Genomic DNA, 115,343 nt, shown 5'->3' on the forward strand with positions numbered 1-115,343 from the left:
GTCCGCGATCAGGGAACTGGACGGGGTGACCGACGCCGCCGTCACCGTGGCGGACAGCGGCGACCACCTCGTCGCCCACGTCGTGGGCCGGGTCCCCGGCGGCCCCGCCGCCCTCGCCGGCCTGCTGTCCGCCAGACTGCCCGCGCACATGGTGCCCGGCCGGGTCCTCACGGCCGACGCCCTGCCGCTGACGGTCAACGGCAAACTGGACCGCGCGGCCCTGACCGAGCGGGCCGCCCGGCAGCAGGACCTCCCGGCGGCCCCCGCCGGGCCCGCGCTCACCGCACTGGTCACCGTCTTCACCGACGCCCTGCCCGGCACCGCCGTCGACGCCGACAGCGACTTCTTCCGGGCCGGGGGCGACAGCATCCTCGCCATCACCGTCGTCAACCGGGCCAGGGCGCTCGGCCACGCGATCACACCCCGGGACGTTTTCCTGCTCAGGACCCCGCGCGCGCTCGCCGAGCACCTGTCGGCGACCACCCCGCCGCCGCCGCCCACGGCCACGCCCCCCGAGGCCGACGGCCCGCTCCCCCCGACGCCGGTCATCCTGCGCCAACGCGAACTCGGCGGATCCCTCGCCCGGTTCGCGCAGGCAAGGACCCTCGCCGTCCCCGAGGGCGCCGGTTTCGCCGACGCCGAGCGCGCCGCGAACGCCGTGGTGGCCGCGCACCCGGTCCTGCGGCTGCGGCTGCGCGTCGAGCACGGGGTGTGGGAGCTGAGCACCGGACCCGCCCGCGAGGTGGACCTCGTACGGGCGGAGACGGCCGATCCGACGGCCGCGGCGAACGAGGCCGCCGGGCGGCTCGATCCCGCCGCCGGGGAAGTCATCGCCTTCACCTGGCTGGAGCAGACCCGGACCCTGGTGGTCACCGCGCACCACCTCGCCGTCGACGCCGTGTCCTGGCTGGTCCTCCTCGACGACCTGACCGCCGCCCTGCGCGGCACCCCGCCGGCGCCGCCGACCACCTCCTACGCCGAGTACGCGCGGGCGCTGGCGTACGGGTCCGGCCCCGGCGCCGGTGACCTCGCGCACTGGATCCACACCCTCCAGGCGCCCCCGCTGCTGCCCGGACCGGAGCAGGGCCGGCTGCGCGGGGTGACGGCCGTGCTCCCGCCCGCCGCGAGCGACCTCCTGACGCGCACCGCCCCGGCCGCGATCGGCACCGGCCTCACCGAGCTGCTGTGCGGCGCGCTGCGCACCGCGCTGACCCGGGTCCAGGCCGCGCCCGCCGACCTCGCGGTCGACCTGGAGCGGCACGGCCGGGACCCGGTGCTGCCCCACCACGACTACACCCGCACCGTCGGCTGGTTCACGTCCATCGCCCCCGTACGGCTCACCGCCCATACCGACCCCGTCGCCGCGGCCCGGGAGGCCGCCGAACGCCGGCCCGACGCGGCGGCGCACCTCGCCTACGGACGGCTGCGCCACCTCGACCCGCAGACCGCCCCGCTGCTGGCCGCCACCGGGACCCCGCAGGTCCTCCTCAACTACCTCGGCCGCGGCGGCGAGTCGCAGGTGCCGCGCATCACCGGGGGCGGGGAGGGCAGCCCGTACGCCGTGGAGGTCAACGCCTGGACCGACGCGGCCACCGGCGCCCTGCACGCGGAGTTCACCCTCGCCGAGGACGTCCCCGACGAGATCACCGGGCACTGGCTGGACGCCCTGGAGCTCCTCGCGGACACCGCCGGCGCCGCCGGCGTGGAGGGGCGCACGGCGCCCGTCACCCCGCTCCAGCGCGGCCTGTACTTCCAGGCCCAGCTCGGCGGCCCGGCCGGACACTACGTCGCCCAGAGCTGGTTCACCTTCGACCGCCGCCTCGACACCGGCGCCCTGGCCGCCGCCATGGCCTGGGTGATCGCACGCCACCCGGCCGTCGGCGCCGGATTCACCACCGACGGCGAAGGCAACCCGGTCCAGGTCCTCGCGGCGGGCCGGCGCGCCCCCGTCCGCACGCTCGCCCTCACGACGGACGCGGAGGTCGAGGACCTGCTCGCCCGCGACCGCGACACCGGCTTCGACCCGGACGAGCCGCCGCTGCTCCGGCTGACCGTGGTGCGACGGCCCGGCGGGCGCGACGGCCTGCTGCTGAGCTACCACCTGCTGCTCTGGGACGGCTGGTCCCGCGAGACCGTGCTGCGCGACCTGTTCGACGCCTACGAGGCCGCCCTCGCGGGGACCCTCACGGCCCCCGCCCCCGCCGCACCGGGCTTCGAGGAGTACGCCCGGGCGCTCGCCGCCAGGGACCCCGCGGCGGCGGAGCGCTTCTGGGCGGAGCACCTGGCCGGCCTCCCCGGTCCGACCCTGCTCGCCGGAGCGGCACCGGCCCTCGCGGACGGCCTGCCCCGCACCCTCGTCGACACGCTCTCCGCCGAGCGCTCGCAGCGGCTGCGGGACGCCGCCCGGGCGCACGGAGTCACCCTGAACACGGTGCTGACCGGCGCGTTCGGCCTGCTGCTCGGCGCGCGCACCGGCCGCGCCGACGCCGTGTTCGGCGTGACCGTCTCCGGCCGCGAGGGCGAGGGCCTGTCCGGCATCGTCGGCGTACTCCTCAACACCGTGCCCGTCTGGACGCGGCCCCGGCCGGGCGCGACGGTGCGGGAGTACCTGACGGACGTACAGGCGGCGCGGGTCGCGGCGATGGAGCACGAGCACCTGGGGCTCGGCGAGATCCAGCGGGCCGGCGGCCACGACACCCTCTTCGACAACCTGTTCGTGCTCCAGAACTTCCTGGACATGGACGCCTTCGCCGCGATGAACACCCGGCACGGCATCACCGCGGTGCGCGCCGACGACTCCACCCACTACCCGTTCACCTGGGTCGTCACCCCGGGCGAGCGGCTCACCGTCAAACTGGAGTACCGCGACCACGACACGCCCGGCGCGCGCCGCCTCCTCGACGACTACCTGCGCGTCCTCGACGGCCTGGCCGGCGCGGGCGGACCCGTCGGTGCGCTGCCGGGCCTCGGCCCCGAGCCCGTGGCCGGCGTACGCACGGACATCGGCACGGACACCGTCGTCGACCGGTTCGACCGCGCGGCGGACCGCCACCCGGAGCGGGTCGCGCTCGTCGCCCACGGCCGGGGCATGACCTTCGGCCGGCTCCGCGACCGCAGCCGCGAGGTCGCCGGAGTGCTCGCCCGGCGCGGCATCGGCCCCGAGAAGACCGTGGGCCTCGCCGTTCCGCGCTCCCTCGACTCGATCGTGGCGCTGTTCGCCGTCCTGCGCACCGGGGCCGCGTACGTACCGCTGGAGCTGGACCACCCCGACGAGCGGATCGCCGCCATCCTCGCGGACGCCCGCCCCGACGCGATCCTCACCGTCAGCGCGGTCACCCCCCGGCTGACCGGCGAACTGATCGAGCTGGACCGGCCGCTCCCGGAGGCCGAGCCGCTCGTGACGTTCACGCCCGGGGACCCGTACCGGCTGCGGCACCCCGCGTACACGATCTACACCTCCGGATCCACCGGCCGGCCCAAGGGCGTGGTCACCGAGTACGCCGGGCTCACCAACATGCTGGTCAACCACCAGCGCCGGATCTTCGAGCCCGTGCTCGCCGAACACGGACACCGCACCTTCCGCATCGCCCACACCGTGTCCTTCGCCTTCGACATGTCGTGGGAGGAGCTCCTGTGGCTCGCCGACGGCCACGAAGTGCACGTCTGCGACGAGGAACTGCGCCGCGACGCCCCCCGGCTGACCGGGTACTGCCTCGAACACGGCATCGACGTCGTCAACGTCACCCCGACCTACGCCCAGCAGCTGGTGGCCGAAGGCCTCCTCGACGACCCGGAGCGCCGCCCCGCGCTGGTGCTGCTGGGCGGCGAGGCCGTCACCCCGGCCCTGTGGCAGCGGCTCGCCGACACCGGCGGGACCGCCGGCTACAACCTGTACGGGCCCACCGAGTACACCATCAACACCCTCGGCGTCGGCACCTTCGAATGCCAGGACCCGGTGGTGGGCGTCGCCATCGACAACACCGACGTGTACGTGCTCGACCCCTGGCTGCGGCCGTTGCCGGACGGAGTGCCCGGCGAGCTGTACGTGTCGGGCATCGGCATCGCCCGCGGCTACCTCGGGCAGCCCGGCCAGACCGCGCACCGTTTCGTGGCCTGCCCGTTCGGCGCGCCCGGCGAACGGATGTACCGGACCGGCGACCTGGTGCTGCGGCGGCCCGACGGGAACCTCGCCTACCTGGGCCGCACCGACCAGCAGGTCAAGATCCGGGGCCACCGGGTCGAACCCGGCGAGGCCGAGGCCGCGTTCGCCGCGCACCCGGCGGTCCGGTTCGCGGCCGCCGTCGCCCAGCCCGATCCGCAGGCCGGCGGATCCCACCGGCTGGCCGCGTACCTCGTCCTGGAGGACGGCGCCGAACTGGCGGCGGTCGCCGCCGAGGTGTGCGCCGCGCTGCCGGACTTCCTGCGCCCGACCCACTACGCGCGGGTCGGGGCCATACCGCTGACCGTCAACGGGAAGGCCGACACCAAGGCGCTCCCGGAGGCCAGGCCGCTCGGCGCCCTCACCACGGCGGGGGAGCGCGGCCCGCGTCCCGGGACCGAGACCGTGGTCCGCGCGTACTTCGCGGAGGCACTGGACCTGGACGACGAAGAGGTGAGCGCGGTGGGCGACTTCGTGTCCCTCGGAGGGCACTCCATGCTGGCGGTGCGGCTGATCGGGCTGCTCCGCCGCGAGTACGGTCCCGTCATCACCGTCCGAGACCTGTTCACGCTGCGCACCCCGGAAGCGATTGCCCGACACCTCGATGAACACTCCTGACACGCGGGAGCCGCGCACGGGCTCCGACATCCTGCGCACCGCGCTGCGCCGCAACCTCGGCGCGATGGCCCGGGGCACCGTCCTCATGGGCCTGTACCAGGCGGGCGAGACCGCGTTCCCCATCGCGCTCGGCCTGATCGTCGAGCTCGCGCTGCGGGAGCGGAGTCCGGGCGCGCTGGTCCTGTCGGTCGCCGCACTGGCCGTGATCATCACGACCGTGTCGCTGTCGTGGCGGTTCGGCATGCGCGTCCTGCAGAAGGCCAACACCACCGAGGCCCACCGCTGGCGGGTCCGCGTCGCGGACTGCGGACTCCAGCCGGTGGCCAGGGACACCGGCCTGAAGTCCGGCGAGGTGCTGACCCTGGCCACCGAGGACGCCGACCAGACCGCCGACATCATCGAGGTGGTGCCCCTGCTGATCAGCTCGCTCGTCGCGGTCCTGGTCGCGGCCGTCGCACTGGGCCTGGCCGACCTCCGGCTCGGCCTGCTGGTGATCGCGGGTACCGTGGCGATCCTGTCGGTCCTCAGCGTGCTGTCCCGGCGGATCGGCGCCGGCACCCGCGAACAGCAGGCCCGGGTGGCGCGGGCCGGAGCCAAGGTCGCCGACCTGATCACCGGCCTGCGCCCGCTGCACGGCTTCGGCGGCAACCACGCGGCGTTCCGCTCCTACCGGAAGGTCAGCACCGAGGCGAGGCGGCAGGCGGTCACCGTCGCCCGGGTCAACGGCGCGTACGCGGGCACCGCGCTGGCCCTCAACGCGGCCCTCGCCGCCGCCGTGACCCTGACCGCCGGCGGGCTGGCCTTCGAGGGCACGATCACCATCGGCGAGCTCGTCATGGCCGTGGGCCTGGCGCAGTTCATCATGGAACCGCTCAAGCTGTTCTCGGACATGCCGAAGTACGTGATGACGGCGCGCGCCTCCGCCGACCGCATGGCCCTGCTGCTGGCGGCGCCCCCGGTGGCCGTCCCGGGGGCGGGCCGCCCGGCCCCCGGCGCGGACCTGGAGGTCGACGGCGTCCGCCACGGCTCCCTGCGCGGGCTGCGGTTCCGGGTGCCGGCGGGCGAGTTCGTGGCGATCGCCGCCTACCAGCCGCGCGCCGCGGCCGAGCTCGCCTCGGTGCTGGCCCTGCGGGTGCCGCCGGGCGCGTACGGGGGAGCGGTACGGCTCGGCGGACAGGACGTCGCGGGCCTGTCGGTGGCCGCGGTCCGGGAACAGCTGCTGGTGAACCCGTACGACGGGGAGATCTTCGCGGGCACCCTCCGTACGAACATCGACCCCTCGGGCACCAGCGCGAAGGTCCCCGAGGCCGTCGGGGCGTCGATGCTGGCCGATGTCGTCGCCCTGCACCGCGAAGGCCTCGACCACCCCGTCCGCGACCGCGGCGCGAACCTCTCGGGCGGGCAGCGCCAGCGCCTGTCCCTGGCCCGGGCGCTCGCCGCCGACAGCGAGATCCTGGTCCTGCACGACCCGACGACGGCCGTCGACGCGGTCACCGAACAGCTCATCGCACGGGGCGTCGCGGAGCTGCGCCGGGGCCGCACCACGGTCGTGATCACCAGCAGCCCGCCGCTCCTGGACGCCGCCGACCGGGTCCTCGTCCTGGACGGCGGCGTCATCACCGCCGAGGACACCCACCGCAACCTGCTGGCCGGCGACGCCGGCTACTGCCGGGCCGTGGCCCGTTGACCCCGCCTCCCGGGATCAGCCGAGCGCCCAGGCGACGTCCCGCAGCAGGGCGTGGCGCCACCCCGCCCGGTCGTGCGCCGACGCCGAGCGCGAGACGCGTACGGCCGCACCGGCCCGCTCGGCCAGGGTCTCGGTCAGCGCGCAGTGGGGCAGCATCCGCGTCTCGTGCTCCCCGACGTCGAAGGCGACCCGCAGCCCGGACAGGTCGGGGCGCCCGCGCAGGCGCGCGGCGACGGCACCGCCGACCGGTCCGCCCAGCGGGTCCGCCGAGCCCGGCGCGCCGGGCGCCCACCAGAAGGACCCCGACTGGCAGGCCACGCGGGACACCAGCTCCGGGAACTCCAGCGCCGCGTACACCGCGCTGAGCCCGCCGAGGCTCTGCCCCGCGACCACCAGCCGGTCCGGGTCCGCGGGCACGCCGGATTCCGCCACCAGCGGCAGCAGTTCGTCCCGGACCGCCTCCCACAGCCGCCGTTCGCACGTGAACTCGGCCTCCCGGTCCCCGGCCGGCAGGAAGACGAGGGTGACGGGGGGCACCGCGCCGGCGGCCACGGCCGAGTCGAAGGCGGCCATCGCCGGGTGCAGGTACAGCCAGTCGTCCCCGTCGAGCAGCAGCACCACCGGTCCGCCCCCGCCCACCGGGTGCAGGCGTACGGTGCGCCGCCCGCCGATCCCCCCGCCCGCCCAGCGGATCCTGGCGCGGGGCAGGGGCAGCACGGCGTCCGGGCCGAGGTCGGGCCAGTACGGCTGGGCGGGGGCGTCCGGGGTAGCGGCGACGGACCGGTCGCCGCCCGCGCCGGCCGGGTTGAAGGGGTCGGCGTACGCGGCGCCGCCCGCGCGGAACCAGTAGGTCACGCGCAGCCGTTCGGGCATCCGCACCTCGGCGTACCAGCAGTCCGTGCCGGCCCACCGGCGCAGCGGCACCGGGTCCGACCAGCTCTCGAAGACCACGTCCGCCGGGGAGCCGCGCCACAGGAACAGGGTCGTCCAGCCCCCGCCGTCGCCTGCCGGCACCGACGCGGGCGGGCCCGCCGTGCCCACGGCGGACCAGAACTCCTCGCCGCCGGGACCGCCGGGAAGTCCGTACGCGGCGAAGCCGCTCCGGGCGCCCTCCGAGGGGCCGTTCACCGCATCCGTGGGGCGCATCGAGGTCTCCTTGTGAGCGGCAAGGGGAACGTCTAAGCTCATCGCAATCAGGTGAGCCTAACCTAATCAGAGCGTTCCGGGGAGGCACCGACCGTGAGCACCAATCCGTTCGACGACGCCGAAGGCCGCTTCCTCGTCCTGGTGAACGACGAGGGCCAGCACTCGCTCTGGCCCTCCTTCGCCGCGGTGCCCGGCGGCTGGACGACCGTCTTCGGCGAGGACACCCGGGACGCGTGCCTGGCCTTCGTCGACACCCACTGGACCGACCTGCGCCCCCGCTCCCTCGCCGAGTCCATGGACGCCTGACCCGCGTCGAGGTGGCCGCCGCGTACGCGGACGGCCGCGCGGCGGGCGGGCCGCTCTCACCGGGCCGCGGCAGGCGGGTGTGCGTACCGCCCGCCGGGGCGGGTAGGCGCCCGGCAGGAGCCGCTTCCAGCAGCGGGAGGACCCATGACGACCCGAAGCGTCCACGAGGTGATGACCTCGAACCCGGTGACCGTTGAGAAGCTGACCTCGCTGGCGGAAGCCGCACGGGTGATGCGGGACGCCGGCATCGGCGACGTCCTCGTCGTCGACGGGGGCCGCCTCCACGGCATCGTGACCGACCGGGACCTCGTCATCCGCGGCATGGCCGAGAACCGGGACCCGGCCGAGACGACCGTGCACGCCGTCTGCACCACCGAGCCGCTCACCGTCCGGCCCGGCGACGACGTCCACCAGGCCGTCGCCCTCATGCGCCGCAACGCGCTGCGCAGGCTGCCCGTGCTGACCGAGGACGGGGAGCTGGTGGGCGTCGTCACCCTGGGTGACCTCGCGGTCGAGAGCGATCCCGGTTCCGCCCTCGCGGCCATCGCGGCCGCCGAACCCGGCAGCTGAGGCCCGCCACATCCGGCGCGGGAGCGAGGGAGGCGGCGCCGTGAACGCGTCCATCCCCCTGATCTCCGAACCGGACGGCCGGGTGCTGATCCCCGCCGACGAGGTCACCGGGCTGCTGCGGCACCTCGCGGGGGAGTGGCTGTACGCCGTCTACCAGGGCGAGGCAGAGCTCGATCCGAAGACCACCCTCGGCCTGGCCGGCGTACTGATGGCCTTCGCGGACCAGATCGACGTGGAATGCATCGCCTACCTGCCGGGCCCGGAAGAGGACCCCGGCCGGTGATCGTGTGCCGAACCCGGTGAACCCCTCCCGTGTTACTTCCCGGTAGGCAATGATGGCGGGCGACCACTCACACGGCGGGGGCTGATCAGCGGTGACCACTTTCGACGACCGGACCAGGGTGCACGCGTTCCGGGACGACGCCTTGGGCGAGCACGACGCCGTCGGCCTCGCCGCGGCGATCCGCAGCGGCGAGGTCTCAGCCGCCGAGGCCGCCCGGGATGCCCGGGAGCGGGTCCGGGCGGTCGAGGACCGGCTCAACGCGGTCCAGGCGTACGCGGACACCCCCGCTCCCACGGGCGCGGCGGCCGGCGCCTTCGCGGGCGTGCCCACCTTCGTCAAGGACAACACCGACTACCAGGGGCTGCCCACCGGCCACGGCAGCACCGCCTTCCGGCCCGGGCCCGCGCGGCGGCACGCCCCCTTCGCCCGGCAGCTGCTGAGCAGCGGCGTCACGGTGCTGGGCAAGACCCGGCTGCCCGAGTTCGGGTTCAGCCCGAGCACCGAGTACGAGGACGCCGAACCCGTCCGCAACCCGTGGCACACGGGCCACTCCGCCGGCGGCTCCTCCGGCGGCGCGGCGGCCCTCGTCGCCGCCGGAGCGGTACCCCTCGCACATGCCAACGACGGCGGCGGCTCGATCCGGATCCCCGCCGCCTGCTGCGGACTCGTCGGCCTCAAGCCCACCCGCGGCCGGGTCGTGCCGAACGACCAGAGCCGCCGGCTCCCGCTCGACCTCGTCTGCGACGGCGTCGTGAGCCGCTCCGTCCGCGATGCCGCCGCCTTCCTCGCCGCCGCCGAGACGTACTGGCGCAACCCCGCGCTGCCGCCCGTGGGCCTGGCCGAAGGCCCCTCCGGGCAGCGGCTGCGGATCGGCTTCCTGGCGGACTCCCCGAACGGCGTCCGGTCCGACGACGCCACCCGGGAGGCCGTCGACCGGACGGCTGCCCTGCTCCAGGGGCTCGGGCACACGGTGGAGCCGGTGGAGATGGCCATCGACCCCGCCTTCACCGACGACTTCCTCACCTACTGGGGAATGCTGTCCTTCCTCATCGGCGTCACGGGCCGCACCCTCGGCCAGGACTTCGACCGGAACCGCATGGACGCCCTCAGCCGGGGGCTGCGCGAGACGTACCTGGAGAACTGGCGGCGCACCCCCGGCGTGCTGCGCAGGCTGAAGCGCACCAGGGAGGCGTACGCCGCCGCCTTCCGCGGGCTCGACCTCGTCCTCACCCCCGTGCTCGCCCACACCACCCCGCGGATCGGCCACCTCAGCCCGGCCGTCCCCTACCCCGCGCTGATCGAGCGGATCCTCGCGTACGTGGCCTTCACACCGGTCGACAACGTCGTCGGCACCCCCTCGATCTCGCTCCCCGCGCCGAGCACCACGCCGGACGGACTGCCGGTCGGCGTCATGTTCTCCGCCCGCCCCGGCGGCGAACGCAAACTGCTGGAGATCGCCTTCCAGCTGGAGGCCGAGCAGCCGTTCCGGCGCATCCAGGACCGGTGACACGACGCCGATGTGCAGGGCCCCCGACCGGGCGGTAGCGTCGATCACGTGCGTTCCGTCCACCGCCGGGCCTCGTCCGGCGGGCCGCTCGGGGATGTCGGCCGAGGAGCGGGATCCGGTATGTCGAAGCACACCCTCCACGCTGCCGCCGCCGCGGCCGCCCTCGCCTGCCTGTCGGCCTTCGGTCCGGCGCAGGGCACCGCCGCCGCGGCACCGGAGCGGCCCGCCGGTACCGGCCCGGCGGTACCGTCCGCACGGTTCGTGCCCGGCCCCTGCCCCAGGACGCCCGAGCCGATCGAGGCGCTCGGCACGGCACGGTGCGGCTACCTGGAAGTCCCCGAGAACCGGGCCCGCCCCGGCGGCCGGACCATCAGGCTCGCCGTGGCGGTCATCAAGCCCGCCTCGGCCGAGCCCGCCCCGGACCCGGTGGTGTTCATGGCGGGCGGCCCCGGCGCCGACACCTTCGACGACATCCCCTTCCTGATCGACTCCGGTCTGAACAAGGACCGCGAACTGATCGTCATGGCCCAGCGCGGCAATCTCCACGACCAGCCGGACCTGGCCTGCCCGGAGGTAGACCGGTCCAGCGCGAAGGCCGTCGCCTTCGGCTGGGACGCGCCGGAGGCCAAGCAGCTCGTGCTGAAGGCGTTCAAGGAGTGCCGGGACCGCCTGACGGCCGGCGGGACCGACCTGAGCGCCTACAACAGCACCGAGAACGCCGCCGACTTCGCCGACCTGCGCACGGCCCTCGGCATCGCGCAGTGGAACGTCTACGGGTACTCGTACGGCAGCAACCTCGGCCTCACCTACCTGCGCCTGCACCCCGAGGGGATCCGCGCGGTGGCGATCGACTCGCTCAGCCCCCCGCAGGTCACGATCCTGCCGTGGGGCTGGAGCAGCGCCCGGGAAGGCCTCGACGCCGTCTTCGACGCCTGCGCGGCCCAGCCCGCCTGCAAGAGCCGCTACCCCGACCTCCACAAGACCCTGGACGAACAGGTCGCCAAGCTGGAGGCGAACCCCCTGACGCTGAACGCCCGCCCGCCGGGCGGCGGGAACCCGGTGAAGGTCGTTCTCGACGGAGGCACCCTGCTGAACATGATGGTCGGCTTCAACGTCAAGCCCGCCGACGTCCCGGCGGCACTGGACGAGCTCGCCCGGGGCAACCCGGAGCGCTTCGCCCAGGGCCGCGCGAAGGACTCCGTCGCGGCCGTCGGACTGACCGCGCACGGCCTGGCCCAGTCCGTGGCGTGCGCCGAATGGGTCCCGGGCACCTCGGAGCCCGACGTGCTCGCCGCCGGGCGCGAGGCCTTCCCCGGCTGGCCGGAAACAGTCCTGGCACAGACACCGCAACTGCCCTTCGAGTACGACGTGTGCAAGGTCTGGAACGTCGCCGACAACGCGGCCCGGCACCGGGTGGCCACCGTCAGCGCGGTACCGGCGCTCGTCATCTCCGGAACGTTCGACGTGAAGACAGGGGCGAGCTACGCGAAGGACGCCTCCCGCACCCTGTCCCGCTCCACCTCCGTGCTGATCCCCGGGATCGGCCACTGGGTGGTCCCGCAGTCGAAGTGCGCGCAGCAGGTGCTGGCCTCGTTCCTCGCGCATCCGACCGCCCCCGACACCGGCTGCGTGGCCGGCCTCACGCCGGCACCGTTCACGATCACCCCGAAGTGACCGGGAGGACAGATGGCTTCCCACTCCGCGCCCTGCCGCCGCACCGCACGCCGGATCCGCGCCACCGCGGCCGGCGCCGCGACCGGGCTGCTCATCACCGGCCTGCTGGGCGCACCCGCCCAGGCCCGGGACGACACCGGAGGGCCGATCGGAACGGCCGCCGGGAAGGCCGGCGACGCGACCTACGAACCGGGCCCCTGTCCGAAGACGCCGCAGCCCGTCGCCGAGCTCGAAGGAGCCCGCTGCGGCACCCTGACCGTGCCCGAGAACCGCACCAAGCCCGGCAGCCGCACCATCGAGCTCGGCGTCGCGATCCTGCCGGCGAAGGCGGCCCAGCCCAAGCCCGACCCGATCGTCTGGCTCGCCGGCGGACCCGGGGACGACGCGGTCGGAGAGGCGAAGATGGCGGCCGACGGCGGCCTCAACCGCGACCGCGACGTGATCCTCATGTCCCAGCGGGGCACCTACTCGGCCGACCCGGCGCTCACCTGCCCCAACATCGACGAGTTCAACGCAAAGGTGATCGGCCTCGTCTCCGGCGCGCCGTCCACGGAGACCGCGCACGTCCAGGCCACGAAGGCCTGCCGCGAACGGCTGGCCGCCCTCGGCGCCGACCTCAGCGCGTACAACGACATCGAGAGCGCCGCCGACCTCGCGGACCTGCGCACCGCGCTGGGCCTCAAGGAGTGGAACGTCTTCGGCATCTCCTACGGAACCCATCTGGCGCTCGTCTACATGCGCCTGCACCCGGAGGGCATCCGGGCGGTCGGCCTCGACGGCATCCTGCCGCCCTCCAAGGGCGGCTCGGCCGCGGCCTGGAGCAGCGCCCGGCAGGGCTTCGACGGCCTGTTCAAGGCCTGCGCGGAACAGCCCGCCTGCAACAGCCGGTACCCGAACCTGTCGGCGACCTTCGAACGCCTCGTCCGTGAACTCGAAGCCAAGCCGGTCACCACCACCGTCACGGTCCCCGGCCAGGCGAAGCCGGTGAAGGTCGTACTGGACGGCGGGGCCCTCGTGACCTGGCTGACCAGCGCGACCCACGGGGCCGCCGGGGTGCCCCGTTCCCTCGACGAACTGGCCCACGGCAAGCCGCAGCGGATCGCGCAGCAGTGGGCGGGCTGGAGGCTCGCCCCCCAGGCCATCGGGAGCACGTCCCACGGTCTCGTCTACGGCGTCTTCTGCAGCGAGTGGACCCCCTACGAGACCCAGCAGCAGGCGCTCGAGGGAGGCCAGGCCGCCTACCCGTCGTTCCCCCGGTCGGTACAGGAACAGGGCCCGCAGCTCGCCTCACTGCGGCCCGACTGCGACGTCTGGAAGGTCCCCCCGGCGCCGGGCTCGATCCGTGACACCACGAACAGCGACGTCCCCACCCTCGCCCTCTCCGGCGGCTTCGACGCCCAGACCGGCGCGGACAACGGTCCCTACGTGGCCCGGACCCTGAGCAAGGCCCACGTCCTCACCATCCCCTACGAGCCCCACGTGGTGTTCGCGACGTCGAAGTGCGCGCAGGAGATCACCGTCTCCTTCTTCGACGACCCGGCGGCGCCCAGGACCGGATGCCTGGACGGACTGGAGCCCCCCGAGTTCGAGACGGGCCCCTGACCGGCGTTCAGAGGGTCGGGTGCCATTCGGACAGCACGATGGTGGCGTCGTCGGACAGCCGCTGGTCCTGGTGGGTGAGGAGGTCCAGGACCAGGCGGCGCAGGGCCTCCGGGGCGGTGGCGCCCGAGGCCATGGAGCGGATGACGGTGTCGGCCAGCCGCTCCTCGCCGAACAGTTCGCCCGAGCCGGACCGTGCCTCGATGACACCGTCGCTGTAGCACAGGACCCGGTCGCCGGGCTGGAGGCGCACCCGGTCCTGCCGTGGGGCCTGGCCGTGGAAGCCCAGGCCCCACGGCAGTTGGGCCGGACGCTCCAGGAACTCGGGCAGGACGTGGCCGCCCCGGATCAGCAGGGGCGGCGGGTGGCCGCAGTTGACCCAGGTGAACTCCCCGTGCTCGGTGTCGAGGTTGGCGAGGATTCCCGTCATCAGCCGGTCCGGGATCCACCGTTGCAGGGTGCGTTCGATGGTGACGGCGATGTCGGGCAGCGTGCCGCCGGACCGGCGGGTCGACCGGCACGCGGCCAGGCCGGCCGCACTGGCGCCCCCGGAGGCGAGGTCGTGCCCCATGGCGTCCAGCAGGGTGACGTGCAGCAGGCCGTCGCTGAAGTTGTGGTCGAAGGCGTCACCGCCGATGTCGTACGCCGGCTCCAGCACGGCGGTCGAGGTCGCCTGACTGATCCCGATCGTGCGCGGCGGGAGGAAGCCCCACACCAGCTCGGCCTGCAGGGTCATGGGGCGGCTGCGGCTCCTGACGACCAGGAGGTCGTTGTGGGTGGACTTGGAGACGACGATCAGCGTCGCCAGCCCCGCCAGGGCCCGGCAGACCTCCAGCACCGGCTCGTCCAGGACCGGCCCGGTGGCCTTCATGACGCCGATGCGCTCCACGCCGTCGATCATCGGCACCCAGGCGGTGGTGCCGTCACGCGACAGCTGGGTGTGCTGGCTGCGGTAGGCCAGCCCGGCGAGGGAGCCGTCGACGTCGAGCCCCTCCGCCCGCCGGTCCGCCTCGGTCGCCTCCTCCGCGTCCGGCCGGGGGGAGGCGAGCTGGGGCAGGGCCAGCAGGCGGACCTGCCGCAGGTCGGCCAGGTACAGACGGGTGCCGGCCAGGCCCAGCCGTCGGGCGGCCCGGTCGATCAGCGCCGGTATCTGGCGTGCCGACGCGTCGTGCGAGCGCTCCAGCACCCAGCCGAGGACGGGTCCCGCCCGGTCTTCGTGCCGCTGCGTCTCCATGGAGCCGCGTCTACCCGCGGGGCCGGAGTCCAGTCGCGCCCTTCACCCCGTCGTGCCGGGCCGAGCCCCCGCGCCGGGCACCCCGGGCAGGCCGGCCGGAACCCTCCGGAGTGACGTGGGGCCCGGTCGGGGCAGACAAAATGGTTTGAGCACCGGCGGCGGTACCGACAACATCGGGTGACACCGATGAGTTCTTCCCGGCGCCGAGGTCTGCCAGTGTGTCCGGCCACGCGCGCAGGAAGCTCACCCGACGGAAGGCATCATGCCCGTACCCCCCGCATCTCCCGCAACGCCCGCCCACCCGCCCGCCCGCGTCACCGCCGTGCTGCGGGTCCTCGTGCTGTCCACGTTCGTCGTGTTCCTCAACGAGACGATCATGGTCAACGCGATCCCGAGGCTCATGCGTGAGTTCGAGGTCACCGCCGCGGCCGCCGGGTGGCTGTCCACGGCCTTCATGCTCACCATGGCCGTCGTCATCCCCGTGACGGGCTGGTTCCTCCAGCGCGTGACGACCCGGACCGCCTTCGGCCTGGCCATGGTGCTGTTCCTCGTCGGCACGGCCCTGGCCGCGGCCGCGCCCGCCTTCCCCGTACTGCTGGCCGCCCGCGTCATCCAGGCCAGCGGCACCGCCGTCATGATGCCGCTGCTCATGACGACGCTGATGACCCTCGTGCCCCCGCAGGACCGCGGCCGCGTCATGGGCAACATCACCCTCGTCATCTCCGTCGCACCCGCCCTCGGCCCCGCGGTCTCCGGCGTGCTGCTCCAGCTGGGGAGCTGGCGCCTGCTGTTCCTGGCCGTGCTGCCCATCGCGGGGGCCATGGCCCTCTTCGGCCGGCGCACCCTGGTCAACGTCGGCGAGCCGCAGGCCGGCCCGATCGACTGGCTGTCCGTCCCGCTGGCGGCGGCCGGCTTCGGCGCCCTGGTCTACGGCCTGAGCGAGCTCGGTGCCGGGGACGCGTCCCGGGCCCCCGTCCCCCCGGCGGCCACGACCGTGGTGGGCGCCGTACTGGTGGCCCTGTTCGCCTGGCGGCAGCTGGCGCTGCAGCGCTCGTCCACACCGCTGCTCGACCTGCGCACCCTGACCTTCCGCCACTTCTCCGTGGCACTCGCCCTGATGTGCCTGTCCTTCATGGGCCTCATGGGCGCCTTCATCCTCCTGCCGATCTACCTCCAGGAGGTGTGCGGCCTGACCTCGCTGCAGACCGGACTGCTCCTCATCCCCGGCGGTCTGACCATGGGCCTGCTCGGACCGCAGGTCGGCAAGCTCTACGACCGGCTCGGCGCACCGCGCCTGGTCGTACCCGGAGCCGTGCTCACGGCGCTCTGCCTCGCGCTGTTCGCCCTCACGGGCGAAGGGACCTCGCCGTGGCTGGTGCTCGCCCTGCACGTGGCCCTGAGCGCCGGCATGGCGCTCGTCTTCACCCCCGTCTTCACCTCGGGCCTGTCCGTGCTGCCGCCGCACCTCTACCCCCACGGCTCCGCCATCCTGGGCTCGCTCCAGCAGGTCGCGGCCGCCGCCGGAACCGCCCTGGTCATCAGCGTCATGACGGGACGCGCCGCCTCGGAGGCGGCCGACGGCGCCGACGCCACCGGCGCCCTGGCCGCGGGTGTCCGGTGGGGCTTCGGCATCGGTGCCGTACTCGGCGGACTGACCGTGCTGGTCGCGCTCCTGGTCCGCACCCCTCCCGTACCGGAGCCGCCCGCCGGTCCGCAGGCCCAGGACGGAAGCGGCACCACGACGGACAAGACCGCCGAGAAGCCCGCCTGACGCACGCCCCGAGGGGGTGTCCGCGCAACTCCGCGGACACCCCCTCGCCGTCGGCTCACGGGGCGGCCGCCACGGCGTCGGGTTCCGGCCGGGCGACGGGGGCGAGGGCGAAGGCCCGGGAGACCTTGACGAGCCACCGCACATCGGCGGCGAAGTCCAGGTCGTCCGGGCTCACCACCGGCACGGCCACGGCCACGTCCTCCCGGCCCTGCCCGCCGTCCCGGCCCGTCCGCGCCGCGAGGGAGGCGGCGATCCGCGCCGCCTCCCACCGCGCCCGCTCCTCCTCGCTCCCGTCGGGGCCCGGGGCGGGCCCCAGCCCCGGGGGGACCTGTCCGCCCAGGGCCAGACAGCCGTCCCGGATCTCGATCACCCGCCGGTGCAGGCGGAAGCGCAGGTCCCAGAGGGCGAACAGGTCGCTGCGGGGAGCGGGCTGAAGGGACGTCTCGGGGTGGGCCCGGTGGAGGGCGTACCAGAGCGGGCGCAGCCGGCGGTAGCGCCGGTAGTCGGCCCACCAGGCCCGTACCGCCTCCGCCCGGGGACCCCACAGCGGTGCCGTCCATCCGATGGTGTTCAGGGTCAGTCCCACCGTCAGACACGTCCGGATGACGCCCGCCCGGGCGGCCGGGTCCCACCCGTACCGTACGAGGAAGACGTCCGCGAACCGCCCCAGGGAGTAGACGAGGTCGAGGCACGCGCCGGCCGCCGCGGTCCGCAGTCCGCGCCGGAGCCAGACGTCCTCGGTCAGCCGGGCGTAGAACCGGCAGGCCCTGGCCACCACGGCCTTGCCGAGGGTGAAGGCCGTGAGGTAGACGACCTGGTAGGCGACGAAGTACGGCTGCTCCCGCGGGTGCGCGAACGTGTTCCGGGGGTGGCCGTGCAGCAGGGCGAGCTCGAAGAGGACGGCCATGGCGACCGGCACGCAGCCCAGCAGGGCGAGCCGTCGGCGCGCGCGGGCGCGGGCCTCCTCCCTGGGGTGCAGCCAGTGGATGAGCAGCACCTGCTGGCAGGCGATCGCCGCGATGATCCACATCTGGACGGACACGTTGTACCAGGTGACCGTGCCGAAGAGCTTTCCGGTCAGCCGGCTGGGCGTGGACATGGCCAGGTACATGCCCTGGCAGCCGAAGGACGCGCACAGGGCGACCAGCGCCGGTTCCCGTCCGCGGCGCAGGACCGGCGCCAGGGTGCGGGCGAACGCGAACCAGCAGATCAGCGCGCCCAGCGGATAGCGGAGACTGTTCATGCCCGGCCCCGGCGGCGCCAGTCGAGGGAGCCCTGGATCCGGCCGAGCACCCCGTCCGCCTCGGTGGCGGCCGTGCCGGGCCGGGAGCGCAGGCCCTCGCCGAGGAGGAACGCCATCACCTCGGCCTCCCGCTCCTGGCCGTCGGAGTAGGTGTCGCGGCACAGCAGGTCCTGCACGAGCGAGGGGTCGAGGTCCGGGAAGAGCGTGGCGACGGCGGCCGAGCCTGCGGTGTCGCTGCGGTGGCCGCACACCATGTGCCCGAGCTCGTGGGCGACGATGTGCTCCTGGTGGTGCCGGCTGGTGTGCTGCTCGTAGACCACGTAGTCGGCGTCCGGGAAGGCCAGCCACAGCCCGCACGGGCCGGACGCGCCCAGGGGCATGGGCAGCAGATGGATGGGCCGGCCCCGGGAAGCGCCGAGGTGGTCGCACAGGGTCATGAGGTCGTAGGACCCGGGCAGCCCGAAGGAGGCCAGCCGCCGCCGGCTCTCCCTGCGCAGTGCCCGCAGGCCGCCGCGGCGCCGGAACCGCTGGGGGAATCGCATGGGCGGTCTACTCCCCGGCATCCGCCGGGCCGCCGGTGCCCGTGCCCTCCGGGTCGTCGGCCGTCCCGCCGGACCGGCCCGACTGCCCGCGCGAGGAGGCCGCCGCGTGGAGCAGGCTGACCTCGCGGATGATGCGTGCCAGGTGCTTGCGGCCGGAGTCGTCCATGCTCATGGCCCGCAGCGCGATGTCACGGACCTCGGCGTTGCCCATGGCCGAGGCGAGGGCGAGCTGCGCGTCGACCCGCTCGGCTGCGTCGTCGTCGAAGAAGTACGCGGCGGGCACGCGGAAGAACGCGGCCAGCGCCTCCAGGTGCCGCTTGGTGGGGTTGTCGCGCTGTCCGGTGCGCAGCTGCCAGACGTACGTCTTGGAGAACGTGCCTCCGCTCAGCTCGCTGCACCCACGGGCGACCTCGTCGTACGTGTACTCCCGGCCGTCGGTGCGGATGGTCCTGAAGAGTTTGTCGACCTTGTCTGCCAAGGGGGGCATCTGGAGTCCTTCTCGTTCGCCAGCATGAACCGGCAGGGTGGCGGCAGCCAATCCTAGTTGACAGCGTTCAGGGTCGCACCTACGGTCGGGGCGTTAGCTGAGATGAACACGCGGCTGTACGCCGACAGCCGACGACAGTCGGCCGTTCGGTACGGGGCCCGGCCGGGGGAGGTGCGCGGGGAGACGTCCAGCCGACCGCGGCCGCCGCGCCGCCCTGCCGTTCCGTGGAAGACCGACCCGGGAGCACACCCGTGCCCATAGCCGTCATCGCCCTGTCCCTCAGCGGCTTCGCCATCGGCGTCGCCGAGTTCGTCATCGCGGGGATCCTCCCCGACATCGGAGCCGACCTCTCCGTCTCCGTCCCCACCGCGGGACTCCTGGTGTCCGGGTACGCGCTCGGCGTCGTCGTCGGCGCCCCCGGCCTCACCGTGCTGTGCGCCCGCACCGAACGCAGGAGCCTGCTGATCCGGCTCATGCTGCTCTTCCTCGCCGGGACCGTCCTCTCCGCCCTCGCCCCCGGCTACGGGCTGCTCATGACCGGCCGGGTGCTGTCGGCCCTCGCCCACGGCGCGTTCTTCGGTGTCGCGATGGTCGTCGCCGCCGACCTCGTCCCCGCGGACCGCAAGGGCCGCGCGGTCTCGATGGTCGCCGCGGGCCTCACCCTCTCCACGATCCTCGGCGTCCCCGCGGGCACCTTCATCGGCCAGCACCTCGGCTGGCGCTGGGCGTTCTGGATGGTCGCGCTCTTCGCCGCCCTCGGCCTGGCGGGCACCGCCGCGCTCGTGCCCCGGACCCCGGCGCCCGGAGGCACCGGGCTGCGCTCCGAACTGGCGGTGCTGCGCCGCCCGCAGGTCCTGCTGGTCCTGCTCACCACCGTGCTCGGCTTCGGCGGCGTCATGACCTCGTACACCTACATCGCCGAAACGGTCACCCGGGTCACCGGCTTCACGGACGACGCCGTCACCCTGATCATGGTGCTCTTCGGCGTCGGCATGTTCGCCGGCAACCTGGCGGGCGGCCGGATCGCGGACCGCGCCCCCAGGAGCGCCATGTGCGGTGCGCTGGCCCTGCTGACCCTCGTGCTCGGCGCGTTCACCTTCACGGTGCACGACAAGGCCGCCACCTGCGTGACCGTCTTCCTCTTCGGCGCGGCCACCTTCGCCACCATCGCCCCGCTCCAGACGCGGATCATGGCCAAGGCCGACGGCGCCCCCACACTCGCCTCGGCGTCGAACATCGCCGCCTTCAACCTCGCCAACGCCGCCGGCCCCCTGCTCGGCGGCAGGATCATCGACGCCGGGCTCGGCTACCCCGCCCTCAACTGGGCCGGGGCCCTCGTCACCCTCGCCGGGCTCCTCCTCGCCGGGCTCGGCGTGGCAGCCGAGCGCCGGGAACGCGCCGCCACCCCGGCCTCACACCGCCCGGCGGCAGCGCCGCTGCCCTCCCGGCGCACCTGACCCGGGACGGCCCCGCCGCGTCAGGTGCGTTCGAAGCCGTGGGAGCGCCCGATGACGGTGAAGCCGCGTCGTCCGTACCAGTGGCGTGGCCAGTCGTCGGCGTCGGCGATCAGGAAACGCGTGCCGCAGCCGGCGTCCGCCGCCCGGCGCAGCGCGGCGGCCAGGACCGCGTCGCCGTGACCGCGGCGCCGGTGCTCCTCGGCGGTCATCAGGGCCTCGATCTGGGCGATCCCGAGGCCGGGTTCGAGGTAGAGGTCCGTCCAGGCGGCCACGTCGCCGTTCCGCGCCCGCGCGCCGAGCAGGCGTACCTGCTCGGCGCCCCGGCGGCGCGTCTCGTGCCGGTCGACCAGCATCCGGATCACCTCCTCGCCGGCCTGGGGCATCGCGATCCGCCAACCGGCCGCCAGCGGTTCCCGGATCGCCTCCAGGCCCACCTCGTCGACCGCGCCCCCGCCCCCGGCCGGGGGGCCGGGGACGGGGGCGGTGTGCAGCATCACCAGATAGGTGGAATGCCGGTAGCCGGCCCGCAGCAGGGGCTCGGCGCACGCCCGGCCGAAGCCGTCGTCCAGGACGGACACGATGCGGAACGGCCGCCCGCCCATCGCCTCGTCCACCAGGCCCGGCAGGGCCGCCGGATCCGCACCGGCCCGTTCGACCACGACCTGGTTGTGCGACCAGGATTCCGCGAACCGGTCGTCGAACACCGCGAATCCGCCCGGCAGTTCCACGGTCCGCTCGGCCTGCCGCCGTGCGAACCCCGACAGGAACGCGTTGACCCGCCGAAGCTCGTCACCCCGCACGGGGCGGCTCCTGGCCGGCGCTGCCGGATGCCGACGAGGGCAGGTACCGCGGTGCGCGCCGGGCGTCCAGCCGCTGCTCCACCGCCGCGCCCAGCGACAGCAGTCCGGCGTCCTGCCGGTCTCCGGCCATCAGGAGCAGGCCGACCGGCAGCTCGCCGACGAACCCGGCGGGTACGGACAGCGAGGGGTAGCCGGCGACGGCCGCCGGGGTGGAGGACGGGATCACGTCGTTGTCGCCCCGCGCGCAGTCGGTCGTCCAGGCGGGCGGGTTCGCCGGGGAGGCGATGGCGTCCAGGGCGTGGGCGGCCATGGTCTCGTCGATGGACCGCCGGGACAGGTCCTTCAGCTCCGCGCGCACGGCCCGGTAGCGCGGGTCCGCGGTCGACGGCGCGGCCAGGGCCTGTTCGAACAGTTCCTGGCCGGCGAAGCAGGTCCGTTCGGCCGGGTGCGCGCGGTTGAACGCGATCAGCCCGGCGAGATCGCGCGGCCCGTTACGGGAGGCGAGGTACGCGTCGATGTCCCGGTGGAACTCGCTCAGCAGGGCGGGGAACTCCAGTTCGGCGAGCCGGTCCTGGTGCGGCGGGGTCACTTCGACGACCTGCGCGCCGGCGGCACGCAGCCGCTCCGCGGTCCGGGTCATCAAGGCGTCCACGTCGGCGCCGAGCGAGGGGAGCCGCCACAGGCCGATCCGCTTGCCGCGCAGACCGCCGGTGCGCGTGTCCGCCTCCGTGAGGCCGAAGGCGCCGTCGGCGCCCGCCGCGTCGTGGCCGCTGAGCACCGAGAAGGCGATCGCCGTGTCGACGACGCTGCGTGCCATGGGGCCGGCCGTGTCCTGCTCGGCGGAGATGGGCACGATGCCGGACTGGCTGACCAGCCCGAGGCTGGGCTTGTGGCCGACGACCCCGTTCATCCCGGCCGGGCAGACGATGGAACCGTCCGTCTCGGTGCCGATCGCCACCTGCGCCAGCGACGCGGCGATCGCGGCGGCCGAGCCGGCGGAGGATCCGCACGGGTTGCGGTCCAGGACGTACGGGTTGTGCGTCTGCCCGCCCACCGCCGACCAGCCCGATGTGGGCCTGGCCGCGCGGAAGTTGGCCCACTCGGACATGTTGGCCTTGCCGAGGACCACCGCGCCCGCCGCCCGCAGCCGCGCGACCAGCTCCGCGTCCGTGGCCGGCGGACTTCCGGCCAGCGCCAGCGAACCGGCCGTGGTCGGCATGTCGCGCGTGTTCACGTTGTCCTTCAGCAGGACGGGGATGCCGTCGAGCGGTCCGCGCACCTTTCCGAGGCGGTGCCGGACATCACTGGCGGCCGCCTCCCCCAGGGCCCCCGGGCTGGTGCGCAGCACCGAGTTGATCTTCGGATCGACGGCCCTGATCCGCCGCAGGTACGCGAGGGTCAGCTCCGACGAGGTCAGTGACCCGCGCTTCATGCGCGTCTGCAGCTCGGGGATCGTCACCGAGTCCAGGTCCGTTCCGCGCAGGAGCACCGACTCCGCACGGGAGGAGGAACCGCCGGCACCGGATTCGGCGGCCACCGCACGCTGTCCCGTGCCGCCCGCGGCCAGAAGGGGCGCCACGGCCAGGGCAGCGGTCAGTGCCGCGACACTTCTCGTCTTCATGGGGGACAGCCCACTGCAGAAGGCACGCCGGGCACAAGGGACTTCTGCGCCTCTTCACGCCGCCGGGTACTCCTCATCCCCCTGCGCGGTGACCTCGGCGGGGACGGCCGCGTTGGACCGCCCATGAAGAAGATCCTCCTCGCCCTCGGAGCGGTTCTCGCCACCGCCGTCCCGGCCCTCGCCGCCCCGGCCACCGCCCTCCCGACTCCGGTCGCCGACGCCCACGTCCGGCTCACCGTCACCCGTGCCGCGGGCGGCCCCGGGAGCAACGGCTCCGTCTGGCTCGACTGCCCCGCCCGGCAGGCTCCGCACCACCCGAACCGCGCATCGGCCTGCGCCGACCTGGCCGCCGCGGACGGCGACCTCGACCGCCTGCCGGGGCAGGAAACGGCCCTCTGCTCGAACGACTCCTCGTGGGTCACCGTGACCGCGGACGGCACCTACGGGGGACGGGAGGTCCACTGGCGGCACGTGTACGAGAACGACTGCCTGCTGACCCTCGCGACCGGCAAGGTCTTCGACTTCTGATCCGCGGCTCCGGCGGACGCACCGGGCCGGGACCGGTGGCAGGGCCACCGGTCCCGGCCCTCCGGGGGTGCCGGCCCGTCACATCGGCTCGGGGAAGATGTCGCTGATGCTCCACGCGACGCTGAAGCAGGGCGGGAAGGACTGGGTCTCCGGCTCGGTGTCCAGGGACTGCAGCGCGAGGATCTGGGCCATGATGCCCTCTCTTTCTTCTCGGGGTCGTACCGTTCGGTACCGCGTACCCGGGCGCGGAGCTGCTCGCCGCCGCGCCCGGGAGTTCAGGGGGGATCGCCCGCCCGGTGCCGTCAGACGGCCGTCAGGAGCGGGCCGTCCAGCAGGCGGCGCAGGGCCAGGAGGACACCGGCGCCGCCACTGGACAGGTCGGAGGTGAAGCGCTGTGAACCCGCTCCGAGGAAGCGGACACCGCGCCGGTACGGGACGGCGTACTTCAGCAGGCCGGTCGCGGCGCGCACGGCGTCCCCGCGGGCGGCGTCCGTGCCGGTGAGCTCGGCGTGCCCGGTCAGGAACCAGGCCAGTCCGGCCAGCCCCCGGTACAGGCCCGCCTCCTTCGTGGCGCAGGAGACCCGGACGCCGGCGACCAGCCTCGGCAGCGCCGCGGCGCAGCGCTCGTCCGGCGCGGTGGCCACGTAGCGGGTGAGCACCGCCGCGACCCCGGCCGCGCCCGTGGCCAGGTACGGCATGGCACGGGTGAGCCGCGCGTCGTCGGAGACGGACAGGGTGCCGTCGCCCGGCGCGAAGGTCCGGTCGAGCTCCTGGTGGAGCAGCAGGCGGCCCGCCTCCAGGCAGCGGGCCTCGCCGGTCTCGCGGGCCAGGCGGTGGAGGAAGAGGGCGAGCCCCGAGCGGCCGTGCAGCAGACCGCGGGCGTCGTGCTCGCCGAGGACGGCCGGCAGGTCGGGGGTGCGCAGCAGGGCCTCCCCCGCCGCGGCGGCCCGCTCCAGGTGGCCGCTCTCCCCGGTCAGCCGGTACAGGGCGAGCCAGCCCAGGCCGACCCCGGCCCGCCCGCCGGCCAGGGTGCCGCAGGAGGCCGTGAGCGGGTGGCGGTCGGCGTCCCGGAGCAGGCCGACGGCCTCGTCCAGCCGGCCGAGGCCGGCCAGCACCCGGGCGACGCCGGCCGAGCCGACGAGCAGCCCGGGCGGCAGCTCTCCGCGCAGCGCCAGCGCGTCGCGGCGCAGGCGCTCGCCGATCTCCTCGGGCACCGCGACCCCGGCGCGCAGCAGGGCGTGCACCACCCCGGCCGTGCCGTAGGCCAGGCACACGTTGTTGGTCCGGAACGCCTCGGGCGAGGGCGGGAAGGCCCAGTCCGGCCGGTCGGCGTCAGCCGTCTCCAGCAGCCCCGCGGCCACCTCCCCGGCCAGCCGGGCGAGGCAGCCGCGCGGATCGGCGTCCAGCTCGGCGGGGGAGGGCGGCCGGCCGCCACCGTCCTCCTCGCGTGCCCGGTCCTCCGCCGGGTGGAAGGCGGTCGCCCGCCGCCACAGGTCCTGCGGCGGAGCCGCGTCCGCCAGGTCGCGGCGCAGCAGGGCGAGGTTGGCGGGCGCGTGTCCGGCGGTCTCGTTGAACGGCGCGAGGCAGGCGAGCGCGACCGCCGACATGCCGTACCGGTCCCGCAGCAGCGGATCGGTGGCGCCCCGGAGCAGCGCGGGCGGCGGCGTGAACCCCGGGGTGCCCATCGCGGAGGGTGGCGCGGACAGCGCCGAGGCCGCCTCGAAGTCCACCAGCCGGACCCCGCCCGACGGGGTGACCAGGACGTTGCCCAGGCTGAGGTCACCGAACCGGTAGCCGGCCGCGTGCAGCCGCTCCAGCGCGTCGTCCAGCGCGGCCAGCAGGCGCCGGCACTCCTCGTAGTACGCGGCGACGGACCCGGCCGTGCGGTCGGCACGGGCCAGCGGGGAGGAGCGGCTCAGCCAGCCCACCAGCGGCTGCCCCGCCACGTACTCGGTGACGAGGAAGTCGTGCTCCCACTCCGTGAAGTGGTCCAGCGGCTCCGGCCCCACCCCGGGGGCCGCCGCGTGCAGCTCGCGCAGCACGCGGTACTCGTGCCGCAGCCGCTGCTGCGCGTCGGTCCCGTCGAACACCAGGCCGTTGTGGGCGCGGGCCTCCTTGACGAAGACGGTGCGGCCGGTCCGCCGGTCCCGGGCCTCGTAGGCGCCGCCGGCGTTGCTCAGGCGCACCGCGCGGGTCACCTCGTAGTCGCGGATCAGGATCGGGCCCGCGTGCGGCTCCTCCTCCTGCTCGGCGAAGGGGTCCGTGATCCCCGCGGGCAGGTGGAAGGCGGGCAGCCGCAGGTCCGCGACCTCGCGGCCGGAACCGTCGCGGACCAGCCCCTCCCGGGTGCCGTCGGCCCGCAGCCGGCTGCGGCCCCCGAAGGAGCCGTAGCGGTAGTGCACCGTCCGCGAGTCGCGGTAGCGCCGGTCGGTGAGGACGTACGGCCCCTCCTCCCCGTCGAGCGCGTCGCGCAGGCGTTCCAGGAGCCGGCGGGCGGTCGCCGTGTCCGGCGGGTAGACGGCGCAGAACTTGCCCGACTGGGCCCGCCCGGCGTGCTTGTGATGGAGGAACAGGAAGAAGAGCCGGGCGCTGAGGTGCTTGAACGGCACGCCTTCGGAGAAGCAGATCCCGGCGACCGTGTCGAGCACGTGCTGCGCCCGGTCCAGCCGCGCCGACACGTGGATCTTCCAGCCCTGCCCGGCGAGCCCGGTCCGCGGACCGCCCCAGACCGTCCAGATGCCCTGGGCGGCGCCGCGCCGGCCCGGCGGCACCTCGCCGGGGGCGAAGCGCGGGCCGGGGTCGGCCACGCGGGTCAGCGGCAGGTAGTACTCCCGGTCCGCGAGCGCTTCGGCGAAGCCTTCGAGCACGGGATCTCCTCGCGGGGTGGTGAAGGGCGGCCACAACGGTCGTGGCAGACGCTAGGACCGGCAGGTATGGAAACGGTTCGGCGGCGCCATGCGACCGGTATCGGGCGGGATCGCCCCTCGGGACGTCACGGGTGCTCGCGACTCGCTCGCGGCCCGCTCGGGGCCGGGTCGAGGCAGGGTCGCGTCGGGGTGGAAAACATGGGGGACTCTTCCCCATGTGGCGGGGGTACCGCCCGTACCAGGATCGGGCGTGGCGCGGAGCGGTGCGGTGGGGCGGGGCCGAGGAGGGACGATGGTGGCTGGGCAGGGACGGGCCGGGGACTCACTGTCGGCGGTCGAGCGGTGGTGGGAGGCCGGGCTCGTCGGCGGTGGCGGCGGTGAAGGGCGGCCGGACTGGGCCGCGTTCGCCGAAGAGGTGTCGGCCGCCGCACCCGAGGAGGCCGTGGCGCCCGAGGGGGACCATCCGGGGCTGAGCGGCTTCGAGTGGGTGCTGAGGCCGTTCACCGTCCGCGCGGGGGACCGGCTGGAGCGCGGCGTGTCGGGGCGGGCGCGCGGGCTCGTGGACATGACCGCCGTACGGGACGACCTGGAGAGGCACCTCGGCGGCAGGCTGGCCCGGGCCGCGGCGCGGACGCTGGTGCTGGAGCTGTACGAGGCGCGGAGCGCCGGGCGGCTCGACGGGGACGACACGCGGGCCCGGTTCCGGGACTTCCTGGGGCGTACCGCGTCCCGGCGCGGTCTGGCGGCCCTGCTGGCCGGCCGGCCGGTGCTGGCGCGGATCCTGGGGCGGGCGGCGCTCGACGCGGCGGACGCCGTCGCGGAGGCGCTGGAGCGGCTGGCGGACGACCACGACGTGCTGACCGCCGGTCTGCTGGAGGATTCCGGCGGGGATCCGGGGCTGCTCGTCGGCGTCGAACCGGGCGCCGGCGACGGGCACCGGGGCGGGCGGAGCGTGATGCTGCTGCGCTTCGCCGACGGCACCCGGCTGGTGTACAAGCCGCGGCCGCTCTCCGTGCACCGCCACTTCAACGACCTCGTCGCCTGGTTCAACGGGCTGCCCGGCTCCGTGGACCTCCGTACGCTGCGGCTGCTGGACCGGGGCGACTACGGATGGGTGGAGTTCGTCGCCGCGCGGCCCTGCGCCTCCGGGGCGGAGGTCGAGGCGTTCTACCGGCGCCAGGGCGCGCTGCTGGCGGTGCTGCACCTGATCGACGGGACCGACCTGCACCACGAGAACCTGATCGCCGCCGGCGCCCACCCGGTGCTGGTCGACGTGGAGACCTTGTTCCACCCGCCGTTGGCGGGCACCGCCACGGAGGACCCCGCCGCCCGTGCGCTCCACGACTCGGTGTACCGGGTCGGGCTGCTGCCCCAGCTGCTGGTGGGCGACCACAGCGCCCTGGACGTGTCCGCGGTCGGCGGCGGCCGCGAAGCGGTGTCGCCCGTCGTCCGGGCGGACTGGGCCGACACCGGCACCGACCGGATGCGCCTGGTGCGCCGCGCCGGCCGGTTCGGCGAGTCCGCCAACCGGCCGCGCCTCGCGGACGGCGGACCCGTCGAGCCGGCGGCCCACGTCGAGGCGCTCTGCGCCGGATTCCGCGCCGGGTACTCGGCGGTCGCCGCGGCCAGGGAGGAACTGCTGCACGGGACGGACCTGTTGAAGGCGTTCGCCGAGGACGAGGTGCGGGTGCTGGTACGTCCCACCTGGGTGTACAGCACGATGCTCGACGAGTCGACGCACCCCGGTCTGCTGAAGGACGCGGGCGAGCGGCAGCGGGTCCTGGAGACCCTGCGGACCGACGCGCTCGGGGCGGTCCTCGCGTCCGACCTGGTGGACGAGGAGATCGCGCAGCTCTGGGCGGGAGACGTACCGCTGTTCACCGCCCGTCCGGGCCGGGACCGCCTGTGGGGTACGCCGGAACGGCCGCTGGGCGGCCGCGCGGAGCTGTCCGGGACCGCCCGGGTCGCCGCGCGGCTCGCCGCCCTGGACACGGTCGACCGCCAGGACCAGGAGTGGATCGTGCGGGCCTCGATGGCGACGGCCTCCCGCGCGCCCGCGCACCGGCCCGTCGAGGACCGGCGCACCCGTACGGCGGAGCGCGCCCCCGAGCCGGAGCGGCTGCTGTCGGCGGCCCGGTCCGTCGGGGACCGGCTGGTCTCCCTCGCGTACCGCGAAGGACCGCGCAGCAACTGGATCGGCCTGGAGCTCCTGGACGACCGCTACTGGCGGATCGGCCCGATGCCGGCCGACCTGGCCGGCGGGTACACCGGCCCGGCCCTGTTCCTGGCCCAGTTGGCGGCACTCACCGGGGCCGGTCACTACGCGGAGGCGGCCCGCACGGCCCTGGCGCCGGTGCCCGGGCTGCTCGGCGCGCTGCGCGCCCGGCCGGCGGACCTCGGCGCGGTGGGCTCGGGGGCCTTCTCCGGCCTCGGCGGCATCGCGTACGCGCTCGCCGAGACGGCACGGCTGCTGGACGATCCGGAGGTCGGCTCATGGGCGTCCGCCGCGCTGCGGCTGGCGGGCGCGGCGGCCCGGTCCGAGGGGGAGCACGGGGTGGGCGCGGGCGTCGCGGGCGGGCTCGTCGCACTGCTGGCCGCGCACGGGGCCGGGGCCGGTGCCGGGGAGGCGGGGCAGGAGACCTGGCGGGACGCGCGGGCCTGCGCGGAACGGCTGGCCGCGGTGGACCCCACGGCCGGCGGGCGGGGCTTCACGACGGGGGCCGCCGGGCTCGGCTGGGCCCTGCTGCGGTTCGCCGGGGCCGAGGCCGACGCCGACGCCGAAGGCGGTCAGCGGTACCGGCTCGCGGGCCTGTCCGCGCTGCGGGCGGCCGTGGCCGGGGAACCGGACGCAGGCCCGGGTCCGGGGGGCCACGAGGCCCGGGACCCGGGCTGGTGCCGGGGGCGCGCCGGCATCGCGCTCGCGGTGCTGGACGCGCCGGGCGCCCTGGACGACCCGGACCTCGCGGCCTGGGCCCGCAGGACCGTCGAAGGGCTGGGCCGGGACGGTCCGGCCGCCGACGACAGCCTCTGCCACGGCGAGGCCGGACTCTGCGAACTCCTGGGCCACGGCGCGGTCCCGGAGGTGCGCCCGCACTGGATCCGCCGGGCGGGAGCACTCCTCGCCTCCGCCGAGGAGACGGGTGCCCGCAGCGGCGCCCCGGACGGGGTCGCGCATCCCGGCCTGCTGACCGGGCTGGCGGGGATCGGGCACGGACTCCTCCGGGCGGGGTTCCCGGAACGAGTGCCCTCCCTGCTCCTCCTGCACACGTCCGGCCCGGCCTGACCCCCGCCGGGCACCCCGACCGCACGACCGCACGACCGGACCCACCGCACCCCCGCACGGCTCGGCACGACCACCACTCCCGCGGACCCGAAGGACGGACGATGACCATGCAGATCAACGACTCGGTGAGGTACGTCGACAGCAGCGCCGGCGCGGAGGCCGCCGCCCAGGACCACCCGGTCGGCGAGGTCGTGTTCGGGACGGGCGGCATGCTGGGGCTGCGCAGCCGGCTGCTCCGGTCGGCGGACTCCGACGCCGCCGCCTTCTCGGTGGACGTGCCCTGGACCACCGGCTCCCTCACGCTGTTCTGAGCGGAGGACGGGCACGCCGCCCCGGCGGCGTGCCCGGGACGATGCCGTGACGGACCGGGCGGAGGCCGGGGGGTTCCCCGGCCCTTTGCCGTGCCCGAACAAGGTCAAGTAGCCTGCGCCCATGCGAGCGACGTCGTCGGTCATCGTGGGGCGGGACGCCGAGATCCGGGTGCTGGACGAGGCCCTGGAGAGCGTCGGGAGGGGTGCCGGACGGGCGGTGTTCCTCCTGGGCGAGGCGGGGATCGGCAAGTCGCGGCTGGCCGGCGAGTCAGCCCTGCGCGCGTACGACCGGGACATGCCGGTGCTGCGCGGCCGTGCCACCTCCACCGGGCTCGTCGTGCCCTTCCGGCCGCTGGTCGAGGCGCTGTCCTCGCGGTTCCGGGCGGCGGGCGCCCCGGACGACCCGGAACTCCAGCCCTACCGGCCCGCGTTGGCCGGCCTGGTACCCGAGTGGCGGGCCGGCACGGTGGCGCCCGGATACGCGATCTCGCTGGTCGAACTGGCCGAGGCGCTGCTCAGACTGCTGGCGGTGCTCGGCCGGGAGCGGGGCTGCGTGATCCTGCTGGAGGACCTGCACGACGCCGACACCGAGACGATCGCGGTCGTCGAGTACGTCGTCGACAACGTGGCGGAGCTGCCGGTGCTCCTGGTCGGCACGCTCCGGCCCGACCCCGGCCCGGCGCTGGACCTCGCGCTCGCCGCCGAGCTGCGCAACACCGTGTCGCTGCGGGAGCTGGGGCCGCTGGACGGGGCCGCCGTGCGCGACATGGCGGCCGCGTGTCTGGACGTCGCACCGGCCGAGGTGCCCCCGGCCGCGCACCGGCACCTCGCGCAGTGGGCCGGCGGGAACCCGTACCTGGTGGAGGTGCTGCTGGCCGACCTGCTGGACACGGGACGGCTGAGCCGGGCCGACGGCGGGTGGCGGTTCGCGGAGCACGGCGGGGCGACGGTACCGGCGGGCGCGGTCCGCAGCTGGGCGCGCCGGCTGGACCGGCTCGACGAACCGGTGCGCGAACTGCTCCTCGTCGCGGCGACGCTCGGCGGCCGGTTCTCCGTCGGGGCCCTCAGGGCGGTGACCGGACTCGACGACCGGGCCCTGTTCGCCCACCTCCGGTCCGCCTCCGAGGTGGGGATCATCGCCCCGGACGGGGCCGCCCACGACCACTACGCCTTCCGGCACGCCCTGACGGCGGACGCCCTCAGGGCCTCGCTGCCGCCCGCCGAGCAGGCCGCGCTGGCCCGCCGGGCGGCCTCGGCCATCGAGGAATCCGCCGGTGAACTCGCAGGTGACCAGCGCCAGCTGGTGGCCGCCCTACGGTTGGCGGCGGGCGACACGGTGGCGGCGTCCCGGCAGTTCGCCGAGGTCGGACGGCAGATGCTGGACGCCGGCGCGTCGGGTTCGGCCGCCGTGCTGCTGGAGCGCGCCCTGGGGCTCGCGGCCGACGAGGAGCGGCACGAGGTCACGGTGCAGCTGGCGATCGCCCAGGCCGAGTCCGGGCGGCTCGACGAGGCGGCCGCACTGCTCGACGATCTTCCGCCGGTGCCCGCCGGGTCGCATGCCGCGGAGTTACGGGCCCAGGCGCACACGCAGGTCGCCTGGGTCGCGACCATGGCGGAGCAGAAGGAGGAGGCGCGCCGCCGGATCCGGGCGGCCCGCGCCCTGCTCGGCGCCGCCCCGCGCCCGGAGCAGGAGGCGGCGCTCGCGGTGGTCGAGGGCCATCTCGCGCTGCTGCCGGAGCAGGGCGGCCGGGGCGAGGGGCGCGGCCCGGTGGGCCGGGGCGGGGAGGACGGCCGCGAGCGACTGGAAGAGGCGGAACGTTCCGCCAGGCGCGCCGCGCTCACCGCGGAGCAGCGCGGCCGGCCCGTGGTGGCCTGCCAGGCGTGGCAGCTGCTGGCCATGCTGTCCCGGGAGCGCGGGTTCGACGAGGCCGACGCCTGCCTGGAACGGATGCTGACGGTCGCCGAGGAGCACCGGCTCGCCGTGTACCGGGCCGAGGCACTGGTGCGGCTCGGCACCAACGCGTTCATGCGGACCGGTGAGGCGACCCGCCTGGAGACCGCCCGCGCGGCGGCCCACGAACTCGGATCGCTGGCCCTGCTCCAGGCAGTCGACGGGTTCCTCGCCATGCAGAGCGTGCTGGGCGGGCGCTGGGACCGGGCCCGGGAGATCGTCGAGCGGTCGGTGGAGGCCAGCGCCCGTCTCCAGAACCTGTCGACGCACCGCTACCTGCTCCTCGTCGACGCGACCCTCGCGGCCCACCAGGGGAGGGCCCGCGAGCAGGAACGCGCCCTGCTCCGGTTCCGCCGGGCGGGCGGCGAGGAGTCCATGCTCGTGCCCCTGCAGCGCGGACTGTGCCAGGCCGTGGGCGCGCTGATGGGGGAGGACCGGGAACGGGCGAAGGCCGAGATCGGGGCGGCGCTGGCGTGGGAGCGGGAGCACCCGAGCTTCTTCTACCTCAGCGGCCGGTACGGACTGGGCCCCCTGCTGCGGATCCTCGACGGCGAGGAAGCCGGCCGGGAGGCGTACCGGGAGGCGCTGGCCTCCCCGGGCGGACAGCTGGCCTGGAACCGGATGTTCCTCGGCATGGCGGACGCGGTGCTGCGCGGCCGGGACGGCGACCCGGACGGTGCGCGGCGCGCCGTGGAGCGGGCCGGCCGCGCGGCGACGGTGTTCCCGCAGGCCTGGCACCTCGCCCTGCGGCTCACCGCCGAGGCGGCGCTCGCCGGCTCCTGGGGCGAGCCGGTCGCCTGGCTGCGGACCGCCGAGGAGTACTTCCACGAAGCGGGCGTACCGCCGGTGGCCGGGGCCTGCCGGGCCCTCATGCGGCGGGCGGGGGTCAGCGTCCCGCAGCGCCGCGGCGGCCGGGAGCGGATCCCGGCGGGTCTGCGCACCGCCGGCGTCACGCCGCGCGAGTACGAGGTGTTCGTACTGCTCGCGGAGCGGCCCGGCAACCAGCAGATCGCCCAGAGCCTGTGCATCTCGCCCCGGACGGTGGAGAAGCACATGGCGAGCCTGATGCTCAAGACCGGCTCCGCGGACCGCTCGGCGCTGTGCGCCCTGTCGGCGGAGTCCGCGGACAGCCCCTAGGGGCCCGCCGCCGGGATGGGGGCCGCTCCCGTCAATATGGGGGCCCGGTCCCCCATGACGCGGTCACGGGCGGCACGACTCTGCGGGCCCGGCACCGATGTGTGACGGTCACGGGCCGCCGATCATCGAGTGGACCGACCAACTCCCGTCACCCACGGAGGTTCGCTCGATGCCGCGTCCGTTCGCGCAGCCCGCAGCGCCGTCCGGCCTGCTGAGGTTCTCCGTCCTCGGCCCGCTCACGGTCCACCGGGACGGCCGGGCGCTGCCGCTCGGCCCGCTGAAGCAGCGGGTCGTGCTGGCGGCCCTGCTCGGCTCGGCCAACAGCCCGGTGTCCGTGGACGCGCTGACCGACGCGGTCTGGCAGGAGGAGCCCCCGCGCACCGCCCGCAAGAACCTCCAGGTGTACGTGAGTGCCTTGCGCACGCTGCTCGGGGATGACGACCCGGACCGGCCGCGGCTCACCCACACGGGCGGCGGATACGTGCTGCGCGTCGCGGAGGACGAGCTCGACCTCCTGCGGTTCCGCTCCCTGGTGCGGGCCGCCGAGGGGCAGGGGGCCCGCCCGGCGGCCCGACTGCTGCGCCAGGCCCTCGACCTGTGGCAGGGGCCGCCGCTCGGCGACGACCTGCGGCAGTCGCCCCGGCTCGCCGAGGAGGCCGAGCGGCTGGAGCTGCGCCGTCTGACGGCCTACGAGGGCTGGGCGGAGGCGGAACTGGAACTGGGCGGCGCGCCGGCGGTGGCCGAGGGACTGCGTGAACTGGTGGACCGCCACCCGCTCCGGGAACGGCTCCGCTCCGCCTGGATGTGCGCGCTGAGCGGGGCCGGCCGGCAGGCCGAGGCGCTCGCGGCGTACGACGAGTACCGGCAGCTCCTCGCCCGGGAACTGGGCCTGGAGCCGGGTGGCGCCATGGCCGCCCGCTACCGGGCGATCCTCGCCGGTGGCGACCGGACCGGGGCGGCCACGGCCCCCCGTCCGCGGGCCGCCCGGCCGCCGGCCGTCCTGCCGCCCGACCTCGTCGACTTCACCGGACACGGCGAGGAACTGCGGCACCTCGTCGGCCTCTTGGAGGACGACGGCGCCGACCGCGTCGCGCTGCTCTCGGGCCCCGCCGGGGCCGGGAAGACCACGCTGGCGGTGCGGGCCGCCCACCTGCTCGGCGACCGGTTCGCCGACGGGCGGCTCTGCGTCCGCCTGCGTGACGCGGACGGCCGTACCCGCCCGCTGTCCGCCGTGCTCGCGGAGCTCGGTGAACGGACCGGCCAGACCGGGCTGTCCGGGCCCGGGGCATGGCGGGAATGGCTGGCGGAGCACCGCGTGCTCGTGATCCTGGACGACGTGCCCGACGAACGCACCGTCCGGCCGCTGCTCCCGTGCGGCGGCCGGGGCAGGGTGCTGCTCACCGCGCGCGGCCAGCTGGGCGGCCTGGCACCCGTGCACCGGGTCTGCGTCCCGCCGCTCGGCACCGCCGATTCGGTGCAGCTGCTCGCGGGGCTCGTCGGCCAGGGCCGGGTGCGGGCCGACCGGGAGTCCGCACTGCGCATCGTGCGCGCCTGCGGCGGGTCGCCGCTGGCGGTCCGGGTGAGCGGGATGCGGCTCGCGGTGCTCCGCCACGTGCCGCTGCGGGAGTTCGCGGACCGGCTCACCGACCCCGCGGGGGCGCTGGACGAGCTGACCTCCGGGGACGTGTCCGTCCGGCGGTGGCTGGCCCACGGCTGGGAGGCGCTCCCGCAGGAGTGGGGCCGGGACGCGGGACGGCTCGCCGCGGGCACCGGGGAGGGCCCCTTCGGCCTGACCGAGGCGGCCGAGGCCCTCGGCTGCGACGAGCGGCACGCCGTACGGGTGGTGGAGGCGCTCATCGACGCCGGAATGGTGACGTCCCCCTGCGGCGAGGTCACCGCGCACGCGGCGCAGTACGAACTGCCCCACCTGATACGGATGTACGCGCGCGGCTCCGGCCTCGGCACCCCCGTGCTGACCTAGTGCCGTGTACGTACCTCACTGGATCCCCTCGGGGGACAGCTCGCGGCCCGACGCGAAAGCGGCCGCGAACCCCGGCGCGCCCAGGGCCCTCCGGGCGAGGGCTGCCGTGCGGTCGGTGTCGGTACGCTCCCCCGGGGGCAGCGGGGAGCCGACCGAATCGCGCAGGGCGGCGGCCGTGCCCAGCAGGGATGCGGCCTGTCCGGACCGGCCGGCCAGTGCGTGGGCGCCCGCCAGGCCCTCCAGCGCGAGTGCCAGGGCCCGCGGGTCGCCGGTCCGGCGGGCGGCGGCCAGGCCCTCCTGGTGCAGGGCCAGTGCCCGCTCCGCGTCGCCGCGCTGCTCGGCGGCGTACCCGAGCTGCGCCAGGATCAGCGCGGCGCCGGAATCCACGCCGAGGCGCCGGTTCCACTCCAGCCAGGGCAGCAACAGCGCCTCCGCCGAGTCCAGTTCGCCGCGCCGCCGGGCCCCGAGGGCCAGGCCGGTCTCCGCGAACTGCTGCGCGGGCCCGTGCGCCTGCTCGACCGCCAGCTTCCGGGCCCGCTCGTGGAACTCGGTGGCCTGCGCGTCGTCACCGGTCAGCAGCGCGATCCGGCCCAGCCGGGCCAGTCCGAAGGAGGCGCTCGTCCAGAGCCGCAGCTCCTCCGCGTCCCGCACCCCGTCCCGGTGCAGCCGGGCCGCCGTCCCGTAGTCCCCGGCGATCTCGGCGAGGACGCCGAGCTGTTCGGCGGCCTGCAGATCGCCCCAGCGGTCCCCGAGCCCGGCGAACAGGGCCGCACTGCTCTCGGCGTACCGGCGCAGGGCCGGCAGATCCCCCTGGTAGAGGGCGCGCGTGGCGCGGGCACCGAGTGTGGCGGCCTCCCCCCAGCGGTCGCCGAGCGCCCTGAACTCGGCGCCCAGCGCCGTCAGCTCGGCGGCATCCGCCTCCTGCTCGGGCGGGCCGCCGAAACCGCAGCGGGCGAAGAGGAGCAGCCAGCGGGCGTGCGGGTCCGCGGCGGAGAAGTCCTGCGCGGGCGGTACGTCCTGCCCGGTGAGCAGTGCGCACGCGGCGCGCCGGGCCCGGGCGGAGGCGTGGTCCGGACTCTGGTCCGGGCCGTCCGCCCCGTGCGGGTCGTGCCGGGCGAGGGCGAGGTCCAGCGACCGGACCGCCTCGCCGATCCGGCCGCGCAGATGCCAGTACCAGGTGAGGGAGTTGACCAGGCGCAGCCCGTACGGCCCGCAGCCCAGGGCGGCCCGCAGGTTCAGGGACTCGGCGTCGAGGCGCTGCAGCCATTGCCGTTGCGCGGGTCCGCGCAGCAAGGGAGCGGCCTGCTCGGCGAGTTCGGTGAAGTGCAGGGCGTGCCGGTGCCGGATGTCCGCGGCCGTGTCCGTCTCGTCGAGCCGTTCCCGGCTGTAGGCGAGGACGGACTCCAGCATCCGGTAGCGGGTGGCGCCGCCCGCCGCGCCGCCCGCCGTGTCCGCCGCGGTGACGGGCCCGACAGATACGGCCGGTACGACCAGAGAGCGGTCCACGAGCCGGCTGAGCAGGTCGAGCACCTCGTCGGCGGAAATGTCGGCGGACATGCCGGCGGACGTGCCGGCCCCCGCGCACACGGACTCCGCCGACTCCAGCGTGAACCCGCCCGCGAACACGGAGAGCCTCCCGAGCAGGGTGCGCTCGGGCGGGGTCAGCAGCTCCCAGCTCCAGTCGATCACGGCGCGCAGAGTGCGATGCCGGGCCGGGGCGTCCCGGCGTACCTGGTTGAGCAGTCGGAAGCGGTCGTGCAGCCGGTCGGCCAAGGCGCGCGCCCCGAGCGACCGGATCCGGGTGGCGGCCAGTTCGAGGGCGAGCGGTATGCCGTCGAGACGGCGGCAGATCAGGGCGACGGCCTCGGTGTTCTCCGGCTCCAGGGCGAAACCGGGGGCGCCGGCGGCGGCCCTGGCGGCGAAGAGCTCCATGGCCTCGGACTCGGCGAGCGGGGCCACCGCCTCCAGGACCTCGCCCGACAGGGCCAGGGGTTCCTGGCTGGTGGCGAGGACGTGCAGCCCGGGGGCCCGCCTCAGCAGGCGTCCGATCAGCGTCGCGAGCGGTTCGATGAGCTGCTCGCAGTTGTCGAGGAGGAGCAGCAGCCGCCGTACCGACAGTGCCCCGGCCAGCCGTTCCTCGGCCGGGCGACCGGAGTGCCCGCCGTGTCCTTCCGGCCCGTCGCCGGCGGTGCCGTCGTCGCGGATGCCGAGGGCGGCCGCCACGGCCTCCACCGCCTCGGCGTAGGTTCCGATGCCGGCGAGTTCGACGAACCAGACGCCGTCGGGGAAGGCCTGCGGGCCGTGCTCGGCCAGCCGGGACGCCGCCGCCAGCGCGAGCCGGGTCTTGCCGACCCCGCCGGGGCCGGTGAGGGTGACCAGCCGGCCCGCCCGGACCAGCCCGCACACCCGGGTGGTCGCGTCCTGGCGCCCGACCAGGGAACTGACGGGCGCGGGCAGATTCGTGCGGATCCGCGGCCCGGGGGCGGAGGACGGCACGGCCGCGGGTGCGGAGGACACCGCGGAAGGGGCCAGGACCGGGTCCTGGCGCAGGATCGCCTCGTGGAGGCCGGCGAGTTCCGGACCGGGGTCGATGCCCAGCTCGTTCGCGAACCGGTCCCGCAGTTCCCGGTACACGGTGAGCGCCTCGCTCTGCCGGCCGGACCGGTACAGCGCCCGCATGAGAGCCGCCGCCAGCCGCTGCCGCAGGGGATGGCGCCCCACGAGGACCGCCAGTTCGTCGGCCAGCAAGGCGTGTTCGCCGATCTCCAGGCGCAGCTCCGCGTACTCCTCCCACACCGTGAGCCGCTGCTCGGCCAGCCCGGCGATGGCCGCCCGGGCGAAGCCGGCATCGCGTTGATCGGCGTACGCCTCCTCCGCCCGCCACAGCCCCAGGGCCTGCGACAGCAGCGAAACCCGTGCCGCCGGATCGGACTGCTGCCGCGCCCGGGCCGTGAGCGCCTCGAACCGGCCCGCGTCCACCGCTTCCTCGGCCACCCGCAGCGCATAGCCGGCCGGCCCGAACTCCACCAGGGCGCGGGCCGCCGGGTCGGCCTTGGCGAGGGCCCGGCGCAGCTGGGAGACCTTGGTCTGCAGGGTGTTGGCGGGATTGCCGGGTACGGAGTCGCCCCACAGGTCGTCGATCAGCCGGTCCGCCGGCACCGGCCGGCCGCGGTGCACCAGCAGATCGGCGAGCAGGGCCCGGACCTTGGCCTCGGGCACGGGGACGGGAACTCCGTCGTCCGTTCGGACGGTGACCGGTCCCAGCACCTCGAAAAGCATGTGATCACGTTAACCGGTGGCCGCACGACCGCGCCGGGACGGCCGTGCGCGGACCGTCAGCGGTTCGTGCGCGGCCCCCCGCATCGTGATGTCCGTGGCCACGACCGGCCACGACGACAGACCCAAGACCGCAACCCGGAGGCCGAAACCATGTCCCTCACCTCTCGTGAGATCCGGCTCGACGCCCGTCCCGTCGGTGAACCCGGCCCGCAGCACTTCTCCCTGGTGAGCACCGAACTCCCCGAGCCCGCCGAGGGCCAGATCCTCGTCCGGAACACCTGGATGTCCGTCGACCCCTACATGCGCGGCCGGATGGACGACGCCCCCTCCTACATCCCGCCCTTCGCACTCGGCGCCGCCCTGGAAGGCAGCGCGGTCGGTGAGGTGATCGCCTCCCGCGCCGGGGCGGTGCCCGTGGGGTCGACCGTCTCGCACTTCCTCGGCTGGCGCGAACACGCCCTCCTGGACGCGGCCACGGCCACCGTCGTCGACACGGAACTCGCCCCGCCCGCCGCCTACCTGGGCGCCCTCGGCACCACCGGCCTGACCGCCTACGCCGCACTCACCCGCACCGCGCCGGTCCGGGAGGGCGACGTCGTCTTCGTCTCCGCGGCGGCCGGGGCGGTCGGCAGCGTGGCCGGACAGCTGGCCCGGAAGCTGGGAGCCTCCCGGGTGATCGGGTCGGCCGGCGGCCCGGAGAAGACCGAGAAGCTCCTCGACGCGTTCGGCTACGACGCCGCCGTCGACTACCGGGCCGGCGGCCTCGACGAGCAGCTCGGCCGGGTCGCACCCGATGGCATCGACGTCTACCTCGACGCGGTCGGCGGCGACCACCTGCGCGCGGCGATCGGCGCGATCCGGCCCGGCGGGCGGATCGCCATGGTCGGGGCGATCAGCGGCTACAACGCCACCGCGCCGGTCCCCGGTCCGGACAACCTCTTCCGGGCCGCCGCCCAGGAGGCGACCCTCCGGGGCATGCTCGTCAGCAGCCACTTCGACCTCTTCCCGGAGTGGACCGGCAAGGCCGCCGGCTGGCTCGCGGACGGCAGCCTGCACACCGAGCAGACCGTCGTCGAGGGCATCGAGCGGGCACCCGAGGCCTTCCTCGGTGTGCTGCGCGGCGCCAACACCGGCAAGATGCTGGTCCGGCTGGGTGACCGCTGATGCCGCACCCGGACCCGCACACCGACGCACAGGCACAGACCCGTGCCCGCGCCCTGCTGGTGGTGGCCCACCCCCGCACCGATTCGCTGACCGCTCAGCTCGCCGCCCGGACCCGGGACAGGCTCGGGCGCGAGGGCTTCGAGGTCGACGTCCTCGACCTGCACCAGGAGGGCTTCGACCCCCGCATGACCCCGGCGGACGAGCCGGACTGGGCCGACCGCGAGAAGCCGTACTCGCCCGGGATCCGGGCGCACATGCGGCGGATCGAGGAGGCCGACGCACTGGTCGTGGTCTTCCCGCTCTGGTGGTTCGGCCTCCCGGCCATCCTCAAGGGCTGGATCGACCGGGTCTGGAACCACGGGTTCGCGTACGGCCGGAGCAAGCCCCGGCTGGCCGGCAAGCGGATGGTGTGGATCAGCCTGGTCAGTTACACGGAGGAACAGTTCACCGAACTGGGGTGGGACCGGGTCGTCGCCCGCACCCTCCGGGAGGGGATCTCCGGCTTCTGCGGCATCGAGGACGCGTCGGTCCACTTCGTGTACGACTCCCTCCGGGCGGGGGAGCAGGCCTTGGCCGCGGCCGCCGGCCCGGCGCTCGACGGCCTCGCCCCCGCCTAGGCGGTGTCCGGACCGGGACGTTCCGGGGCCGGGAGGCCCACCTGTTCCGCCAGGAAGGCGAGGCACTCGGCCTGCAGGGCCACCGCGCGGGACGCGGACCGGTCGCCGTGGCCGACGCCGCGCTCCAGCCGCAGCAGCACCGGTCCGGTGCCCGAAGTGGCGTGCTGGAGCGCCGCGCACATCTTGCGGGCGTGCAGCGGATCGGTGCGCGTGTCACCGTCCGCGGCGACCAGCAGCACCGCCGGGTAGGCGGTCCCGGGCGAGACCCGGTGGTACGGGGAGTAGCCGAACAGCGTCGGCAGCAGGGCGGGGTCCCGCGCGCTGCCGTACTCGGGCGTCCAGCTGGGCCCGAGGCCGGACAGTTCGTAGCGGACCATGTCCAGCAGGGGGGCCGTGCACACCACGGCCGCGTACTTCTCCGGCTGCCGGGTGAGGGCGGCGCCCACCAGCAGCCCGCCGTTGGAGCCGCCCATGGCCGTGAGGCGGCCCGGCTCGGTCCAGCCCTGCGCGATCAGGCAGTCGCCCGCCGCGGCGAAATCGTCGAAGGTGTTCTGCTTGTTCCTCCCGCTGCCCGCCAGGTGCCAGGCCTCGCCCTCTTCGCCGCCGCCGCGCAGGCCCGCCCAGGCGAACACCCCGCCGGCCCTGACCCAGGCCAGGACCTGGGCACGGTACCGGGGCGACATCGTCTTGCCGAAGCCGCCGTAGCCGGTGAGCAGCGCGGGGCGCGGCACGTCCGGACGGCCGGTCGGGGAGATCACGAACATGCGCACCGTCGTGCCGTCCCGCGAGGGGAAGGAGACCTGGCGGGTGACCGCGCCGCCGACGCCCGGGCCGTCCGGGGCGTCGCGCTCCCAGCGCGTCACCCGACGCGTCCGGGCGTCGAAGCGGAGCACGCGCGGCGGTGTGACGAAGTCGGTGTAGGCGAAGTAGGCCTCGTGACCGCCGGGCGGCCCGGCCGAGAAGTCGCCGACCGCGCCGGTGCCGGGCAGCGGGACCGTGGCGATCCGCCAGCCCTCGGCCAGGTCGTGCACGGTCACCTCGGCCACCGTGTTCCGCGTCCAGGCGGCCAGGCCGAGCGGGTGCTCCAGCTCCGGTCCGGACAGCACGGTGAGGTGGGTCAGCACCGCGTCGGGCCGCTCGGGGATCACCTCGCGCCAGGCGCCGGGCCCCAGATCCGCTTCGGCCGGCCGGAACGCCACGACGCGTCCGCGGGCGGCGTCGCGGTCGGTGCGCAGCCACACCAGGTCCCGCGGACCGGTGCCGGGCACCGCGTACAGGCGGGTGGCGGCGTCCATGCCCTCCTGGACGGGCCGCAGGTCCGGGCGCTCCGGTGGCCCCGCCCACAGGTCGGCCAGGTAGAGATCGGTGCCGCGTCCGGTGCCGAGCGTGGCCGTGACGCCGAGCCAGCGGCCGTCCGCGGTCACGGAGACGCTGTAGAACTGGGTCTTGTCCCGGCCCTCACCGAAGACCACGGCGTCCGTATCGGGGTCCGTGCCGACCCGGTGCAGGCACACCCGGCGGTGGTAGCGCCCCTCGCCGGGGTGCAGCCGGGGGTCGAGGTTCCTGACGTAGTAGAACGCCTCACCCCCGGGCAGCCAGCCGGTCGACGACCTCCGCACCCGGTCCACGGGCCCGTCGACCACCTTCCCGGTGGCCACGTCGAGGACTCGGAGCAGCGAGTCCTCCGTCCCGTTCCGGGACACCTGGAAGGCCAGCAGTCCGCCCTCCACCGAGGGTTCCCAGGTGTCCAGGACGGTGCGTCCGGACGGGTCGAGGGAAGCGGGGTCCAGCAGCACCCGCCCCGCCGGGTCCGCCCCGCCCTCCGCCACCATGAGCACGGGATGCTCCTGACCGGCGTCCTGCCGCAGCCAGAAGACCCTGCCGCCGCGGACCTTGGGCGACCGGGCGCGGTCCACGGAGTCGATCGCCGCCACCTCCGCCTTCCAGCGCTCCAGGTCCGCCCAGGAGGACCGTTCCGCCTCGTAGAGCGCGTCCTGCTCCGCTCCCCAGCGGAGCGTCCCGGGGGACCCGGCGTCCTCCAGCGGGCGGTACGGGTCGGGGACGCGCAGACCGTGCAGCTCCTCGACGAGGTCCTGCCGTTCGGCGTGCGGATAACGGCGGGGCTCCGGGTTCACTCGCTGCTCCCTCATCTGGGGGTGTTCGGCCGGGAAACGTGGTGCGAGGCGGGCGGGGGGCCGCCGGGCGGCCCGGCCGTGCCGTCGCCGGATCCCCCGCCGCCCCCGTCGGCGGTCTTCCCGGCCGCCTCTCCGGCGGCCTTTGCGGCGGCCTCTCCGGCGGTCTCTCCGGCGGCCTTTGCGGCGGTCTTGCCGGAGCCTTCCGTGCCGGGCAGGGCGGCCATCGCGAAGACGCCGGCCAGGAGGACGATCAGCCCCGACGCGGCGATGACCGTGTCGACGGGTCCGAACCGGAGCCCGCCGAACGAGCCCCCGGCGTCCCGCAGCACGGATCCGGCGAGCCAGCCGGACAGGGCCGCGGAGAGCATCGACGCCAGCCTCGTCACCGGGTAGAACACGGCCATCACCCGGCCCCGGTAGTCCGGGGGCGCCGCCGCGAGCAGCAGCGGCGACATCGCGGTGTTCAGCACGGTGAGCGGAACGCTGAACACGAAGAGCAGGGCGACACCGCCCGGGAAGCCGCTCTGCCGGGAGTAGGCGACCAGCAGCACACCGCTCACCAGCAGGGCGGTCCAGGTGGTCCGGCGCGCCCCGAGCCACTGCACCACCCGGCCCCCGGCCAGCGCTCCCGCGATGCCGCCCGCGCCCATGGCCATGCCGAGGTATCCGTAGAGGCGGGCGTCCGCGTGGAGGTTGTCGGTGGCGAAGAAGACGTTGAGGGTGCCCAGCGCCCCGATCCCGAACTGACCTATGACGGAGAGCAGGAGCAGCGCCACCAGGAACCTGCTGCCCGCGAAGAAGCGCAGCCCGTCCGTGAACTCCCGCCGCAGCCCCGCCCCTTGACGCCCGGCGGGCCGCTGCGGGCCGCCCGGTCCGGCGGGGCGCGTGCCGGGGCCGGGTACGCGGATCGAACGGATCGCGACGTAGGAGACCGCGTAGGTCAGGCCGTTGAAGAGCAGGGCCCACTGCAGCCCGGCGGTGAACAGCAGCGGCGCGGCGATGGGCGGCCCGATGATCCACGCCGTCTCACCGGTCGCCTGCCCGATGCCGGCCGCCCGGGCGCGGTCGGCGTCCCCGGTCACCAGGTCCGCGAGGACCGCGAAGCGCGCCGGGGAGAAGAACTGGCCGGCCGCGTGCAGCAGGAGCACGGTCGCGTAGACCAGGGCGAGCCGGACACCGGCCGGGAGGGCGTCGCCCGGCAGGAAGGTGACGGCCGTGAGCACGGCCACCAGCCCGCCGCGGAGCACCTCGGTGCGCAGCATCGTGGCGCGCTTGTCCCAGCGGTCGACGAACACGCCCGCGAGCGGACCGATGACCAGCACGGCGACGCTCGACGCCATCACGATGCCGCTGACCGCCAGCGGCGCCCACGACTCGTCCTCGGCCAGCACGGTGGCCACCCACAGCACCAGCGTCGTGCTGAAGACGGCGTCCCCGACGGACGAGACGGCCTGGCCGAACCAGAGCCGCGTGTAGTCGCGGTTGATCAGGGTCAGCCGCGCCGTCACGACGGCCTCGGCGACGAGACGACGAGCGCCATGAGGGCGGTGACCAGGGTCGTGTGGTACGCCTTCCGGAAGAACTCCCCCTCCGGGGCCGACGGCTGCGCCGCGAGCGCGGCCGACCGCCCCGGGACCGCCCCGTCGGGCCGCTGGGCCCGTACCAGGCACTCCACGGCCGCGGCTCCCGAGGGCGCGTCCAGCGGCTCGATCCCCAGGATGAACTGGGTGAGGACGAGCTCCGCGGCCAGGTCCCACCGGTCGTGCTCGGCGCAGTGGCGCAGCAAGCGGTCGACCAGGTCCCGGGCGTGCGCGAGCGCGTCCCCGTCCAGCCCGGGGGAGGTCCGGCCGAAGTCGCCGAGGTAGAAGGCGGTGTGCGTCACGGCGTACGCCTGCGGGACGGTGAGCGGTGCCCCGTCCCGCGAGGCCGCGTCCCCGGGCCCGGCGGCGCGGAGCGCGACGAGCGGGCTGTGCGGCAGGAGCTCGGCGTACGGCTCGACGGTGTGGCGGACACCGGCCTTGTCCGCGTAGTGGCGGATCTCGATGCGCTGGTAGGGGGACTTCCCCCGCGGTGAGAGGAACTCGGGGTCGAGCCGTGCGAGCGCCGCCCGGACCTGGCGGCCGTCGATCCCGTCGGGGGCCAGAGCGGCGTAGGCCAGCCCGTACGCGGACGCGTACTCCGGGACGTCGGCGAACAGCGGCGGCAGGCCCGGGTCCTGCCAGAGCTTGCGGACCAGGGCCTCCGCCCCGCCCAGCACCGCCGGGGGGTCGGCCAGGCGGCCCGCGCAGTGGCAGAGCAGCGCCAGTTCCAGCGCCGCCTTCGCCTTGCCGAGGGCCGTCGACGGGGCGCTCGCCGAGAACGGGTCGAAGTGGTCCAGGTTCCCGCCCAGCCAGCCCAGCGCGCGGGCGGAGAGCCGCTCCAGGGGTGAGGACATGACTACAGGCGCCCCGTCTCTTGCAGGTAGTCGAGCAGGGCCGTGTCGACGGAGTCGCGGAACCGCGCGAGCGTCCGCGCGTCCTCGTCGTAGCGGTAGAGGTCCTGGCAGGCGATCCAGCGGTCGCGGGTCCGCGCGTCCGGCAGGTAGCCGTCGGCGACCGTGCCGACCTCCCAGTCGGGCTTGCCCGCGGTCTCCCAGCAGCTGGCCAGGGTGCCGTCCGCGCTCACCACCGCGCCGTAGCGGCCGTCGGTGTGACCGCAGGTGACACAGGACTTGCGGGCGCCGGGGCGGCTCACGGTGAAACCGAGGTCGAGCGCCCGGCGCTGCCACCGGCTGAAGGCGGCCGGGAGTTCGCCCGTGTGCAGCAGGCTGTTGGCGTAGCCGACCCCCACGTCGCCGATCCGGGCGAAGTACAGCGTGCACCGGGCGGGGTCGAGCGCGCCGGCGAGCCGGTCGATCAGGGCGTCCACGCCGTGGAAGGTCTCCTGGGAGACGTTCACCCGCAGCGTCCACTGGAGCGCGGTGGCCTCGGAGGCCTTGGCGATGTTGCCGACGATCTTGTCGAAGGTGGCGCCGCCGTCCGCCCGGCCGACCCGGATCCGGTCGTGGTCGGCGCGGTCGCCGTCGAAGGTGACCTGGACGGACGTCAGCCCCAGGCCGGCGAGCCGGCGGGCGAGGGACGGGGTGAGCAGCGTGGCGTTGGAGATCATCCAGGCCGAGGTGGGTGCGATCCCCGCGGCCCGCTCCAGCAGTTCCAGACAGCCGCGCGGGTTGAGCAGGGGCTCCCCGCCGAAGAGCAGGATCCTGAGCCTGTCCAGGCCGACGGCGGCCATCTGCCGCTCGGTGAAGCCGAGGATCCCGGTGATGGTCTCCGAGGTGAGGCGGGTCTGGGCGATCCGGGGCGGCCGGCTGCCGCCCGCCTGGTCCTGGGCGGTGTTCTGGAAGCAGTACCCGCAGCCCAGGTTGCAGTGGGTGCTGGTGAGGACGGTCAGCGCGTAGGCGTTGATCCTGCCGGGGGTGAACATGCCGCTCTCGTGCAGCCGCTGTTCCGCGCCGGGGCGCAGGGCCCCGTCGGCGGTGACGTGCCCGTCGCGGAGCCGGGCCACCCCGCCCGGGCCCAGGAACCACCAGTTCCGCTCGCCCTTCAGGAGGCGGGCGCCGGAGGGGAGGGGCTCGGGGGTCCCGGCGGACGCCACCGCCGGTCCCGGGCCGGGTGCCGGGCTGATGGTCACGGGCAGGCCGACGTTCACCGCTCGGTCGATGCTCACAGGTTCTCCCGTACGGCCGTTGCCGCTGTCAGGGCGGGTTCGCCGGTCCGGCCGCGGGTGACGACGAGCGTCATCAGCGCCACGACGAGGGTCACTTTGTAGGACTTCCGGAAGTACTCCACGGGCGTGGCGTCCGCCGCGACCCGCTCGGCGGCGGAGCGTCCGGGGATCGCTCCGTCCGGGGCCTGGGCCGCGCGGAGCATCCGCAGGCCGGCCGCGCCGGAGGGGGTGCGCAGCGGATCCGCGCCCAGGCAGTACTGGGCGAGCAGCAGCTTCGCCACGACGTCCCAGTCGCCGAGCCCCACGCAGTGGTCCGTCAGCCGTTCCACCACGCGCAGCGCCCGCCCCCGTTCGTCCTGGGGGAGCGGGAGGTCGCGCAGGCCGAAGTCGCTGAGGTAGCAGAGGGTGTGCGCGACCTGGCAGCCGTCCAGGTCGGCCACGGGCAGGGTGGCGGCGCGGGGGAGCGGACTCGCCTCGTACAGCTCCTCGTACGGGGCGAACCGGTGCGGGGCGCCCGCGAGATCGGCGTAGAACCTGGCCTCCAGGTGCAGGAACGGCGGCTTCCGGCCCGGCGTCAGGTAGCTGCCGGCCGCCAGCCGGTCCAGTACGGCACGGGGCGCGCCGGCGGCCGCCCCGGCCGGTGCCAGCGCCGCGTACATGAGCTCGAACTGCCGGGCGTGCCTGCCCTCGAGGGTGAGGAGCCGGGGGAAGCCTGGGTTCCGCCAGACCTGTTCGACCACCCCGGTCACCTCGGCCAGGGAAGGGTCCGCGGGCGCGCACTTCTCCCAGTAGCGGCGGAGCATCGCGAGCTGCAGGAGGGCCTTCACGCGCGGGGTCACCGGCAGTTCGGCCTGCGCGGCGGGGGAGCCGAGGTAGGCCGCGTGCAGCCCCGTCCAGCGCCGCGCGCCCGCCGACAGACCGGTCAGGGCCTCATCCAGGCCCGCTGATCGCGTACTCATGCTTCTCCTTTGAGGAAACGGACGACCCGGCCGGCGGAGCGGCGGACGCCCCGGCCACCCGCTCGACGACGTCGGCCGCGCGTGCCGCGCCGTCCATCGCGGCCAGCCTGCTGCCGAGCACGTGGGCGCGGGCCCGCAGGCCGTCGTCCCGCCACGCGGACTCCAGCAGCGCCGAAGCCGGAACGGCCGGGCTCTTGGGGAAGTGCGCCGCCACGCCGGCCCGCAGGCAGGCGCCGGTGAGCAGGGGCTGCTCGGAGCCGTTGGGCGAGAGCGCGAGGGGCCGGCCGCGAAGGAGCGCGGCCAGCACGGGCGCGGAGGTGCCGCTGCTCAGCACGAGGCCGGCGCGGTCGACGAGCGGACCCATCCATCGCTTGCGGACCAGCAGGATGTCCGCCTCCGGGGCGGGCCGCGGGTCGGTCGAGCGGCCCTGCTCGACCACGGCTTGGAACCGGCCGCCGGTGAAGGCCTCGTTGAGCCGCGGCCACAGGCTCCTGCCCTCGAAGAAGCGGCCGAGATGGACGTACACGACGGGCTTGCCCGACCGCGACAGGTGGTCCCCGATCGCCTCCGCCTCCGCCGGGTCGGGCGTCGGTTCCCAGGACAGCGGCCCCACGTGCCGGACCCGCCCGGGCAGCAGCGCACCCGGATGCTCCAGCTCCGGATCCCCGCGCAGCAGCAACGCGTCGCCCAGCAGCGGTTCGTCCCCCCACCGGGACGCCCGCCCCGCCAGACCGGTCTCCTCCCGGAGGCCGGCGAGGATCCGCAGGCAGTCCCGGGTCCGGCTCTGCCGGGTCCGGCCCAGGTGCGGTTCGTCGTCGCCGCCGGCCGCGTAGTCCCACAGGTGCACCGAGAGACCGACCACCACCACCGGGACGTCCAGTGTCTCGGCGGCGAGCAGGGCGCCGTTGCAGAGCACGGAGGTGACCAGCAGGTCGGCCCCCGTCTCCCGGGCCGCGCGTACGGTCGCCCGGTACTGCGCCGCACCGGACGGACCCCACCACGTGGCGGAGAAGGCCCGGTGGCCGCCGTACTCCTCCGCCGCGGTGAACGGCAGTCCGGCGTCGGCCGCGGCGGCCGCCGCGGTGGACCGGCCCAGCACGCTGACGTCGTGGCCCCGGCGCCGCAGTTCCCGGCCGGCCGCGATCGTCGGATAGAGGTAGCCGCCGTCACTGAGCGGACAGAGAAGGATCTTCATGATGTGCCGCTCCCGCGGTGTGGCGGTTCCGGTGCCAGAGTGGCCGCGGGCCCCCGGCTCCGGCAGGGTCTGCCGGGAGCCGGGTGGCCCGCGCGGTGCTCAGACGAGGTGAGGAAACGTCACATCTCGTGGGAGTGGTTGACGATGCAGCCGGCCTCGGCCTCCTCGTCCTCGCTGTGGGCGACGACCTCGATGTCCTCGTTCTCGGTCTCCGGGTTCGTGTTCTCGGGCATGTCCGTCTCCTTTGGTTGTCGGCGTCGTTCCGCCGGCTGGGAAGAAACGTACGGACGCCCGGTACGGGAACGCCTGGCCACCGGTTCGGCGCCGGTATGCGCCGAGCACACGGACGCCGTACGGCCCCGAACCACCGCCGCAGGACCCGCCGCGCCCCGGCCTCCGGCCGCGCCGACCTGCGGACCAACCGATCACCAGGCGTTCGTGAACCGGAAGCCTGCCGCGTGCGGGCACGATCGGTCCTTCATCCGCGCGGCACGAGCGCGCGGTACGCGCACGGAGGAGGAGACGTGGAGCTGGCGGAGCTCATCGGCCTGCGGCCGGTCCCCTGTGGCGGCCTGCTGGTGGCCCTCACCCGCCGCTGCCCCATGAGCTGCGCGCACTGCTCCACCAACTCCTCCATGACGGCCTCCGAGCAGCCCGACCCCGCGCACCTGCTCCGCTTCATCGGCTCGTTCGGCCCGCAGGACCGCCCGGACGTGGTCATGCTGACCGGCGGCGAACCGCTGCTGCTGCCGGAACTGGCCGCCCGCCTGGCCGGTCTCGCCCGCGCCGCGGGCTCCCGCACGGCGCTGGTCAGCGGAATGTTCTTCGCCCGTGACGGACGCGTCCCCGACCGGATCATGCGGGCGATCACGGCCCTCGACCACTTCTCGGCGAGCCTGGACGTCCACCACGAGCGCGAGGTCCCGCGCGCGCAGGTGCTGCGCGCCCTCCGGACCGTGCTCGACGCCGGGATCCCCGCCAGCGTCCACCTCACCGGTACCGGACCCGACGACCCGTATCTCGCGGACGCCGTCGCGGACGTCCGCCGCGTCTTCGCCGGCCGGGTGCCCATGCTCGTCAACGAGGTCCGGCCGCTCGGCCGCGCCACGGGCCTCGTCCCGGCGACCCCGGCCGGACCGGACGGCTCCCGGGCGACGCCGTGCACCCTCGCGGCCTGGCCGGTGGTCGCCTTCGACGGCACCGTGGCCGCCTGCTGCAACCAGTGGACGGTGGACAGCCGCCCCGTCCCCCCGCACCTGCGGCTCGGACACATCGCCGACGACGACTGGCCGGCCGTCCGCGAGCGCTCCCTCGGCTCCCCGGTGCTGCGGATGCTGCGCACCGTCGGCCCCCTGCGGCTGCACGCCCGCTACGGGAACTCGCCCGCCCCGGCCGGCTACTGCCGCGGCTGCCACGCACTCGCCGACCGCCCCGAGGTCCTCGCGGGCGCGGCCCGCGACGCCGGCGGCCGGGTCGGTGAACTCCTCGACCGGCTCGGCGCGGAGCAGCAGCTCACCGCCGGACCCGCCGCCCTGGTGCGCCGCATGGGCTGCGCCCGCTACGCGCACCTGGTCGAGTCGCTTCCCGCGCAGGAGGAGAGCCGCCGATGACCGCCACCGCGTCCCTCGCGCTCAGGACCAAGCTCATGCCCACCACCCCCGCCCTGAGGGCCGCGGCCGCGCTCCTGTGGCGGCCGGACGGGCTGCGCGAGCGGTACCCGCGCTACCTGGCGGCCATGCATCCGCTCGTACGGGCCTCGGTGCCGTTGCTGGAGCGGGCCGCCGAGCGGTGCGCCGGACTCGGCGACCCCGCCGCCCGGAGCCTCGCGGCGTACTACACCCGCCACGCCGAGGAAGAGCGCGGCCACGACACCTGGCTGCTCGAGGACCTCGCCGCCGCCGGGGCCGGGCCGGCCGCCGTGCCGCACCCCGTCGTCGTCGAACTCGCCGGGGCGCAGTACTACCGGATCGAGCACGAGCACCCCGTCACGCTGCTCGGATACATCGCGGTCCTGGAGGGCAACGCCCCCGGGCCCCGGCTCGCCGACCGCCTCGCCCGGGCCACCGGGCTCCCCGACGGCGCCTTCCGCACCCTCAGGGAACACGCCGAGCTCGACGGCGGCCACCTCGACGACCTCCACCGGGTGCTCGACGGACTCGCGCCGCCTCCGGACCGGCAGACCGCCGTCTCCGTCAGCGCGCTGCACACGGCGAACCTGCTCACCCGGCTCTTCCTCTCCCTCGCCGCCGACCCCGGAGGACACCCGTGACCGAGGACACCGCTCCGTACGACGACGCTCCGTACGACGACGCCCCGTCCGGCGCCGCCCCGTCCGGCGCCGCCCCGTCCGGCGACCGGCCGCCCGAGCCCACCCTGGAGGCGCTGGCCGCCGCGGGGTTCGACCTCGACGCCCTCAGCGAAGAGCAGTACGAGGTCCTGCGCGCCCTGGCCCCGGAGGAACTGGCCCTGCTCGTCGACATCAGGGGGCGGCTCGACGCGGCGGCTCCCGAGGTGCAGGCCCACGCCGACGTGGCCGGCGGCGCCCTGTTCTGACCCCGGCCGCCCCGCGGTCCCGCGTCCACCGGAGGAATCCATGCCGTGCACCTCGTGCCGGAGCGCACTGCCGCCCGGCGCCCGGTTCTGCCCCTCCTGCGGCAGCCCGTGCGCCCCCGGGCCGGTCACGGTCCAGCCGACCGGCCGCAAGGTGGTGACCGTCCTCTTCTGCGACCTGGTGGGTTCCACGGAGCTCTCCGGGGCACTGGACGCGGAGACCCTGCGCTCGGTGACGCTGCGCTGGTTCGACCTGATGAGGCTGCGGATCGAGGAGCAGGGCGGCACCGTGGAGAAGTTCATCGGGGACGCCGTGATGGCCGTCTTCGGCGTCCCTGCCGTGCGGGAGGACGACGCCCGCCGGGCGGTCGCCGCCGCCCTGGCCATGCGGGAGGCGCTCGCCGGGCTCAACGTCCGGCTGGAGCAGGGCGTCGGCGTACGGCTGGAGATGCGCACCGGTCTCAACACCGGTCAGGCCGTGACGGGTTCGGCGACCCCGCGGCAGGCGATGGTCTCCGGCGAGGTGGTCAACGTCGCCGCGCGCCTGGAGCAGAACGCCGCCGCCGGGGAGATCCTCATCGGACCGGACACCCTGGCGGCGGCCGGGCCGGGCGTCCGGACGACGGAGACCGGGCCGCTGCTGCTCAAGGGCAAGAGCGACCGGGTCGCCGCCCACCGCCTGCTCGGCCTGGACGAGGAGGAGGGCCCGGAGGCGCTGCGCCGCTTCGACCTCGCGTTCATCGGCCGGAGCCGCGAACTCTCCCTGATGGACGAGGCGTTGGACCGGGTGGTCCGGACCCGCCGGGCCGGTCGCCTGGTGGTCGGCGGGGAGGCGGGCCAGGGCAAGACCCGACTGGTACGGGAGTGGCTGCACCGGGCCACGGCCACGGCCGGCGGCCCGCGGCACGGCGTGGGGCGCTGCCGGGCCCGTGGCGAGCAGCCGAGCCTCGGCCCCCTCGCCGACGCCGTGGCCGACCTGCTGAGGACCGGCGACGCGGCCGTGCCGTCGCCCGAACTGGACCTGCTCCACCAGGGCCTGCTCCTGGACGGGACGCCCAACCCGTCGCCCGCGGACACCTGCGCCGCGCTCGCCAAGGTCCTCGCCGGGCTCTCCGGGGCGGAACCCGTGGTACTGGTGATCGACGACTGCCACTGGGCCGCCCAGTCCCTCTTCGACGCCCTCGACCGGCTCCTGCGGGCACTCACCGACGCTGCCGTCCTCGTCGTTCTGCTCACCCGCCCCCAACTGTTCGACGCGCGACCCGGCCTGGCCCTGGACGCCGTTCCGCTCGGCGGGCTCTCCGACGCCGAGGCGCAGCTCCTCGCGGCCGAGCTGACCGGGGGTACGGCTACGGCGCACGGCGAGCCGCTCGGCCCCCGGGTCCTGGCACGGGTGGGCGGGAACCCGCTGCACCTGGAGCAGCTGCTGGTCGCGGGCGACCCCGTCGACGCCGACAGCGTCCCGCTCCCGCTCCAGGCCCTGATCGGCGCCCGGATCGACGCGCTCGACCCGCCCGAGCGCCGGACCCTGGGCCTGGCGTCCGTCCTGGGCGGCGACTTCACCGCCGGCGAACTCACGGCGCTCGCCGGAGATCCCGCCCGGGCCCGGACCCGGGCCGGACTCCGGCCAGTGCTGCACCGGCTGGTCCGGCACCGTCTGATCAGGCCGGACGGCGAGGCGTTCCGCTTCGCCGGAGGACTGGTCCAGGAGGTCGTCTACGCCAGCCAGTCCAAGCAGGACCGGGCCGACCGGCACGAACGGGCGGCCCGGCTGGACTCGGTCCGCAGACGGGGCAGCGCGGCGGTCGGCGGCCATCTGGAACAGGCGTACCGCTACCGGGTCGAGCTCGGCGCCCAGGACGCGCACACCGACGGGCTGCGCCGGCGTGCCGCCGGCGCCCTCGCCGAGGCCGGGCGGCTGGCACTGGCCCACGCCGACCCCGTGTGGGCCGCCGACGTACTGTCCAGGGCCACGGCCCGGTACGCGCCGGGCGAGCCGGGAAGTACGGCGGCACGCCGGCGGCTCGGCCAGACCCTGCTGGACCTCGGACGCGTCCCGGAAGGCAGGGCGCTGCTCGAAGAGGTGCTGGCCGAGGCCCCGGCCGGCGGCGGGGAAGCGGTGGAGACCGCGCACGCCCGCCTCGCCCTGGCCTCCGTCGGCCGGTCCGCGGGACCGGACGAGTCACCGGCGGAGGCCGCCGCCGCCACCCTGCCGGTCTTCGCGGCGGCCGGCGACGACCTCGGCCGGGCCAGGGCCTGCCTGCGGCTCGCCCAGCGCGCCCAGGAACAGGGCCGCCACCGGACGGCGGAGCGGCTGCTCGCAGACGCGCTGGACCACGCGGAACGCGCCGACGCCGAGCCGGAGCGGGCCGCGGCCCTCGGCGCGACGGGGGTGACGCTCTGGCGCGGCCCCCAACCGGTCGCGGAGGCGGTGGCCCGCTGCCGGGAGCTCCTCGCCGACCAGGGGGCCGGCCGCCGGGCCGTCCGGCTGACGCTCAACTGCCCGCTGGCGGTGGTGCTGGCCCTCCACGACGACGGTGACGGAGCCCTCGCCTGCCTCGCGGAGGCCGAGCGCCTCGCGAAGAGACTCGGCTACGCCGAGGCCGACGCCTTCCTGCCGATCTTCACCGCGACCGTGGCCGACCTGGCCGGCCGCCGGGAGGAGGCGCTCCTGGGCCTGGAGCGGGCCGCCGCCGCCGCGCGGGCCCTGGGCGCCAGGGCGCTGCTGCGCAGCGCCCTGCTGGACGCCGCCCGCATCCGACTGGACCTCGGCGACTGGCGTACGGCCCGCGGCACCCTCGCCGAACTGGACGGGGAGCGGGCGCAGCCGGCCCGGCCGCGGGCCGAGTCGGCGGACCTCGACGGCCTGCGGGCCCGGATCGCCGCCGCGCGGGGGCAGGCCGTGGCCGCCACCCGGTTCGCCGCCAGGGCGCTCGCCACCGCCGCCCGCACCGACTCGCCCATCGTCCAGGGCACCGCCGCCCTCGACCTCGCCCGTACGGACCTCGCGCTGGGGCGCCCGGCCGACGCGGCCGCCGCGGCGACGCGCGCCCTCCGCTGCTTCGCCGTGAAGGGCCACCTCCCCGCCGTACGCCAGGCCGAGGCCGTGCTCTCCCGCTGCGACAGCCTCTCTCCCTGGCACGGCCCCGCCGCCGGACGGGACACCGGAGCCGGAAAGGAAGCACCACGATGACCGGCGCACGGCAACCGGGGCCCGCACTCACCTGGGGCCTGCGAGGGCGCGCCGCCGCGGACGTACCCGTGGAGGCCGACGGCCCGCCGGACCCGCCCGCGGAGGGCCTCCTCGGCGGTACCGGCCGCGGCGTACGCGTCTGCGTGGTCGATTCGGGTGTCGAACGGGACCACCCCATGGTCGGCCCGGTCGCCCGGTCGTGGCGGGTCTTCAAGGACGACGGCGGGGTCCACGTCGAGGAGACGGAGGAGGGGGACGCCTGCGGTCACGGCACCGCCTGCGCCGGGATCATCCGGCGCACCGCGCCGGACTGCGAGCTGTCCAGCGTCCGGGTGCTCGGCGACCGGTTCTCCGGCAGCGGGGACGTCCTGCTCGAAGGGATCCGGTGGGCCGTGCGCCAGCGGTTCGACGTGGTGAACCTGAGCCTGTCCACCACCCACGGCCGCTTCGTGGAGGAACTGCGCCGGCTGGCCGACGAGGCGTACTTCCAGCAGACCGTGATCGTCGCCGCCGCGCACAACACGCGCGTGGAGAGCTTTCCCTGGCGCTTCTCCTCGGTGATCTCGGTCGGCAGCCACCAGGAGGACGACCCGGACCTCCACCTCTACAACCCCGAGCCCCCGGTGGAGTTCTTCGCCCCCGGCCAGAAGGTCCAGGTGGCGTGGCTCGGGGGCACGTCGATCCGCAGCTCCGGCAACAGCTTCGCCACCCCGTTCATCGCGGGGCTCTGCGCGCGGATCCTGTCGAGCAGCCCCCGGCTGACACCGTTCCAGCTGAAGAACGCCCTGTACCTGTCCGCAGCCAACGTCCGTGTCCACGGACGCCGGTAACGCCCGGCGCCGGAAGGGAAGCCCCATGGCCCAGACGATCGCCCCTGCCGTATCCCCAGCACCCCGGCCGGATCCGGCCGTGGCGGAACTCCTGCAGTCGGTGGTGGACACCGCTCGCGCCATCTTCGGCGCGCAGGCGAGCTCCATCATGCTCCTGGACGCCGCGGCCGGCGAACTCGCCTTCGAGGCCGTTTCCGGGCAGGGACAGGAGTTCCTGGTGGGGCGGCGGTTCCCGGCGGGCCGGGGGATCGCCGGATGGGTCGCCGCCTCGGGGGAGCCCATGGTGGTCGACGACCTGCGCGACAGCGCCTCCTTCGACCGGGACATCGCCGAGTCCACCGGCTACGTCCCGGACGCGCTGATGGCCGCCCCCCTCGTCCGCGGGGACCGGGTCCTCGGCGTCCTGGAAGTGCTCGACCCCTCCCCGCAGGCCCGGTCCGGCCTGCCGGAGCTCGACCTGCTGGGCCTCTTCGCCCGTCAGGCCGCCGTGGCCCTGCACGTCCTGACCGCCCACCCGCCCCGGCCGGCCCAGGACACCCCGGACACCCCGGACGGCCCTTCGCGCGCCGAACTCCTGCGCCTGCTCACGGAAGCCCGCCGCCTCCTCGGAGAGTGAGCGGCCGGCTCCGCCGCGAGCGAAGGCAACTCGCACAGGGCCACAGGCATGGGTCGGCCGGGAGTGGACAGCCGCCCGGTATCGGCTGAGGAGGCGTGATGAAAGCAGTCACCTGGCAGGGCCGCCGCACGATCGAGGTGGCGGATGTTCCGGATCCGCGGATCGTCGATCCCACGGACACCGTGATCGAAGTGACGACGACCGGCCTGTGCGGATCGGACCTCCATCTGTACGAGGTGCTCGGGCCGTTCCTGGACGCGGGGGACATCCTGGGACACGAGCCGATGGGAGTCGTCGCCGAGACGGGGCCCGGGGTCCGGGAACTGAAGGTCGGCGACCGGGTCGTCGTACCGTTCAACGTGTCCTGCGGGACCTGCTTCATGTGCGAGCGCGGCCTGCACTCGCAGTGCGAGACGACCCAGGTCCACGAGCACGGCCGCGGCGCGAGCCTGTTCGGGTACACCAAGCTCTACGGCCAGGTGCCCGGCGGACAGGCCGAGTACCTGCGCGTCCCCTTCGCCGACACCCTCCCGATCCGTGTTCCCGAGGGACCGCCGGACGAACGGTTCGTGTACCTGTCGGACGTCCTGCCGACCGCCTGGCAGGCCGTCGTCCACGCGGACGTCCCGCCCGGCGGCAGCGTCGCCGTCCTGGGCCTCGGGCCCATCGGCGACATGTGCACCCGCATCGCCGCCCATCGCGGGGCCGGCAAGGTGATCGGCATCGACCTGGTGCCCGAACGGCTCGCCCGCGCCGCCGGCCACGGCGTACAGGTCTACGACCTGTCCCACTACGCGGACCAGCTCGTCGACGCCGTCCGCGATGCCACCGGCGGCCGCGGCCCGGACGCCGTGATCGACGCCGTCGGCATGGAGGCCCACGGCAGCATCGGCGCCAGGGCCGCACAGACCGCGACCGGACTGCTCCCGGACGCCCTGGCCGCCGCGCTGGCGAAGAAGGCCGGCGTGGACAGCCTGGCAGCCCTGAAGACGGCCATCGACCTCGTACGCCGCGGCGGCACCCTCTCCCTTTCCGGCGTCTACGGCGGCGCGGCCGATCCGCTGCCGCTGCTCACGATGTTCGACAAGCAGATCCAGCTGCGCGTGGGACAGGCGAACGTCCGCCGGTGGGTCGGAGACCTGCTGCCCCTGCTGACCGACGCGGACCCCCTCGGCGTCGAAGGCTTCGCCACCCACCACCTGGCCCTGGACGACGCCCCGCGGGCGTACGCGGACTTCCAGGCCAAGCGCGACAACATGGTGAAGGTCCTCTTCCACCCCTGACGGCCGAGCCGGTGTTTCCGCACCCCCGCGGCGGGCAGGCGGCCGGGTATGGACCAGACGAGGACCACCGGCCCGTGCCGGCTGCTGCTGGTGCGGCACGCCAAGGCCGTACCGAAGGACCAGCCGATCGCCGACTTCGACCGTCCGCTGAGTTCCCGCGGGAAGGCCGACGCGCCCCGGACGGGCCACTGGCTCGCGGACCGCGGTCTCGCGCCCGCCCTGGTGCTGTGCTCCCCGTCCCGCAGGACGCGCCAGACCTGGCAGCTCGCGGTCGCCGCGCTGAAGGACCCGCCGCCCGCCGTGTACGACGAGCGGCTCTACGACGCGGCCCCGAGCATGCTGGTCACCGTACTGGCCGAGCGGGGGCGGGGTCTCGGCTCCCTGGCGCTGGTCGGCCACAACGCGGGCATCCACGAGCTGGCCGCCGGCCTGTGCGGGAGCGGCCCCCCGGACCTGCTGAAGCGGGTGCGGGCGGGATTCCCGACCTCGGGCGTGGTGGTGCTGGACGTGCCGGGCGGCTGGGAACGGCTGTCCCCGGGCAGCGGGATCCTGACGGCCGTCTGGTCCCCGGCCGACTGACCCCGGCGTCGCGCGCCGGCGCCCGCCCGTCGTACGGGCGTCAGCGGGTGAGGAAGCGGGTGGCGCCGACGTAGACGCGGCCGGTGGAACCGATGGGTTCCTCCCTGACGGGGTCACCCGTTCGAGGCGAGTTGATCATCATGGGTTCGCCGTTCCGCGTCCCCGAGTAGATGCCGACGTGGGTGACCTCGGTGCCGGTGGCCGGGCGGAAGGCGACGATGTCGCCAGGCCGGAGGTCCTCCGTACGGGTGATCCGCACCCCCGCTGCGGAGCCGGCGGGTACCTGCCCGCCGCCCGCGTCGAACTGCGGTTGGGCGTCCCTGGGGATCGTCACGCCGAGCGCGGAGTAGACCTGGCCGGTGAGGCCGGAGCAGTCGTAGCCGAATCCGGAGGCACCGGACCACAGGTAGGGCAGGCCCAGGAAGGCGCGTGCGGCGGCGACCACGTCCGCGCCGCTCGGTGCGGACGGCACCCTCGCCAGGTCGCCGGCCCGGAAGAACACCCGGCCCCCGCTGGGGGAGTGGGCGGTGACGACTCCGGGCAGCGGACCGGCCTCCACCGGGAAGGAGGTGTTGTACGAGTACTCGCCGACCCGCCCGGACCCGCGGCCGTCGAGTGCGGCCCGGGCGGTGGTGAAGCCCCGGGCGGTGGGGCGGACGACGCGTTCCTCGTGCGTGCCGCCGGGCGGGCGCCGGTGCTGCGAGGTCAGTTGGCGGTCGGGGATCCAGCCGGGGTAGGCGCCCCGTCCGGCCTGGTCCCTGGGGGTGGGCTGGCCGTGCACCCAGACGTGGTCCCAGCGCAGGCCGCCGTGCCACTCGCTGCGGTCGACGGTCACCCGGATGCCGTGGAGGGCCTGGGTCTCCCCGGCGACCTCACGACGCTCGTCCAGGGACATGCCGGCCAGCCAGCCGCGGACGTCAGCGGGGTTCGTGGTCGCCGGAGCGTCCACTGGACGAACCTGTCCGGGGCTGACCCAGACCTGGGCGACCGCCACGTCGACGTAGCAGGTCGGGGCGGCGTCGCAGGGGCGCCGCGCGGCGGTGGGGGCGTCGGGGACCGCGGCGGCCGGAGAGGTGAGGGCGAGGAACGCTGCGGCAGTGGCCGTCAGGACGGTCTTCACGGAATACATGCGTCGATCCTGTCCAGCAGGCCGCACCCGCGAACCCCACCGGCCCGGCGTGTCCCCCAACGGGGCGAGGAATCGGCTTGATGCCGACTGCCGACTGCCGACTGCCGACTGGCGACTGCCGACTTCCGGCACCCGTGGGGGCAACCCGCGCGAAAAGACGGCCCGCGGCCGTATTCCGGCGGACGAGGCTGCCCGCCGCCGGTGTCAGCCGGTCTTCAGGAGCTCGTCGACGGCATTCTTGGACAGCTCGACCCTCACCAGGGCGGCTGCCAGCCTCGGCATGGTTTCGGTGTCCACCAGGTGCGCGAGGGCTTCAGGGGATGTCGGGAGGCCGAGTTCGGAGGCGGCCTCGCGCGCGCGGTCGTCGAACGACGGGCAGAGCTCGGGCCATACGGCTTGGGCCTCGCGGCAGAAGATGTCGGCGCCCACCGGCCCGATCCGCGGGAACTCCCGCAGCAGCTCGCGGACCCGGCCGGGGTTGCCGTCGGCCGCGTCGCGGAGCCGGCGCAGGTCGCCGTGGTACCGGTCGAGGACGAGCTCCGCCGCGGCTCCCAGGGCGGTGGCCGTGCTCTCGTCGTAGCGGCGGTAGTGGGCGCGGCCGAGGGCGTCCACCCGGTCCTGCCAGGAGGAGTCCGCCATCGCCCGGGGCGTGCGCATTCCGGCTCCGAACAGCTCGCGGGCGGCGGCCACCGCGATGTCGGCCTTGATGCGTACGGAGAACAGCAGGCAGAGGGTGAGCAGCTGGTAGAGGGGCGCGGGCGTGTTCCGGAGCCTTATGCCGGCTTCCTCGGCGTGGGTCTGCCCGTACTGGTCCATCAGCCGTCGTACGGTCGCGTGTCGTTGCCGTGTCATGGTGTCGGGCTCCTTTCGTCACGGGCCAGTGAGGTGAGGAGGCCGCGGGCCTTTCGGAGGGAGCGGGGGCGCGGGGGGTCCTGCCAGGGGTCGTCCTTGAGCAGGCCGTCGACGGTGGCGAGGGTCCAGCGGCGGGCGGTGAGGTCCGGATCGTCGAGGTCGCTCCAGGCCAGCGGGGCCGCGATGGGGGCGCCGGGGCGGGCGCGGACGGCGTAGGGGGTGACGGCGGTCTGGGCGTACGCGTTGCGTTGGATGTCGAGGTAGAGGCGGCCGCGGCGGGTTTTCTTCCGGGCCTCGGTGGTGAACCGGTCGGGGTGGCGGGCGGCCAGGACGTCGGCGACACCGCGCGCGAAGGCGCGTACGTCGTCGAAGGACGCACGGCGGTCGAGGGCGACCACGACGTGGAGGCCGCGAGAGCCCGTGGCCATGAGCAGGGACGGCAGTTCCAGCTCGTCCAGGAGCTGGTGGAGGCCGAGCGCGGCGTCCCGCACCGCGGCGAAGTCTTCGCCGGCCGGGTCCAGGTCGAACACCAGCCGGTCCGGACGGTCGGGCCGGTCGGCCTTGGACAGGAAGCGGTGCGGTGTGGTGCACGCCTGGTCGGCGAGGTAGAGCAGGGTGGCGGTGTCGTCGCAGACCACGTAGGCGACGGTGCCGTCCTCCTTGGGCAGCTCGGCACGGTGGATCCAGTCCGGGAAGTGGTCCGGGGCGTCCTTCTGCATGAAGGCCGGGCCGTCGATCCCGTCGGGATGCCGTTCCAGCATGAGGGGCCGTCCGCGCAGGTGGGGCAGCATGCGCCGGGCGACCGTGCGGTAGTAGCAGGCGAGGTCGGCCTTGGTGATGCCGTCACCGGGGAAGAGGACCTTGTCCGGGCGGCTGATCTCGATGGCGCGGCGGCCGGTCCGTATGCGTTCCGGCGGCGTGGGCCGCTTCTTCGGGGTCATCGGTCACCCCCGTCGTGCGCGGGCGTCGGCGGCGACCTGGTTCAGGGTCCGGCCGGTGCGGACCGACCGCGCCCGTCGGGGGTCGGGCGTACGGGTGGAGGAAGCGCGCTCGTCGGCGTGCTTGACCAGCAGCCAGGCTTCCTTCCCGCCGTCCCGGGTATCGCGGATGCGGGTGAGCGAGTAGCCGCCGTGGAGCTTGCGGCCGTCGAGCCGGAACGAGGCGTGCCCCTGCTCCAGCGCCTCGCTGAGCGGGATCTCGCGGCCGTCGCGGCCGGTGGTGGCGTTGCGGTACGTCCCCTGGTCCCAGACGATCACCGTGCCGCCGCCGTACTGGCCTTCCGGAATCGTGCCCTCGAAGTCGCGGTAGGCCAGCGGATGGTCCTCGGTCGGTGTCGCGAAGCGCTTGTCGTGCGGGTCGCTGGAAGGCCCCTTGGGCACGGCGAAGGACTTCAGTACGCCGTCCGCTTCCAGCCGGAAGTCGAAGTGCATGCTGCGGGCGTCGTGGATCTGGACGACGAACGAGGGCAGCTCGTCGGACAGCTCTTCGAGCCGGCCCTCGGGCTCGGCCGTCTTGGAGAAGTCACGTCGCCGGTGGTAGCGGGCCAGCGATCGCCTGACCGTCATCGCACCCTCCTCACACCGTCGGGCAAAGGGGCCCCACCAACGCGGCTACCCGGCATTACCGTCGTCACCCGCAGCGGCCAGAACGCGGGGCGCGGGCCGCTTGGCGCCTCCGGCAGAGGGCAGGCGCGCAGGTACCGGGCCGCCGGGACCGGCCCCGTGGCCGATCGATTCCCGGGAGACACACCGTGACTCCCACGCACGGACGTGCTGGTGGCGGCACGGAAAGGCCGCGCCCGGATTCCGGTCTGGTGAAACCGGAATCGCAAATCGTACAATTCGGGCATGGAGTCGATGGAGCCTCGAACCAGCTGGACGTTCGTCACGAACCACGCCCGGATCCTCGCCATGATCCTCGGGGATCCGGAGACGCGGCTGCGGGACATGGCCGGCAACTGCCGGATCACCGAACGCGCGGCCCAGGCCATCGTTGCGGACCTGGAGAGTGCTGGATACCTCACCCGTGTGCGTAACGGCCGCCGCAACCATTACGAGGTCACGCCCGGAACGCTCTTCCGTCATCCGGCCGAGGGCCACCACAGGATCACGGATCTCCTGCAACTGCTGGTCGACCTGGGCCCACGGGCCGGGACGGCCGGACACCCCCCTACGGACGGGGTCCCCCGTGAGCGCGACCCACGCGGCTGATCCGCGAACCGCAGAGGGGGCCCGGTCCCGCCGCGCCCCTGCCAGCCAGTCCCTTTCCCCCACGTATCGGGGCAGTGAAGGAGGCAAGGCCATGACCCTCCACTCCGGAGGCCCGTCGGTCCCGGCGGAGGACGCCGGCGTTTTCGTTGCCCCGGCCTTCGAACCGGGGCCCCAGCGGGTGCTGGCCCGCTTGAGCGGTGAGATCGACCTGGACGACACCGCCGACCTGCGTCAAGACCTCGCCGTGGCCGAACGTCTGCTCACCGTCCGCGACCGGCCGGCGCCAAGCGTGCAGGGGTTCCAGGTGGAGACCAGGCGCTACGGGCCGACCGCACACCTCACCCCCGTCGGGGAACTCGACATGGACACCAGATCCGCTCTCGATGAGGTGCAGGCCCGTCTCGATGGGGTGGACGTGGTGGCCTGTGACATGCAGGACCTGACCTTCCTCGATGTGGTGGGCCTGCATGCCCTGCTCGACCTCGTCCGCCGCCTGGACGCGCGTGGCATTGCGTTCTTCGCCTACAACTGGCGGGCCCAGCCACGCCGGCTCCTGGACCTCGTCGACGGGTTGTACCCCGCCGCCGACACCGATGGGAGGCCCACCCGGCTGCTGCGCTGTCTGCAGGACTTCGCTTTCGCCGCCCGAGCGGCCGGAGCAGCCAGAGCCCGGAAGGAGGTCTCGCGTCGGGCCGTGTATCCGCCGGGTTAGATGCCGATGCCACGTCGTCACGCAGCGCCCGGACGCGGAGCGTGCAGACCGGACCGGTGGTCGGGCGACGCCGCACGAGGTCTTGCTCGCGGTGCCGGTCCATGGCCTGCTGGGCGAAGACCGGCCGGCGGCGCGCGTCCGTGCCGCCCGCCAGATCCGCGGCGAGAACCGGTGCCGTCAACGCCAGAGCGGACCGGCACGGGCCGTCGCCGAGCGTGTACTGGGCGCGTCAGTGCCAGCGGCCTGCCCTACCCCAGAGCGGCGTTCTCGCTGTCCAGCAGGTCCAGCAGCAGCGGCCGGTGAAGGGCGGCGACCGGCTCGAGCAGATCGGGGTGGCGCAGCAAGGGCGCGGCGTCGTGCTCGTGGTCGCCGGGGCGTGTGAGACGGGTGACCTCACCAGCCTGGCCACGGGAGACGCGGTGGTGGGCGTCGAGGGCGAGGACGGGGTCTGCGAGGAGGCAGGCAGCCCAACTGACAACGGTTTCGTCCACCCAGGTCCGCCAGCCGGTGTCGGCGGCGTCGCCGCCGTGATCGGCGCCGGTCACCCAGTCCAGCCGGGCGCTCCCGCCCGGGCCGAGGAGATGCAGCAGCTGTGCGTCGAGCGCGGTCGGGTGGCGCAGGGCCGCGGCGAGTGTGACGGCCTGCCTGGCCTGGGCCTCGGCCAGAGCCTGGCTGAAGGCGCCCGCGGCGGGTGGGAAGGCGGTCAGCAGCCAGCGGGTGCCTGCGGCTATGACGGGTGAGAGATCGGCGGACACGGCGGCTTCCTTGGGTGCATGCTCGCCCTGGCCCGTCCCGGGTCCGCGAGCTGCGGCGCGAAGCTGCTCTGCTCCGCTCGTGGCCGACCAGTGTAGGCGCGAACGGCGGACGTCCGGCATGACCCGCGTCACCGTCGGTCCAGGGGCGGCGGGCCCGGACGGCGAGCACGCCGGACCGCCGCCCAGGACGGGGTCAGGACCTGCCGCGGCCCGTCACGAAGTCGCGCGCCCGGTCCACCAGGCCGACGCCCGGTGCGAGGAGCTTGCTGGCCATCGGGGTGCTCGGTGCGGCGGGGTGCGGGCGAGTGGGCGCCATGGCCTTGGCACGACGGATCTTGTCACCGAGTTCGTCCAGCTGTTCAGCGGTGCAGGCTCTCTTCAGCATCGGGAAGAGATTGCTCTCCTCGTCCTGGACGTGGGCCGCGACCTCCTCCATGAGCTGCTGCAGGAGCGGGCTCATCTGCGCGTCGTCGGTACCCGTCTTCTCCAGCCGCTTGAGGATCTTCTCGACGCGGCCGTGGTCCTCGATCTCCTTGTCCGCCATCCGCCCGCCGCCCTCGACGTGCTCGCGTACCGCCGGGTAGAGGTACTGCTCCTCGGCGACCGAGTGCCGCACCAACTCGATGGTGATCTCGTCGACGAGATCGCGAAGCTCCTGCCCGGTACCGGGCATGGACTGGATCCGGGCAAACATCTCCTCCACCTCCCGGTGGTCGGCCATCAGCTCGTCGATCACATTTCCGCCGTGTCCCATGTCGCCTCCGTGTGTGGTCCGGGTTCGGGCCGGGTCCGTCCGGCCCGGACCCATCGGTTCCCCGCCGGACCTGGAGGCGCCCGGTCCCACGGGTCGTCTCACCCGCTCGGGGGAGGCAGCTGCCTGGCTCCGGGCCGCCGCGCGGCGGAGAAGGCGGGTGGTTCACTGCTTTCCGCTCCTGCCCGTCAGCAGCCGGTCGAGCGGCCAGGTCGTGATCAGCCGGTCCGTTCCCAGGCCGATCCGTGCCGCGCGCGCGTAACCCGTGCTCTGCCAGTGGAGCTGTTCGGGGGCGTGGGCGTCGGTGTCCACGGCGAAGAGGCTGCCCGCGGCGGCGGCCTGTGCGAGGAGGTCGTCCGGGGGGTCGCGTCGTTCGGGCCGGCAGTTGATCTCCACCGCGGTGCCGGCTTCCGCGCAGGCGCCGAAGACGGCCTCGGCGTCGAAGCGGGATTCCGGGCGCCCCCGGCCGGTGATGATCCGTCCCGTGCAGTGCCCCAGGACGTCGGCATGCGGGTTGCGTACGGCGGCCAGGAGGCGGGCGGTCATCGGTCCGGGTTCCGAGCGGAGCTTGGAGTGGACGGATGCCACGACGATGTCGAGCCGGCCGAGCAGCTCTTCGTCCTGGTCGAGTGAGCCGTCGTCGAGGATGTCGCACTCGATGCCGGTGAGCAGCCGGAATTCCGGGCCCGTCCTGGAGTTCACTGCGGCCACGGCCTCCAGTTGGCTTTCGAGCCGCTCGGGGCTCAGCCCGTGGGCGATCGTCAGCCGCGGCGAGTGATCGGTCAGGACGGCCCACTGGTGGCCCAGGGCGCGGGCCGCGGCGGCCATCTCCTCGATCGGGCTGCCGCCGTCGGACCAGTCGGAGTGCAGGTGGCAGTCCCCGGTGCTCGCGGCCGCGAGGTCCCAGCCGACGCGAGCGGCCGGGTCGGTTTCGGCCTCCAGGCGGGCGAGGTAGCCCGGCACCGCCCCGGCCGATGCCTGGGAGATCACCTCGGCGGTGACCGGGCCCACCCCGCGCAGCCGTTCGGCCTGCGCGGCGTCCACCTGTCCTGGTGGAAGGTCGCGGACGGCGTCGGCTGCCGTGTGGAAAGCCCGCACCCGGTACGGGGATGCCCCGCGCCATTCCAGGAGGAAGGCGATCCGGCGCAGGGCTTGGTCCGGGGTCACGGCAGAGGGGTTCCGCCGGTGGCGTTGACGATCTCACCGGTGATGTAGGAGGCCTGGTCGGAGGCGAGGAATACGTACGCGGGGGCCATCTCCGCCGGCTGCGCGGGCCGGCCCAGCGGAGACTGCTCGCCGAACTCCGTCGGGTCGGGCATCGTCGCCGGGATCAGAGGTGTCCAGACCGGCCCCGGCGCCACGGCGTTGACCCGGACACCGCGCTCGGCGAACATCTGGGCCAGGCTGTGGGTGAACGAGATGATCGCGGACTTGGTCATGGCGTAGTCGAGGAGGTGCGGGCTGGGCTGGTAGCCCTGCACGGAGGCGGTGTTGATCACGGAGGCGCCGCGCGGCATGTGGGCCAGCGCGGCTTTGGTGAGCCAGAACATGCCGTACAGGTTGGTCTTCATCACCCGGTCGAACTGCTCGGTGGTGATCGCCTCGATCCCGTCCGGCTGGGCCATCTGGTAGGCGGCGTTGTTGACGAGCAGGTCGATGCCGCCCAGTTCGCCCACTGTTCTGCCGACGAGGGCGGTGCACTCGCCTTCGTGCCGGATGTCGCAGGCGACGGCGACCGCTGAGCGGCCCGCGTCGCGGATCAGGCGGGCGGTCTCGTCGGCCTCGCCGGCTTCCTCGGGCAGATGGGTGAAGACGACGTCGGCGCCCTCCCGTGCGAAGGCCAGGCAGACGGCTCGGCCGATTCCGGAGTCCCCTCCGGTGACCAGCGCCTTGCGGCCGCGTAGCAGCCCGTGGCCTTCGTAGGTGTCCTCGCCGTGGTCGGGGCGGGGATCCATGGCCCCGGTCGAACCGGGGTGGTCCTGGTCCTGCTCGGGAAACGGGGGCCGGGGGTGCATCCCCACCGGATCGGTGAGGCGGGGGCGGTCGCGGTCCACGCCGGGCTTCGGCGCGGTCACGGCCGCCGGACGTCCGGCGGTCTGCCGCCCGATCTCCTCTGCCGCGGAACGGAGGCGCTCCTGATCGGCGGAGTCCACGATCACGTCGAAACCCCGCTCCGCAAGCTGCCGGGCGAGCTCGAACCCGATACCACCGGCAGCGCCGGTCACTACCGCACGTTCTCGGTTCTGGGTCATGTTCCGCGCCTACCCGTGCTGCGCAAACCATGCTTCCGTGGTCCCGCACCGTGTGGCCGGCGGGGCAGGGGCTTCGCCGCGGCCTCCAGGTGAGTGACGGTCTCGCTTCCGGCGGCGTGTGCGGGGCCGCGGCGGAGAGCACCGTGCGACGGTGCTTGGGCCTCTGCCAGTCCCTGCCCGCAGGAGTCGTCCCAGTGCTCGAACGCAAACAGCTCAAGGGCCGCACGCAGGTCACCTTCGTTCTTCCCGCCGCCGAGAAGTGACCGGGTCGCGGTTGTGGTCGGCCGGGGCCGGGCGCCCCTGGTGCGGGCTGCTCCTGGCGGCCGCGGTGGCGCTCGGAGCGACGGGGTGCGGAGGTCCGGCGGCACGGCAGGACGCCGCGGCCGCCGTGGGAGCCGCCTTCGAAGCCGCCGTGGCGGCCGGCGACCACGTCCGGGCCTGCGAGCTGCTGGCTCCGGAGACTCGTCAGCAGCTGGAGCAGGACGAGCAGAAGGCATGCCCCACCGCGTTCGCGTCGCAGGAGTTGCCGAGGGCGCGCGGGATCCAGGGCGTCGAGGCGTACGGACGTCAGGCGATGGTGCGGACGGAGGGCGACACCCTGTTCCTGTCGCTGTTCACCGCCGGCTGGAAAGTCGTGGCCGCCGGCTGCACACCGAGGCCCGACCAGCCCTACAACTGCCTGATCAAGGGGGCGTGAGGCATGCGGACCCTGTTCGTCACCACGCTGGTGGTCATCCTCGGCGGGCTCGGATACTTCATCACGATCGGGATGCTCCAGAGATGACCGACAGCCGCGAACCGCGCACGGGGTTCTGGCGGGAGAACAGCCTGACCCTCGCCTTCGGCATCGCCTTCCTCGTGGTGCTCGTCTGCCAGGCCATCGCCGGGCACGCCGAGTTCAAGGAGCAGATGACGGTCGAAGGCCTCCAGCCGCTCAGCTTCGGCGAGTACCTGATGTCCTCGGACTTCGCCGTGGACGTCACCGAGAACTGGCAGTCGGAGTTCCTCCAGTTCTTCCTCTACATCTTCGGCACCGTCTACCTCGTCCAGCGCGGCTCCCCTGAGTCCAAGAAGGTCCACAAAGCCGGTAACGAAAGTGAGCAGGAGCAGCGTATGGGTGACCATGCGCGCCCTGACTCGCCGCGCTGGGCGGGGACCAAGGACTGGCGCCAGACCCTCTACGCCCGCTCCCTCGCCACCGTCATGGGCACGCTGTTCGTCCTGTCCTGGCTGGCGCAGTCCATTACCGGCACCGCCGCCTACAACGACCAGCAGCTCCGCCGGCTCGAGGATCCCGTCAGCTGGGCCGGCTACGTGGCCACCCCCGACTTCTGGAACCGGACCCTGCAGAACTGGCAGTCCGAACTCCTCGCCGTCGCCGCCATGGTCGTCCTCTCCATCTACCTCCGCCAGCGCGGCTCCCCGGAGTCCAAACCGGTCGGCGCCGCCCACGACACCACCGGCGTCGAAGGCTGACCCCGCCTCGGCCGAAGGCGGCGTGTGCGGGGTTCGACGGAAGTCCGCAGACGGGCCCTTCAGTCGGGGCCGCTCCAGTCGAAGGGGAAGTACTTGCTCGACTTGCCGGTACGGTCCCAGGAGAAGCCGAACGCGTCGGCGCGGTCGATGGTGGCCCGCCCCCACGTGGCGATCTGGCCCGGCCCCACCTCGGAGCCCGGGGCGTTGAGGACCTGGACGCGTGCGCCGTCCGGGGTGGTCGGGCCGGTGAGCGCCTCGGCAGTCGCCGTGACACGGCCCGGGACCTCGGCCCGCCACGTGGCGAGGTCCTCGTCGACCTCCACGTGCACCGGGACGACGTCCATGCCCCGCATCTCGGGGTGGAACATCGTCACGAACTCCGCCGGCCATCCGCCCGCCTCGCCGCCGAAGACGGCCCCGAGCGCGGCCCGCTGCTGATCGTCGGCACGTTCGTCCAGGAAGACCGCGGCGTAGGGCTCGGTGTGCGTACCGGCCCACGGATTGCCTTCGAACGACGCGAGCATCAGGACATTGAGATCGTCGAGCCGTACGTCCCCGAAGTTGCCTTCCCGGATGTGCCAGGCCATGACGCCTTCGCAGTCGCCGTAGGTGGGGGGCTGCGCGAAGGTGCACGGGCACGGAATCGCGCACTTGCACACGTCGAACCAGTCGCCGGCCAGATGCCAGCGCGTGCCGGTGGCCTGCTGTGTCATGTCGCTTCCTCCAGCCGAGCTCCGGTGAGCTCACTCGGAGTGGCGAGACCGCGTGTCCCGAGCCCGTTCCCGGGATCGGAAAACGGTCTCCCTCCCAGCTTGCACCTGATGTCCCGGGCGGGAAACCGGCCGACGGCCACGGCGGACCACTGCAGCGAGGAGTTCGTGGCCGACGACGCCGTCGATGCCCTTCGGGACGTACATCCTGTGGCCACGACGGTGAGCAGGTTCATGCCCAGGGCTTCGACACCAAGGGGGATCTTTCCGGCGGCTGCGGTGGGAGCCCGCCGGCCGGGGCGGTCATGTTCGGTCCGCCGGTTCGACGGGCAGCTCGGACAGGCGCCACTCCAGCATGCCGTCATTGAGGCGGACCGCCCGGCGGCCGAGGCCGGTCAGCAGCCGCACCGCGTCGTAGGCGAGAACGCAGTATTCGCCGCGGCAGTAGACGACGATCTCGGTGTCTCCGGGAAGCTCCTCGATCCGGTCGGCCAGTTCGCCGACGGGGATGGAGAGCGCGCCCGGGATGTGCCCGGCCAGGTACTCCTCCACCGGCCGCACGTCGAGCACGACGACGTCCCCGGCCGCCGCGCGGGCACGCAGCTCCTCGTGGGTCACCTCCGTCGCGTCGTCCTCGCCGAGGTAGGCGTCGCGAGCGGCGGGGACGGCTGCCTGGTGGGTTTCGGCGACCTTGCGGAGCAGTGCGAACAGCTGGGCGACATCTTCGCCCGCGAGCCGGTAGTGGATGCGGACGCCCTCGCGGCGGGTGGCCACGAAGCCCGCCTGCTTGAGGGTCTGCAGATGCGCCGAGGCGGTCGTCAGGTTCAGCCCCGCGGCCTTCGCCAGCGCGTCGACGGTCCGCTCGCCCTGGGCGAGCAGATCGAGCAGCTCCAGACGCTTTCCGCTGGCCAGCGCCTTGCCGCTGGTCGCGAACGCGTCGTAGAGGGCGGCCTTCGTGCCGCTGGTGGTGGCATCCCGCATTGCTTCCTCCATAAATCCATGGATTATTGTAGATGAGGCCGGCGGCATGGCTGCCCGCTCAGCCCTCCCTATCGAAGGACATGCAGATGGGCTTCGCTGACGACCACCTCGTACCGCTGGTCGACCGCGGTCTGGGCAACAGCGCCTACCTCGTCGACCTGGGTGACGGCCGAGCCCTGGCCGTCGACGCCGGCCGTGACCTGCGCGCCCTGAACGCGGCAGCGCAGCGGCGTGGTCTCACGGTCGCCTTCGCGGCCGACACGCACCTGCACGCAGACTTCCTCTCCGGCGCTGTCCAGCTCGGCCACGACACCGGCGCCACGATCCTGGCCTCCGCCGCCGGTAACCGGGCGTTCGACCATTGCCGCCTCACGGACGGCGCCGAGGTCGACCTCGGCGGACTGACCCTGCGGGCGCTGGCGACCCCCGGCCACACCGACGAGCACTTGTCCTTCCTCCTGCTGGACGGCACCCGGGAGATCGGGGTGTTCACCGGCGGGTCGCTGATCGTGAACTCCGCCGCCCGCACCGATCTTCTGGGAGCGGCACGCACCGAGGAACTCGCCCGCGCCCAGCACCGTTCGCTGAAGCGGCTCGCCACGCTGCCCGACGAAACGGCGGTGTGGCCCACCCACGGCGCCGGCTCCTTCTGCTCGGCCCCGCCCGGTACCGAGCGCACCACCACCATCGGTGCCCAGAAGCAGGCCAACCCGCTGCTCGGCGCACCCGACGAGGACACCTTCGTGGCTCGGCTGATCGCGAGTCTGGGCAGCTACCCCGCGTACTTCGACCGGCTGGGAGAGACGAACCGCCGCGGACCGACGGTGCTGACCGCGCAGCCACTGCTGCCTGCCCTGTCCGCTCAGCAGGTGCGGGCCCTGTCGGCCGACGGCGGCCATGTCGTCGACGTACGCCCGGCCGCCGACTACGCCCGCGGTCACGTCCCCGGCTCCCTGTCGATCCCGCTGCGCGGCCAGTTCGCCACCTGGCTCGGCTGGCTCCTTCCCGACACCGTACCGCTCGCCTTCGTCGTGAACGGCGACCAGGACTTGGACGAGATCGTCTGGCAGGCATACAAGATTGGGTACGAGCGGCTCGCCGGCCGCCTCGCGGGCGGGATGACCGCGTGGCTCGCCGACGGCAACATGCAGACCACCACCGCGTTCGTCACGGCCGACCGGGCCGGGGACCGCCCGTACATCGACGTCCGACAGGAAGCGGAGTTCGCCGCCGGACACGTCCCGGGCGCCGTCCACGTCGAGCTGGGCGCCCTCGCCGTCGCTGCCGCCGACGCCCCGCAGGGCGCGGTCGTGGCCTGCGGCCATGGGGAGCGGGCCATGACCGCGGCCAGCCTCCTCGAACGCGCCGGCCACACCGACATCGCCGTCCTCGACGGTGGACCCGCCGACTACGCCGCCGCCCACGGCACGCAGCTCACCGAGGGCGCCAGCCCGTGAAGACCGCCCCCACCACACCGACCGACCCAGCCGTACGGCCCGTACGGCTGGGCCTGCGGGAGAACCGGCTCCAGTTCACCCTGCTGGTCGTCGTGAATATCTGCGTCGGCGGCCTGGTCGGCCTGGAACGCACTACCGTCCCGCTCATCGGCTCCGGGACGTTCGGCCTGACCAGCGATCTGGCCGTCTTCTCGTTCATCATCGCCTTCGGGATCACCAAGGCACTCACCAACCTCGCGGCCGGAGCCTTGACCGCCCGCTTCCGCCGCAAGCAGCTGCTGGTGGCCGGCTGGATGATCGGCATCCCCGTCCCGTTCGCGCTCGCGTACGCGCCCTCGTGGGGCTGGATCGTCGCCGTCAACGTCCTGCTCGGCCTCAACCAGGGCCTGACCTGGTCGATGACGGTCAACATGAAGATCGACCTCGTCGGCCCCTCCCGCAGAGGACTTGCCACCGGCCTGAACGAGGCCGCCGGCTACACTGCCGTCGGCGCGACCGCCCTGCTCACCGGTTACCTCGCCACCAGCTACGGCCTGCGCCCCGTGCCGGAACTCATCGGCATCGTCTTCGTGGTCGCGGGCCTCGCCCTCACCCTGGTCGTGCGCGACACCGCCGCCCACGTCGCCCTCGAACTGGCCCAACACGCCGAGCCCCTGCCCACCGATGAGGACACGGGCCTGAAGGCCACGTTCGCCCGCACCTCCTGGCGCGACCGCTCGCTGCGCGGCGCCAGCCAGGCCGGGCTGATCAACAACCTCAACGACGGTCTGACCTGGGGCGTCTTCCCCCTGCTGTTCACCGACCACGGCCTCGGGCTCGCCGCCGTCGGCCTGATCAAGGGCCTGTACCCGATTCTCTGGGGCATCGGCCAGATCCCCTCCGGGCACTTCGCCGACCGCATCGGCCGCAAACCCCTGATCGTGTACGGGATGCTCGTCCAGGCCGGCGGCTTCGTCCTCGCGCTCGTCCTGCTCGACCGGCCGCTGCTCGCCGGAATCCTGTCCGCCATCGCGCTGGGCCTGGGCACCGCCATGGTCTACCCGGCCCTCATCGCCTCCGTCTCCGACCACGCCCACCCCGCCTGGCGCGCCAACGCCCTCGGCACCTACCGCTTCTGGCGCGACATCGGCTACGCCGCCGGAGCCCTCGTCGCCGGCATCCTCGCCGACACCCTCGGTCTGGGTGCCACCGTCATCGCCGCCGCCGTCCTCACCGCTGCCTCCGGACTCCTCGCCGCCCGCTGGATCGCCGAGCGCGCGAGTCGCTGACCCGGTGGGCCACGAACTCTGCAGGCCCCAGGAGGCACGTCGGCACTTGAGACGCGTCGTCCCGGTCAGGCTGCGGAGCGCACCGACGTCCGGGTCGCCGGCGTGATGTGCGCGAAGGCGCTGCGGGCGTTCCAGGTGGGGAAGGCCCGTACGAGCCAGGCAGGGCCGTGCAGTTGGATTCGGCCGTCGCGGGTGGCCGCGGCCCAGGTCTGCCGGCCGGCGTGCCATTTCACGAAGGCCTCGGCCTCCGCCGTGATGTAGAGGTCCTCGTCGAGGCCGGGGTAGGTCTTGCAGATCTCGGTGTCCCCGTGCTCGATCAGCAGCCAGTACCGCTCGGGGCGCTGACGGCCGGTGAAGTCGAAGCGGATCACGACCCGCTGCTCCGGGAGGCGGTCCTTACGGAGCATGTTGCACATCGACCACAGAGCCACGAAGGGATCGAGGTGGTCGGGCGCGATCTCCAGCCAGGCCGCACCCCACTCGCCGAGCGACACGCAGACCTTGAACAGGTCCCGGCCCGCGGGCGTGAGCGCGTACCGGCTGCCGTGCCCGTCGGTCTTGGGCGCCGAACTGACGATCCCGGACCGTTCGAGCTGCTTGAGCCGCTGCGAGAGCAGGGTGCGGGAGAGCCCGGGGGCGCCTTCGAGGATCTCGCCGAAACTTCCGCAGCCCAGGTACAGGTTGCGGATGATCACCGGCGTCCAGCGTTCGGCGAAGATCTCGGCACCGCGGGCGATCGGGCAGTACTGGCCATAGCTCCGCACTGCACCAGTGTCCCTCCCCTCGGCCGGCCCCGCAGTCCAGATCCTTGACTTCCGGACCCCACCGACCGGTGATCCCATGGATACGGGCACCCCCCGAGGAGGCGATCACCGTGCGGACCGACATGCAGATCGATGGCTTCCGTGGTCGGCTGATCACCAACGGCGACGCCGAGTACGACACCGCCCGAGCCATCTGGAACGGCGCCGTCGACCGGCACCCACGGCTGGTGGCCCGCTGCTCCGGGACGGGCGACGTGGCCGCGGCCGTGCGCTTCGCCCGCGCACACGACCTGGAGATCGCCGTCCGGGGCGGCGGCCACAACGTGGCCGGCACCGCGGTGTGCGACGACGGCATCGTCATCGACCTCTCCGCGATGCGGGCCGTCTCGGTCGACCCCGACGACCACACCGCCCAGGTGCAGGGCGGTGCCCTGTGGGGCGACGTCGACCACGAGACGCAGGCGTACGGCCTGGCCACCACCGGCGGGATCGTCAGCCACACCGGCGTCGCCGGGCTCACCCTCGGCGGCGGCATCGGATTCCTGATGCGTACGCACGGGCTCGCCGTCGACAACCTGCTGGCCGCCGAGGTGGTCACGGCGGACGGCAGCATCCTGCGGGCGTCCGCCGGCGAGCACCCCGACCTGTTCTGGGCGCTTCGGGGCGGCGGCGGCAATTTCGGCGTGGTCACCCTGTTCCGGTTCGCCCTGCACCCGGTCGGGCCGACCGTGCTGGCAGGCCCTGTCTTCTGGCCGGCCGAGGACACCGCCGACGTGCTCCGCTTCTACCGGGAGTTCGCCGCCGCAGCCCCCGACGAGCTGGGCACCGTGGTCCGGCTCGGTACCCTCCCGCCGCTTCCGGTCGTCCCCGCGGAGCTGCACTGGAGGCCGGCCATCGCCATCGCCTGCTGCTACTCGGGTCCCATCGAGGAGGGCGAGCGCGCGGTACGCCCCCTGCGCCGCTTCCGGGCACCGCTGGTGGACCTGCTCGGCCCCAACCCGTACGCCGCCTTCCAGGCCGGCCTCGACGACACCACTCCGCACGGCTGGCACTATTACTGGAAGGCCACGGATCTGACCGGTCTCTCCGATGACGCGATCGCTGTCATCGCCGACCACACCTGCCGTGCCGGCTCGCCCCGCTCGTACGTGGCGATGTTCCACCTGGGCGGTGCCGTGGCACGGGTCCCGCGCGGGGCCACCGCTTTTGCCGGCCGCGACACGGCCCACAACATCGTCATCGACGCAGTCTGGCTCCCCGAGGAGTCCGCCGAACACGCCGCGCCCGAGGCGGCGTGGGCCCGCCGGTTCCTGCAGGCCCTCCAGCCGCACCGCGCCGCCGGGGTCTACGTCAACTTCCTCGACGCCGACGACGGCACCGGGCGGGTCCGCGAAGCGTACGGCGAGCACGCCCACCGGCGACTCGCCGAGATCAAGACCAAGTACGACCCCGACAACGCCTTCCACCACAACAAGAACATCCACCCCGGCTGAGCGGCATCCGGCAAGACCGCTCGGCTGTCCGCGCGCCGGGAGGTGTGGGCGAGGGCCTGCCGGAGCTGGTCGACGCCGGGCGACCCGGACAGGCCGTCGGGCGCGGTAGATGCGGCAGGCGAGCGAAGGCGTGCGGGCCGGCTCGGCGAACGGGTCGAGGCCAACGTCGTGTTGAGGGTGACAGGGGCAACGAGCAGAGTGGCGGTCGTCCCGTGGGGCGGCTGAGGGTCGCGGCCAGAAGGTCATGCGTCCTGTGGGCCTGTTCCCGATGACCCGTCATGTCGAGTGCGCCGCGATCCTTGAACCGGCTACAAAGGGCCTATGACCTGCAGGTTCGGGCAGTGTGGGTGCGGCATGCGGGAGCTGGGCCACATCCGCGTGCCGGCGGCGCCAGTCCGCGTAGACCGGGCTGGCGGCACACGTGTCCAGGTAACCGGCCGCCACCGTGCGCAGGATGTCGTCGCCGTGGGAGGCCAGCGGGCCGTCACGGTGCCAGGCCAGGACGTGGCGGTACCAGAGCGGGTTGCCCGCGAGAGGGCGGACGGCGACGCCGGGGGTTTGCGAGAAGGTGGCTTGGCAGAGGCTGACGGCCAGGCCCGCGCGGACCAGTTCGATCAGCTGGCGCCCCTCGGCCTCGTGCGGAGCGGAGGGGCGGCGGCCGGTCAGCGCGCATACGGAGGACCAGTACTCGCGGGTGCGGTCGCCGTCGGGCCGGGGCATCGCCCAGTCGTGATCGGCGAGTTCGGTCAGGGACACGGCCTCCTGGCCGGCCAGCGGGTGGGTCGCGGGCAGCAGGGCGAAGACGGGTTCGGTGACCAGGGGGGTGAGGACCACCCCGTCGCGCGGCGGCAGGACCTGCTCGGGGTGGTCGCCGAGGACCGCCGCCTCCAGGCGGCCGGCGGCGAGGTCGTCCAGGAGCGTGACGGGGGAGTAGTGGCACCGGGACGTCACCTCGGCCTCGGGCAGCAACGTCCCTATGGCCAGGACGAGATGGCCGATGAGGGGAGCACCGACCGATCCGACGCGGACCCGGTCCGGGGACGCCAGGTGGCGGGCCGCGCGGGCGGTGTCGGCGAGGAGCGCGTCGATGCCCGGCAGGACGGCGTGGGCCCGGGCCAGCACCAGCTCACCGAAGGCCGTGGGCGTGGCTCCGACCCGCCGCCGGTCGAAGAGGACACCGCCGAGCATCGACTCGATACGGCGCAACTGCGTGCTGAGGCCCGGCTGGGTCATCGACAGCGCGGCGGCGGCCCGGGTCAGGCTGCCGGCCTCGGCGATCGCGCACACCACCCGCAGGTGCCGTACCTCCAGTTCCATGCGCGCATGTTATGGAGCGACGACAGCTTTCGGACAGGAGCCGGCTCCCGTCAATCTTATGTGAAATGTCACACATGATACGGGAGGTTGTGCATCCATGAGAGCCATCCACCGCTCGGCGGCCCCGCGCGGGCTGCTGGCTGCCCTGGCCGCCGCCCTGCTGCTCCTCCTGCCGGCGGCGCCGCCCGCCGGCGCCGCTGACAGCCCGTCGGCCTGCGCCCTGCGAGGTACCACCGGCTGGACGGACGAGGGGCACGACACGGACTACTCGGTGTTCAAGCGTCCCGTCGGGACGGTCAAGGTCGGCATGGTCTTCGTGGACTTCCCGGACGCGCCGGCCACCGAGGCCCCGGGTGAGGACTCGGCGCAGATCACGCCAGGGGCGGACTGGCTGTGGTACGCCTCGTACGGCAGGACCTGGCTCGCGATCGACCAGCATCAACGGTGGGTTCGCATGCCTCGCCCCTCCACCGACTACGGCTTCGCGCGCGGCCTGACCCACGAGGCGCACGAGGCGTACATCAAGGACGCGGTGGCAGCCGCCGATCCGTACGTGGACTTTTCCGGCTACGACATGGTGTACGTCGTGCCGACGCGCAACGCGGCGGCGATCTCCTTCACGCCCACGTACGTGTACGAGCCGGGCACGGCGGGTGTGGTGGCCGACGGCCGCCGGGTCAAGTGGGCGGTGACCTTCGGCCAGGACATGTGGCACTGGGGCGCCAAGCTGGTCGCCCACGAGACCGCACACACCTTCGGGCTCCCCGACCTGTACGCCTTCGAGGCGGGAAGCGACGCCCACCGCTTCGTCGGCGGCTGGGACGTGATGGGCCTGATCGGCGGCCGGGGGTCGCAGTTCTTCGCCTGGCACTCCTGGAAGCTCGGCTGGACCGTGGACAGTCAGGTCGTGTGCCGGGCCGCGAAGGGCAGCGACACCGTGTACCTCACGGCGGTCGAGTACGGCAGCGGCACCAAGATGGCGGTGATCCGCACCGGCCCCACGACCGCGTACGTCGTCGAGTCCAGGCGCGGGATCCAGGCGGACGCGGGTTCCTGCTCGGCCGGCGCCCTGATCTACCGGGTCGACGCCTCCGTGCAGACGGGCCACGGCCCGGTCAGGGTGATGGACGCCAAGCCGGCCGCGGCACCCGCCGGCGGCTGCCGCCCGCTGGACGACGCCCCCTTCTGGGCCGGCGAGTCGTTCACCGACGCGGCGGCCGGAGTGCGGATCGACGTGCTCGCCGCTGACGGCTACGGCGAGACCGTACGCATCACGAAGTCGTAGGAGCGGCACGGATGCGGCAGCGCCCTCGGCTCCACACCGAGGAGCCGGGGGCACTGCGCGGGGTGGGGTCAGTTGCCACCCTTCGCCGGGTCCTTGAGCCCGATCGTGGCGTAGTCGAGCTGGCCGCCGAAGGACGTGTGGCCGAAGGCGCCGGCGATGTTGGTGCCGAGCAGCAGCGGCATGCGCTCAATGACGGCGGGCGCCGTCGGGGCCTTGGCGAGGATCTCCCCGTCCAACTGCCGCCACGCCGTGTTGGCCTGCGCGGCGTCGGTCATGCCGGCGATCTCGTCCATCCGCTTCATCGTCGCCTCGTCGCGGAAGAGCGAGTGATTGCCGGAGTTCCCCTTCTCCTTGATGTAGCGGCCGTCGAAGAGGAAGGGCAGGAAGGTGGAGCCGGAGGGGTAGTCGGGGCACCAGCCGGTGTAGACGAGGTCCGTGCGGTTCTTGGTGTCACCGATGGTGTCGTAGAAGGCCGACGGGTCGACGGCGTCGATGGTGACCTTGATCCCCGCCCGGCCCAGGGACTGCTGGATCGCCTCGGCAACCCCCTTGTCCCCGTTGGAGACGGTGATGGTGGTCGTGAACCCGTCCGGCTTGCCCGCCTCCTTGAGGAGCTGCTTCGCCTTCCCCACGTCACCGGAGGCCGGGATCCCCAGAGTGTCGGGCTGCTTGCCGCCGAAGAGCGAGCCGGGCATGAGTGCGGTGGCGGCGTCGTTGAGGGCCGGGCCGCCGGAGGCGGTCAGCACCGCTTCGCGGTCCAGGGCGTACAGCACGGCCTGCCGGACCTTGACGTTGTCGAAGGGGGCGCGGCCCGTGTGCATCTGCACCATCTCGGTGCAGTTGGTGGACTCGGCCAGCAGCCGCGCCTTGACGTCGGCCTTGGTGAGCACCTTGGGGGCGCTCTCCGGGCGCAGCTTGCCCCAGGAGACGGCAGAGGCGTCCAAGGCCTCCGAGGCGATGAGCCGGTCGTCGATCTGGTTGGCCCGCAGTCCCATCACCACGACCAGCTTGTCCGGGTACGCCTTGCGTACGGTGTCCGTCGCCGGGTCCCAGTGGGGGTTGCGGACCAGCACCAGGCGCTTGTCCCGGTCGTACGACTCGATCTTGTAGGGGCCCGAGGAGAACGGGCGGCTGTCGTATTGGGGGCCCTTGTCCTGGGCCCTGGGCACCGGGGCGAAGGTGGGCAGGACGGTGGCGTTGGGGAATTCCGCGAAGGGCTTGCGGAGTTCGAAGACGATCGTGTGGTCGTCGGGAGTCCTGACGGAGTCGAGGTGCTGCCCCTGGGCGGGGCCCCGGTAGCCCTCGGCGCCGGCCAGGTAGCGGGCGGCGTAGTCCGGGCCGCCGGGCAGGTCGGGGGAGAAGGACCGCTCCACGTTGTACTTGACGTCCTGGGCGGTGATCGGGCTGCCGTCCTCGTACGTGAGGCCCTTCTTGAGCTTGAAGGTCCAGGTCCTGGCGCCGTTGGAGGGGACACCGAGGTCCTCGGCCAGGTCGGGGACCAGCTCTCCGCCCTTCGCGCCCGGTTCCGCCTTGTACGTCACCAGCGTGCGGTAGAGCAGCCGGGTGCCGAAGTCCATGTCGCCGATCACCCAGTTGCGGGCCGGGTCGAGGTGGGTGAAGTCCTGGTTGGACAGGACGGTCAGCGTGCCGCCCTTCTGCGGAGTGCCGCCGACCGTGGCCCCCGCGTTGGCGAGTGCGGGGTTCTTCGCAGCCGCGTCCTGCCGACTGCCGTCGGAGTGGCTGCCGTTGGAACAGCCGGCCATGCCGAGCGTGACGGTCGCTGCCAGGGCGGTGGCGACGGCGTGGAGAGTGCGCTTGTTCATCAGTGGTCACTCCGTGAACAGTCGGGCAGCCTGAGGAGGCTGGAATGTGACCGATAACATAGTTATGTGAAATGGCACCCACAATTGTCGCGCCTCCATAGCGCGGAGTTATGGGTAAGTGGGGGCTCCACGGCCCCCGTTGGTTCGCGCCATGCTGTCGTGCAATGTCACACGTCACTATGCGGCCCTGACATGATGCGGCCGCGAAAGGGACCCATGAACCCTGCGTACGCGACCGTCGACCACGTCTTCACCGTTCCCCTGGACCATGCGGCCCCGCACGGTCCGACCATCCAGATCTTCGCCCGGGAGGTCACCGATGCGCGCCAAGCAGGGCGGCAGGAGCAACTGCCCTGGCTGCTCTACCTTCAGGGCGGACCCGGCGGCAAGTCGCCCAGGCCATCGGCCGGTTCACCCGGCTGGCTGCCCCGAGCCCTCAAAACCCACCGGGTCCTGCTCCTCGATCAGCGCGGCACGGGCCGCTCCACCCCCGTCACTGCCCGGGCGGCCTCCCGCTTCGCCTCGCCGACCCGGCTGGCCGACCACCTCGGCCACTTCCGCGCCGACTCGATCGTCGCGGACGCCGAACTGATCCGCCGTCAGCTGTGCGGCGACGAGCCCTGGGAGACCCTCGGCCAGAGCTACGGCGGCTTCATCACCCTCACCTACCTCTCCCAGGCCCCCGAAGGCTTGCGGGCGTGCTACGTAACTGGCGGCCTGCCCGGCCTCTCGGCCACCGCCGACGAGGTCTACGCCCGCACCTACCCCCGGGTGCGGGACCGCGTCCTCGGCTTCTACTCCCGCTACCCCGACGACGCCACCCGGCTGCGCGAGATCACCCGCCTCCTGGCGGCCACGGACGTGCGCCTGCCCGATGGGGACCGGCTCACCCCCCACCGCCTGCGCACGCTCGGCCTCGCGCTGGGCATGGGCGACGGCTTCGAGCGGATCCACTGGCTTCTCGACGAATCCCTCGACGGGGAAACGAGGCTGACCGACACCTTCCTGCACCAAGTGATGGCCCTGACCGGCTTCACCGACAACCCGCTCTTCGCCGTCATGCAGGAGACCCTCTACGGCCAGGGCGCGGGGCCCACCCGCTGGGCGGCGTCCACGGCCATGGCGGCGTTCCCCGAGTTCGCCGAGGACGCCGACCCCCTCATGCTCACCGGAGAAATGATCTACCCCTGGATGTTCCGCGAGATCAAAGGCCTGCGCCCCTTCGCCGGCGCCGCCGATCTGCTCGCCGAACGCCCCGACTGGCCACCGCTGTACGACCCCCGCCGCCTCGCCGCCAACCGGGTCCCGCTCGCCGCACTCGTCTACCACGACGACATGTACGTAGACGCCGGGCTCTCCTTGAGCACCGCGCGCGAGGTCGGTGCCACCCGGGTATGGGTCACCAACGAATGGGAGCACGACGGCGTCACCGCCTCAGGCGGCCGCGTGCTGTCCCGCCTGATGGACCTGGCCGCGGGTCGCGCGTAGGACCCGCGCACCTCCCTCCCCCCCCACCTCCCTCCCCCCCACCTCCCTCCCTCGTACCCCCTCAACCTGCCTCTGACGGGAAGACATGACCAACGCGCTCCACCGCCTGCCGCCGCTCGTCGCGGCCGCCGTCCTCATCTCCTGCGTGTCCGCCCCCACCGCGGCCGCTGCCCCCGGCTCGCCGTCGCCCCCCGCCGTCGACTGCGCCCTCCCAGGCCGGACCGGGTGGACGGACGAGGGCCACGACACCGACCGGACCCAGTTCCAGCCCGCCACCGGAATCCGCCGCGTCCTGACGCTGTACGTGGATTTCCCCGACGCCCCGGCCACCGACTCCACCGAGCCGTACGCCGCTCACCTCGCCCCGGCCGCCGACTGGATGGGACGCGCGAGCTACGGTCGTCTGCGACTGGACAACACCCCACTGCACCGCTGGATCCGGATGCCCGCCGAGTCCACCTCCTACGGCTTCGCGCGCGGCCTCACCTTCGAGGCCCACGAGAAGTACCTCCGCGACGCGATCACGGCCGCCGACCCCTACGCGGACTTCTCCCGCTACGACATGGTCTACGTCGTCCCTGCCAGGACCGCGACCGCCATCCCCTTCTCGCCGACCTATCTGTACGACCCGGCGACGCCCGGCATCACCGCCGACGGCACCCGCCTCAAATGGGCCGTCACCTTCGGTCAGGACATGTGGCGCTGGGGCCACAAGGTCGCGGCCCACGAGACCGCCCATACCTTCGGGTTGCCCGACCTGTATGCGTTCACCGGCGCCACCCATCAGTACGTGGGTGGCTGGGACGTCATGGGCGACATCGCCGGCCACGCCCCGCAGTACCTCGGGTGGCACTCGTGGAAGCTCGGCTGGACTCGCGACGACCAGGTCGCCTGCCTGGCCGCGTCCGGTCGCCGAACGGTACGGCTGACCCCAGTGGAACGGCCCGGCGGAACCAAGATCGCCGTGCTGCGGACCGGTGAGACGACGGCATACGTGGCGGAGTCCCGCCGTGCCCAGGGCAACGACGCGGCCGCCTGCTCCACCGGCGTCCTCGTCTACAAGGTCGACTCCGCCGCCCGTACCGGCGAGGGCCCGGTGCGGATCATGCACGCGAACCCGGCCACGCCCCCTCCTCCCGGCTGCAGCCCGCTGGACCTGGCCGCGTACGCACCCGGACAGAGCTTCACCGACCCCGCGACCGGCGTGCGCATCGACGTCCTCGCGGGCGGACCGACCGGAGACACGGTGCGGTTGAGCAAGGAGTGACTCCCGGCTGAGCGAGCACCAGCAGCACGGGGCCACGCAAGGCGGGGCGGCGGCTCTTCGTACGGTCCTGTGCCTGGCCGGGCGCGTGCGTACCCGGCGGCCCGGGCGACGCGGCGTGAATATATCGTCTGCCGATATCGGGGCCCGTAGGACACGTTCCCCGTGCAGCCGAGGAGTGAGCCCATGAGCAAGCCACCGACAGCGCCGGGGGTGCCCGATGAGCTGCATCGGCGGCTCGGCCCGTCCGATGCCGTGGTGATCGGCCTGGGGTCGATGATCGGCGCGGGGATCTTCGCCGCGCTTGCCCCGGCCGCGGGCGCGGCCGGCTCCGGGCTGCTGCTCGGTCTGGCTCTGGCCGCGGTGGTGGCGTACTGCAACGCCACCTCCTCCGCCCGGCTCGCGGCCTGCTACCCGGCCTCGGGAGGTACGTACGTCTACGGGCGCGAGCGACTGGGCGACTTCTGGGGCTACCTGGCCGGGTGGGCGTTCGTGGTCGGCAAGACCGCGTCTTGCGCGGCGATGGCGCTCACCGTCGGTTCGTACGTGTGGCCGAGCCAGGCGCACGCGGTGGCCGTCGCGGCCGTGGTGGCGCTCACGGCGGTGAACTACGCCGGGGTGCAGAAGTCTGCGCTGCTGACCCGCGTCATCGTGGCTGTCGTCCTGGCGGTGCTCGCCGCCGTGGCCGTCGCCGCCTTCACCTCCGGCGCGGCGGACGCCGGCCGGCTGGACATCGGCGACGACGCCACGGCGGGCGGGGTCCTCCAGGCGGCGGGGCTGCTGTTCTTCGCCTTCGCCGGGTATGCCCGCATCGCCACGCTGGGCGAGGAGGTCCGCGACCCGGCCCGTACGATCCCCAGGGCGATCCCGATCGCGCTCGGCATCACGCTCGTCGTGTACGCCGTCATCGCCCTCGCCGCCCTGACGGTGCTGGGCCCGCGGGGGCTGGCGGATGCGACCGCGCCGCTGTCGGACGCGGTCCGGGCCGCGGGCGCCGACTGGCTCGTACCCGTCGTACGCGTCGGCGCGGCGGTGGCCGCGCTCGGTTCGCTGCTCGCGCTGATCCTCGGCGTCTCCCGCACCACCCTCGCGATGGCCCGGGACCGGCACCTGCCACACGCCCTGGCCGCCGTCCACCCCCGCTTCAAAGTCCCGCACCGGGCCGAACTCGTCGTCGGCGTGGTCGTGGCGGTGGTCGCGGCGACGGCCGACCTGCGTGGAGCGATCGGCTTCTCGTCCTTCGGCGTGCTGGCCTACTACGCCGTCGCCAACGCCTCCGCCTGGACCCTCACCCCGGACGAGGGCCGCCCCGCGCGCATCGTCCCCGTCCTCGGCCTGGCCGGCTGCCTCGTCCTTGCCTTCGCCCTGCCGCTCACCTCGGTCATCTCCGGTGCCGCGGTTCTGGCCGTCGGCGCCGCGGCCTTCGCGGTCCGCCGCGCGGTGGCCGGCCGCAGGCCGTAGCCGTACGACGCGCCCGCCCCGCGTAAGCGGAAAACCGCCGGTGCCCCTCGTCCGCGCGGGACGATGCCGGCACCCGGCAGGTCCCGTTGACAGAGGGGCCCTCAAGACCCGGCCCCCTGGCGGGGTGGATTTCAACATCTCTGGCGGATACGTCCGCTAGGCCGCGGTGTGCCAGCGATCGGCTGATCAGCGAGGACGCCACCGCGCTGACTGAGCCCCCACGGCGGCCGGGGAGGTGAGGGCGGCTAGGACCTGTCCGGCCGATCACATGACGGTGCGCCGAGTAGAGCCATGAGGCCCCAGATGTTGGTCGGATGGCTCGTCGTAGGCTGCGTCCCATGAGCTTGTGGGATGTCTTGCCGGACAGCGAACGACCGCAGTGGACCTTCGATCCGCTGGTGCGCGTTGGTCCACTGCGGTTCGGGATGAGTTCGGGCGAAGCATCGGATGCGCTCGGTGGTATCCACCCGTGCTGGCAGGAGCACGACTCGGCTTGGGATATCGCGTGCGATACCTACCGAGTGGTGGGACTGAAGCTCTATTTCGCAACCAATGACCGTTTGTGCGCCGTTTCGGTCGACGCACTGAGGGGGCCACAGGTTCACGCGGACGGCACGGCGATGGTCGGCCAGGTGCCTTCCGAGCTGGAGCAGTGGCTGTTCGAGCGTGCTGAAAGCCGAGAAGCGTTCACGGAGCTGTTCTACCAACCGGGCGGTGAGGCTGGATCGCAGACTCTTGGAGTAGTTCTGTGCGTGCAGCGGGCCGGTGATCGCCTGGTCACGCGACCCGTCTTCCTGCCCACCGACGCCATGGACGACGTCTATCACCACCTCCCCAGTAAAGCCTGGGCCATATTCTGATCGCGCACCGTCTCCCTGGACACACTTCGGCGAGGGCGGTCATGAACGAAGCCAGATAGCCAGAGCGGCAGCGGTGACTGTTCCGAGGAACACGTACCCACGCTTGTCGTATCGGGTGGCGACCGTCCGGGACTGCTTCATGCGGTTGATCGCCCGTTCAATGGTGTTGCGTTTCTTGTAGCGCTCCTCGTCGAACCCGGGTGGCCGTCCGCCGTGTGCGCCCTTGCATAGGCGGGCGGCCTGGCTGTCGGTCTTCTCCGGGATGGTGTGCCGGATGCCCCGCCGTCGCAAGTACTTGCGGCAGGGCCCGTTGCTGTATGCCTTGTCGGCCGTCAGGCTGTCGGGCTTTCTGCGCGGCCTGCCCGGGCCGGGCCTGGGAACGCGGATCTTCTCCAGCACCGGCTGGAACTGGGTGCAGTCCGCCTGCTGTCCTGGTGTCACGACCAGGGACAGCGGGCGGCAGCGGCCGTCCGCGCTCAGGTGGAGCTTGGTGGTGAACCCGCCGCGCGAGCGGCCCAGGCCCTCGCCTCCCGCACCGCCTCCACCAAGCGGGCGACGAGGCTCTGCCACGTGGTTTCGCCCTGGTGTTCTGGGACTTCGTCCCCCTTTGAGGCGGCGGCCGGCGGCGGGGCGGTTCGGGCGCCGGCCGCATGCTGATGCGCGCGGACGATAGTGGAGTCCACCGAGATGTCCCAGTCGATCTCACCTGCGGCGTCGGCCGCGGCCTGGACCTGCTGCAGTAGACGCTCCCATGTCCCGTCCGCTGACCACAGCCGGTGCCGTTCGTAGACCGTCTTCCACGGACCGAACCGTTCTGGCAGGTCACGCCACTGCACACCGGTTCGGACCCGGTGCAGAATCCCGTCGATCACCTGCCGGTGGTCCCGCCACCGGCCACAACGCCTGTTGCTGACCGGCAGGAACGGCTGCAACCGTTCCCACTCGGCATCACTCAGATCACCCCGCCCCATGCCTACATCAACGCCCCCGGGCACGGAGTAGTCACATGATTGGGCGGACAGTTCCTAGTCGGCGGCTCTTTGCCCCCTCGTGTACGAGCCGGGACCCTTGGTCTGACAGGCCGGGTGACCCCGGCGAACGACCGCTGCCTCGCTCGTTGGATCTCCCCACTCCGTTGAGAAGCCACGCGAATGGAGCGAGGAGCGAGCCTGAGCGAGCCTGGCCGATTTCAAGAATCGCCATCACGCCGCCTCGGCGGAGGGAACGCTGGACGGCCTGGAGGCCTTCGGTGCTGCTGGCCCGGGCGGGCACGGTCTGAGGGCCTTCCCTATACCGCCAGCTGCGTGAGCCCGCTGGCCGACTTCTCAGAGTGGAGGCGGGAGAAGTATTCCGTGCCGATGATCCTGTTCCGGGTCGGTTCAGGGAGGCGGGAGAGGAGGGCGGGGAGCGGGCGCTCCTTGGCGACCTCGCTGCGGTGCGCGAGGATTGCCCGCCACTTCCTGTCGAGCCAGGGCCGGACGTCGACCGTCGCGGTGATCATCTCGTCCGGCACGCTCAGGACCGACTTGTCCACTCCGGTGAGCAGGGGGCCGAGATCGTCGAGGGCGGAGTGAGGGTGGGTTGCGGTGTACAGAGCCGCGGGCTGCCAGGGTTCCCCGGCGCCCGGGTAGAGGTGCTCCAACCCGGCGGCGGTGAAGGCCAAGGTGGTGACGCGGTGGGTGTGGCGGTGGTCGGGGTGGCCGGTGAGCTGGCCGTAGGCATCGTGGGTGATCACGATCTCGGGCCGGAACTGCCTGATGTGCCTCACGAGTTCCTCGATCACCTCGTCGAGCGGTGCGTCGCAGAAGCGTGGGCGGCCGGGGGCGGAGTGGGGGATGCGGTGGTCTGCGTATCCCAGCATGCGCGGTTCGCCTGCGCCCAGGGCCGCTGTGGCGTCGGCCAGTTCGGCGGCGCGGTGGCTGTCGGTGGCCCAGGTGGTGGTGACGACGGCCGTCCGGGCACCGGAGTCGGCGTGCGCGGCGAGGACTCCGCCTGCGACGAGGGCTTCGTCGTCGGGGTGGGCGAAGACGCCGAGCAGACTGGGCAGCGGCACGGTGGCCTCCTGGTTGGTCGGGTCGACGGCGGGCGCGTCGGTGCTCGCCGGATGGGCTTGAGGGATCACCCGGCGGGTGCGGGTACGGGCGTGCCGGTGAGGTGGTAGGCGCGGCGGGCGAGGTGCGGTGCGAGCTCGGGGTGGCTGCCGCGGCCCGCGACTTGGAGGAGCTGTGCCAGCGCGACGAGTTCACCGAGGCGGCCTTCGGGGGTGTCGAGGACGTGGGTGAACTCGGCTCGGACGCGGGCGGCGGTTGTCGACTGGGTGAGGGCGTAAGCGTGGAGGAGGCCTACGTCGTAGCCGGTGGGGAGTAGGCCCCACCCTTCCCAGTCGAGGATCACCAGGGGGCTCGGGGGCGAAGTTGCGGTCGATCCACTGCTGCCGTACGGCCTGGCGGTCGGTCGGGACCGTCGCGGTCGTGGCCAGGGCGGCCCGAAGATGCGCCCACCAGGAGCCGGGCAGGTCGGCTTCGCGCGTCAGGACGGGCCCGCCCGCCTGCAGCGCGGGCTGGGCGATGTATTCGGACAGCTCGGCCCGGTAGGCGCTGGCGCTGTCGGTCCACTCGGTGACGTCGTGCAGCCGGGGCCGGGGAACGGAGCGGGGGATGGCGGAGTCCGCGGCGGCAGTGCCGTCCCAGAGGCGGCCGCCTGTCTTGTCGGCGGGAGCGCTGACCAGCCGCAGCCACCACCGGTCGGCTCGGCGGCCCAGGGTGCGGCCCTGCCAACCCCAAGCCTCCGGACCGGACACCGTCAGAGAGAAGGCACGGGCGGCTCGCTGGAGCGCTCGGCGCATCCGTTGCCGGTCGGCCTTTTCGGCCGGAGCCGCGAATACTGCCTGTCGGGCGTTTGGTTCGGTCATGCGGGCCGTCCGAGAAGACGCGTCGCCCCGGCGCCCAGCAGCTGTCGGCCTGCGTCCTGCCCGACAGCAGTGGCTGCCGTCGTGGGGCCGGACGCGCAGGCGCGCAGAGGGTCGCCGCCGGCCGGGTCGAGAACGGCCGCGTGCACGGTGACCACGCCCGACGCTGCGTCGAGGGTGGCGTGGGCGGAGGCGGCTGTCAGACACCCGCCCTGCAGGGTGGCGAGCGCGGCCCGCTCGGCGTCCAGCAGGATCCGGGTGGGGGCATGGGTGAGGGGAGCGAGCAGGTGCCCGGTGACGGGGTCGTCGGCACGGTGCTCGACGATCACGGTCCCCGCCCCGGCCGCGGGCAGCCACACGGCGGGGTCGAGGACCTCGCAGGCCCGGTGCTCCTGGCCGAGGCGACGAAGGCCGGCCAGGGCGGCGATCATGACGTCCGCGCCGAGCGTTCCCGCGTCGAGTGCGCGCAGTCGGCTGTCGGCGTTGCCCCGGATCGGTACCTGCACGAGTGTCGGGTGGAGGGCCTTGAGGAGGGCTGACCGGCGGGGCGCGCTGGTACCGACCCGGGTGCCCGGCGGCAGCTCGGCGAGCGTGGTCACAGGCTGGCCGGTGGGGAGGACGAGAGCGTCGCGGGTGTCCTCACGGGGCAGGACCGCTCCGATGACGATGCCGGGGGAGCGGTCGTGCGGGCCGGGCACGTCCTTGGCGCAGGCGATCGTGGCCTGGACGCGTCCGTCCAGGAGGTACTGGTCCGCGTTGCGGGTGAAGGCCCCCTTGCCGCCGATCGCCGAGAGCGGGCCACGGTGCCGGTCGCCCTCGGAGATGATCTCGACGATGTCGAGGACCGCCTGCGGGTAGCGGGCCCGGAAGGCGACGGCGAAGCGCCCGGTCTGCTCCAGGGCCATCGGGCTGGGCCGGGTACCCAGCCGGACGGTGGTGAGGTCGGTGGTGCTGGTCATCAGGGTCGGACTCCATCGGCGGATTCGAGGTGGGTGGGAAGGCGGCGGGTCCGGGTCGACGTGAAGGGCGAGATGGACGAGCCCGGGCGACAAGCGCAAGGGCGCGAACGTCTCAGCGGCGTACGCGGCCAAGGTGCTCTTCCCGCTGCCGCAGGCTCCGTTGATCCAGATGATCACTGCTTGTCGGACCTCCCTTGTACCGCGCCACGTCCAACGGCGCTGTCGGTGGTGCCGTCACGGCCCGGCCAGCTGACGACGATGCGGCAGTCGTTCTTCCCGACAACGTTCCCGGCGGGGAGGCGGGAGTCGGGCGTGTCCGGGGGCAGCACCGTCAGCCGAGGGGTGGCCCGGCCGCGCAGTTCCCGGTCCCAGGTGTGCACGGCCGCAGCGATCGTGTCCGCGGCGGACTTGCCGTTCTCCCCGAAGGACTGCACCCCGAACTCCCATGTGGAGATGTCAGTGGTTTCGTCGTGCTCGCGCTTCTCCACCATCAGGCAGGCCAGCGAGCGGCCGAGGACGACGGCTTCGGCACCGGACCTCTTCGGCAGCCGCACCGGGCCCGGGCGGTCCGGATCGCCGTCCATCCGGCAGAAGCCGCCCAGGGAGGTGGCCAGCCACAGCTGCAGGTCCTCGAACGACTCGCCGCCGCGGACCGTCACCCCGGTCCACAACTCCGTCCCGCCTGCGGCCAGGGCCCGGTCCAGGCCGTCGAGCGGGGCAGGCGGGGTGTCCTCCCAGCGGATCCCGTAGCCGGTCTCCCCGATCGGGGCCGGGGTGTCGTCCCACCGGCCGGCGCCCTGCAGGGGGACGAACCCGCACGGGCTGATGTCCGTGGAGACCAGCGCCCAGTCCTCCTTGCGCAGGCCGACAGCTTGCGTGAATCCGCCGATGCGCAGCGGCACGACCAGGTGCCCGCCTTCCGCGAGCTGACTGGACCAGCGCCAGGGCAGGTCGTTCGAGGCGACGGTGACGATGACGGCGTCGAAGCCGTTCTCCGGAACCAGGTGCCCGGGGGCGCCGTGGGTGCCGTCGCCGAGGACGGGCCGGACCCGGTCCGCGTACCCGGTCTCGGCCAGGAAGCGCTGCGTGCGGGCGTGCACGTAGGGGTCGATCTCCACGCACACCACCGACCCGTGCGGGCCGACAAGCTCGGCGATGAGGGCGGCGTTGTAGCCGCCGCCTCCGATTTCCAGGACGTTCGCGCCCGGCCGGAGGTTGGCCCGGCGCAGCATGACCGCCTGCATCTCGGGCTGGGAAACCGAACTCATCGACCGGCCGGTGTCCTCGTCGAACACGGTGGCCACAGCCTCGTTGGCGTACGCCTGGGCGAGCGGCTGCTCGGGCAGGAAGGCGTGCCGGGGCACCGTCGTGAACGCCCGCCGAAGCTCAGGGGTGTCGGTCCACCCGGCTTCTGTGAGTTCCCGGACCAGCTGCTGGCGGAGCCGGACCGCCGTGGCCGGTTCCGTGAACGTCAGCGGTACGTCGTTCGCCGGCCTGGGGGTGTGGTGCGCGGGCGGGACTCCGGGCAGAAGGCCCGGCCACACCACGTTCAGGGCTTGGGCGGACGCGGTGAACAGCGGTTGTGGCAGGCTCCGCACGGCGGAAGGGGTGTGCCACTCCCACCGGGTGATCAACTCCGGCTCGCACGCCGTGGGGTGGCCGGTGTAGTCGGTGACGCGGGCGATCTCGGTGATGCGGGTGAAGCCGTGGGTGGCGTCGCACAGCGTCCCCAGCAGCAGCACGGTCTCCGTCCGGGCGTGCAGGCCCGCCTCCTCGGCGAGCTCGCGTACCGCGGTGGCTTCGAACGCCTCGCCCGGCTCCACCTTGCCCGCGGGGAGTTCCCACACGGCTCGGGAAGGGTTCCAGCCGAGAAGGACCTGCCCGCGGTCGTTGGTGACGACGACCGCGACTCCGGCCATCGCGGCCGGCTTCGGCGTCCGCTTCTCGCTGTACGCGACGGGGGCGGTCTTGGGCCCGCGCAGCAGCAGGACGGTGGAGTCGCCTGCCTCGGCGCGCTCGCTGTGCTGCCAGCCGTCGGCGAGGAGGTCGATCTCGGCGTCGTCCAGGCAGATCCCGCGCAACTCCTCCCGGTGCCGGTCCGCGTGCGGGGTGATCACGCACAGCGTGCCGTCCTCTTCGAGCAGTGCGGCGAGTTCTGTGACCGTACGGGTGCGGTCGGGCAGGTGAGCCAGGGCCCGGCGCATGGTGATGACCCGATAGCCGCCGGTGGCCGGCGCGAGGGAGGAGAGGTCCCCGCCGCTGATGTCGAGCTGGTGGAAGGCGACCTCGTCCGAGACCGCGGTGGCACGCTCGACAGCGGACTGGGCCCAGTCCACCGCGTCGACCCGGTACCCGGCAGCGGCGAGGAAGCGGGCGAGCTCACCGGTCCCGCAGGCCACGTCCAAGGCCCGGGCGTCCCGGGCGTCCTGGGTGTCCTGCGGCAGGGCCAGGTGCTCGGTGAGGACGGCCTTTTCGGTGTCGGTCAGCGGGCGGAAGTCGCGGCCGGCCTCGTAGTGGGCGTGCCAGTCCAGCGCGGTGTGCGTGGTGTTCATGCGGTACGTGCTCCCTTTCGTCGGGTTCCTCAGGAGAGATCGGCGGGGCGCTGGAAGGCGGGTCCGTAGAGGGCGGCCGGTTCGGGGAAGCGCGTCATCCGCATGAGCGCCGGGTCGGGGGCGAAGCCGAGACCCTCGTACAGCGGGGCTGACCCGGCGCTGGCGTACAGCTCGTACAGGGTGACTCCGTCGCGTTCCAGGTGGTCGAGGAGCGCGGCGAGCGCGGCCTTGGCGTAGCCGTGGCGCCGGTGGGCGGGGTCGGTGGCGACGGCGTGGATCCGTACGGCCAGCCCCTTGGGGTACTTCGGGGCGGGAAGGACGGCGTGGACCAGGCCGAGGGCGCAGGTGGCGAGCCCGCCGCTGGGCGAGTCGATGACGTAGGCGCGGGCGTCACCGCCGTCCTGGAGGCGTAAGGCGAGCTGGTCGGCGCACGTGGTGAGCCAGGTTTCGTCGAGGGGTTCGCTGAGGATGTTCTCCGAGCGCAGGCGGGCGATCTCGGCGGCGTCCGCGGGGGTGGCCAGGCGAGGTTCGGTCACGGTGTTTCCTTCCCTGAAGGGGCATGTGGGGCCCACGGGTTATGGGCGTGGAGTCGGCGCAGGGTGCGGTGGCCGCGCTCGGTCACCTCGGGGTCGGCGTGGCTGGTTCCGTAGTCGATGCCGGAGACGGCGTCGAAGGCGGCCTCGCACTGAAGGCGCAGCTCTTCGGTGGGTGTGAGCGGTCTGCCGTAGCCGTCGAGGAACGCGGCCCGCAGGTCCGGGCGGCCGGTCCAGGTGTCGCTCAGCCGCACCAGGTCCCGCGTCACCGTCCCGTACTCGGACCGCTCGAAGTCGAACAGCTGCACTTCGCCGGCGTCGTCGAGCAGGACGTTGCGGTACTGCAGGTCTCCGTGGGTGGGCACGAGTACGGGCTTCGGCAGGTCCGCGTAGGCGCTGGCCAAGGCGAGGACGAGGCTCTCGTCTCCCTCGGCCAGGTACGGTCGAGCGCCTTCCAGATGGCGCTCGACCTTGTCGGCGGCCGTCGCGGACTCAGTCGGCTGCTCGGGAGCACTGCCGTGGAGGGCGCGGACGAGACGGCCCAGATCGTGCTGGACCCGCGCCTCGTCGGCAGCGCCGAGGACCATACCGTGCAGCGAACGTCCGGCCAGCGAGCTGACGACGACGGCCTGCGCCGCCGGGTCGGTTGCGATCAGACGGGGAGCCCTCGGCCCGAGCGCCGGCACCCAGGACCGGTACGCGGCGACTTCCCGGTCATGGAACTTCCGCCCGCGGTGCCGCTTCAGGTACCAGGTGCCACCAGCAGCCCCTGAAATCCGCCACACCCGGCTGCCGGTGCGTACCCAGGAGACTTCCGTCGCGTGCGCGATCCGGCCGATGGCCTGCTCGGCGAAGAGGCGCAGCCGGTACGGCAGCTCCACCTCACCGGTCGGCGGGCCGGCCAGGAGGCGGGTGCGGTCGGGACCGTCCGGGCTGTGTTCGACGGTGTCGCCCGGCTGTTGGAAGTGCACGGCGGCGGGCAGGCCGGCGCGGTAGGCGTCCAGACCGGCCCGGCAGTACGCCACCATCGGCGAGGGGAGGGCGTCGAGCGGGTACCAGTCCATGCCGTCACAGCGGTCCGGCTCCATGACCTGGGGCCGGCCGGACCATCTGCGCACCTCGAAGAAGACACCGATGCGGGAGCGGGAGCCGGTGGGCGGGTGGTGGTGGACGGTGACGGCCGCGGTCACGTCCTCCGCCGAGATGAGGACACCGGTTTCCTCGAGGGCCTCCCGGATCACGGCCTCGACCATGTCTTCGCCCGGGTCGAGGTGCCCGGAGGGGAGATGCCACAGGCCGCTCGCGTAGACGGGGCCGGCCCGGCGTGAGAGCAGTACCTCCGGACCGGTCTCGCCGTCGCGGCGCAGGACGAGGTGCACGTCGACCGGCACGGTGTGCCGGTCCCCGCCGCTCACCGCGACGTCCCCGGGCGGCGGGCGAGCAGCACGGTGAACACGCCGTCCTCGTGCAGGACTCCGTCCTGGGCGTGCTGCTGGAGGAGGGCTTGGGCCTGTTTCTCGAATCGGGTGTGGTCGGCGAAGAGGTCGGGCCGGGCGAAGCTGGTGGACCGCAGGTATCCCAGGACGCCGCGAGGGGTCCAGTCGCGGGCGAAGGGGAAGCGGTGCTCGGTGATGGAGCAGAAGGCCGAGGCGGCCAGGTCGTCTTCGTAGCGGCGGCCGGGCTCACGGTAGGCGCCGGTGGTGCCGGCGCGGCGGTCTTCTCCGAGGTCGGACTGGATCAGGCCCTTGAGCGCGGCGGTCCACTCGGCCGGGTGGGTCCACAGGCTGCCGTCGCCCGTGATCGCGACGGCGGCGTGTGGTGCGGCCACCCGGTCTGCCATGGCCAACACCGTGGGGCGGCCCATCCAGTGGAACGCCCGGCTGCAGGTGATCAGGTCGGTCTGGTAGCCCGGGTGCGGTGCGGTGAACGCCTCCGCGCGGACCGGGTGCACGGCCACGGTGGCCCTACCCGGGAGTTCGGACAGCAGGCGTTGGGCCTGGTCGAGCATGCCCGTGTCCGGGTCGATGAGGTCGGCGCGAACTACGTACGGCAGCAGAGCTGCCGCGACCTGCCCGGTACCGGCGCCCAGGTCCAGCAGCGTCGGCGCCGGAAGCCCGTCGAGCAGTGAGGCCAGGAAGACAGCGGCCTCGTCGGGCAGACCGGGCCGGTAGCGGGCATAGTCGTCGGCCAGGGAACGGAACAGGGCCAAGGTGTTTCCCATCGTTGGCTCACGGCGGGCAGACACGCCGGCGCCGGCTGCCCGGACGGTGTCGGAGGTGGTCAGGCAGGGTGGTGGGGGCGGGTGTCGGGGACCTGGGGCAGCCAGGGGACCGCGGTGTCGCGGTAGCTCTGGTTGACCGGGACCAGGTCGGCCGGGTTGTTGCCCAGCGCGGACAGGGTGACCGCGATGCTGGTGGCGCCGTCGTCCAGGGCGCACAACTGGCTGCCGCAGCGCGGGCAGAACCCGCGCCGGGAGTCCGGCCATGTGGAGTGCCAGGCCGGCTCGCCGCCGTCGCCGGTCCACTTCAGGCTGTTCAGAGGGAACGACACCCAGGCCATCATCGGGCCGCCCGACAGCTCCTGGCAGTGCGGGCAGCTGCAGGTGTGGGGGTAGTGGCCCGGAAACGGTGAACTGGATCCGCCGGCAGAGGCAGCCGCCGGACCGGGGGGCGGTGCTGGGCAGGGCGTTCAAGTGATCAACTCCGGTGGGAAGGGTTGCTGGAACAGCTCGGACGGCCTTCGGCTCACGGGGCGGGGCTGGAGGGCAGCGGCCAGGACAGCTCCGCCGTTCCGGACCCGGCACTGACCCACTGGCGGCCGTCTGCGTCGATGTGCAGGCGGTAGGAGGCGGGAGATCCTGCAGCGCGCCACTGGGCGGCTACCTGCTGGATCTCCTCCCAGATGTGCCGTGGCCCATTGGCGGTGACGATCCACGAGCCGTGGCCGTCGGGACGGGCGCTCATCCACGAGCCGCATCCCGGCGCCCCGATCATCAGATGGCCGGCGCCCCAGTTGCGGACCAGACCCGGGCGCAGGTGCTCCAGCGCCAGCCACATCCCGCGCTGCTCGTCCGTGGGCGGCGCTTGGTGGCTGACGCTGGTCGTCCCGGTCTCTGCGGCGATGCGGTCGAGGAAGGCGCGGGAGAGGAAGATGCGGTCGAAGCCGTGGCCGGGCCGATGCCCGAACTCCACTGCTCGAAGCTCTCCTTGCGCCCCTCCTTCAGGCGTCCTGGTGACGACGGCCAGCCCCGGCCAGGACGGCGAGACACCTGTGACGGATACCAACAGCCGCCCGCCGGGCGCGAGCTGCTCCACCCACGCTCGCGCCACCCGAGGCACCGCGTAGGAGACGAAGATCCGCTCGTACGGAGCTCGCCCCGGCCAGCCGTCCGAGCCGTCACCGGTCATCACCATGGGCACGTGGCCCAGCGCCTCAAGGTGATGGCGGGCGGACGCGGTGACGTGTGGGTCCCGGTCGACGGTGACGACGTCGGTGTCGCCGCAGATCCGGCAGGCCACCGCTGCCGTCACCCCGGCACCGGTACCGATGTCCAGCACCCGCTGCCCGGGCCGGAGGCCCAGCTCCTCGAGCAGGCCGGCGGTCATCCCGACCGTGCTGGACATCGAGGTGATCGCCCCGCCTGACCGCGGCCCCGGCACCCGGCCGAGGATCGGCTCGCCATCGTGCTGGACCAGCACGCTCTCCCCGCCGTACAGCACGCCCAGTAACTCCTCCCGGTCCGCCGGGACCGCCCAGTCGAGCAGGTCCCAGCGCGGCCGGGACTCCTCCGGCTTGCTGCGCCGCACATACGCCTGCGGCATCAGCTCTTCGCGGGGAAGGGCCAGCAGCGCATCGCGGACCGGTCCGGGACGCAGGTCGCCGGCCGTCTCCAGCCGGGCGACCATCTCGGCCCTGGCACGCTTCGCCTCCTGGCCGGCGGACGGGCCCCGCAGCAGCAGGGCCGGCACGTGGTCGGACGGCATGAACAGTTCCTTGCGATCGTCGTTGGACGTCTGTGTCACGACGTACCACCCTCCAGGGAGGCCTGCCTGGGCGCAGCGGCGGGTGACGGCCCGGGCACGTTCGCGGCGGGTGCAGGGCGCGGTTGTCCCGTGGAATCGCCCTGGTCATCCGGCTCGGGCGGCGGATCGGGCATGTCGCGCAGGGCGCGCAACGGTGAAAGCGCCAGGACCACGACCGGTACGAGGAGCAGGCAGGCGCCGACAACGAGCGCGGGCCGTACTCCCGCCCAGCTGCCGAGGCCGCCGGCCAGCAGCGCCCCCAGGGGCCGGGCGCCGGAGGTCAGGCAGGTGCTCACGGCCTGCATCCGGGCCTGCATGCGGTACTCAGTGATGATCTGCCGGATGGACCGCTGGGTAGTGCCCGCGGCTCCGGCGCAGACCAGCTGCAGGAACAGGGCCGCTGAGATGGCGATCTGCCAGCCGATGCCCGGGGAGGCCAGCAGTAGCGGGAGCTGGGTGAGCGGGGTGAGGGTGAGCGCGCCGAGCATCATCGGCCCGGGCCCGTACGCGCGCGCGAGGGCCGGTGCGGCGAAGGCGCCGACTGCCGCCCCCAGCGCGCCGACCCCCAGGACCACGCCGAAGACGGTCGCACTCATCCCCAGGACCCGCAGCAGGTACAGCGCCCACAGCGTGTTGAGCAACGCCAGGGCCAGCGAAGTGGTGGCGTTGACCCAGGTCAGCACGCTCAGCCGGTGGTCGGCGTGCACGTACCGCAGGCCCTCGACGATCTCCGTCCGCAGCCGGAGCTTCTCCACCCGGGCCGGACTCGCCTCACGGGTCTGGATACGGGCGGTGCACCAGGCGCTCAGAAGGAAGGACGCGACGTCGCCGAGAAGGGCGCGGGCCGGACCGAGCAGTGCGGTCAGGGCGGCGCCGAGGTTGCTGCCGCCAGTCGCGGCGATCGCGAACAGGCTCCCGATCCGGCTGTTGCTCCGCTGGATCAGAGACTTCTCGACCAGCTGGGGCAGGAGACTGATCGCCGCCGCGTCGTGCAGCACGCCTGCGGCTCCCTGGACCGCGGCGACGACCATGAGTTGCGTCAGAGTCAGCACGCCGAGGGCCGCCGCCAGCGGCACGGTAGCCAGGGCCGCGGCGCTGAGCAGGTCACCGGTGATCATCTGCTGGCGCTTGGAGTGCCGGTCGGCGAGGGCCCCGGCGTGCAGCGCCAGCAGCGCGGGCGGGAGCTGGCCCAGGAAGGCGAGCAGGGCGACCTGGCCGGCGGTGGCGTCCAGTTCGATTACGGCCAGGACGGGGAGTGCCATCGAGCTGACGGAGCTGCCGGCCACGCTCGCGGTCTGCCCGGTCAGGTACCGCCGGAAGTCACGGTGCCGCCATAGCGAGGCGGCCCCGGTGGTGTCAGGTGAGGCGGTCACGGAGCACCTCCTCGGCCTCGTCCAGGCGCTCGGTGAGCAGCCCGACGGCCGCATGCCGGGCCCGCCCGTAGGCCTCGAGCTCGGGAGTGACCGCGGCCGGGCTGTCGACGGGTTCGGACAGCGGGTAGACCGAGCAGGCCAGGTATCCAGCCGCCACCTGGGGGACGGCGAGCAGCTGCCCCACCGGCAGCCCAGGGTGCTCCTCGCGGTAGGCCGCGACTGCCTCCCCCAGGCCCGCGGGCCAGTCGGGGTTGGCGAGTACGGTGCGCGGATCGAGGACGATCCGGCCCAGCTCCCACACGGCACTGCGGTGCCGGGGCGGACGGAAGTCGATCAGGCCCGCCACCTCCTGCCCGCGCAGCAGCACGTTGGGGGAGGCGAGGTCACCGTGCACGATCTGGGCCGTCAGCATCGGGGGGAGCCCTTCGAGCAAGGCTGCGACGCGGGGCAGGGCGGCGTGGCGCTGCTCCGCGGTCCGGCGTGCCCACGTGGCGAACTCCCCACCGGTCGTTCCTCCCTCGTACTGAGCGAGCAGCCGCTCCAGACGCTGACGGGCCCGCTCGACGTCGCAGACCTCGCGCGCCGGAACCGGCCTCGGAGGCCCGGCGGGATGCCGGGCGAGGACACGGTGCAGACAACCCACCGCTTCTCCGACCGCTGCCCACCTGCGGCCCTGCAGGCCACCCTCAGCGGTGTGCGCGCCGTCGAGGTACTCGGAGACGGAGACCGCCGTACCCTCGGCCGCCACGATGAGCTCGTCCGCTGCCGACCGGCGCACCGCGGGTACCCGCACCTCGCGACTGCGTGCGAACTCGGCCAGGCGCAGCGCCTCCTGCTCGCCCTGGAGGTCCGTGCCCGGCGGATAGGCCTTGACGAACCAGCGTCGGCCGTCTTCGCCCGCGACCACGTAGTTGTGCGTCGCAGTCCCCCGAGGGCCGTGCACAACCGCGGTGGGGACGATCCCGTAGCAGCGCGGCAGGATGGCGGCCACGGCCGTGGTCACCGGCTCGGACTCCGCGCTCATCGCGACGCCCCGGACGTGACCCGGCGGCCGCGGAACCGTGCCGGCCCCGGGAACGGGTCCGGCCATCGGGCGGTGGGCACGGTCACCACCCCATCTCCGTGTAGAGGCGGCCGGCCCGGATGCCCTCGATCGCGGCGCGGGTGTACGGGACGACCCGGTCGGGGAGGGCGTCGGCGGGCCACCAGCCCCACGACACGCAGCGGTCCGGCTCGCGCACCTGCGGCGTGCCCGTCCACTGACGGGCGCGGAAGACGAACCCGACCCGGGGCTGCGCGCCGGGTTCGTCCACCATGTGCACCACGTGCGCAAGCTCCACGTCCTCCGGATCGATGACGAGTCCGGCCTCCTCCTCCGCCTCCCGCACCAGGCAGGCCACCGCGGACTCCTGCTCGCAGTGCCCGGCGAGGAAGTGGTGGGTGGAGCCCGCGTACGCGGAGTCGGGGTGCCGGAGGCCGAGCAGCACCTGGCCGTCCTGCTCCAGATAGAGGTGGACGCCCACGACGTTGAGCCGCGCCCGGCCTCCAGGGCGGGCCTGCGGCACTGAGGCGGGGGCCTGGGCTTGGTGGAGGTCGATGACCTCCGTCGTCCACGGGCACATCGTCAGGTACGGGATGGTGTCGGCGCCGAAGTGGCGGAACATGATGCCCTCGGGGCACGGCAGGCTGTCGGCGTCGCCGTCCCAGGCGCCGAGGTAGACGCGGATCCGGCCCTCGATCCCGTCGGGGCCGACGCAGTCGACGACCGTGAACTCCTCCAGCGGGACGGTCAAGCCGGTCTCCTCCAGCAGTTCCCGCTCCACCGCCTCCCGGGAGGACTCCGCCCCTTCGCGGTTGCCGCCGGGGATGCTCCACGTCCCCGGGTCGCAGATCTTCTTGTTGGCGTCCCGAAGGTGCAGCAGGTAGCGGCCACGGGAGTCGACCAGCAGCGCGGCGGTTCCGAGCGGATCTTCGGACAGGGACATCACAGGCTCCTTGGCATGGGGGTGGGCGAGGTGAACAGGCAGAGCGGCCGGCTGCCGTGGACGAGCGCCAGACGCGTCGGGTCCGCGCTCATGACCTGTTCCTTGCGGTCAGTGCGTCGTGGTCGCCGGGCGGCTGGGACGGGAGGGAGGCGTCAAAGGCCGCGGCTTGGACGAGGTAGGCGGCGCGGAATTCACCCGTACCGGTCTCCTCGTCCATCAGCTCGGCGAAGGTGCCCGACTCCGCGACCCGGCCGTCCTTGAGGACGTGGATGAGGTCCGCGTGGCGCACGGAGTGCAGGCGGTGCGTGATGAGCACGATCGTCTGGCCGGAGGTCGCGGCCAGGGCCCTGATCTGATCGAAGACCCGCTGCTCGGCGACGGCGTCCAGGGCGCTGGTCGGTTCGTCCACGATCAGGATCTCGGCCTCCCGGTACTTCGCCCGCGCGATGCCGATCCGCTGCCACTGGCCGCCCGAGATCTGGTGCCCGCCGCGGTAGCCGCGGGCCAGGAGCGTGCCGAGCCCGCGCGGTAGGTCGTCGAGGACCTGGTCGGCGCCGGCGAAACCGGCAGCCTCCTCGACCGCTTGATCGTTGATGGCCTGGCTGGGCTGTCCGATGCCGACGTTCACGCGGAAGGTGAACGGCCAGTGGTAGAAGTCCTGCGACATCAGGGCGACGCGGCCGAAGACCTGGTCGCGGTCAGCGGTGCGGGCGTCGACGTCGTCCCACCAGATCGTGCCGCTGCCCTCATCAGGCAGGTACAGGCCGGCCAGCAGCTTGACCAGCGTGGACTTTCCGGAGCCGTTCTCGCCCACCAGCGCGATGATCTTGCCTGCCGGGAACCCCAGGCTGACGTCGCGCAGTGTGGGCTCCGGCTCGTTGCTGCCGCTGCCGGGGTACGTGAAGGAGACCTTCTCGAACCGGACCTCCCGCAGCCTCTCGGGCAGCGGCTGCCCGCCCACGGGGATGGCCCGCGTCGTAGCCTCCCGGCACAGCCGCTCGAAATCGGCGACGAACAGCGACTCCTGGTGCAGCTCGGTGATCTGCAGCACCAGGGTGTCCAGACTCGCAGCGCCGGTACGGATGGCCAGGACGGCCGTGCCCGCGACCGCGAGGTCCATGGCCCCGCCCCACAGCAGCACGCCCAGGGCCCCGTAGGTGAGGAGGGTGGCGATGCCGCCGGCGCCGTCGGCGACGAGCCCGATCCGCGCGGCGCGGCGGGCCAGCCGGGTCTGCTCGCGCTCGCTGGTCTCGGCCATGGTCCGGAAGTGGCCCAGCAGGAACGGGCCGACGCCGTGCACGCGGACCTCCGCCGCTGCCTCCTTCTGGGTCAGCAGCTGGCCGAGGAGGTGCCCGGCGCGGGCGTGCTGGACGAAGGCGTGGAAGGAGATGTACTTCTGGCGGGAGATCATCAGCGAACTCCACGCGCTCGGCAGGGTCATCAGCACGAGCAGCGGCAGCAGCAGCGGGTGCAGGACGGTCAGCACGCCGGCCGCGGCGATGAGGGAGACCGCGGAGTTGAGGGTGTTGGTGCAGTAGCGGATCATGCGCCGGGCGGAGTCAGCGCCGTACCGGGCCGCGTCCAGGAGCCGGTGGAACTCGTCGTCCTCGATCGCGGCGAGCTCCGTACGGTGCACCAGCCCCAGGTACTGCTCGGTCGCCACCCGCTGCACCTTCGGCTCCAGGGTTCCGGTGGCCGCCGTCGACGCCGACCGCAGCAGGGAGCCGAGAAACGCGGTCACAGCCACGACCGTGAGGGCGGGCACGGCCTGCGTAAGGCGCTCGTTGGTGCTGCCGCTCGCCAGGATGTGTCCGAGGACGCTGTTCACGGCTACCAGTCCCACGGCCTGGGCGATCCCGCGGCCTCCTTCGGCGACCAGGACGACGCGCAGGGCACGGGCGTCGGCCAGGTGTGCGAGCCGCAGGCCCGTCCCGACCAGCCGAGGCAGTTCCTTCGCCATGGTCCACAGGCCGAGCTTCAGCCAGGCGCCTTCGTGCCGGTCCCAGCCGACGTCGTAGGCGAGCTCGCCACCGAAGAGGAGCCGCTCGGAGTCCGACACCCCCGCGGTGCCGGATCCGGTCTTGGTGTCCTTGCTCACGCCGCCCTCCCGGTGTCCGGTCGTGAGCCGCGGCCACGGGAGGAGGGGGCGTCAACCTGGCGCCCGTCCGCCTGTCGCGTGCACGGGGCGGACTTGGGATGTTCGATTGCGGAAGGAGCTTCGGGGTGGTTCGGCTGGGGATTCACACGGTCCTCCGGATGGGCGCACGGCTGGTACTGGTGCTCTAAGAACGGCTCCCGATCGGGCGAGTCACGGTCGATTCGGGGGCGGATGGTGAACGAATGTTCTGGTCGGCCCTGGTGGGCTTGGCGTGCCTGAGGGGGAGGTGTTGAAACTCGCTCGAACAGGGTCTTGTCACCCGGGCGGGGGATTGTGGGCTCAGGTTCGGTGGCTGGGCCGTGGCGTCTGCGGGCATGCCGGGGAGGGCAGTGGCGGGGCTGCCGCTGCCCTGATGGGGGTGCGAGGAGGGATCAGGCGGAGGTGCCCTCCAGGGCCTGGTTCCAGGCGCTGATCCCCGAGGGATCGAGGAGCGGCGCGACCGGCGTTGCGAGGTACTCGTGCTCGACGAGGTAGAGGGCCGCGGTGCCGGCGTGGCAGGGGAAGAGCTCGTTCATCCGGCGGGCAATCACTTCGGCGTCGGCGTCGGCGTCGCAGGAGACGCATCACCTGCCGCGGTACGCGCCGCGGTCAAAGGCATGCACTTCGAGGCGCCGCAGGCCCGGTCCGGGTCGACGAGGAGAATCAACATCTCTGGCGCACGGTACGTATCGGGCGCATCCGGCCCGACCGCCAGTTCGACATCATCTGGACATCGGAAGTCGTCATCCGCCCCGTCCCGTACCCGCCCTACCGCACGCGGCGGGCGTGGAACGAACTCCTGACCGGCCTCTACGACGGCTGGGGAGGCAACTTGGATCGCTTGCCGACGGCTGAAGTGATGGATGAAGCCCCGGCACGGTAGAGCGCCCCTCGGGCCGGCCCCTGCGCGTGGCGCCCAGGCGACAGCCTCGCCGGGATCGCCGGAAGACACCCCCTGAACCCATGGAAACGGTGCGCCGCCTCCGGTCGGAAACTTTTAGGTAGCGCTACGGATTGTTAGGTTCCAGATTCCGGACGATGCTCTTACCTCGACGGCGGCTCGTCCGTAACCACACCTCGGTGGCCTGTTGAGGGCACGACCGGATGTGTCATGGAACCTCCCCCAGGGGAGCGGCCGTCACGCGCAGGCATGGCTGCCGGGGGGTGCGGTCATGCCTGCCTCTCGCTGCGGGATCGCCGGCGGTCACCGGATGGTCCCTGCCCCGTGGTGCGGACGCGGACCTCGGTGGCTCCGTCAGGTCGTCAGTTCTGCCTCCGGCCTGCCCGCGAGGGGTTACTCCGTGCTCGCCGGGCCGGCGCGGTCCGGACAGTCGTCGAGGAGGAATCTGCATGAGTTCCCACAGGGTGGGCCTGCGCGCTGTCGCCGCAGGGTTCACGAGTGTTGCCCTGCTGGTCGGGGCGGGTACGGCAGTGAGCGCGACCCCCACTCCCTCGGGCGAGGGAGTGATCGTCGGCGCGGGGCGTGCCGACGTGGTGAAGGACTCCTACATCGTCACCCTGAACGCGTCGGTCGGGCGCGGTGAGGTCGAGCGGCACGCCCGCGACCTGGCGGAGGCGCACGGCGGCACGCTGGGCCACGTGTACACCGACGCGCTGCGCGGCTTCTCCGTCCGTCTGCCGGAGGCCGCCGCCAAGCGGCTCGCCGCGAACCCGGCGGTGGCGCGGGTGGAGGTGGACGGGATAGCGCGCGCCGCCGAGACGCAGACCAACCCGACCTGGGGCCTGGACCGCGTCGACCAGCGGGACCTGCCGCTGGACAAGAAGTACACCTACCCGGGTACCGCCCCGAACGTCACCGCGTACGTCGTGGACACGGGCATCCGTACGACCCACCAGGACTTCGGCGGCCGGGCGGTCAGCGGCTACGACTTCATCGACAACGACTCCAACGCCTCCGACTGCAACGGCCACGGCACCCACGTCGCCGGAACGGTCGGCGGCAGCACCTACGGGATCGCCAAGGGCGCGAAGCTGGTCGCCGTACGGGTGCTGGACTGCGGAGGGACTGCTCCGTGGTCGACTGTCATCAGCGGGGTCGACTGGGTGACGCGCAACGCCGTCAGGCCCGCCGTGGCCAACGCGAGCATCGGCGGGGGCAAGAGCCAGTCCCTCGAGAACGCGGTGGCCAACTCGGTGGCATCCGGTATCACCTGGGCGGTGGCGGGGGGCAACAACAACGCGGAGGCCTGCTCCGAGTCACCCGCTGCAACGCCCGCCGCCATCACCGTGGGCGCGACCGACAGCAACGACGCCCGTGCCTCGTTCTCCAACTACGGCGCGTGCCTGGACGTGTTCGCCCCGGGCGTGAACATCACCTCGGCGTCCTACTCCAGCGACACGGCGACAGCGGTCGAGAGCGGCACGTCGATGGCCTCCCCGCACGTGGCCGGCGCGGCCGCCCTGGTCCTCGCGGCCAACCCGTCCTGGTCGCCGGCGCAGGTCCGCGACAAGCTCGTGGCCGACGCCACCCCCAACAAGGTCACCGACGCCAAGGCCGGTTCCCCGAACAAGCTGCTCTACATCAACAACGGTGGCACCACTCCGCCGCCGAGCGGCCCGAAGTTCGAGAACACGGCCGACTACCAGATCAGGGACAACGCCACCGTCAACTCGCCGGTCACCGTGTCCGGAGTCAGCGGCAACGCGCCGGCGGCCCTGGCGGTGAACGTGGACATCCGCCACACCTTCCGCGGTGACCTGCGCGTCGAGCTCATCGCCCCCGACGGCAGCGCCTACCGCCTGAAGGACTACAACAGCAACGACGACGCGGACAACGTCCAGGGCACCTACACCGTCAACGCCTCCGGCGAGGTCGCCAACGGCACCTGGAACCTGCGCGTCACCGACAACGCCAAGGACGACATCGGCTACATCAACGCCTGGTCGCTCCAGTTCTGACCCGTTGACCCGGCAGACCGGCCCGACAGCCGCCTGCCCCCCCTCCAGGCCCGTCCCGGACAGACAAGGGATGCGCTGCACGAGCGCAGCGCATCGGGACGGGCACAGAGCACGGGCTGCCGGGCCATGAAGATCCCGGCGGCCCGTGTGCCCCAGCGGGTACCAGGCTGGCGCGGTCCCCGGGAACCCGGGTGTGGCGTGCCGATCCGACGGCGACCCCAGCCCCATTGCCGAAGATTCACACCTGTAACGGTTATATCACCAAAGAATCTTCGACTGGATTTTCCATTCCACCTACGATTTCCTGTTGCGGGGCTCGTAGGGCACCGCACCACTTTTGAGGAGCAGCGCGATGAGCGCCAGGCGTACGAAGAAGCCGATGACGGACCGGAAGGGCAAGGGGCGGCACAGCAGGACGATGAGCGCGGGCCGGATCACGGCCGCCTGCGCGGTCGCGGCGCTCGCGACGACGGCGGTTGTGTGGGTGCAGAGCGACGAGCAGGCCGCGCAGGCCACGCAGCCGGGCACGGCCAAGGTGCCGTCCCTGGCCCTGGTCGACGGCAAGCTGTCCTACACGCCGGACGCGTCCAGGAACCGGATCCCCGACTTCTCGTCGGCCGGCTACAAGGGCGGCGGCGTCCCCCTGCCGAACGCCGCCGTCGTGGGACGCGTCGACGCACGCGGCAGCGGTGACGACACCGCGCGCATCCAGGCCGCCCTCGACAGCGCCGCGAAGCTGAAGCCGTCGGCTGCCGGTGTGCGCGGCGCGGTCCTCCTGGGGCCGGGGAAGTTCCGGGTCACCGCCTCGCTGAAGCTGGCGGACGGAGTCGTCCTGCGCGGCTCCGGCACCGACGTGGCCACGGGAGGGACCGTACTCGTGGCTCAGGGGACCCCCGGCTCGCTGATCACCATCGGTGGCGACGGCGCCTACACCAGGACGGGGCAGCGGGCGACGATCGCCGACGACTACGTGCCCGTCGGTGCCACCGAGGTCACCCTCGAGGACGCCTCCTCCTTCAAGGCGGGCGAGCGGATCGTGGTCCAGCGCCCGACCACTCAGGAGTGGATCAACGCGATCGGCATGAACAAGATCCCCGGCGGGGAGTCCTGGAAGCCGAACTCCGGCATTCTCGCGGTACGCACCGTGGTGGCCGTCTCCGGGAGGACCCTCACCCTGGACGCCCCGATCACGACGGCGATCGAGAAGAAGTACGGCGGCGGCACCGCCTGGCATTACACCCTCGATGGCCAGGTCACCCACGCGGGCGTGGAGAACCTCGCCGCGGACGCGGACAAGTTCACCGAGCACGCCGACTACGGGCGCCCCGAGGGCGGCAAGAACAAGGATGCCGGCGCCTTCGCCTCCCGCCTGGTGACGATCGGCGCCGCACGGGACGTTTGGGTCAAGGACGTGAAGCTGAACCGCTTCGGCTCCGGGTTCTACGTCAACGACAACGCCAGCCGCGTCACCATCGAGCGGGCCGCCGACCTGAACATGGCCGTCCCCGACGGCCTGGCCCCGCCGCCCGCGTTCATGGTCGGCGGACAGCAGGTCCTGGTCCGCGACACCACCGTCACCGGCGACCGCGTCCACGCCTGGACCACCCAGGCCTTCGCCGCCGGCCCCAACGTCTTCACCCGCTCCACCGCCCGCTCCCTCTCGGGCCATGACCAAATAGACGCGGGCCCGCACATGCGCTGGGCCTCGGGCACCCTGTACGACCAGCTGACCATCAACAGCACCGACAGCGCGTTCATCGCCGCCAACGCCTGGGACGGCGGCACCGGCCACGGCTGGCAGGGCGCCAACAACATGTTCTGGAACACCAAGGCCGCGAAGTACACCATCCTGACGCCGCCCACCGCCAACAACTGGGCGTACGGCATCACCGGCCAGCAGGTCGACGGCAAGCACAACGACGACCTCCCGACCACACCCGCACTCGGGACCATCGTCAGCCCCGGCAAGCCGGTAGCACCCGCCAGCCTCTACGAACAGCAGCTGTCAGAGCGCCACTGACCCCGAAACACCGTACGGGCCCCGCGGGGGCGGGCCCGTACGGGCAGTGCGGCAGAGCCCCCGCGTGGCGTATCTGCTCGGACCACCCCAGGAGAGCCAGCCTCCCGTGCACGCACCACGGCCCGCCCCCGCCCCCACCCCCCTGATCGGACGCACAGCCCAGCTCGCCGCGCTGTGCCGGGTGGCAGCCCGGCCGCCGAGCATCATCGTCATCACCGGCGAGGCCGGCATCGGCAAGACGCGACTCGTCCAGGAGCTCCTGCGAGCCCCTGCGCTGAAGGGCCTCCCGCACCTGATCGGGCAGTGCTCCGAGATGGCGCAGACTCCGGTCCTGGGACCGGTCATCGCCGCGCTCAACTGTCTTCCCGCCAGTGCGCTGCGCGAGGTACCCGCACTCGCGGGCGCTCTGCGTCTTCTTCTGCCCGACCTCGCCGGCTCGCTGCCGCCGTCGCTTCCGGTCTTCAGCTACGCGCAGGCCGAGACCTACCGCCTGCACGGAGCCATCTACGCACTGCTCCGGTCCATAGACCCGGCGGTCCTGGTGCTGGAGGACGTCCACTGGGCCGACGCGAGCACCCGCGAGTTCCTGCGGGTCCTGACCACCCGCCTTCCCGCCGACCTCACGGTCGTCCTCACCGACCGGGACGACGCTCCCCATGCCGCAAGGCACCGTGGACCGGCCTCGTGGCTGTCCGGTGCACTGGTCCACGAAGTCCGCCTCGCCCCCCTGACGGCAGCGGAGACGGGAGAGCTGGCCGCTCAGCTGATGGGCGCGGACCGCACGTCCCAGCACTTTGCCGAACGTCTGCACCGCCGCACCGCCGGCATCCCCTTCGCCATCGAGGAAGTCATCAGGCTGATCACCGACGACGATGCCGGCGCCCCGGACGCCGATGGCACGATCATCCTGCCCGCCCCGGTGCGGCGCGTGCTCCTGGAACGTCTGGCCCTCCTCCCGGAACAGGCCCGCGACGTCATCGCCGCCGCCGCTGTGGCAGCACGTCCCGTCACCGTCGACCTGCTCGCCGACATCACCGGCCTGAGCGAACCCGACACCCGCCGGGCCGTCACCATGGCGCTCGAACACGGCGTCCTGCACCCCGCCGCCGCCGGGACCCTCGACTTCCGCCACTCCCTGGCCCGCCAGGCGGCCTACGAAGCCGTCTGCGAGTTCGAACGCCGCCCGCTGCACCTGCGCGCGGCCAAAGCCGTCCTCACCCACATCTCGCCACCGCCGCTCGCCCAGATCGCCCACCACTACCAACAGGCCGGCCGCACCAAGGCCTACCTGCGCTACACCGAAGCCGCCGGCGACCGCGCCGCCGCGCAGGGCGACACCAGCACCGCCACCCGCCACTACCTCACGGCGCTGAGCGACCACCCCTCCACCGCCTCCCGGATCCGGCTCGGCCTCAAACTCGGCAGCGCCGCCCTGTCCGCGATGCCCGACGGCGCCACCCTCCCCGCCCTGCGCCGCGTCATCGGCCAGGATGATCCCCCGCAGGCCGTCCGCGGTGAACTCCGTCTCTACCTCGGGACCCTGATGCGCAACCAGGCCGGCCTCGGACTCGCCGGCATGGACGAGATCGCCCGGGCCGCCGACGACCTCACCGACACCGCACCCGAACTCGCGGCCCGCGCCATGTCCACCATCGCCTTCCCCTCCGTCCAGGGATGGCCCCTGGCCCAGCACCTTGGCTGGCTGGAGCGCGCCGAAGCACTCATCCCGCGCATCACGGACCCCGTCCAGCGCACCGCCATCGCCGTCAACCGGGCCACCGTCCTGATGCTCACCGGCGACCCGGAAGCCTGGAACGCGGCCGCGGACCTGCCCCGGACTCCCTCCTCGGCCGCCGAGGAAGTCCAGCTCGCCCGCGCCCACGTCAACCTCGCCCACGCCACCACCGCGCTCGGCCACCCCGCCGCCGCCCACGACCACCTCGCCCAGGCGGACGAATTCCTGGAACGCAACGGCATCCCCTACCTCGCGGGACTCGCCGAAACCGCCCACCTCCTCCTCGCCTGGACCACCGGCCACTGGGAAGGGCTCGCCGAGCGCGCACAGCGCGCCGTCCACCTCTACACCGACATCCCCGACCTCGCCGCCGAATCCCTCCTCGTCCGCGGCCTGCTCACCCTCCATCAGCGGGGGGACACCGCAACCGCGCGCCAGGACCTGACGAACGCCGCCCGTACCTCCCGGCTCGACACCGGCATCGTCCTGCCCGCCTCCGCCGCCGCACTCGCGCGCATCCACCTCGCCGCCGACCGCCCCGACCACGCCCACGACACCACGGTGGAGACCCTCGATCACATCCGCCGGACCGGAGGATGGATCTGGGCCACCGAACTCGCCCCCACCGCCGTCGAAGCCCTCGTACGAACCGGCCGGCACCCGGAAGCCCAGCGGCTCGTCGAGGACTTCACCCACGGCATCGACGGACGACGCGCCCCGGCCGCCACCGCCGCCCTCCTCACCTGCCGCGCCCACCTCGCGGAAGCCGACCGGCACACGGAGGCCGCCCACGCCCTCTTCACCGAAGCCGCCCAGGCCTGGAACGAGGCCGACAGACCCCTCGAAACAGGACATGCCCTCCAGGGCTCCGCCCGCTGCAGTCTCGCCCATGACGCACACCGCGGGCAGGAACTCGGCAACCAGGCGCTGGAGATCTACGGCCGCGTCGGCGCGGACTGGGACATCAGCACGTGCCACCGCATGCTGCACCGCCACGGCCTCTCCCGCACCCACAAGCGCGGCCCCATCGGCTACGGCGACGAACTCTCCCCCCGCGAGCTCCAAGTCGCTCGGCTCGCTGCACAAGGCCTCCCCAACCGGGCCATTGCCGACCGCCTGGGAATCTCGCCCCGGACCGTCGAGCACCACGTCGCCAACTCCCTGCGCAAACTCGCCATCAGCAGCAGAACACACCTCGCGGCCGCGCTGGCCACTTCGTCCCCGGAGCTCTGAAGATGCCGCATCTCGTACGGCCGGCCTACTTCAGGACGCTGTTCGGGTGGGAGGGGTGCGGGAACAGGATCGCGGCCAGGTGGCGGGTTGAGGGGAGCATCGACCGATTCGGTGTGGCTTCAGACGGTCAAAGAAGGCGCCTGCCGGGCAAAAGCCCAGGTCAGGCGCCTTCTTTGGGTGGGCTAGAAGAAGCCCAGCTTCTTCGGGGAGTAGGACACCAGCAGATTCTTGGTCTGCTGGTAGTGCTCCAGCATCATCTTGTGGGTCTCCCGGCCGATGCCCGACTGCTTGTAGCCGCCGAAGGCGGCGTGGGCCGGGTAGGCGTGGTAGCAGTTCGTCCAGACGCGGCCCGCCTGGATGGCGCGGCCCGCGCGGTAGGCCGTGTTGATGTCGCGGCTCCAGACGCCCGCGCCCAGGCCGTACGCCGTGTCGTTGGCTATGCGGATGGCGTCGTCGAAGTCCTGGAAGGAGGTCACCGACACCACCGGGCCGAAGATCTCCTCCTGGAAGATCCGCATCCGGTTGTCGCCCTCGAAGATGGTCGGCTCCACGTAGAAGCCGCCCGCCAGGTCCCCGCCGTGGTCGATGCGGCCGCCGCCCGTGAGGATCTTCGCGCCCTCCTGCTGGCCGATCTCCACGTACGAGAGGATCTTGCGCAGCTGCTCCTCCGAGGCCTGGGCGCCGATCATCGTGTCCGTGTCCAGCGGGTGGCCCGGGACGATGAGTTCGGTGCGGGCCACCGCCGCGTCCAGGAAGTCGCCGTACCGGCCGCGCTCGATCAGCGCGCGCGACGGGCTCGTACACACCTCGCCCTGGTTCAGGGCGAACATCGTGAAGCCCTCCAGGGCCTTGTCGCGCAGGTCGTCGTCCGTCGCCCAGATGTCGTCGAAGAAGATGTTCGGGCTCTTGCCGCCGAGTTCGAGCGTCACCGGCTTCAGGTGCTCCGCCGCGTACTGCATGATCAGGCGGCCCGTGGAGGTCTCCCCGGTGAAGGCGACCTTCGCCACGCGCGGGCTCGACGCCAGCGGCTTGCCGGCCTCCTCGCCGAAGCCGTTGACGATGTTCACCACGCCCGGCGGGAGCAGGTCCGCCACCAGGCTCAGCCAGTAGTGGACGGACGCCGGGGTCTGCTCGGCCGGCTTCAGGACCACCGTGTTGCCCGCCGCCAGAGCCGGGGCGAGCTTCCACACGGCCATCAGGATCGGGAAGTTCCACGGGATGATCTGGCCGACCACGCCCAGCGGCTCGTGGAAGTGGTACGCCACCGTGTCGTCGTCGAGCTGGCTGAGGGCGCCCTCCTGGGCGCGCAGGGCGCCCGCGAAGTAGCGGAACTGGTCGACGGCCAGGGGCAGGTCCGCGGCCAGGGTCTCGCGGACCGGCTTGCCGTTCTCCCAGGTCTCCGCGACCGCCAGCGCCTCCAGGTGCTGTTCCATCCGGTCCGCGATGCGCAGCAGGATCGTCGAGCGCTCGGTCGGCGACGTGCGGCCCCAGGCCGGCGCCGCCGCGTGCGCGGCGTCCAGGGCCCGTTCCACGTCCTCCGCCGTGCCGCGCGCGACCTCGGTGAAGGGCCGGCCGGTGACGGGGGAGGGGTTCTCGAAGTACCGGCCGCGGGCCGGCTCCACGTACTCCCCGCCGATGAAGTGGCCGTAGCGGGACGCGTACGACATCAGCGCGCCCTCGGTACCGGGTGCCGCGTAACGGGCCATGGGTGTCTTCCCCTCGCCTGGCGCCGGCCGCCGTTGGACAGCGCTCGGGCAGGACGCTAGGGGCGGGCAGGTTGCGGGTACGTTGCACGCCGGACGCCGAGCTCCTCGTCGAGGGAGCGTACGCGGGCCAGCGCGGCCGGCCGGCCCTGCGGGGGCAGGGCTTCGGCCAGCGCCCGCCACACCTCGGGGTCCTCCGCGCCCCACGGGCTGCACACCCAGTCGGCCAGCAGCCCCGGGTCCGCCCGGGCGATCACCGCGGCCCGCGCCTGCTCCTCGATCCGCCGCCGCAGACGGACGATGCCGGGCGCCGAGGAGGCCGGCAGCAGCGGTCCCGGGTAGCGGGTGAGGGCGGCCGAGACGGCCCCCGCTGCCAAGTGCCGGGTCACGGCGGTGAAATCGGCCTCCAGGGGGACGGCGGTGCGGTACGGGCGGGAGAGCAGGTTCCCGGCGCCGAGCAGGGCGCGCAGCCGGGACATCTCCGCCCGCAGCGTCACCGCCGCCACGGACTCCTCCTCGTACAGGGCGAAGGCCAGTTCCTCCCCGGACAGCCCCTCGGGGTGGTGCGCGAGCAGCGTCACGATCTCGCTGTGCCGCCGCCCCAGCGGGATCCGCCGGCCGCCGAGCACCAGCAGCGCCTCGTCCCGCCCGAGCGCGGCGAGGGTGTCGCGGGAGGCCGGCGGCTGCGGTGCCAGCAGCGCCAGCTGGGCTTCGGCGGCCCGCGCCACCGCCTGCACGAACGCCAGCGAATGGGGGTGGGCCAGCCCGTCGCCGCCGGTGATGTCGACGGCCCCGAGGACCCGGCCCGTGCCGGGGTCCCGCACCGGGGCCGCCGCGCACGTCCAGGGGTGCACGAGGCGGCTGAAGTGCTCGGCGCCGAAGACCTGTACGGGCTCCCCGACGGCGACCGCCGTGCCGGGCGCGTTGGTCCCCATCGCCGACTCCGCCCAGCGCGTGCCCGGTACGAAGCCGAGGCGCTCGGCGCGGCGCAGGGTGGCCGTCTCCCCCTCGACCCAGAGCAGTTCGCCGCGGGCGTCGCACACCGCGAGCAGATGGGCCCCGTGCGCCGCGAACGCCCCCACCAGATCCCGGAACAGCGGCATCACCGGGGCCAGCGGGTGCTGCTCGCGGTAGGCCGGCAGCTCCGCCTCCGCCCGGGCCTGCCGGGGCGCGCACTCCGGGCTGACCCGCGCCCGCGCGCACCGCCGCCAGGACTGGGCGATGACGGCCCGGACCGGGGGCTCGACCCGCCCGTGCCGGGTGAAGGCCTCGTGCGCCCGTCGCAGGACGCGCGTGCGCTCGACGGGATCGGCCCCGCCCGGCAGCGCCAACGACGGATCGCCCATGTCACCCTCCCGAGGGGTCGTGGAGCCGTGTACGCGGAGGGCCCCATCGTCATGCGGCTCCCGGACCCCGGCAAGCGTCGTGTCGGCCAGTCCGTGCCGGAACCCGGCCGGGAACACACGGCCGCGCCCGCACGTTGACCATGGCGGAAGCAGGAGTTCGGCCGCCTGGGGCGGCAGGGGGGACACAGGACTTTCTCATGAGCACCACCACCGGGCGCGGCACGGCGACGAGCAGCGCGACGGTCGCGGCCGTCAGCAGCAATGCCGAGTACTCCTTCACCAAGCCCAACCGGGAGGGCATCACCCTCCTCGCCGGCCTCGGCGTCGAGGGCGACGTCCACGCCGGGGTCACGGTCAAGCACCGCTCGCGCGTGGCGCAGGACCCGGACCAGCCCAACCTGCGCCAGGTGCACCTGATCCACCGGGAACTGTTCGAGGAGGTCGCCGCGGCCGGCTTCGTCGTCACCCCGGGGCAGCTCGGGGAGAACGTGACCACCGAGGGCATAGACCTGCACGCCCTGCCGACGGGCACGCTGCTGCGCATGGGCGAGGAGGCCGTGGTGGAGGTGACGGGCCTGCGCAATCCGTGCCCGCAGATCAACGCCTTCCAGGACGGCCTGCTCAAGCAGGTCGTCGGCCGGGACGAGGAGGGCCGGGTGGTCCGCAAGGCCGGGATCATGGGCGTGGTCCACCAGGGCGGCACGATCCGCCCCGGCGACCCCATCACCACCACCCTCCCGCCCCTCCCGCACGTCCCGCTCGAACGCGTCTGACGGGGCGGGGCGGGTGGCGCACGAAGTACAGACGGCCTAGTAGTAGTCCCGCATCAGGGCCGTCACCCATTGCGGCTGGCGGGTTTCGCCGCGGGGGGCGAATTCCGTCATGTACGGCTTCAGGTCGAGCACGGGGGTGCCGTCCACCGCGTCCAGGCCCTCCACGTGCACGTCCAGGCCGTCGACCTTCAGCACCCTGCACCGTGACAGGCCGATGCGGTTGGGGCGGTTCTTGCCGCGCTGGGCGAAGATCCCGACCAGGGGCCAGTCCTGGTTCCCGCGCGGGTGCCGGGCACCCGTCTCGATCTTCTCCACCGGCACCCGGTCGAAGTGGTACACGACCTCGACGTGGGAGAAGTCCTCCAGCCCGTAGAGGGCTTCGGGGCCGAACCGCGCGGCGTCCAGCCGGATCACCGCCCGCTCGCGTCCCCAGTCGTCGTCCACGACCTCCGACCGGCCGCCCACGACCACGCCCACCGGCCGGGACTCCACCGGTTCCATCGATTCCGCCATCACGTTCCTCCGTGTTCCGTTCCGTCTTCCGTCCACCTGTACTCCGTGCGCTCAGACCGGCCGTACCGCCATGCCGTCCAGCGCCGCCAGCAGGCCGGGCAGCTCCGGCAGTCCGGTGTCTCCTCCGTGGGGGACGGACAGGACCCCGCCCGGCTCCTCGTCCAGCAGGACGAAGGCCGGGCCGCCCGTCCGGGCCACCAGTGACCAGCCGGGCCCGTCGGCCCGCAGGGTCCGTACGCCCTCGCCCGCGAAGGCCGACCGGACCCGCCCCGGCGGCGGCGCCTGCCGCGCGTACCCGGCGGCCTCGCCCAGCGCCCGCGCGAGCCCGGGATGCGCGGCTGCCGCCGCACCGCCGTCCTCGGCGACGCGCTCGCGCCAGTCCGCCCACTCCCGCGCGATCTGGTCCGCGCCCAGGCGCCGCTGCACCGGCCCCCAGACCTCCGCCGAGGGCGGCGCTAGCGGCACCCGCCCCGTGCCGTCCGCGCCCTGTTCCGGGTCGTGCGGCTCGGGGATGCCCGCCGTCGACACCGTCAGCTCCAGCGGCCAGCCCGCCAGCGACACCACGATCGTGCGCTCGTCGGGCGACAGGTCGTACTCCATCCCGCAGTCCCAGGAGGCGATGGCCGCGGCCACGAGCGAGACGTCGTCCACCACGACCGTCCAGCGCGCGCCCTCCTCGTCCTGTCCCAGGACCAGCCCGTACCCCTCGGCGGCCGGCTCCACGCCCAGATGCGCGCAGGCCTCGGGGAAGTCGTCCCCGAGCACCGCCGGGAACTGCGCGGGGGTCAGCAGCACGGCCGTCAGCACGTACAGCGAGCCCCCGTCCTCCTCGTCGGACACGTGGCCTCCCGATGCCTCCCGATCGCGTACTCGTCGGCGCACCTTAACCAGCGGGTAACTCGCACGTCGAGACCCGACGGGGGTCGATTTCCAAGCCCGCTACCTGCACGTAGAGTTGGGGACCCGCCACAGAAAGGGAGACCGGTGCAGCGTTACGACCGGCTGAGGGAGATCCTCCGGCTCGACCCCGACAAGGACTTCCTCGCCATCTACCGGCTCACCGCCACTTACGAGTTCCCCTGGGACTTCACCCGTGCCCTGGAGCTCGCGCTCTTCAGGACCTACGCCGTCCCCTCCATCGGGGCCCTCCTCGCCGAGACCGCGGAGTTCACCGAGCGCGCCCAGAAGCGGTACGACGACACCTCGCTGCTCCTCGACGCGGTGGTCGAGCACGGCTTCGAGAGCGACACCGCGCGCACCGCGATCCGCCGCGTCAACCAGATGCACCGCAGCTACGACATCTCCGACGACGACATGCGCTACGTCCTGTGCACGTTCGTGGTGATTCCGGCGCGCTGGCTCGACGTCTACGGCTGGCGCCCGCTGACCCACCACGAGCGCCGGGCCTGCGCCAACTACTACGCGGCCCTCGGCCGGCACATGGGCATCAAGGACATCCCGGGCTCCTACGAGGAGTTCGAGACCACCCTGAACGCCTACGAGGAGGCCCACTTCGGCTGGGACGAGGGGGGCCGCGAGGTCGCCGACTCCACCCTCGACCTGATGGCCTCCTGGTACCCGGCGCCGCTCGCCCCCGCCGTGCGCCGCGCGAGCCTCGCCCTGCTCGACGAGCCGCTGCTGGACGCCTTCCGGTACGAGACCCCGCGCCCCGGCCTCCAACGGCTGGTCCGGGGCGCGCTGCGGCTGCGCGGCCGGGCGGTACGGCTGCTGCCCCCGCGCACCGCCCCGCACTACGCCCGCCAGAACCCGGAGATCAAGGGCTACCGCGGGGGCTACGACGTCGGCGAGCTCGGCACGTTCCCCGTGCCCGGCGCCGGTGGCTGCCCCGTGCCGCACCCGCGCCGCCCGGCCGGAGCCGAGGCCCAGCCCCCGGCGTAGCGCCCGGGGCGCGTGGCCTTCTCAGGCGCCGCGCACGGCCAGTACCAGGAAGCGGGTGTCCTCGTCGGCGTACGAGGTCATCCGCCAGCCGGAACCGGACAGCAGCGGGCCGAGGTTGTGCTCGGCCCGCAGGTCGTCCCGGGTCAGCTCGCGGCCGTGGCGCGCGGCGAGCGCGGCCCGCCCGATCGGGTGAAACAGCGCGAGCCGGCCGCCCGGGCGGACCACCCGGGCGAGCTCGCGCAGGTTCTCGGCGGGATCGGGCAGGTGGGCGATCAGGCCGGCGGCGAAGACCGCGTCCAGCACCCCGTCTCGCAGCGGCAGCCGGGCCACGTCGGCGCGCAGCAGGGTCCCCTCGCGGTCGCGTCCGGCCCGCCGCGCCTCGGCCAGCATCTCCTCGGTCAGGTCCACGCCGAGCACGGTGCCGGACGGCCCGACGGCCGCGCGGAGCGGGACCAGCGCCCGGCCGGTCCCGCAGCCCGCGTCGAGCACCCGGTCCCCGGGCCCCACGCCGAACTCCGCCACGGCGGTCGCGAAGGCGGGCCCGTCCTCCGGGAACTTGCCGTCCCAGGCGGCTGCGCGTGACCCGAAGAACTCCTGCACATGCGTGTGGTCTTCGTTCGTACGACTCATACGGCTCATGCGCACATGATCCCGCACCGCCACGGCCCCTGCGGAACGTGCACAAGGTGACACGTGGTGTGATCGGAGATGAACGTCTGCCTGTCATATTCCAGCAGTTGCAGCGTCTTTCGAAATGCGCCCCTTGTTCGCGCCCTCACCCGGACTAGCGTCCCGTGGCCATGGGACACCTGGACCACGCCGCCTATGGCTGGCTGACACCCGCACTGTCATACGTGATGGCATCGATCGGCGCCGCCCTCGGCCTGCGCTGCACCGTCCGCGCGCTCGCCGCGACCGGCTCCTCCCGCCGCAACTGGCTCCTCACCGCAGCCTCCGCCATCGGCACCGGCATCTGGACGATGCACTTCATCGCCATGCTCGGCTTCCACGTCACCGGCACCGAGATCCACTACAACGTGCCGATGACCCTGCTGAGCCTGCTCGTCGCCATGGCCGTCGTCGGCGCCGGGGTCTTCGCCGTCGGCTACGGCAAGGACCGCGGCCGCTCCCTCGTCCTCGGCGGCCTGACCACCGGACTCGGGGTCGCGAGCATGCACTACCTCGGCATGGCCGCCCTGCGCCTGCACGGCCGGATCGAGTACGACCCGCTCACCGTCGGCCTCTCGGTCGCCATCGCCGTCGTCGCCGCCACCGCCGCGCTGTGGGCCGCCCTCAACATCAAGTCGCCGGTGGCCGTCGCCGTGGCCTCCCTCGTCATGGGCGCCGCCGTCAGCAGCATGCACTACACCGGGATGATCGCCGTCTCCGTCCGCGTCACCCCCTCGGACGCGGCCCTGCCCGGGGCCACCGCCATGCAGTTCATCTTCCCGCTCGCGGTCGGGCTCGGCTCCTACCTCTTCATCACCGCCGCCTTCGTGGCGCTCTCCCCGACGGCGGACGAGCGGGCGGCGTCGGCCTCCGCCTCCGCACCGGGGGC

At 73.6% G+C, this 115,343-nt stretch carries 92 protein-coding genes (2 of these 92 cut by a window edge); 44 read left to right on the forward strand and 48 right to left on the reverse strand.

The window, feature by feature from the left end; all coding sequences use genetic code 11:
- Together ACZ518_RS09770 and ACZ518_RS09775 are read left to right on the forward strand one after the other, a co-directional pair.
- A protein-coding gene (locus tag ACZ518_RS09770; protein WP_469112489.1) for a non-ribosomal peptide synthetase crosses the window boundary here: on the forward strand, window positions 1-4,777 show its end. Its footprint begins 6,173 nt before the window's first position; 4,777 of the gene's 10,950 nt are visible here — the last part of the coding sequence; its start codon lies off the left edge, out of view; its stop codon occupies window positions 4,775-4,777.
- Complete coding sequence (locus ACZ518_RS09775; RefSeq protein ID WP_469112490.1) at window positions 4,764-6,464, forward strand: ABC transporter ATP-binding protein; 1,701 nt, start codon at window positions 4,764-4,766, stop codon at window positions 6,462-6,464. Before ACZ518_RS09770 ends, ACZ518_RS09775 begins: the two co-directional genes overlap by 14 nt.
- 15 nt (window positions 6,465-6,479) lie before the next feature.
- Here the strand turns inward: ACZ518_RS09775 and ACZ518_RS09780 are convergent, their stop codons facing one another.
- Complete coding sequence (locus tag ACZ518_RS09780; RefSeq protein ID WP_469112491.1) at window positions 6,480-7,610, reverse strand: alpha/beta hydrolase-fold protein; 1,131 nt, start codon at window positions 7,608-7,610, stop codon at window positions 6,480-6,482.
- Between the two features lie 93 nt (window positions 7,611-7,703).
- Here ACZ518_RS09780 and ACZ518_RS09785 point away from each other — a divergent pair, with 93 nt between their 5' ends.
- The 6 genes from ACZ518_RS09785 to ACZ518_RS09810 all read left to right on the forward strand — a co-directional run bounded on the left by ACZ518_RS09785 (window position 7,704) and on the right by ACZ518_RS09810 (window position 13,552).
- On the forward strand, window positions 7,704-7,916 hold the full coding sequence (locus tag ACZ518_RS09785) for an MbtH family protein (RefSeq protein WP_469112492.1): 213 nt from the start codon (window positions 7,704-7,706) through the stop codon (window positions 7,914-7,916).
- A gap of 144 nt (window positions 7,917-8,060) precedes the next feature.
- Entirely contained in the window at window positions 8,061-8,486 is a 426-nt protein-coding gene (locus ACZ518_RS09790) for a CBS domain-containing protein (protein WP_469112493.1), read from the forward strand.
- Between the two features lie 40 nt (window positions 8,487-8,526).
- Window positions 8,527-8,769, forward strand: a complete 243-nt coding sequence (locus tag ACZ518_RS09795) for a DUF6213 family protein (RefSeq protein WP_469112494.1) — start codon at window positions 8,527-8,529, stop codon at window positions 8,767-8,769.
- A 91-nt stretch (window positions 8,770-8,860) separates the two neighbouring features.
- Entirely contained in the window at window positions 8,861-10,276 is a 1,416-nt protein-coding gene (locus ACZ518_RS09800) for an amidase (protein ID WP_469112495.1), read from the forward strand.
- A 120-nt stretch (window positions 10,277-10,396) separates the two neighbouring features.
- Complete coding sequence (locus tag ACZ518_RS09805) at window positions 10,397-11,950, forward strand: alpha/beta fold hydrolase (protein ID WP_469112496.1); 1,554 nt, start codon at window positions 10,397-10,399, stop codon at window positions 11,948-11,950.
- Between the two features lie 12 nt (window positions 11,951-11,962).
- Window positions 11,963-13,552: an alpha/beta fold hydrolase gene (locus ACZ518_RS09810; RefSeq protein ID WP_469112497.1), complete on the forward strand. Its 1,590-nt coding sequence runs from the start codon at window positions 11,963-11,965 to the stop codon at window positions 13,550-13,552.
- A 7-nt stretch (window positions 13,553-13,559) separates the two neighbouring features.
- Here the strand turns inward: ACZ518_RS09810 and ACZ518_RS09815 are convergent, their stop codons facing one another.
- A complete protein-coding gene (locus tag ACZ518_RS09815; RefSeq protein ID WP_469112498.1) occupies window positions 13,560-14,783 on the reverse strand; it encodes a PP2C family protein-serine/threonine phosphatase in 1,224 nt (407 codons plus the stop codon).
- A 262-nt stretch (window positions 14,784-15,045) separates the two neighbouring features.
- Between ACZ518_RS09815 and ACZ518_RS09820 the strand changes: the two genes are divergently transcribed.
- The gene (locus ACZ518_RS09820) at window positions 15,046-16,554 is read left to right on the forward strand and encodes a DHA2 family efflux MFS transporter permease subunit (protein ID WP_469112499.1); all 1,509 of its coding nucleotides are present in this window, start codon (window positions 15,046-15,048) and stop codon (window positions 16,552-16,554) included.
- Window positions 16,555-16,609: 55 nt separating this feature from the next.
- Here ACZ518_RS09820 and ACZ518_RS09825 read toward each other — a convergent pair whose 3' ends face one another.
- From ACZ518_RS09825 to ACZ518_RS09835, 3 genes are read right to left on the reverse strand one after another with little or no spacing between them, the layout of a single operon-like run.
- On the reverse strand, window positions 16,610-17,797 hold the full coding sequence (locus ACZ518_RS09825) for an MAB_1171c family putative transporter (protein WP_469112500.1): 1,188 nt from the start codon (window positions 17,795-17,797) through the stop codon (window positions 16,610-16,612).
- Window positions 17,794-18,339 (reverse strand): toxin, encoded by a 546-nt coding sequence (locus ACZ518_RS09830; RefSeq protein ID WP_469112501.1) that lies wholly within the window; start codon window positions 18,337-18,339, stop codon window positions 17,794-17,796. The genes ACZ518_RS09825 and ACZ518_RS09830 overlap by 4 nt, the downstream gene beginning before the upstream one ends.
- A gap of 7 nt (window positions 18,340-18,346) precedes the next feature.
- A complete protein-coding gene (locus ACZ518_RS09835) occupies window positions 18,347-18,826 on the reverse strand; it encodes a helix-turn-helix domain-containing protein (protein WP_469112502.1) in 480 nt (159 codons plus the stop codon).
- 251 nt (window positions 18,827-19,077) lie between these two features.
- On the opposite strand from ACZ518_RS09835, the gene ACZ518_RS09840 reads away from it, so the two are divergent.
- Entirely contained in the window at window positions 19,078-20,283 is a 1,206-nt protein-coding gene (locus ACZ518_RS09840) for an MFS transporter (protein ID WP_469112503.1), read from the forward strand.
- A 20-nt stretch (window positions 20,284-20,303) separates the two neighbouring features.
- Here the strand turns inward: ACZ518_RS09840 and ACZ518_RS09845 are convergent, their stop codons facing one another.
- Window positions 20,304-21,083: a GNAT family N-acetyltransferase gene (locus tag ACZ518_RS09845; RefSeq protein WP_469112504.1), complete on the reverse strand. Its 780-nt coding sequence runs from the start codon at window positions 21,081-21,083 to the stop codon at window positions 20,304-20,306.
- Entirely contained in the window at window positions 21,073-22,704 is a 1,632-nt protein-coding gene (locus ACZ518_RS09850; protein ID WP_469112505.1) for an amidase, read from the reverse strand. The genes ACZ518_RS09845 and ACZ518_RS09850 overlap by 11 nt, the downstream gene beginning before the upstream one ends.
- A 123-nt stretch (window positions 22,705-22,827) precedes the next feature.
- On the opposite strand from ACZ518_RS09850, the gene ACZ518_RS09855 reads away from it, so the two are divergent.
- Window positions 22,828-23,232 (forward strand): SSI family serine proteinase inhibitor, encoded by a 405-nt coding sequence (locus ACZ518_RS09855; protein ID WP_469112506.1) that lies wholly within the window; start codon window positions 22,828-22,830, stop codon window positions 23,230-23,232.
- A 302-nt stretch (window positions 23,233-23,534) separates the two neighbouring features.
- Here ACZ518_RS09855 and lanKC read toward each other — a convergent pair whose 3' ends face one another.
- Window positions 23,535-26,099 (reverse strand): class III lanthionine synthetase LanKC, encoded by a 2,565-nt coding sequence (lanKC, locus tag ACZ518_RS09860; protein ID WP_469112507.1) that lies wholly within the window; start codon window positions 26,097-26,099, stop codon window positions 23,535-23,537.
- A 292-nt stretch (window positions 26,100-26,391) separates the two neighbouring features.
- On the opposite strand from lanKC, the gene ACZ518_RS09865 reads away from it, so the two are divergent.
- The 4 genes from ACZ518_RS09865 (at window position 26,392) to ACZ518_RS09880 (ending at window position 34,762) form a co-directional block, all read left to right on the forward strand.
- Window positions 26,392-29,382, forward strand: coding sequence for a type 2 lanthipeptide synthetase LanM family protein (locus ACZ518_RS09865; RefSeq protein ID WP_469112508.1), 2,991 nt, complete (start codon window positions 26,392-26,394; stop codon window positions 29,380-29,382).
- 101 nt (window positions 29,383-29,483) lie between these two features.
- Window positions 29,484-29,693 (forward strand): hypothetical protein, encoded by a 210-nt coding sequence (locus ACZ518_RS09870; protein ID WP_469112509.1) that lies wholly within the window; start codon window positions 29,484-29,486, stop codon window positions 29,691-29,693.
- A 121-nt stretch (window positions 29,694-29,814) separates the two neighbouring features.
- Window positions 29,815-32,781 (forward strand): helix-turn-helix transcriptional regulator, encoded by a 2,967-nt coding sequence (locus tag ACZ518_RS09875; protein ID WP_469112510.1) that lies wholly within the window; start codon window positions 29,815-29,817, stop codon window positions 32,779-32,781.
- Window positions 32,782-32,950: 169 nt separating this feature from the next.
- Window positions 32,951-34,762, forward strand: coding sequence for an AfsR/SARP family transcriptional regulator (locus tag ACZ518_RS09880; RefSeq protein ID WP_469112511.1), 1,812 nt, complete (start codon window positions 32,951-32,953; stop codon window positions 34,760-34,762).
- Window positions 34,763-34,777: 15 nt separating this feature from the next.
- Here the strand turns inward: ACZ518_RS09880 and ACZ518_RS09885 are convergent, their stop codons facing one another.
- Window positions 34,778-38,041, reverse strand: coding sequence for a BTAD domain-containing putative transcriptional regulator (locus tag ACZ518_RS09885; protein WP_469112512.1), 3,264 nt, complete (start codon window positions 38,039-38,041; stop codon window positions 34,778-34,780).
- A gap of 150 nt (window positions 38,042-38,191) precedes the next feature.
- Between ACZ518_RS09885 and ACZ518_RS09890 the strand changes: the two genes are divergently transcribed.
- Window positions 38,192-39,205: an NADP-dependent oxidoreductase gene (locus ACZ518_RS09890; RefSeq protein ID WP_469112513.1), complete on the forward strand. Its 1,014-nt coding sequence runs from the start codon at window positions 38,192-38,194 to the stop codon at window positions 39,203-39,205.
- Window positions 39,205-39,822 carry an NAD(P)H oxidoreductase gene (locus ACZ518_RS09895; RefSeq protein ID WP_469112514.1) on the forward strand — a complete coding sequence of 206 codons (618 nt, stop codon included), beginning with the start codon at window positions 39,205-39,207 and terminating at the stop codon, window positions 39,820-39,822. Before ACZ518_RS09890 ends, ACZ518_RS09895 begins: the two co-directional genes overlap by 1 nt.
- On the opposite strand, the gene ACZ518_RS09900 is transcribed toward ACZ518_RS09895, so the two are convergent.
- From ACZ518_RS09900 to ACZ518_RS09925, 6 genes are read right to left on the reverse strand one after another with little or no spacing between them, the layout of a single operon-like run.
- A complete protein-coding gene (locus ACZ518_RS09900; RefSeq protein ID WP_469112515.1) occupies window positions 39,819-41,957 on the reverse strand; it encodes a prolyl oligopeptidase family serine peptidase in 2,139 nt (712 codons plus the stop codon). The genes ACZ518_RS09895 and ACZ518_RS09900 overlap by 4 nt on opposite strands.
- Before the next feature lie 11 nt (window positions 41,958-41,968).
- Window positions 41,969-43,465 carry an MFS transporter gene (locus ACZ518_RS09905; RefSeq protein ID WP_469112516.1) on the reverse strand — a complete coding sequence of 499 codons (1,497 nt, stop codon included), beginning with the start codon at window positions 43,463-43,465 and terminating at the stop codon, window positions 41,969-41,971.
- Window positions 43,462-44,391, reverse strand: coding sequence for a DUF6895 family protein (locus tag ACZ518_RS09910; RefSeq protein WP_469112517.1), 930 nt, complete (start codon window positions 44,389-44,391; stop codon window positions 43,462-43,464). The genes ACZ518_RS09905 and ACZ518_RS09910 overlap by 4 nt, the downstream gene beginning before the upstream one ends.
- A gap of 2 nt (window positions 44,392-44,393) precedes the next feature.
- Complete coding sequence (locus tag ACZ518_RS09915) at window positions 44,394-45,662, reverse strand: radical SAM protein (protein ID WP_469112518.1); 1,269 nt, start codon at window positions 45,660-45,662, stop codon at window positions 44,394-44,396.
- Window positions 45,659-46,621 carry a DUF6895 family protein gene (locus ACZ518_RS09920; RefSeq protein ID WP_469112519.1) on the reverse strand — a complete coding sequence of 321 codons (963 nt, stop codon included), beginning with the start codon at window positions 46,619-46,621 and terminating at the stop codon, window positions 45,659-45,661. The genes ACZ518_RS09915 and ACZ518_RS09920 overlap by 4 nt, the downstream gene beginning before the upstream one ends.
- Window positions 46,593-47,816, reverse strand: a complete 1,224-nt coding sequence (locus ACZ518_RS09925) for a glycosyltransferase (RefSeq protein ID WP_469112520.1) — start codon at window positions 47,814-47,816, stop codon at window positions 46,593-46,595. Before ACZ518_RS09925 ends, ACZ518_RS09920 begins: the two co-directional genes overlap by 29 nt.
- Before the next feature lie 524 nt (window positions 47,817-48,340).
- On the opposite strand from ACZ518_RS09925, the gene ACZ518_RS09930 reads away from it, so the two are divergent.
- The 8 genes from ACZ518_RS09930 (at window position 48,341) to ACZ518_RS09965 (ending at window position 56,867) form a co-directional block, all read left to right on the forward strand.
- Complete coding sequence (locus tag ACZ518_RS09930) at window positions 48,341-49,426, forward strand: radical SAM protein (protein WP_469112521.1); 1,086 nt, start codon at window positions 48,341-48,343, stop codon at window positions 49,424-49,426.
- The gene (locus ACZ518_RS09935; protein WP_469112522.1) at window positions 49,423-50,085 is read left to right on the forward strand and encodes an iron-containing redox enzyme family protein; all 663 of its coding nucleotides are present in this window, start codon (window positions 49,423-49,425) and stop codon (window positions 50,083-50,085) included. Before ACZ518_RS09930 ends, ACZ518_RS09935 begins: the two co-directional genes overlap by 4 nt.
- The gene (locus ACZ518_RS09940) at window positions 50,082-50,369 is read left to right on the forward strand and encodes an aroma-sacti cluster domain-containing protein (RefSeq protein ID WP_469112523.1); all 288 of its coding nucleotides are present in this window, start codon (window positions 50,082-50,084) and stop codon (window positions 50,367-50,369) included. Before ACZ518_RS09935 ends, ACZ518_RS09940 begins: the two co-directional genes overlap by 4 nt.
- Before the next feature lie 40 nt (window positions 50,370-50,409).
- Entirely contained in the window at window positions 50,410-53,559 is a 3,150-nt protein-coding gene (locus tag ACZ518_RS09945) for an adenylate/guanylate cyclase domain-containing protein (RefSeq protein WP_469112524.1), read from the forward strand.
- On the forward strand, window positions 53,556-54,389 hold the full coding sequence (locus tag ACZ518_RS09950; RefSeq protein WP_469112525.1) for a S8 family peptidase: 834 nt from the start codon (window positions 53,556-53,558) through the stop codon (window positions 54,387-54,389). Before ACZ518_RS09945 ends, ACZ518_RS09950 begins: the two co-directional genes overlap by 4 nt.
- Before the next feature lie 25 nt (window positions 54,390-54,414).
- Entirely contained in the window at window positions 54,415-55,005 is a 591-nt protein-coding gene (locus tag ACZ518_RS09955) for a GAF domain-containing protein (protein WP_469112526.1), read from the forward strand.
- Between the two features lie 98 nt (window positions 55,006-55,103).
- Window positions 55,104-56,288 carry an alcohol dehydrogenase catalytic domain-containing protein gene (locus tag ACZ518_RS09960; RefSeq protein WP_469112527.1) on the forward strand — a complete coding sequence of 395 codons (1,185 nt, stop codon included), beginning with the start codon at window positions 55,104-55,106 and terminating at the stop codon, window positions 56,286-56,288.
- A gap of 48 nt (window positions 56,289-56,336) precedes the next feature.
- A complete protein-coding gene (locus ACZ518_RS09965) occupies window positions 56,337-56,867 on the forward strand; it encodes a SixA phosphatase family protein (protein ID WP_469112528.1) in 531 nt (176 codons plus the stop codon).
- Window positions 56,868-56,907: 40 nt separating this feature from the next.
- On the opposite strand, the gene ACZ518_RS09970 is transcribed toward ACZ518_RS09965, so the two are convergent.
- From ACZ518_RS09970 to ACZ518_RS09985, 4 genes are all read right to left on the reverse strand, one after another.
- The gene (locus ACZ518_RS09970; protein ID WP_469112529.1) at window positions 56,908-57,996 is read right to left on the reverse strand and encodes a C40 family peptidase; all 1,089 of its coding nucleotides are present in this window, start codon (window positions 57,994-57,996) and stop codon (window positions 56,908-56,910) included.
- Window positions 57,997-58,200: 204 nt separating this feature from the next.
- Window positions 58,201-58,848, reverse strand: a complete 648-nt coding sequence (locus ACZ518_RS09975; RefSeq protein ID WP_469112530.1) for an endonuclease — start codon at window positions 58,846-58,848, stop codon at window positions 58,201-58,203.
- Window positions 58,845-59,789: a non-homologous end-joining DNA ligase gene (gene ligD, locus ACZ518_RS09980; protein WP_469112531.1), complete on the reverse strand. Its 945-nt coding sequence runs from the start codon at window positions 59,787-59,789 to the stop codon at window positions 58,845-58,847. The genes ACZ518_RS09975 and ligD overlap by 4 nt, the downstream gene beginning before the upstream one ends.
- Window positions 59,790-59,792: 3 nt before the next feature.
- The gene (locus ACZ518_RS09985; RefSeq protein ID WP_469112532.1) at window positions 59,793-60,413 is read right to left on the reverse strand and encodes a DNA polymerase ligase N-terminal domain-containing protein; all 621 of its coding nucleotides are present in this window, start codon (window positions 60,411-60,413) and stop codon (window positions 59,793-59,795) included.
- A 282-nt stretch (window positions 60,414-60,695) separates the two neighbouring features.
- Here ACZ518_RS09985 and ACZ518_RS09990 point away from each other — a divergent pair, with 282 nt between their 5' ends.
- Window positions 60,696-61,058, forward strand: a complete 363-nt coding sequence (locus tag ACZ518_RS09990; protein ID WP_469112533.1) for an ArsR family transcriptional regulator — start codon at window positions 60,696-60,698, stop codon at window positions 61,056-61,058.
- A 91-nt stretch (window positions 61,059-61,149) separates the two neighbouring features.
- On the forward strand, window positions 61,150-61,770 hold the full coding sequence (locus ACZ518_RS09995; protein ID WP_469112534.1) for an STAS domain-containing protein: 621 nt from the start codon (window positions 61,150-61,152) through the stop codon (window positions 61,768-61,770).
- A 248-nt stretch (window positions 61,771-62,018) separates the two neighbouring features.
- On the opposite strand, the gene ACZ518_RS10000 is transcribed toward ACZ518_RS09995, so the two are convergent.
- From ACZ518_RS10000 to ACZ518_RS10015, 4 genes are all read right to left on the reverse strand, one after another.
- Entirely contained in the window at window positions 62,019-62,525 is a 507-nt protein-coding gene (locus tag ACZ518_RS10000) for a hypothetical protein (RefSeq protein WP_469112535.1), read from the reverse strand.
- 193 nt (window positions 62,526-62,718) lie between these two features.
- Entirely contained in the window at window positions 62,719-63,279 is a 561-nt protein-coding gene (locus ACZ518_RS10005; protein ID WP_469112536.1) for a hemerythrin domain-containing protein, read from the reverse strand.
- 162 nt (window positions 63,280-63,441) lie between these two features.
- The gene (locus ACZ518_RS10010) at window positions 63,442-64,443 is read right to left on the reverse strand and encodes a PHP domain-containing protein (RefSeq protein ID WP_469112537.1); all 1,002 of its coding nucleotides are present in this window, start codon (window positions 64,441-64,443) and stop codon (window positions 63,442-63,444) included.
- Window positions 64,440-65,528 carry an SDR family oxidoreductase gene (locus ACZ518_RS10015; RefSeq protein WP_469112538.1) on the reverse strand — a complete coding sequence of 363 codons (1,089 nt, stop codon included), beginning with the start codon at window positions 65,526-65,528 and terminating at the stop codon, window positions 64,440-64,442. The genes ACZ518_RS10010 and ACZ518_RS10015 overlap by 4 nt, the downstream gene beginning before the upstream one ends.
- A gap of 388 nt (window positions 65,529-65,916) precedes the next feature.
- On the opposite strand from ACZ518_RS10015, the gene ACZ518_RS10020 reads away from it, so the two are divergent.
- Complete coding sequence (locus ACZ518_RS10020; RefSeq protein WP_469112539.1) at window positions 65,917-66,225, forward strand: hypothetical protein; 309 nt, start codon at window positions 65,917-65,919, stop codon at window positions 66,223-66,225.
- A gap of 83 nt (window positions 66,226-66,308) precedes the next feature.
- Entirely contained in the window at window positions 66,309-67,004 is a 696-nt protein-coding gene (locus ACZ518_RS10025; RefSeq protein WP_469112540.1) for a DUF6766 family protein, read from the forward strand.
- A gap of 59 nt (window positions 67,005-67,063) precedes the next feature.
- Here ACZ518_RS10025 and ACZ518_RS10030 read toward each other — a convergent pair whose 3' ends face one another.
- A complete protein-coding gene (locus ACZ518_RS10030; RefSeq protein ID WP_469112541.1) occupies window positions 67,064-67,717 on the reverse strand; it encodes a DUF1326 domain-containing protein in 654 nt (217 codons plus the stop codon).
- Between the two features lie 300 nt (window positions 67,718-68,017).
- Window positions 68,018-68,695, reverse strand: a complete 678-nt coding sequence (locus tag ACZ518_RS10035) for an ArsR/SmtB family transcription factor (RefSeq protein ID WP_469112542.1) — start codon at window positions 68,693-68,695, stop codon at window positions 68,018-68,020.
- Window positions 68,696-68,781: 86 nt separating this feature from the next.
- Between ACZ518_RS10035 and ACZ518_RS10040 the strand changes: the two genes are divergently transcribed.
- Window positions 68,782-70,152, forward strand: a complete 1,371-nt coding sequence (locus ACZ518_RS10040) for an MBL fold metallo-hydrolase (protein ID WP_469112543.1) — start codon at window positions 68,782-68,784, stop codon at window positions 70,150-70,152.
- A complete protein-coding gene (locus tag ACZ518_RS10045) occupies window positions 70,149-71,420 on the forward strand; it encodes an MFS transporter (protein WP_469112544.1) in 1,272 nt (423 codons plus the stop codon). Before ACZ518_RS10040 ends, ACZ518_RS10045 begins: the two co-directional genes overlap by 4 nt.
- 65 nt (window positions 71,421-71,485) lie before the next feature.
- Here ACZ518_RS10045 and ACZ518_RS10050 read toward each other — a convergent pair whose 3' ends face one another.
- A complete protein-coding gene (locus tag ACZ518_RS10050; protein ID WP_469112545.1) occupies window positions 71,486-72,184 on the reverse strand; it encodes a winged helix-turn-helix transcriptional regulator in 699 nt (232 codons plus the stop codon).
- Between the two features lie 110 nt (window positions 72,185-72,294).
- Between ACZ518_RS10050 and ACZ518_RS10055 the strand changes: the two genes are divergently transcribed.
- A complete protein-coding gene (locus tag ACZ518_RS10055; RefSeq protein WP_469112546.1) occupies window positions 72,295-73,677 on the forward strand; it encodes an FAD-binding oxidoreductase in 1,383 nt (460 codons plus the stop codon).
- A gap of 276 nt (window positions 73,678-73,953) precedes the next feature.
- Here the strand turns inward: ACZ518_RS10055 and ACZ518_RS10060 are convergent, their stop codons facing one another.
- Window positions 73,954-74,994 carry a LysR family transcriptional regulator gene (locus ACZ518_RS10060; RefSeq protein WP_469112547.1) on the reverse strand — a complete coding sequence of 347 codons (1,041 nt, stop codon included), beginning with the start codon at window positions 74,992-74,994 and terminating at the stop codon, window positions 73,954-73,956.
- Window positions 74,995-75,091: 97 nt separating this feature from the next.
- On the opposite strand from ACZ518_RS10060, the gene ACZ518_RS10065 reads away from it, so the two are divergent.
- On the forward strand, window positions 75,092-76,279 hold the full coding sequence (locus tag ACZ518_RS10065; protein ID WP_469112548.1) for a M6 family metalloprotease domain-containing protein: 1,188 nt from the start codon (window positions 75,092-75,094) through the stop codon (window positions 76,277-76,279).
- A gap of 68 nt (window positions 76,280-76,347) precedes the next feature.
- Here the strand turns inward: ACZ518_RS10065 and ACZ518_RS10070 are convergent, their stop codons facing one another.
- Window positions 76,348-78,102 (reverse strand): ABC transporter substrate-binding protein, encoded by a 1,755-nt coding sequence (locus tag ACZ518_RS10070; protein ID WP_469112549.1) that lies wholly within the window; start codon window positions 78,100-78,102, stop codon window positions 76,348-76,350.
- A gap of 216 nt (window positions 78,103-78,318) precedes the next feature.
- Here ACZ518_RS10070 and ACZ518_RS10075 point away from each other — a divergent pair, with 216 nt between their 5' ends.
- From ACZ518_RS10075 to ACZ518_RS10090, 4 genes are all read left to right on the forward strand, one after another.
- On the forward strand, window positions 78,319-79,590 hold the full coding sequence (locus tag ACZ518_RS10075) for an alpha/beta fold hydrolase (RefSeq protein WP_469112550.1): 1,272 nt from the start codon (window positions 78,319-78,321) through the stop codon (window positions 79,588-79,590).
- 85 nt (window positions 79,591-79,675) lie between these two features.
- Window positions 79,676-80,857, forward strand: coding sequence for a M6 family metalloprotease domain-containing protein (locus ACZ518_RS10080; protein WP_469112551.1), 1,182 nt, complete (start codon window positions 79,676-79,678; stop codon window positions 80,855-80,857).
- Window positions 80,858-81,040: 183 nt separating this feature from the next.
- Window positions 81,041-82,315: an APC family permease gene (locus ACZ518_RS10085; RefSeq protein ID WP_469112552.1), complete on the forward strand. Its 1,275-nt coding sequence runs from the start codon at window positions 81,041-81,043 to the stop codon at window positions 82,313-82,315.
- Window positions 82,316-82,653: 338 nt separating this feature from the next.
- Window positions 82,654-83,175: a hypothetical protein gene (locus ACZ518_RS10090; protein WP_469112553.1), complete on the forward strand. Its 522-nt coding sequence runs from the start codon at window positions 82,654-82,656 to the stop codon at window positions 83,173-83,175.
- 39 nt (window positions 83,176-83,214) lie between these two features.
- Here ACZ518_RS10090 and ACZ518_RS10095 read toward each other — a convergent pair.
- The 15 genes from ACZ518_RS10095 to ACZ518_RS10165 all read right to left on the reverse strand — a co-directional run bounded on the left by ACZ518_RS10095 (window position 83,215) and on the right by ACZ518_RS10165 (window position 100,180).
- A protein-coding gene (locus ACZ518_RS10095) for an IS5 family transposase (RefSeq protein ID WP_469112554.1) occupies window positions 83,215-84,146 on the reverse strand; the annotation gives its coding sequence in 2 pieces (ribosomal slippage) (window positions 83,215-83,766 and window positions 83,769-84,146; 930 coding nt in all).
- 317 nt (window positions 84,147-84,463) lie between these two features.
- Window positions 84,464-85,228, reverse strand: coding sequence for a PIG-L deacetylase family protein (locus ACZ518_RS10100; RefSeq protein ID WP_469112941.1), 765 nt, complete (start codon window positions 85,226-85,228; stop codon window positions 84,464-84,466).
- A 65-nt stretch (window positions 85,229-85,293) separates the two neighbouring features.
- Window positions 85,294-85,569: a hypothetical protein gene (locus ACZ518_RS10105; protein ID WP_469112555.1), complete on the reverse strand. Its 276-nt coding sequence runs from the start codon at window positions 85,567-85,569 to the stop codon at window positions 85,294-85,296.
- A 513-nt stretch (window positions 85,570-86,082) separates the two neighbouring features.
- Complete coding sequence (hemC, locus tag ACZ518_RS10110; RefSeq protein ID WP_469112556.1) at window positions 86,083-87,042, reverse strand: hydroxymethylbilane synthase; 960 nt, start codon at window positions 87,040-87,042, stop codon at window positions 86,083-86,085.
- Window positions 87,043-87,215: 173 nt separating this feature from the next.
- Window positions 87,216-89,594 carry a methyltransferase, FxLD system gene (gene fxlM, locus ACZ518_RS10115; RefSeq protein ID WP_469112557.1) on the reverse strand — a complete coding sequence of 793 codons (2,379 nt, stop codon included), beginning with the start codon at window positions 89,592-89,594 and terminating at the stop codon, window positions 87,216-87,218.
- Between the two features lie 29 nt (window positions 89,595-89,623).
- Window positions 89,624-90,130, reverse strand: a complete 507-nt coding sequence (locus tag ACZ518_RS10120; RefSeq protein ID WP_469112558.1) for a GNAT family N-acetyltransferase — start codon at window positions 90,128-90,130, stop codon at window positions 89,624-89,626.
- Window positions 90,127-91,542, reverse strand: a complete 1,416-nt coding sequence (locus ACZ518_RS10125; RefSeq protein WP_469112559.1) for an NUDIX domain-containing protein — start codon at window positions 91,540-91,542, stop codon at window positions 90,127-90,129. Before ACZ518_RS10125 ends, ACZ518_RS10120 begins: the two co-directional genes overlap by 4 nt.
- Window positions 91,539-92,348 (reverse strand): class I SAM-dependent methyltransferase, encoded by an 810-nt coding sequence (locus ACZ518_RS10130; RefSeq protein WP_469112560.1) that lies wholly within the window; start codon window positions 92,346-92,348, stop codon window positions 91,539-91,541. The genes ACZ518_RS10125 and ACZ518_RS10130 overlap by 4 nt, the downstream gene beginning before the upstream one ends.
- Before the next feature lie 59 nt (window positions 92,349-92,407).
- On the reverse strand, window positions 92,408-92,686 hold the full coding sequence (locus ACZ518_RS10135; RefSeq protein ID WP_469112942.1) for a GFA family protein: 279 nt from the start codon (window positions 92,684-92,686) through the stop codon (window positions 92,408-92,410).
- A 185-nt stretch (window positions 92,687-92,871) separates the two neighbouring features.
- The gene (locus ACZ518_RS10140; RefSeq protein WP_469112561.1) at window positions 92,872-94,149 is read right to left on the reverse strand and encodes a methyltransferase; all 1,278 of its coding nucleotides are present in this window, start codon (window positions 94,147-94,149) and stop codon (window positions 92,872-92,874) included.
- Window positions 94,146-95,522, reverse strand: a complete 1,377-nt coding sequence (locus tag ACZ518_RS10145; protein WP_469112562.1) for an MFS transporter — start codon at window positions 95,520-95,522, stop codon at window positions 94,146-94,148. Before ACZ518_RS10145 ends, ACZ518_RS10140 begins: the two co-directional genes overlap by 4 nt.
- A complete protein-coding gene (locus ACZ518_RS10150) occupies window positions 95,506-96,546 on the reverse strand; it encodes a phosphotransferase enzyme family protein (protein ID WP_469112563.1) in 1,041 nt (346 codons plus the stop codon). Before ACZ518_RS10150 ends, ACZ518_RS10145 begins: the two co-directional genes overlap by 17 nt.
- Before the next feature lie 82 nt (window positions 96,547-96,628).
- Entirely contained in the window at window positions 96,629-97,507 is an 879-nt protein-coding gene (locus tag ACZ518_RS10155) for an NUDIX hydrolase (RefSeq protein WP_469112564.1), read from the reverse strand.
- An 88-nt stretch (window positions 97,508-97,595) separates the two neighbouring features.
- Window positions 97,596-99,605 (reverse strand): ABC transporter ATP-binding protein, encoded by a 2,010-nt coding sequence (locus tag ACZ518_RS10160; RefSeq protein WP_469112565.1) that lies wholly within the window; start codon window positions 99,603-99,605, stop codon window positions 97,596-97,598.
- Window positions 99,606-100,036: 431 nt separating this feature from the next.
- Entirely contained in the window at window positions 100,037-100,180 is a 144-nt protein-coding gene (locus ACZ518_RS10165) for a hypothetical protein (protein ID WP_469112964.1), read from the reverse strand.
- 47 nt (window positions 100,181-100,227) lie between these two features.
- Here ACZ518_RS10165 and ACZ518_RS10170 point away from each other — a divergent pair, with 47 nt between their 5' ends.
- From ACZ518_RS10170 to ACZ518_RS10185, 4 genes are all read left to right on the forward strand, one after another.
- Complete coding sequence (locus tag ACZ518_RS10170) at window positions 100,228-100,527, forward strand: transporter substrate-binding protein (RefSeq protein WP_469112943.1); 300 nt, start codon at window positions 100,228-100,230, stop codon at window positions 100,525-100,527.
- A 467-nt stretch (window positions 100,528-100,994) separates the two neighbouring features.
- Window positions 100,995-102,563 carry a S8 family peptidase gene (locus ACZ518_RS10175; protein ID WP_469112566.1) on the forward strand — a complete coding sequence of 523 codons (1,569 nt, stop codon included), beginning with the start codon at window positions 100,995-100,997 and terminating at the stop codon, window positions 102,561-102,563.
- A gap of 352 nt (window positions 102,564-102,915) precedes the next feature.
- Complete coding sequence (locus ACZ518_RS10180; protein ID WP_469112567.1) at window positions 102,916-104,583, forward strand: peptidoglycan-binding protein; 1,668 nt, start codon at window positions 102,916-102,918, stop codon at window positions 104,581-104,583.
- A 106-nt stretch (window positions 104,584-104,689) separates the two neighbouring features.
- The gene (locus ACZ518_RS10185) at window positions 104,690-107,551 is read left to right on the forward strand and encodes an ATP-binding protein (RefSeq protein WP_469112568.1); all 2,862 of its coding nucleotides are present in this window, start codon (window positions 104,690-104,692) and stop codon (window positions 107,549-107,551) included.
- Between the two features lie 182 nt (window positions 107,552-107,733).
- On the opposite strand, the gene exaC is transcribed toward ACZ518_RS10185, so the two are convergent.
- Both exaC and ACZ518_RS10195 read right to left on the reverse strand, forming a co-directional pair.
- Window positions 107,734-109,257 carry an acetaldehyde dehydrogenase ExaC gene (gene exaC / locus ACZ518_RS10190; protein WP_469112569.1) on the reverse strand — a complete coding sequence of 508 codons (1,524 nt, stop codon included), beginning with the start codon at window positions 109,255-109,257 and terminating at the stop codon, window positions 107,734-107,736.
- A 56-nt stretch (window positions 109,258-109,313) separates the two neighbouring features.
- Window positions 109,314-110,600, reverse strand: a complete 1,287-nt coding sequence (locus ACZ518_RS10195; protein WP_469112570.1) for a GAF domain-containing protein — start codon at window positions 110,598-110,600, stop codon at window positions 109,314-109,316.
- Between the two features lie 197 nt (window positions 110,601-110,797).
- Between ACZ518_RS10195 and ACZ518_RS10200 the strand changes: the two genes are divergently transcribed.
- Window positions 110,798-111,373 (forward strand): MOSC domain-containing protein, encoded by a 576-nt coding sequence (locus tag ACZ518_RS10200; RefSeq protein ID WP_469112571.1) that lies wholly within the window; start codon window positions 110,798-110,800, stop codon window positions 111,371-111,373.
- 36 nt (window positions 111,374-111,409) lie between these two features.
- Here ACZ518_RS10200 and ACZ518_RS10205 read toward each other — a convergent pair whose 3' ends face one another.
- Both ACZ518_RS10205 and ACZ518_RS10210 read right to left on the reverse strand, forming a co-directional pair.
- Entirely contained in the window at window positions 111,410-111,886 is a 477-nt protein-coding gene (locus ACZ518_RS10205) for an SAM-dependent methyltransferase (protein WP_469112572.1), read from the reverse strand.
- 51 nt (window positions 111,887-111,937) lie between these two features.
- Window positions 111,938-112,726 carry a hypothetical protein gene (locus ACZ518_RS10210; protein ID WP_469112573.1) on the reverse strand — a complete coding sequence of 263 codons (789 nt, stop codon included), beginning with the start codon at window positions 112,724-112,726 and terminating at the stop codon, window positions 111,938-111,940.
- 144 nt (window positions 112,727-112,870) lie between these two features.
- Between ACZ518_RS10210 and ACZ518_RS10215 the strand changes: the two genes are divergently transcribed.
- On the forward strand, window positions 112,871-113,785 hold the full coding sequence (locus tag ACZ518_RS10215; RefSeq protein WP_469112574.1) for an oxygenase MpaB family protein: 915 nt from the start codon (window positions 112,871-112,873) through the stop codon (window positions 113,783-113,785).
- 21 nt (window positions 113,786-113,806) lie between these two features.
- On the opposite strand, the gene ACZ518_RS10220 is transcribed toward ACZ518_RS10215, so the two are convergent.
- Entirely contained in the window at window positions 113,807-114,424 is a 618-nt protein-coding gene (locus ACZ518_RS10220; RefSeq protein WP_469112575.1) for a class I SAM-dependent methyltransferase, read from the reverse strand.
- Window positions 114,425-114,585: 161 nt separating this feature from the next.
- Between ACZ518_RS10220 and ACZ518_RS10225 the strand changes: the two genes are divergently transcribed.
- On the forward strand, window positions 114,586-115,343 hold the 5' portion of the coding sequence (locus ACZ518_RS10225) for an MHYT domain-containing protein (protein ID WP_469112576.1). The gene runs 121 nt beyond the window's last position; 758 of the gene's 879 nt are visible here — the first part of the coding sequence; its start codon is at window positions 114,586-114,588; its stop codon lies off the right edge, out of view.

This window comes from Streptomyces sp. NPDC033966, from assembly GCF_055575955.1.

Excerpts from the sequence above, each read along its gene's own strand:
- ACZ518_RS09805 (WP_469112496.1), top strand. The coding sequence starts at position 10,397 with ATGTCGAAGCACACCCTCCACGCTGCCGCCGCCGCGGCCGCCCTCGCC.
- ACZ518_RS09910 (WP_469112517.1), bottom strand. The coding sequence starts at position 44,391 with ATGTCCTCACCCCTGGAGCGGCTCTCCGCCCGCGCGCTGGGCTGGCTG.
- ACZ518_RS09855 (WP_469112506.1), top strand. The coding sequence starts at position 22,828 with ATGAAGAAGATCCTCCTCGCCCTCGGAGCGGTTCTCGCCACCGCCGTC.
- ACZ518_RS09775 (WP_469112490.1), top strand. The coding sequence starts at position 4,764 with ATGAACACTCCTGACACGCGGGAGCCGCGCACGGGCTCCGACATCCTG.
- ACZ518_RS10065 (WP_469112548.1), top strand. The coding sequence starts at position 75,092 with ATGAGAGCCATCCACCGCTCGGCGGCCCCGCGCGGGCTGCTGGCTGCC.
- ACZ518_RS10075 (WP_469112550.1), top strand. The coding sequence starts at position 78,319 with ATGAACCCTGCGTACGCGACCGTCGACCACGTCTTCACCGTTCCCCTG.
- ACZ518_RS10025 (WP_469112540.1), top strand. The coding sequence starts at position 66,309 with ATGACCGACAGCCGCGAACCGCGCACGGGGTTCTGGCGGGAGAACAGC.
- ACZ518_RS10135 (WP_469112942.1), bottom strand. The coding sequence starts at position 92,686 with ATGGCCTGGGTGTCGTTCCCTCTGAACAGCCTGAAGTGGACCGGCGAC.
- ACZ518_RS10195 (WP_469112570.1), bottom strand. The coding sequence starts at position 110,600 with ATGGGCGATCCGTCGTTGGCGCTGCCGGGCGGGGCCGATCCCGTCGAG.
- ACZ518_RS09780 (WP_469112491.1), bottom strand. The coding sequence starts at position 7,610 with ATGCGCCCCACGGATGCGGTGAACGGCCCCTCGGAGGGCGCCCGGAGC.
- ACZ518_RS09935 (WP_469112522.1), top strand. The coding sequence starts at position 49,423 with ATGACCGCCACCGCGTCCCTCGCGCTCAGGACCAAGCTCATGCCCACC.
- ACZ518_RS09850 (WP_469112505.1), bottom strand. The coding sequence starts at position 22,704 with ATGAAGACGAGAAGTGTCGCGGCACTGACCGCTGCCCTGGCCGTGGCG.
- ACZ518_RS10070 (WP_469112549.1), bottom strand. The coding sequence starts at position 78,102 with ATGAACAAGCGCACTCTCCACGCCGTCGCCACCGCCCTGGCAGCGACC.
- ACZ518_RS10175 (WP_469112566.1), top strand. The coding sequence starts at position 100,995 with ATGAGTTCCCACAGGGTGGGCCTGCGCGCTGTCGCCGCAGGGTTCACG.
- ACZ518_RS10040 (WP_469112543.1), top strand. The coding sequence starts at position 68,782 with ATGGGCTTCGCTGACGACCACCTCGTACCGCTGGTCGACCGCGGTCTG.
- ACZ518_RS09890 (WP_469112513.1), top strand. The coding sequence starts at position 38,192 with ATGTCCCTCACCTCTCGTGAGATCCGGCTCGACGCCCGTCCCGTCGGT.
- ACZ518_RS10090 (WP_469112553.1), top strand. The coding sequence starts at position 82,654 with ATGAGCTTGTGGGATGTCTTGCCGGACAGCGAACGACCGCAGTGGACC.
- ACZ518_RS09885 (WP_469112512.1), bottom strand. The coding sequence starts at position 38,041 with ATGCTTTTCGAGGTGCTGGGACCGGTCACCGTCCGAACGGACGACGGA.
- ACZ518_RS09820 (WP_469112499.1), top strand. The coding sequence starts at position 15,046 with ATGCCCGTACCCCCCGCATCTCCCGCAACGCCCGCCCACCCGCCCGCC.
- fxlM (WP_469112557.1), bottom strand. The coding sequence starts at position 89,594 with ATGAACACCACGCACACCGCGCTGGACTGGCACGCCCACTACGAGGCC.
- ACZ518_RS09925 (WP_469112520.1), bottom strand. The coding sequence starts at position 47,816 with ATGAAGATCCTTCTCTGTCCGCTCAGTGACGGCGGCTACCTCTATCCG.
- ACZ518_RS09920 (WP_469112519.1), bottom strand. The coding sequence starts at position 46,621 with ATGAGTACGCGATCAGCGGGCCTGGATGAGGCCCTGACCGGTCTGTCG.
- ACZ518_RS09825 (WP_469112500.1), bottom strand. The coding sequence starts at position 17,797 with ATGAACAGTCTCCGCTATCCGCTGGGCGCGCTGATCTGCTGGTTCGCG.
- ACZ518_RS10155 (WP_469112564.1), bottom strand. The coding sequence starts at position 97,507 with ATGTCCCTGTCCGAAGATCCGCTCGGAACCGCCGCGCTGCTGGTCGAC.
- ACZ518_RS09815 (WP_469112498.1), bottom strand. The coding sequence starts at position 14,783 with ATGGAGACGCAGCGGCACGAAGACCGGGCGGGACCCGTCCTCGGCTGG.
- ACZ518_RS10080 (WP_469112551.1), top strand. The coding sequence starts at position 79,676 with ATGACCAACGCGCTCCACCGCCTGCCGCCGCTCGTCGCGGCCGCCGTC.
- ACZ518_RS09965 (WP_469112528.1), top strand. The coding sequence starts at position 56,337 with ATGGACCAGACGAGGACCACCGGCCCGTGCCGGCTGCTGCTGGTGCGG.
- ACZ518_RS10205 (WP_469112572.1), bottom strand. The coding sequence starts at position 111,886 with ATGGCGGAATCGATGGAACCGGTGGAGTCCCGGCCGGTGGGCGTGGTC.
- ACZ518_RS09880 (WP_469112511.1), top strand. The coding sequence starts at position 32,951 with ATGCCGCGTCCGTTCGCGCAGCCCGCAGCGCCGTCCGGCCTGCTGAGG.
- ACZ518_RS10030 (WP_469112541.1), bottom strand. The coding sequence starts at position 67,717 with ATGACACAGCAGGCCACCGGCACGCGCTGGCATCTGGCCGGCGACTGG.
- ACZ518_RS09875 (WP_469112510.1), top strand. The coding sequence starts at position 29,815 with ATGCGAGCGACGTCGTCGGTCATCGTGGGGCGGGACGCCGAGATCCGG.
- ACZ518_RS10200 (WP_469112571.1), top strand. The coding sequence starts at position 110,798 with ATGAGCACCACCACCGGGCGCGGCACGGCGACGAGCAGCGCGACGGTC.
- ACZ518_RS09895 (WP_469112514.1), top strand. The coding sequence starts at position 39,205 with ATGCCGCACCCGGACCCGCACACCGACGCACAGGCACAGACCCGTGCC.
- ACZ518_RS09995 (WP_469112534.1), top strand. The coding sequence starts at position 61,150 with ATGACCCTCCACTCCGGAGGCCCGTCGGTCCCGGCGGAGGACGCCGGC.
- hemC (WP_469112556.1), bottom strand. The coding sequence starts at position 87,042 with ATGACCAGCACCACCGACCTCACCACCGTCCGGCTGGGTACCCGGCCC.
- ACZ518_RS09975 (WP_469112530.1), bottom strand. The coding sequence starts at position 58,848 with ATGACACGGCAACGACACGCGACCGTACGACGGCTGATGGACCAGTAC.
- ACZ518_RS10165 (WP_469112964.1), bottom strand. The coding sequence starts at position 100,180 with ATGAACGAGCTCTTCCCCTGCCACGCCGGCACCGCGGCCCTCTACCTC.
- ACZ518_RS10220 (WP_469112575.1), bottom strand. The coding sequence starts at position 114,424 with ATGAGCCGTATGAGTCGTACGAACGAAGACCACACGCATGTGCAGGAG.
- exaC (WP_469112569.1), bottom strand. The coding sequence starts at position 109,257 with ATGGCCCGTTACGCGGCACCCGGTACCGAGGGCGCGCTGATGTCGTAC.
- ACZ518_RS09870 (WP_469112509.1), top strand. The coding sequence starts at position 29,484 with ATGACCATGCAGATCAACGACTCGGTGAGGTACGTCGACAGCAGCGCC.
- ACZ518_RS09830 (WP_469112501.1), bottom strand. The coding sequence starts at position 18,339 with ATGCGATTCCCCCAGCGGTTCCGGCGCCGCGGCGGCCTGCGGGCACTG.
- ACZ518_RS10085 (WP_469112552.1), top strand. The coding sequence starts at position 81,041 with ATGAGCAAGCCACCGACAGCGCCGGGGGTGCCCGATGAGCTGCATCGG.
- ACZ518_RS10035 (WP_469112542.1), bottom strand. The coding sequence starts at position 68,695 with ATGCGGGATGCCACCACCAGCGGCACGAAGGCCGCCCTCTACGACGCG.
- ACZ518_RS10015 (WP_469112538.1), bottom strand. The coding sequence starts at position 65,528 with ATGACCCAGAACCGAGAACGTGCGGTAGTGACCGGCGCTGCCGGTGGT.
- ACZ518_RS09955 (WP_469112526.1), top strand. The coding sequence starts at position 54,415 with ATGGCCCAGACGATCGCCCCTGCCGTATCCCCAGCACCCCGGCCGGAT.
- ACZ518_RS09810 (WP_469112497.1), top strand. The coding sequence starts at position 11,963 with ATGGCTTCCCACTCCGCGCCCTGCCGCCGCACCGCACGCCGGATCCGC.
- ACZ518_RS09960 (WP_469112527.1), top strand. The coding sequence starts at position 55,104 with ATGAAAGCAGTCACCTGGCAGGGCCGCCGCACGATCGAGGTGGCGGAT.
- ACZ518_RS10060 (WP_469112547.1), bottom strand. The coding sequence starts at position 74,994 with ATGGAACTGGAGGTACGGCACCTGCGGGTGGTGTGCGCGATCGCCGAG.
- ACZ518_RS10180 (WP_469112567.1), top strand. The coding sequence starts at position 102,916 with ATGAGCGCCAGGCGTACGAAGAAGCCGATGACGGACCGGAAGGGCAAG.
- ACZ518_RS09990 (WP_469112533.1), top strand. The coding sequence starts at position 60,696 with ATGGAGTCGATGGAGCCTCGAACCAGCTGGACGTTCGTCACGAACCAC.
- ACZ518_RS09945 (WP_469112524.1), top strand. The coding sequence starts at position 50,410 with ATGCCGTGCACCTCGTGCCGGAGCGCACTGCCGCCCGGCGCCCGGTTC.
- ACZ518_RS09950 (WP_469112525.1), top strand. The coding sequence starts at position 53,556 with ATGACCGGCGCACGGCAACCGGGGCCCGCACTCACCTGGGGCCTGCGA.
- ACZ518_RS09865 (WP_469112508.1), top strand. The coding sequence starts at position 26,392 with ATGGTGGCTGGGCAGGGACGGGCCGGGGACTCACTGTCGGCGGTCGAG.
- ACZ518_RS09970 (WP_469112529.1), bottom strand. The coding sequence starts at position 57,996 with ATGTATTCCGTGAAGACCGTCCTGACGGCCACTGCCGCAGCGTTCCTC.
- ACZ518_RS09790 (WP_469112493.1), top strand. The coding sequence starts at position 8,061 with ATGACGACCCGAAGCGTCCACGAGGTGATGACCTCGAACCCGGTGACC.
- ACZ518_RS09835 (WP_469112502.1), bottom strand. The coding sequence starts at position 18,826 with ATGCCCCCCTTGGCAGACAAGGTCGACAAACTCTTCAGGACCATCCGC.
- ACZ518_RS09985 (WP_469112532.1), bottom strand. The coding sequence starts at position 60,413 with ATGACGGTCAGGCGATCGCTGGCCCGCTACCACCGGCGACGTGACTTC.
- ligD (WP_469112531.1), bottom strand. The coding sequence starts at position 59,789 with ATGACCCCGAAGAAGCGGCCCACGCCGCCGGAACGCATACGGACCGGC.
- ACZ518_RS10130 (WP_469112560.1), bottom strand. The coding sequence starts at position 92,348 with ATGGGAAACACCTTGGCCCTGTTCCGTTCCCTGGCCGACGACTATGCC.
- ACZ518_RS10005 (WP_469112536.1), bottom strand. The coding sequence starts at position 63,279 with ATGGGACACGGCGGAAATGTGATCGACGAGCTGATGGCCGACCACCGG.
- ACZ518_RS10150 (WP_469112563.1), bottom strand. The coding sequence starts at position 96,546 with ATGAGCGCGGAGTCCGAGCCGGTGACCACGGCCGTGGCCGCCATCCTG.